The following is a 115,343-nucleotide window of genomic DNA, read 5'->3' as shown; positions in this document are numbered from 1 at the left end:
ACACAGGCTGGAATCGACGCCAATGTTTATCCGTTGTCGGCTACGTTCAATTTTGGTGTAAATGTTACTTTCTGACCCTTTTTGATTTAAACTACTATGAAAAATAAAGTAAAAATTTCACTCCAAAAAGCCGGAATATCTTTCGGGATTCTGGCGACATTGCTCGTGCCAAGCGCCTGCAATGAAAGTTTTCTGGACGTAGACCCGCAGGGAAGAGAGGCCGGAACTGTGTTTTGGCAAAGTGAAGAAGATGCTTCGCGGGCCGTGAATGCGATGTACGCCAATTTAAGAAGCTTCAACAACATTGCCTTTGGTGCCATTGCGATAGAAAGCATCGGTTCAGACGAAACTGAAAAAGGCAGTACAGCGTCTGACGCCACCTTTTTTAATGAATACGACCGATTTACCGTCGGTTCCAGCGATGGGCAACTCGGCGGTTTCTGGACCGGACAATACCAGAATATCAACTATGCCAATCAGGTACTTGACAACGTTCCCGGAATTTCCATGGATGAAGGCTTGAAAGCCCGCTTCCTGGCCGAAGCACGGTTCATCAGGGCCTACTCCTACTTCCGGTTGGTTCGTGCGTTTGGTGATGTGCCGTTGCGATTGAACGTACCGGCCGATGCCAGCGAGTATAACATTCCGCGCACTCCAAAAGCGGAGGTTTATCAGGCTATTGAAAACGATTTGACGCAGGCCGCTGCCGTGCTCCCCCTGAGCTACGGTCCGACGGACGTTGGTCGGGCAACAAAGGGCGCGGCACAGTCGCTTCACGCCAAAGTATCTATGTATCAGGGCAAATGGCAGCAAGTGTATGATTTAACCTCCGCTGTCATTAACTCGGGTCAGTATGGTTTATTTGCAAATTTTGAACAGCTTTTCCGAATTCCCAATGAAAATTCGGTAGAATCTGTTTTTGAAATTCAGAATGAACTTTTTCCGGGAAATCGCGATGCATCCAACTCACAATACTCTCAGGTTCAGGGCGTTCGCGGCATTGCCGGGGGGGGCTGGGGTTTTAATGTTCCCACGCAGGAATTGGTTGATGCCTTTGAAGAAGGCGACCCACGCCTGGATGCAACCATTATTTTCAGAGGTGAAACCACACCCGACGGCGACATCATCCCCGCCACGGGCGACAATCCCCGCTACAATCAAAAATCCTACGTTCCTTTTTCCCGCTTCATTACGGGATTCAATGAAGGAGCACAGCAAAACGTACGCGTGATTCGCTACGCCGAAGTTCTGCTGATGCACGCGGAAGCTGCCAACGAACTTGGCAATACGGCCGAAGCGCTCGCTTCGCTCGAACTGGTAAGGGCCCGTGCGCGTGGTGGAGATGAAGATATTTTACCGGAGGTGACTACAACCAATCAGGGCACACTTCGGGAGGCTATCTGGCAGGAACGCCGGGTTGAACTGGCGATGGAATTTGACCGCTATTTCGATGTCATTCGACAGGGACGTGGGGCCGAGGTATTTGGTCCGATGGGTTGGCAGGAAGGCAAAAATGAAGTGTGGCCTCTTCCACAAAACGAGCTGGACATCAGTGCCGGAATCCTGACCCAAAATCCTGGCTACTAATTTATTAAATCATTCATTGTCTGATTCTGAATAGTATTATGAAAAATAAATTAATCGTCACCGGGTGTTTCACCCTTCTTTCCGTCGGGTTATTTTCGTGCTACGAAAAATTCGATCCTGAAAGTTACGCACCGGCGCTATCCATTGGTGGCTTTACCTCTTCGCAGGAAATAGCCGCTGATAACCTGATTGCGCATTTTCCTTTTGATGGAAATTATACCGAACAAATTTCGGGCACTACGGGTGAGAATACGGGCACTTCCTTTGCTAACGGGATCAAAGGGCAGGCCCTCAAAGGTGCCAATAACGCCTATGTTCTCTTTGAACCTACGCAGGAAATCCTGAATCTCAACAGTTTTACGCTCGCTTATTGGGTGTACAGCCAATCGACTACTGACGCAGGTGGAATTATCGGCATGGTGGGGCTTTCGTCGGAAGATAGTTTTTGGGGAAATATCGAGACATTTTTTGAAGGAGGTGCTACCAATACCAACGGGAAATTCCGGGCGCATATTCAAAATGGCGATAAAGACACCTGGGTGTCAAAGGATGGAATCGTGAACGTATTTGATTCCTGGAACCACCTGACACTCACCTACGACGCCCCAACTTCCACCTTTACGCTGTACGTCAATGGCGCACGGTCGGCCACGAGTACGGTGGAAGACTTCGGAGATTTAGACTGGAAAAATCCGGGAAAAATGGTCTTCGGTACGGTTCAGTTTCAGACTACCCCGAGCCTTACCTCAGCCTCCGGCGCACAGGATTGGGCGCGTTTTTTGACCGGCTCGCTGGATGAAGTCAGAATCTACGACACGGCCCTGAAAGCCAATGAAGTAGATGCTCTTGTAAAACTGGAAGCACGCGGAAACTAATGCAAAAACAACCCCTGATTGTTTTATTACTACTAATAGTTCTTGGATTTTCCTGTTCAAAACAGGAAAATCCAGGTCCTAATGTACCCGTAGTTCCGTCATCGTTTAGTCTTGACCGGTTGCGGGTAAACGGGCAGTTCAGCGGGTTTTCCTATGAAGATATTGGACCAACTCCTGAGTTAAAATTTACCTTCACTGCACCTATTTCCAAAGAATCTCCTCAAAAAGGCATTCAATGGAAAAAACATACGGGTGAGCAGATTCCATACACGCTAACCTTTGAAAATGGCGACAGTACGCTTACGCTGTCGGCAACCAAACCATTGGATTTTCTTTCCGGCTATACGCTTTCATTTCTGCCTGCGCTCGAATCCCGCAGTGGCGGAAAACTGCGGGCTGCCTTTGCAGTAGAGCTCGCCACGAGAATTGACTCAACCGACAAATTTACCCGCATCACCGACGAAGCACTCTTAACGCTGGTACAAAAACAAACCTTTGCCTATTTTTGGGACTTTGCGCATCCGGTCAGCGGACTCGCCCGCGAGCGAAATACCTCCGGCGATCTGGTAACTTCCGGCGGTAGCGGTTTTGGCATTATGGCCATTCCAGTGGCTGTCGAACGGGCCTTCATCACCCGGCAGCAAGGACTGGAACGAACACAGAAAATAGTAACGTTTCTAAAAGATAAAGTGCAAACCTTTCACGGCGCGTTTCCGCATTGGCTGCATGGAGGCACGGGGGAAGCCATTGCATTCAGTGCCAAAGACAACGGTGCCGACCTGGTCGAAACGTCTTTTCTGATGCAGGGATTACTCACCGTACGCCAATATTTTGATTCGGCCGATCCGCAGGAAGCGGCCTTACGTGCCGATATTAATTCTTTATGGAAAGCCGTAGAATGGTCCTGGTTTCAGAAAAATAAGGAACCCGTCCTTTACTGGCATTGGAGTCCAACCTTTGGCTGGGAAATGAATCATGCCGTCCGGGGCTGGAACGAAAGCCTGATTACGTACGTGCTGGCGGCCGCTTCGTCGGAACACTCCATTGAACCCGAGGTATATCATCAGGGATGGGCGCGTAACGGAGCGATGGCCAACGGAAACACATTTTTTGGTCATCAATTACCCCTTGGAGAAAATTTGGGTGGACCGCTTTTCTTTGCTCACTATTCTTTTTTGGGATTAAATCCAAACGGATTAACCGACCGATACGCCAATTATTTTACTCAAAACAGAAATCATTCCCTGATCAATCAAGCCTACTGCATCCAAAATCCGAAAGGGTTTCGTGGGTATAGTGACGAATGCTGGGGCCTGACTGCCAGCGATATTCCAAATGGCTACACGGCAAATTCGCCGACCAACGACCGGGGCGTTATTACGCCCACAGCGGCATTGTCTTCTATGCCCTACACTCCCGAAGAATCCATGAAAGCGCTGCGGTTTTTTTATTACAAACTTGGGGATAAACTGTGGGGACGCTACGGTTTTTATGATGCGTTCAGTTTGCACGAACGGTGGTTTGCCGATTCGTACCTTGCCATCGATCAGGGTCCCATTGTGGTAATGCTCGAAAACCATCGTACGGGTCTTCCCTGGAAATTATTTATGAGTTGTCCGGAAGTAAAAGCAGGATTAACAAAACTTGATTTTGAAAGCATGGCGCGATAAGTAGCTGTTAGCTTTTAGGTTATTAGCCGTTAGGGCTTATGTTATTGTAAATCAATACTTTGTGATAATATTAAACATAATATAATTTTGCTCAAATACTTAATTGCGCCAAAAACAATTAGTTACGATTCTTATATTCTATGAAAAAGATATTTTTCTGTCTCATTGTGGCTACCGTTTTACTACGGCCGGAAGGTATTCTGGCACAAAAAAAGACAATAGCCAACAAGCCTTTTGACCCCAAAGATCGACCTAAAAACCTATCGGATGATGCCTTGATGGAGCTTGTTCAGAAACAAACGTTCCGGTATTTCTGGGATTTTGCGCATCCTGTCAGCGGACTTTCGCGGGAGCGTAGCAACGCCGCCTACGACTATGGCGATGAGGTAGTTACCTCTGGCGGAACGGGTTTCGGAATTATGGCCATGATTGTAGCCTCCGAACGAAAGTGGCACCCGCGCGACAGCGTGGCCAATCGTCTGTTGAAAATGGTTAAATTTTTAAGCAAAGCCGATAATTACCACGGGGTTTTTCCGCATTGGCTCAACGGCGCCACCGGAAAAACAATTCCTTTTAGTCGGCGTGATGACGGCGGCGATTTGGTAGAAACCTCTTTTTTGATGCAGGGGTTACTATGCGCCCGACAATACTTTGATCAGGATACACCCGTGGAACGCGAACTCCGCAGCCGCATTGGCTGGCTCTGGAACGAAACCGACTGGAACTGGTACACGCGCGAAAACCCAAACCAACTCTACTGGCATTGGAGCCCAACTAACGGCTGGGCCATGAATTTTGAGCTTCGCGGATACAACGAAACCCTCATCACCTACGTACTGGCGGCTTCGTCGCCGCAATATCCTGTTTCGGCACAGGTATATCACAAGTGCTGGGCCGTGAGCAATAACTTTCTGAATGGCCGCAGCTACTACGACATCACGCTGCCGCTGGGCTATCCCTTCGGTGGCCCGCTGTTTTTTGCGCATTACTCCTATTTGGGACTGGACCCGCGCAATCTCAAAGACCGCTACGCTAACTATTGGGAGCAAAATGTGAATCATACGATGATCAACTATCGTCACTGCGTAGAAAATCCGGGGAAGTTTAAGGGGTACGGAGAAAGTAGCTGGGGGCTGACCGCAAGTGATACGTATAATGGTTACAATGCACATTCACCTACCAACGATTTCGGAACCATTACGCCCACGGCAGCGCTCTCTTCTTTTCCATACACACCCGAACAATCCATGAAAGCTTTGCGGCATTTCTACGAGACAATGGGTGATAAGCTTTGGAGTGAATATGGCTTTATTGATGCTTTTAACGAAACCCAAAATTGGTACGCCGATTCGCACCTTGCGATTGATCAGGGACCCATTATTGTGATGATCGAAAACCACCGCACCGGTCTGCTCTGGAATTTATTCATGCAGGATCCTGACGTGCAGCGAGGATTAAAAACCCTGGGTTTTGAAAGCCCCGCACTCCGTTAATTACGTACACTTCACCTCGAACAGGAAATGGAGCCGGCAAAAATACCGGTCTCCATTTTTTATGTTATATTCCATCTCAATTTATATAATTAACACTTTATAGATACAACTTGCGTTATATGCGCTATAAAAGCTCCTAAAATTGATTCATCCGCATGCCTTTTCATTTTAGTTCTCTACTTTTGTCCCTTCGTAGCCAACGGGAACGCTGACGTTACGGGGGAAATTAAAACAACACATGAAACAAAATCTGAAATTCACTGCGTATATATTCGCAATAGTGGCAATTCTGCACTTTGGGCAAAACTTCATCCTGCGTTTTTTGGTAGGCATGAATCAGTGGCTCATCGATCACTTTGGGGGCCTGGTCACCTATCTCAAACTCTTCCTTCTTCTGTTTTGGGTATTAGGTGTTACGTATCCACTCTGGAAAAAAACTTTCAAACATTCGGTTGCTTTCCGCTTTTTCATTATCCTGATTATTCCGTTCATTCTGTACGCGTGGAGCCTGCGGATGCAGATGCTACCGATGTACAATCTCGCCAAAGAACGCGGGGAAAAGGTCGGGAAAGTTTACGTAAATGACGACAAACTTGGTTACAAACACCTGCCAAATTCCACAGGTTATCGTCTGCTTGGATTTAGAGATATTACCATTTATCATGACGACAACGGCAACCGTGTTCCGGTTGGATACAAACCTACCGGCAAGCGGCCGTTGGTGCTTTATCTGGGTTGCTCGGTGAGTTATGGCGACGCCTGCTTTGCCGACAGCACCTTTGCGCATTACGTTCAGCAGCAGCTAGGCGGGGACTATGTCAACGCAGCCACGAGTGGTTACGGACTTTCTCAGATGGTATTGAAGGCCGAAGAGTTGATTCCAAAACTAAAACCTGACTACGTCGTGACGCAGTATACGTCATGGTTGGCACATCGGTCAATGGGTCAGTATCAGAACTTTCTCGGCGGCACGTTTCCGATTCCTTATTTTAGTGATAATGGACTTGAAATGCCCGTTTTCTCGCCCCGTGGCCTGCGTATTCCTCTGGCAGATTTCAAAAATACTCCGCGCTCGTTGTGGGATTTTACCAAGTTTTACATTCGTGTGGCTCCTACGCTGATTTACGAAGATGTAATGGAACTGGTTACGAAGGTAAAAATGCTGTTTGGAAGCATCCCTGCCCCAACGACCGACGAGCTGAAAGTGGAACAGATTGGCTACAACCGTATTGCGGATGTTTGCGAAAAGAATGGTGCTAAAATGCTGGTTTGGACTACGGGTACTGGCTTTGGCTACCGCACCAAACTACCGCCAAGCTTGATTTATGAGCGCAAAATCCCAATTATTTATGCAGATACGGCGCTGATTAACAAGCACAACGTAAAAAATGGCGATCAGTATGGCCGCCTGTACGGGCACTGGTACAAGCCTAACGGTACGGATTCGGTCATGGCTGACGGGCACCCAAATCCCTATGCGCACAAAATAATAGCCAACGAAATGTACCGCGTTATTACGGGCGATACGGCCGTAGCTGACACCACGCTAACTAAACTTCAAGTGCTTAAAACGAGCAAGTGATCCATTAACAGTAGCGACGACAACAAACCACCAAGAGGCGGTCTCATCTGAGGCCGCCTCTTGGTGGTTTTGGGGAGTCTCGTCATGTAGTTTCTGATCGGAGAGATAGTGACAACACTTTTACCGTCCTCATCAAAGCTCTTTCAGGAGCAGCTTATTGACCTTAAATTAGGCTCGCTGCAACCGGAGCTAAATCTGCACAATGCAAGGGACAAAAAACTATAAACCCCTTCTCCTCAAAAATCAACTCACTAGTCAGTACCCTGTTAAATTCTTGCCTAAAAATACTGGGTCAGAACCTTCCCGAAAAATATTTTAAAAATTTTCAGAAAAAATAGGATTAAAAACCACTCCCCCTGCCATTGGTACATAGAGACTTGCAGGAAGAAAAATGAAACCGCTGGTACTATTTTTTTAGAAAAGTAACCAAACTAACCGAGCGAAACGGGTGCTATCCAAATCACAGAACAAAGCTTTATGGAATGCATTTCGGGAAGGCAACCGCGAGGCCTTTCAGCGAATCTATGAACTTCATTCCCGTGAATTGGTAGGTTACGGCTATAAAATCACCAGCAATGTACAGCTTGTGGAAGACAGCATTCATGATCTGTTTATTGAATTATGGCAAAGCCGGGCAAACCTGTCAGAAACCGATTCTATAAAATTTTATCTGTTCCGGTCGCTGCGCAACAAAATTCAGCGGGTGCAGCAGAGAGACGTTTTTTACAACGCCACAAGCATGGATATGCTCCCGGAGGTAGAAGAAGAGGATAATTTTATGGAGCAAAAATGGCTCCGGCCCGAAGGACAGGAACAGCTCTATCGACAGCTCCGGGAAGGGTACCAACAACTGAGTCCTCGCCAGCAGCAGGCCATTGACCTGCGGTTTACGCACCATTTCAGCAACGAAGAAATTGCCCGAATCATGGGCATAAACTATCAGTCGGCTTGTAAATTTATTTATTCGGCATTGAAAATTCTGCGCGAAACCGTCCGCATTTTTTGTGTGAGTTTACTTTTGCTTTCCAGTTTCTTAACCCAACGTCTTTTTTAAAATAGTCACAAATTGTAACTCTAATTTCGTACAATAACGCATTTTTTATAAAAATGAATTACGACCAATACCTCGCCGAAGACTTTGCCGCAGACGACTACTTCAAGGAGTGGGTGTGCGAGCCTACGCCCGAAACTCAGGCATTTTGGCAGGCGTTTTTGGCCGGATATCCCGAGCGTTACTATCAGGTGGAGGAAGCCAGACGTTTGGTAATTGGACTAAATGGCATCGATCGTGCTGCGGCAGTGCCCGAGTGGCAGGTCAATCGGCTTTGGAGTCGGATTGAAGAGTCGATTGCTACTCTTGAAGCACCCTATCGACAGCAGCTATGGCGTCGTGACTATGTTCTTCAACTCGCCGCGGCGGTGGTACTACTGCTTGGTACAGGATGGGGTTATTACGTTTGGCAAGAGCAGGAAAAAGCGTCGGACAGTCCTGTGGCGGAACAATCGACTTCGCCAGTTTGGGAAGAAGCTGTAAATGAAGCCAACAAAACAATGACGATTCAGCTGTCGGACGGCAGCACGGTACGGCTTGAAAAAAACAGCCATCTGCGCTACCCCAAAGACTTTGAAGGAACTGAACGACAGGTTTACCTCACGGGAGATGCATTTTTTGAAATTCAGAAAAACCCGAACCGCCCTTTTCTGGTATATGCCAATGGACTGATTACCAAAGTTTTGGGTACAAGTTTTTATATTCATGCCCATCAGGAAGCTCCCGACGTAACGGTATCGGTACGGTCTGGGCGCGTGTCGGTATATGCGGATGTACCTAACCCAAAGGCTGACCCCGAAGCAGGTGGCGTGGTGTTGACTCCCAATCAAAAGGCTATTTTTCAACGCAAAGATGCAAGCATCAGCAAGTCCCTGGTAGAAAAGCCCATTCTGCTGATGGAGCGTGCGCCAGCTCAACTGTTTGCTTTTGAGTCGGCTTCTGCGCGGCAGGTATTTGACGCTCTCGAAAAAGCTTACGGCGTAGAAGTACTATTTGATGAGGAATTGATGAAAGAGTGCCAACTCACGTTGAATCTGACGCACGAGAATTTGTATCAAAAGCTTGAAGTAATATGCAAAGTGCTGGGAGCTGAGTATAAACTCATTGATGGACAGATTATTATATATAGCCGGGGGTGCTAAATCTTTTACTGAATAAAATATTCCTACCTATTTAACCTGACAAATTTTTATATGAAAAAACAGCCTGATCCGCCCTTCGGGCACTAAAAAAGCATCAGCAATGCTCGCAACACTGCTGATGCCCGACTTCCTCCGGTTAGATCTTCCAAATCATCCATCGCCCGTTTCCAGGCGTGTTCGGAGGTGTTTTTGCCAATCAATTCACAAAAACAACCAAACCTAATGAAAAATTCGGTACGTTTCAAACTACTCTTTTACCACCTTATGAGAATTTCACTGATGCAATGCCTTATGGCAGTGATTTTTACGGGTGTTACCGTGGCTCACGATGCATCGGCTCAGGAGTTGCTGCAAAAGCGCCTGAGCCTGACCATTGAAAATCAGGATGTCCGACAGGCATTGTCCGTCATTGAGAAGAAAACCAACGTTCGGTTTGCGTATCGGCCACGGCTGATACCCACCGATCAAAAGGTGACGCTCGTCTGTACCAATGAACCATTGGAAGTAATTTTGAATAAAATTACACAGCCCTTATCACTAACGTATGAGGTAGTGGGTCAGCAGATTATTTTATCACCAAAGCCAACTTCATCAGCTGTACAGGAATTGGCGCCTCGCTCGCTTCCCGCTCCGCTAGACCGCACCCTGACCGGAAAAGTAACCGATGAAACCAACGCCGGTTTGCCCGGTGTAAGTGTCGTAATCAAAGGAACATCCCGCGGCACAACCACAAACGCAAACGGGGAGTTTACGCTTACCATTCCTGAAAATACTGCGACGACAACAACCTTAGTTTTCAGTTTTGTTGGGTACAGCAGCCGGGAGGTAGTCGTCGGCAGCCAATCGAACCTTGCCGTTTCGCTGTCGCCCGAAAGTACTGCCCTCAATGAAGTGGTGGTAGTGGGCTATGGAACCGTAAAAAAAAGCGATTTGACGGGTTCCGTGTCACAAGTTAAGTCCGACGAAATCAATCAGTTCCCAACGGCCAATGCCTTGCAGTCGCTCACGGGCCGGGCAGCCGGGGTTCAGGTTACACAAAATTCGGGTGCCCCGGGTGGCGCAATCAGCGTCCGGATTCGGGGGACAAACTCCATTCAGGGCAGCAACGAACCGCTCTACGTGGTGGATGGTTTCCCGATTTTTGGCAGCAATCCAACGGTTCTGAACAATGCAGATATTGAGAGTATCGAGGTTTTGAAGGATGCTTCGGCAACGGCCATCTATGGATCAAGAGGCGCAAATGGCGTTGTAATTATTACGACCAAGCAAGGCAAAAGCGGCACAACCAAAGTTGATTTTGAAACCAGTTACAGCGTTCAAACCCTACGCAAAAAACTGGATTTGATGAATGGCCGCGAATACGCAACTTTTTACAACCAACAGGCGCAAAACGACCGACTCGCTCCGTATTTTACTCAGGATCAAGTCAACGGATTTGGGGACGGCTACGATTGGCAGGATTTGGTGTTTAGAAAAGCGCCTATGAAAACCACCGCCCTGAACATCAGCGGCGGAAATGACAAAACACAATTTTCGGTGTCGGGAAGCTATTTTGGTCAGGAAGGAATTATTAAAGGAAGTGATTACAACCGGTTTTCGCTCCGAACCAATATAAATCATAAAATCAGCAACAAATTTAGCCTGAATTTTAGCTCTACGCTTTCCAAACTTCGGACCGACCGTCGGGATAGCGAGGGTGGTTCGCGGGGAAATTCTATGATTTCGGCGGCTATTTCGGCACCGCCCACGCTCACTCCCTACAACGAAGACGGCAGCTACCGTGTACTTGCCATTGCGTATCCTTTTGTGGCCACGGACCTGATTAACCCGCTGAATTTTATCAATGAACAAACGACACAGATCAACGCCAACCGGATTTTGTCTAATGCGGCGCTGATTTTTAATCCAATTCCGGATATCACAATCAAAATTGCGGGCGGAATCGAAAATGCTGATGACCGAACCGACAACTATACCACACGTAACTTTTTCAATTCACCCGGCCGGGCAAGTGTAAGCAGCTATCAGTTTACAAGCCTGCTCAATGAGAACACCATTAGTTACAACAAAACAATCGCCGGTGTACATTCCATTGCCTTTGTTGCGGGTGTAACCTATCAGGATTTCCTGACCCGCACTCTGGGTGGAAGCGGCAACGGGTTTTTGAGTGACATCACCGAAACCTCCGATTTGGGCTCAGCAATTACGCCCGGTATACCGTCATCAGGCTATTCCAAATCCGTGTTGATTTCGTACCTCTCCCGACTAAATTATAGCTACAACGACAAATATCTCGTCACGGCAAGTATCCGTCGCGATGGATCTTCGCGGTACAGCGAGGGTAATAAATGGGGGTACTTTCCCTCGGCGGCCGTTGCCTGGAAAATTTCCAATGAAGAATTTCTGAAAAACAGTACGTCTATTTCGGAGTTGAAACTTCGGGCAAGTTGGGGCTTAACGGGCAGTCAGGCCATAAATGCCTATGCCACGCTGAACGAGTTGAACTCTGGTCGTACCGTTTTTGACGATGCCATGTATACTACCTTCACGCCTGGCACTCGTCTGCCCGGTAACCTGCGCTGGGAAACTACTGCCCAAACAGACATTGGTTTGGATGTCGGAATACTCAATAATCGCCTTCTGTTTACGGCAGATTATTACATCAAAAATACCCGTGACCTGCTCAGTACAGTTGTGCTTCCTGCATCTTTGGGTTTTACTTCTACCATTCAGAATATCGGTGCAGTACAAAACAAAGGACTGGAATTGGGCCTGAACGGACGAATTTTTACGGGCGAATTTAAGTGGGACCTGAACGCAAATTTTGCCATCAATCGCAACAAAGTAGTTACACTGTATGATGGAAATGATATTCTGGGTGGTTCTGTGAATGTAGTCGTTGTGAACGATGCATCCAACATTCTGCGCGAAGGACACCCGATTGGAAGTTTTTGGGGCTATGTAGAAGATGGCTATACCGAGCAAGGGCGCATCAAATACAAAGATTTAGACGGAAACGGGACGATTAACCAAAATGATAAAACATTCATCGGGGATCCAAACCCGGATTTTATCTACGGAATCAATTCCACAATGTCCTACAAAAACTTTGATCTTTCGCTCTTTATTCAGGGCGTGCAGGGCAACGACCTTTTCAACGTCAGCTCCATTATCAACACAATCGACCACGGCTTTGGCCTGAACATGACCCGCGACGTGCTTCTAAATAGCTGGACTCCTGAAAATCCGAATGCAAAGTACCCGATCATCAGCCGCAACACCAACTCACGGATTTCGGATCGTTTTATAGAGGATGGCTCTTACCTGAGGTTCAGAAATATTCAGTTGGCCTACAATGCTCCCGTGAGCAAATGGGGCATTGGCTGGATGCGCAACCTGCAACTGTATGTCAGTGGGCAAAATCTGCTGACTTTCACAAGCTATTCGTGGTGGGACCCGGAAGTGAACTCCCGCGGTGGCGGCAACTCAACCTCACAGGGCATTGACCACAACAGCTACCCGACGGCAAAGTCCGTGACGGCCGGTATTCGGGTGGGATTTTGAGGGTAGGTTCAAACAATCAATTTTAATCAGGAAAAGCGATGAGATATTATAAAATAGATTTTGAAAAAATAGGAAAAATCAGCCTGAAAATAGCGGCGGCTTCACTGCTGCTCGGGCTGGCTTCCTGCGAAGAAGCACTGGTTGAGAAACCAAAGTTCATTGTGGTGGAAAATTTCTTTAACACCTCTGACGAGGTCGAAGCAGCTGTGAATGCGATTTATTCGCCCTTGCGCGCCACCAATTACACCGTCTACGAAACCTCCCTTGAATGCCAGGCCGACTATGCCTACGGACGTGGAAGCTGGGCACCACTACATGAGCAACAGGGACTTAACGATGCGAATATCAGCCGGGTGCAGGGTCTTTGGAACAACTTTTACCTGAGCATCCGAAATGCCAATCTCGTGATTAGAAATGCGCCAAACGGTACGTCGATCAGTCAGGAAGATATTGCAAAACATGTTGGTGAAGCTAAATTTATGCGCGCTTTCAATTACTTTCAACTGGTGCGAAACTGGGCGGGCGTTCCGCTTCGGACGGAGGAAAACATGACCGAAAACGATCTCCGTAAAAGCACTCCTGAGGAGGTGTATGCGCTGATTGAAGCTGATCTGAAAGAAGCCGAAATGAACCTGCCTGACCGTGCCGCAAACGTGGGACGACCTACTCGATGGGCGGCCAAAACCATGCTGGCGGAAGTACTTTTGACGCTTGGGCGCTACGAAGAGGCAAAAACCAAAGCCGACGAGGTGATAAAAAGTAACCGTTTTTCGCTGGTTCCGGTGCAGTCCGTTCAGGATTTTCAAACCGATGTTTTTGGGCCGGAGCTCGTTTCAACGACCGAAGAAATCTTTTATCTCAAATATACCCGCCAGGTAAATCAGGGTAATTATATGCTTTGGATTACCAATCATCCGAGCACCAATCTCTTTAATTTTGGCGGGGCCTATGTGGTGTACGGCTTCACGACTGAGCCTTTTTACAAAAACTGGCCCGAAGGAGATTTACGCAAAGATCTTTGGCAAAAGGTTAATATCGGACTAGGTCCTAACACCCTCATAAGCGCCAAATTTGCCGATAATCAGGCAATTAGCCAACAGGGCGCAGGCAACGACGATCCGGTATATGGCTACAACGATGCCCTTTTGCTCTTTGCCGAAGCCGCTACTCGGGCCGCCAATGCCCCAACGGCCGAGGCACTAGAAGCACTCAATCAGGTACATCGCCGGGCGTACGGACAATTGCCCGGTAGTCCCTCGGAGGTAGATTATGAACTGGCCGACTACACCACCGAAACCTTCCTGGATCTAATCATTCAGGAGCGCGCCTATGAGTTTTTGTACCTCGGCAAGCGTTGGCTGGACCTCAAACGGATCAATAAAGTCAAAGAATTTGTTAAAAAGAATAAAGGCGTTGATGTAGCCGATAAGCACTTGCTTTGGCCGATTCCGGTTTCCGAACTTAACTTTAACAGAGCGCTGAATCCCGCCACTGATCAAAATCCAGGCTATTAATTTTATTGAATTCTTATGAAAAAAATACAGAGACGATCGGCGCTTGCTTCTTTGGGAATGTTCTCCTTTGGCATTAGCTCCGCTGATTTTTTGGTAAAAGAAAAAACGATTCGGATTAACGACTCGCATTCCATAAAAAAACAGACGCTCAAAACGGATATTCTGGTGGTTGGCGGCGGCACCGCGGGCGTAGTGGCGGCGATTCAGGCCGGAAGAGCCGGAAAAAAAACTATTTTGCTCGAAAACAATAGTCAGCTGGGCGGCACTACCACTACGGGCGGTGTGGCTTACCCAGGTATCTTTTTTGCCTGGGGGCAGCAGGTTATTTCGGGAATCGGCTGGGAACTTGTGCAGGAAGCCGTGGCCCTCAACGACGACACGCTGCCCAACTTTTCGATTCCTCATGGCAAAAATCACCCACGGCATCAGGTGCGCCTCAACGGCCCGCTGTACTCCCTGATTATCGAAGAAAAGTGCATCGAAGCAGGTGTGCACATTCGATTTTATGAAACACCGACAAAAATTACTTTTAAAAATAATTCCTGGACCGTAGAAACTATTGGAAAAGGGATTTCGACGGAGATAATTTGTAACCAACTAATTGATTGTACCGGAAATGCTTACGTTACTTCCCTCGCAGGTTTTGAACTCAAACGAGGCGAAGAAGTGCAGCCCGGCTCCCTGATGTTTGAGCTCGGCGGCTACGACTTTGACAAGCTGGATCTGAACCTGCTCAGAACCCGCTATCAGGAAGAAATAAAGAAGGGGAATCTGGATAATACCGAGTTTCGGAATAACATTGTCGGACTGCTTAAAAGTCAGGGCGACAACATCAGCCACGTGCTTGGTGCCGACTCTACCACCTCAGAATTGCATACGCTCGCCAATCTGAAAGGGCGGGCATCCCTGCTGCGAACGCTGCGGTTTTTGCGGACATTGCCCGGACTTGAAAAAACAAAACTGCTGGATATGCAGCCTGAAACAGCCGTTCGGGAAACCTACCGCATTGCGGGACACTATGAAGTGACGCACGAAGATTACGTGACAGGAAAACACTTTGACGACGCCGTTTCGTATTCCTACTACCCCATTGATTTACACGATGAAAAGGGAATTATACCCAAACATCTCAACGAGGGCATTGTTCCTACGGTACCGCTACGGGCCTTAGTACCTAAAAATAGCCGCAATCTGATCGTTGCCGGACGCTGCATCAGCAGCGACCGACTGGCCAATTCGGCGCTTCGGGTACAGGCATCGTCGATGGGTATGGGACAGGCAGCGGCGGCGGCGGCGGTGCTGGCGCATACGCACAAAACCACCCCGCTGGAAGTACCGTTTCAGGAGCTTCGGCAGCTGATTGAGGCCCACGGAGGCATTGTGCCGCCACTCGCCTGAGGCAATGAAAGATAAAGTATGAAACTAAAAAATCTGGTTCAGAAAAGTCTGTTTATCTTTTTAGGAATACTGTATTTTTCCGGGAATAATCCTTCCGGGAAAATACAGTATTTTGGTGTGCCTACCCTCGTGGCTCCGGTGGCAGATACCCGTTATTTTATTCTGGATTTTAAAGATGACATTGCCAACGACACGCTATGGCAGCAAATTTCTGCCGAAGGCTATCCCCTGCGCTACACCCGGCCAATCCGTACGGGTGTTTGTTTCGACAACAAGTGCAGACCACTTGATGTAACTATACACTGGAATCCAACAGGAAGGTATTTAGGGTTTGAGTTGCCCGAAAAAGAATTTCTCAGCAAGTACGACCACGAGCCATTCACGGCGGAAGAATACGAACAATTGCATGCTTTATTGACAGACCAATTTTCTCCGCTTGGGAGTTTTCATTACAACGAGATTGTCCCTCAGGCCGACTCTACCTACGACAAAGTGGATGCCGTTTCTGGGGCTACCTCGGCCAACGTACTTGAATATGTAGTGGAAGGTGCGGCTTTTACAACCTATAAACTATGGAACATAACGTACGGCAGTTCGCAACAACACGTACAGCAATTAACAGAAAAAGCGCTCACGCCCGCTTTGGTACAGCTGCTACTCGAAAGTCCCGACATGCAGGATAAACTGTGGGCTCTAAATCATATCAACGGCTTCATAACGCCCGATGCGACTCTTCGCCAAACCCTGCTAACGTACATTTCTGAAAAGGAATTTACGCTAGCCGAGCGTGCAATTAAGTCACTGAATTCCAGGGATTTAACAGACAAAACACTGCAACTGGAATTCACAAAAAAAATCTTTCCGGCATCGTACAGTTTAAAAAAACTACTGCTACAAAAATTACAGGAAGCACCTGCGCTACAACCGGAAGTTGTGCAATTGCTGCGCAAAAACCTTTCTTCGTTTACAGGCGAAAGCCTGACTACTCTGCTTGATCTTTGGGCGCATCATGCCATTTTTGATTCGGAAACACGCACTGCCGTTGAACAACTTAGGCAACATTCCAATCCGTTCATTGCCAAAAAAGCAGAAATTTTTCTCCAAAAAAGTACACGGCCTACAACACAAAAATAGATCATCAGCCATTGTTGGTGTTTTTAACCAACAATTAAGCCGTAGCCGCTGTTTTTTCACCAACGACTTCCCTTCCCAAATCGCATCCAAATAAAATAATTCAACTATTTTTTAAAATTATTTAGGGATAAAGCTCCGTTGTTCTACTATACTGTCAACGAGGTTCTTTATTCGTAGCACAATGATTTTGAAACAACTCGACGACGAACGGCTGGTGGTACTTCTGAGAGAAGGCAAAAGAAATGCCTTCGAAGAAATTTATCGTCGCTACTGGTACAAGTTGTACAGCGTTGCGTACCATCAAACCGGCATTCGCGAAGAAGCCGAAGAGCTGGTTCAGGAAGTATTTCTAAAACTTTGGAGCCGCCGCGCCGACGTACAAATCCGGCATTTGGGCCTGTACCTCACGATCGCCGTCAAAAATCAGGTGTACGACTACATCAAATCGCAAATCAGCTACCGCAAGTACCAGGAATACATCATTTTTCAGGAAATCCATCAACATTACGCAACTGAGGATATCGTGAATTATACGGATTTGACCAACGTCGTAGAGAAAGTCCTGAATCGATTGCCTGAAAAAAGTGCGGAAATTTTTAAACGCAGCCGCTTCGAAAATCAGTCCGTGAAAGAGATTGCTGTGGGTCTTAACCTCAGCGAAAAAGCCGTGGAATACCATATCACAAAATCTTTACGGTTTCTGAAAGAAAACCTCAAAGATTTCCATTCAGACAACTAGTCAGCGCAGAATACTCATGACTCATCAGGAATTCAATCAACTGTTAAAACGCTACCTGGCAGGCGAAACCACCGAGCAGGAAGAAAACTTGCTGCTGGAATGGTACGAAAGTCCGGCCAATCAGCAGGAACTTGATTTGCCCGAACGACAAAAAGAGGCGATCAAAAAACGGATGTGGCAGAAAATCCGGCAAAACCTCCCTGCCCGTACCTTTTTACGCCCGCTGCATTTGGCCTGGCTGTCGGGCGTAGCGGCATGTTTGTTGGTTGGTGCGGGATGGTATTGGGGCTGGGACAAACCGTTATCCACTTTCCCAAAAGCTACTCAGGAAGTTGTGAGTCAATCGGGTATTGAAGTAAAGAACACCTTGCAGACGGAACAGGAAGTGGTACTGCCCGATGGGACAAAAGTTACCCTTTCGCAAAATAGCCAACTGGTTTATAACAAAGCATTTAACCAAACCCGACGGGAAGTGTACCTGACGGGTGAAGCCTTTTTTGATGTCAAAAGAGACGAGAACAAACCCTTCGTGGTACATACCGATGACCTGGTGACCGAAGTTTTGGGTACGAGTTTCCGCATTCGACAAAACCACAATTCCAGGACCACGGAGGTCTCTGTACGCAGCGGAAAAGTATCGGTGTATGCGCTCGAAACGACCACAAATCGGGAGCACAACGGCGTCATCATTACACAGAATCAACGGGCAGTTTATAATGCCACTACGCATACGATTGTGCCGGGCATTGTAGAAGCACCGATTCCGGTCATTGAAGTTCGGGAAATAGCGGGAAATCTGATTTTTCAGGAGGCTTCTCTGCCTCAGGTTTTGGGCGAACTCACCCGGCTGTACGGCATTGAGTTCGTGATTTCAAACCCAAAATCAAACGAATGTCGCCTGACAGCCGACCTCAACGGCCTCACACTTTTTACCCAACTCGACCTGATTTGTAAATCGATTGATGCCACGTACGAAAAACGCGGAACGGTGGTTTTTATCAGTGGCGAAGGGTGCTGAGGCTACCTGATTGTTGAACTTACGCTTATATCCAACACCAAAAAAAGGCCGAAAATGCTGCAAACATTTCCGGCCCATGTAAAACGCCCCCGACAAACGCCAATCTGTGAGAGGGCCTTGTTTCTCAATTATTTCACCAATTAAAAAACAGGTAAATCTATGAAAAAACCAGTACCAATTCCCAAAAATTTGTGGAAGGTTATGAAAATTACGTTTTCACAAGTACTCCTTATTTGCCTGTGTACAGGCCTGGCAATGGCCCACAAAACGAGTGCTCAGGAAGTACTGAACCGGACTATTTCGTTGCAGGGCGACAAGCTCGAACTGCGCGATGTTTTACGCCAAATTGAAAAAGAAGCGAAGGTCAAATTCGTATACAGCACCCGAATCCAATCCAATCAGCGGGTGTCGATTCATGCCAGCAACCGGCGGCTATCGGTGGTTCTTGATGAAGTATTGAAACCTATTGATATAGACTATGAAGTAATTGAAAACCGGATTTTGTTGCGGAAAAGCAAGGAAAGGCAGAGCGTTCCTCAACCTAAGGAAGAGCAGGGCGCGTGGACTAGTCAACCCATTGAACTACCCATTTCGGGGACCATCAAAGACGAAAAAGGTGTAGCAATGGCCGGCGTGAGTATTCTGATCAAAGGTACTACCCGAGGCACCACTACCGATACCAACGGCAACTATTCGCTGGACGTACCGGACGCGCAAACTACCCTGATTATCAGCTACGTGGGCTATATAACTCAGCAACTTGTGGTGGGTACTCGCAGCCAAATCAATCTCACTTTACTTCCTGACGATCGATTCCTGAACGAGGTGCAGGTGGTAGCCTTTGGTGAGCAGCGCAAGCGCGACGTAACGGGCTCAATTTCGTCGCTGAAAGCGGCTGATATTCGTGCCAATACGGCGGCAAGTCCTGATGTAGCGTTGCAGGGACGGGCAGCGGGGGTGCAAATCACGCAGGCCGGTGGTACGCCCGGTGGAGCGGTGCGTATCAATGTGCGCGGAGTGGCTTCCATCAATTCCAATTCTCAGCCGCTGATAGTCATTGATGGCCAACCCGTAAACAGTTCAGCATTTGGTACCGGCGGTGTTGCCATGAATCCTCTTTCAGAAATCAATCCTGACGACATCGAGTCAATGGAAGTCCTGAAAGATGCATCGGCTTCCATTCTGTTTGGGTCAAGAGCTGCGAACGGGGTGATTTTGATTACCACCAAGAAAGGCAAAAAAGGCAAACCAACCTTTGATTTTGGTTACCAGCACGGTATCAACACCGCCACCAATCGGGTGGACCTCATCGACAACGGAGCCGATCATTTCAATATCCTGAAACGGGCGGCCCGAAACAACATTCAGGCCGGTTTGGCGCCTGCTTCCTCAAATTTGGCAAACCTGGTCCCAACGGGTATTTTACGAGGATCATTGCCCGCATCTTTTGATAATCAACTCATTGACTCTACCACGCTTTACAATACAAGTACAAATTGGCTCGATCAGGTGTTGAGGCAGGGCAGTTTTCAGCAGGCAACGCTGAGTGTTGGCGGCGGCACCAAGAATCTGACGATTTACGGAAGCGGATCCTACCGCCGGGAAGAGGGAATTGTTATCGGTCAAGGGCTACGGCGTTTGAGCGGACGAATCAATATGGAATACAACCCTATTAAAATACTTAAACTGGGCGCCAATGTTTCGCTTAATGGCATTACCAATGAAATGGTCCCGTTGGGAAACTCCTATCAGTACGGCCTTTCGTCTGCCCTGCCTGCCTATCCGATACAGCTTCCCGATGGAACGTTTTTTAACGGCATTGCCAACGGAACTAACAATACTACCCGTATTGGCTCTAACCCTGTTTTTTACCGAAACAACTATTCCAACGAGTCCAATACCTTCCGAAACATCAACACGTTTTTTGCGCAGCTTGAACCAGTCAAAGGTTTAACGATTCGTTCTGAATTCGGTACGGATCGTCAGAAAACAAGAAACGATATTTTACTAAATCCGACCCTTTTTCCACAAGGCATTCAGGGTGCCGAGCGGATGGGAGACGGGCGTGCAGAAAATCGCAACGTTCTGAACCGCAATTCCAACTGGAATAATACAATCAACTATACGAGGGAATTAGGCGAGAACCATCGACTCGTTCTTTTGGCCGGAAACAGCCTGCAAAATCGCATTTCTGACAACGAAACCTACATTACTGAACGCGTGCCTTCCAGTGCAATCACCGGCCTGGACACAACCCGCTCGGTAGTATTCAACGATGAAATTTCGTTTCGGTTTGTTTCTTACTTTGGTCGAATCAACTACGCATTTAAAGACAGATACCTGTTTGAAGTGAGCCTTCGCTCCGACGGCTCGTCGCGCTTCGGTCCCGAAAATCGCTGGGCTACTTTTCCCGGCATGTCGGTTGGCTGGGTCATCAGCGATGAGAGTTTTCTGAACACGAGTTCTTTTGTTAACTTCATGAAGCTTCGTGCCAGTTATGGCCGCACAGGAAATGCCGAAATCGGCAATTTTTCCTGGCAAAAGAACTTCACGTTTGTTGGGTACAATGCCGCAATTTACGGCGGCATTCAGGGAGGGCAGTTTACCAACCCCGGCAACTCGGCTCTGACCTGGGAATCTACCACACAATTTGATGCAGGCATTGAATTTACGTTGCTCAACAATCGCATCAGCGGTACGCTCGACTACTACAACAAAGACTCCGATGGCCTGCTGCTGGACTACGCCCTGGGACCGCTGTTTGGCACCATCAACAATTCGATGACCATCAACCTTGGTTCTGTACGCAATCGCGGGGTCGAGTTTAGTCTCACGACCCGAAATATCATCAAGGAAGGCTTCCGCTGGACGACGGATTTTAACATCAGCCACAACAAAAATACCGTTTTAAGCACCTATACCGCACCGTTCCTGAATTATCCCTTTCAGGTAATTGCCGGCCCGAGCATCGCTACGCCCGGCTACTCGCTGGGGAATTATTACATGGCGCAGTTCGCAGGTTTTGACCCAAATACGGGTAATGAACTGTTTTATGAGCGGGATCGGGTTGCTTTCAGTACTACCGGCCAAACCGTAAAAACCGGAGCTTTATGGGACGGGACAATTGCCAATAACGCTGGAAACAACCAATTTATACTCGAAAACCGTACCCCATATCCGGTCCTTTTTGGTGGGTTGACCAATAGTTTTCAATTTGGCAAAATTGACTTCAACTTCCTTTTCTACTACCAATACGGCAATTGGATTTACGATCAGGGCGAACGCATTCAGAGCTACCCTACCACCGGTCAGGTGCTTCGGGCCGAAAGCCCGGGCATTGGCAGTCTGCGCGACGAACTTGCCCGGACCGAGGGTGTTTACCGGATGCAATGGAATTCCAATGCGCGTGGTTTTGAATCCTCCCGTTTTTTGCATGATGGCTCATTCATTCGCCTCAAAAACGTTCAGATCGGCTATAACCTTCCGGCATCGGTAGCAAAAAAACTACGGCTACGGACGGCCCGAATTTCATTGACCGGTCAAAACCTGCTCACTTTCACCAAATTTAACGGGTGGGATCCGGAGGTATTTCGCAACGGCGGTGCCGACGGCTCCACGGCTACGCTCTCGCCGGGCGTTACCAACAACGACCTGCCACAAGTCAGGACGATACTGGCCGGAATTAATTTTGGATTTTAACTACCTGACAATTAAACACTCATGAAAAAGACATATAGCATTTTGGGAATACTTGCCGTGGCAATGGTCGGTTTTTACTGCGATAAATATTTGGATGAAGTTTCTTCCAAAACCCTGATTCAGGCGCAAAATGTACGAACGGTTGAAGAACTGGACATTTTGATGACGGGCGCCTATTCGGGCATTGCCCGGGAAGTAGCCTTTGGGGGAAATGCGCTTGTCATTGGCGAAACATTTGGCGATTTGGTGGCTGTGAATAACGTCAACTACCGTAACAGTCCGGGCCGCTCATCCAGAGTGTACACCTGGTCGCACCGGGAGGAAGACTACGGATATCAGGCAGAATTTTTACAATGGTCAACCTTTGGGTTGAACAACGCCAACAACGTACTGGAAATCCTGCAAAGCAATCAGGTACAAACTCCCGGCGAAACGGATCCCCGCAAAGACATCCGTCTGCAAAGAGGGCGCATCGAAGGCGATGCCCGTTTTGTGCGCGCTTTGTGCATTTTTGAACAAACCCGCCTGATTGGTTTCCCATGGGGCTATACGCCCGATAATTCGCATCCCGGACCCGTCGGAAATTATAAATCGGTGTCAGAATTTGGCGATTTGGCGTACCCGCGCCTGAGCGTCGTGGCGGCCTATGACAGCATTCTGAACGATTTACGCATTGCCGAAAGACTGCTGCCAGAGAATTATGACCCAGCACAACACCTGCCCGCTATGCAGCCACGCGCCAACAAATACGCCGCCCTTGCCCTAATGGCGCGGGTTTACTGGCAGCAGGACAACGTGGATAGCTGTTTGGCGGTTTGCAATCGTCTGCTCGGAACGGGAAGCACCAATCGTTTTCCATTGGTCCCCGGAAACCAAATGCTGGCTCAACTTTTCCAACGTACCGGCATCATGCCCGGCACCAATTCTGCCAACCGCGACGAAGTAATTTTTGAGCTGGTCAACGTCGTAGGACGAAACTCCCGCACCACCAACGGAGCGCCGCTGCGTACGCATTATACCCTTCAAAGTGTGTATACGCCGGCACAATTGGCCAATGTCAACAACCTGACATCCGGCCCTAATTTACGTATGAGCCAACGTTTCAAAGCTCTGGCTGACTTTGACCGTCAGCTTGATTTGCGGTACCAAACACTCCTGGATACAACGCAGGCCACGAACGCAGCTACGGCCTGGGACAGCCCCAACCGGCTCTGGTTTTCCAGGAAATGGGGTTCGTTGGGTACTTCCAATTTAGGGCCAGTTCAGGGAGTCAATTCCAACGTGGTGCTCTTCCGCTCCGCTGAATTTTTACTGATGCGGGCCGAAATGAACCAGCGAAAAGGCAATACTTCCCTGGCGTTGGCAGACCTAAATGCTGTGCGAACACGGGCAGGTTTGCCAGCCTTAGTCAGCGCTCCGACCAACCTATTGGAAGAAATTCAAATGGAATTTATCCGCGAAATGTTCAGCGAAGGCAATCGTATTCATAACATCAAAAGATTGAAACAACCCCTGAATCCCGGCGACCGCCCTGCCTCTCCCGGAGGAGTAGACTGCGCCCTGGGAAATTGTAGCGAAGTGCCCTGGAATAGCCGCTTACTGGTGTTTTTGGTCCCGCAAACCATGATTGACCGCAATCCACTTTTAGTCCAAAACGATTAAAAAAAGAATCAAAACCATGAAAATATCTCAATACCTGGCAGCTATTTGCTCCGCCATACTACTTGTTTCTACGTTTTGGGCGTGTGAAAATCCTCCATTCCCTACGGTATCCAACGACCAGGCTCTTCGTGACCAAATCCGGGGAGTTTGGGTTCCGGTTTCGCTTACAATGAAGTATCAGGTAGGGCCAGCCCCGCGTTCCCGCGACACGTTGGTTACCGTTACGCCGACCACTGCGCCTTTGTTGGTTACAGGCCGTGCCAATCCTATTCGACCCTTTACCGATACCCTGTATTTTGCCGCTCAGACAGCAAGCGCCGATACATTTTGGTTAGCCAATCGCGGCATTCGTCAGCAAGGGAAATTTTCGCTGGCAAAAGTTACCGATGAAAGCGGGGAGGCAACCTTACTTCGTATTGGTCGCCCAACCTACACAAACGGACAAATCAGTCGCTGGAACTACGATTTTGTTTTTCACGGAACCGTAGCGCCCAACGCCTCGGGTGCGCCCGTCTATACCTCATCCACGTACACAAATTATTCCCCGACAATTACCTCAATTACAGACCGGCAAATAACCATCACGTTCAGTGCGCAGGGAAATATTACGGTTCCGGTAGTACCTATTACCCCTGCAAATCAAGGACTTGTTACGTCTTGGGGCGGAAGATTGATTGTATTTACGGCAACTTATGCCAAACAATAAATAGTCATGGCTATGAAGTACTTTTTATGGTGCTTGCTCCTACCCTTTCTTGCCTACTCCCAACACCAAATCGGTGATGCCGGACAAATCTTTGACGAAACCCGCTTTGACCCGCGCTTTCCAGACATGAAAGAGTGGGCCAAAGCGGGCGTGCAGGGAGGAATTCCGTTGAGAAATACCTTAAAAATTCAAAAGACCCTTACGCCTCAGGACAATTTACAGGAGGCGATTGATGAAGTAGCGGACCTGGGCGGCGGGGTTATTTTTCTCAAAAAAGGCGAGTACATTATTTCAAAACCAATTACGCTGAAATCAAACGTAGTCCTGCGCGGTGAAAACAAGGACCAAACGGTGCTGAAAGTGGTGATGAAGAAGATGTTTTTCAAATACTCTCCCGACCAAAAACATCTCGTAGCCTTCGAAATAAACAATGCTGAATGGGTAGGCCTGGAAGACCTTACCTTTCGTTACGCCGCCGTCGATTTTGAACCTTACGACAAATCCGATTTTAATGCTGCCTGGGACCGCCGGGTGTTTCACGAGCACGAAACCCGCGACACGACGCTTTTTGTACACTTGGTCATTTTTAGAAACTGCCGCAATTCGTGGGTGGACAACTGCAACTTTCTGTGGGCCGGCACGCATCCGCTGGGTTTGGGGAATTGTGAACACATGACCTGTCGAAATAACTTCATGGACCGGGCCTACGTAAAAAACGATTCCTTTCACGGGGGATATTATGGGTGTTGGGGGTCAAAATATTGCCTGTTTTACAACGAAAAAGTCCGGCGAATTCGCCATTTTGCCATCATGAGTCCGGGCGCGGCTTATAATGTGGTCTATCAATGTGATTTTGAAGTAGATGTCAACTTTCATGACCAGGACAACGGTCATAATCTGGTGGAACAATGCCGCATCGCTACGCCCGTTTGGCACAGTTGGGACGCTATCGGCATTGGAGCCGTAAATAAACACCGCCCGCCCGGTCCTGAAAATTTGTTGTTTAACAATACCGTTATTTCCAAAGGCGTGTCCGGCTACAACCGAAAAATGGGTGCAGCCCAACCCAACGCGGTGTATCAGGTCACGACGGAATTTGGCAAACCCAACGTTTTTCTCCGCCCCGATGCGCCGCCGAAAGGAGGCACATTTTACGCTGTCAAAGCTCAACCCTAAGTTTTTTTATTCATGAAATTCACCGTACTCCCTTTTCTTATTTTTCTGATTTTCAGACCACTCAGCCCAATCCACGCCCAAAACGACCCATACCTGCATCAGCAGTACGACGCCCTGCACGACTCACCCATGCAGCAAAAATTTCGGAAACTGGCCCCCATGCCGGCGGGAGTCGTGTATGTGCAGCAACCCAATGAAGGCGAGAAAGAAATGCGGGTGCATTTCCAAAACATGAAAAAGCTGGGCTTCAACGCCCTGAAACAAATCATGCCCTTACCGACCTGGACCATTGGGCAAATTTCTTTGATTGCCCTGGAAGAAGGCATTATGCCGTGGTGGTACGGCGAAGGCGGCTACGAAGAAATAACCCCTGCCCTATTAGAGCAATTGGGCATCGCTAAAACGCTGTCAATGAGTGAACTATTGGAGCATCCTAAGATGATCAATTACCAAAAAGAAGTTGCCAAAAAACGAATTCAAAATACCGAAAAATACATCCAAAACAGTCCGGACAAAAAATTTATGCGGGTCACGAGCGTGGCCTACGACCCCGAAATCGGCGGACGGGGGCTGGAACTCAGTACCAAAGGCGAAGCATTGTTTTTGGAATGGCTCAAAAAGCGTTACCACACCGTAGAAAATTTGAACCAAGCCTGGAATCAGTACCACGCCGGGCTTTTCCTGAACGAACAGCGGGTATTCAATGACTGGGAGGATGTAGCCAAGAATTGGCGTAATCTTACGAGCCGCGAGTACAATCACGTCAAAGACATTTATCGATTCAAGGTAGAGCACAATTTGGGCCGCATTCGCGAATCTGCGGCGCAGTTCAATCGTTTTGATGCCAATGCGCCCTATCGTGGCGGCGGTGAATTGGCCGTTTTTCACCCTTTTGCGTGGTACGGAGTGGATATGGAAGTCATCGCCGACGTTCTGTCCAACTATGGCTCTTTTTATCCTTCCATGCACTTTTCGTGGCATTACAATCTGGTCAAAGGTGAAATCACCAAGTCGCTCTATCAGCAGGCGTCGTTGATGAACGACTTCAATAAAGGCGGCTGGACGGGCGGTTGGGAAAGTACGGGCGGGCCGATGCAGATGGATGGCGAAAAAAATCCGGGACATACCAATTCTTACTACGTCGGCCCCGATGAATTGATGCAGCTCTACCTCAGTCAGTTAGCCGCCGGCTTCAAAGGGTTCGGCATTTGGTGCTGGAACGCCCGAAGCGCCGGAAAAGAAGGCGGCGAGTACAGTCTGCTTGACCGAAACGGCCAAATTACCGACCGTGCCGTTGCCATCGGGCAATTGGGAAAAGCCATGCAAAAATACCGTTTTGAACTCTGGAACGCTCACAAAGAGCCGCTCGTGGGTATTCTGTACGACTGGGAAAATGAGGCAACCTGGGGCGCTATGAGTATTCCGGGGCGGGATGATTTTCGATTTCAGCCCGTCAAAGCCCGAATCGGCATCAGCAATGTACTGATGTCCAACAATGTACCTTTTGAATACCTCACGCCCAACGATCTATCCAAAGGTCTAGCCGGGCGCTACAAAGTGCTGTATTTACCGGCTATGCTCACGATGCGAAAAGAACTATTACCCGTTTTGAAAAAATACGTGCAGGAAGGCGGGCGACTGGTCATGGATTTACCTTCGGGCTGGTACGACGAAAATACCGTCAACCTTCCGACCGGTAAAGGCTCGGACTTTGAACAGCTTTTTGGGGCGACCATTGATGATTTTCAGTTTTCGGGTACCAATCGGCAACTCACTATTGCGGGGAAAGAAGTGCAGGGCTTTACCATCAACTCAACGGCTACTGAGGCCCGTGTGGTTGAAAAATATAATAACGGCAAACCCGCCGTGTTGGAACATTCTCTCGGCAAAGGCAAGGCCATTTTGCTGGGTTTTCAGGCATCACTCAATGCGTTTGAAACTTCTGCAAAGACTTCTTCCTCCCTTTTACAATACACGCTCGGGACTTATTCCTCCACCTATTCCTGTCCCAACGCCCTCGTGTATCGTTTGGCCGCTCCCGAAGCAGACCATTATTTTTTGTTGAACGAAGCTACCGCAAAAACCGTCGCGCTTACCTTTAAAAATCTGACATACAAACGTATTACGGATGCCGTCACGGGGGAAGTGGTCAATAGTAACCAACTCAAATTGGCAACCAAAGGCGGATTATGGTTACGGGCGGAAAAGTGAATTTCTCCAATTTCCTTTTTTTGTAATTTCCACAAATCGTATGTTTCTACCATAGCTATCTGGCTATGAGAAAAATAGCTGAAATCATATATCTGTATATATATGCAGTTATATCTTTACTCTTCGCTCCTTTTCTAGTTTAATCCTGAACTTCTTTAAATGAAAAAACTACCTATCCTGCTTTTGCTACTGTTGGCAATTTGCCTCCCATCGCAACGCACAGAAGCCTTACCACCTCAAACTGCTGATGTCGTTATCTACGGCGGTACAGCGGCTGGCGTAATGGCGGCTTATACGGCAAAAAAAATGGGAAAATTGGTTCTGCTGATAGAACCCACCACGCACCTGGGTGGGCTCACGTCCGGGGGGCTGGGCTACACCGATATTGGAAATAAATATGCTATCACCGGCCTCTCCCGGGACTTTTACCGCCGAATCGGACAACACTACGGCAAGTTTGAACAATGGACGTTTGAGCCCAAAGTCGCCAAACAATACTTGCAGCAGTACCTCGACGAAGCGGGCATTAAGGTACTTTATTCGCATCGGGTGATAGCGGCTCAGATTAAAAATAAACGAATAACATCCATTGTGCTGGAAAACAGTATTTCTCCACAAACCTCTACGAATCAAACCGTTGCCGGAAAAATGTTTATTGACGCAACCTACGAAGGCGACCTGATGGCACGTGCCGGAGTGAGCTACGCTGTGGGCCGCGAAGCGAATAGCGACTACAACGAAACCATCAACGGAGTTCAGCTCATGAACGGTCATCAGTTCCCGGACGGAGTAGATCCCTACAAAATTCCGGGCAAACCGGAAAGCGGGTTGCTGTGGGGAATTTCTCCCGAAAAACTTGCCGCCAATGGCTCGGGCGATAAAAAAGTTCAGGCCTATAACTACCGCATTTGCCTGAGTTCAGACCCGGCCAATCAAATCCCGATCACACGGCCCGAAGGTTACGACCCCACACGTTATGATCTGCTGGTGAGGCTTTTTGAAAAGCAACCTGCCAAACAGCGACTCAGCGATTATTTTATATGGAGCCGCATGCCCAATCAGAAAACCGACATCAACAACCGGGGAGGTTTTTCAACCGATATGATTGGCATGAACTACGACTATCCCGAAGCCAACTATGCCGAAAGAGCCCGTATTGTGAAAGAACATGAACTGTATACTAAAGGACTGCTTTACTTTTTTGGTCATGACCCACAGGTGCCTAAACTGATGCAGGAGGAAATGTTGAAATGGGGCTATCCCAAAGATGAATACGTAGAAAATAACCACTGGTCGCCACAGCTGTATGTACGGGAGGTCCGCCGAATGATTGGCAGTTACGTTATGACTCAGGCCAATTGTCAGGGCAAAGAGGTCGTTCAGGATGGAGTTGGGATGGCTGCCTACACTATGGATTCACATAATATTCAGCGGGTAGTAGTTGACGGGCAGGTGAAAAATGAAGGTAATGTAGAAGTAGGCGGCTTTGGCCCTTACCCCACTTCGTACCGCTCGCTGATTCCGAAAGCTTCTGAATGCGAAAATCTGCTGGTGCCTGTGTGTCTGTCGGCCACGCACATTGCCTATGGGTCCATTCGCATGGAACCGGTCTTTATGGTGCTGGCCCAGTCGGCTGCTGTGGCAGCCTGCCTGGCGCTTGATGGAAAAACTTCGGTTCAACAGGTAGATGTTAAGAAATTACAAACCGAACTTACAAACAATCCACTGGCCAATGGCAGTACACCGGAACTGCTCGTCGACAATGAGAATAAAACACAGGTTTCTGTAAAAGGGAACTGGACAACAACTACCAAAGGCAGCTACGGGCCTACGGCGTTGGTTTCGGGTGCGCCAAACGGAGAAGAGCAATCGGTTCGATTTACTCCCGAAATTTCCAAACCGGGTATGTATAAAGCTTATATTTATTTTCCTAAAATTCCGGGATTATCGGCCATCAGCAGCGTTTCTATTCATGACGGCACACAAACGCGAACATTAGCCATAAAGGAATCAGAAATTGTGGTGGAAGGGCAAACCTCCGGCGAGTGGTTTCCACTCGGGGAATATACGCTTTCCAAAGGACAAAAGGCTTTCGTAGAAATATCTACCAAAAATTCCAATGGGGTAGTAATAGCCGATGCTGTTCTGTTTGTGCCCCATCACAAACCATAATATTTATCGTCGCGCCAATTTCCTGGATTGTTGGCAATATAATCAGCAATGCGTTGGTATTCAGCGTCGTCACGAATAATATGATCGTAAAAACGGGTTTGCCAGCCATTTTCATAACTCAATCGGTTAGCGTGTTTGGTAACCGCTGATTTATACGGACGCAGAATGAAAGAAACGGAATCTGCCTTAGGGAAAATTTTGGACATCTGTTCGTTTTTGGGCGGCGACAATCAATTCTGGTTTATCTAAAATAAAAACACCATGAATATGATTAGGCTTTACCAAAAATCACCTAATTCAGCCATAATCCCACCACCCGGTACGGGCATAAGGTATTCGGTATTAGTTGTAAAATTTGTCCATAGATCGACAAATTAATCACTAATTTTTATACAAACTCCTCACACCCTGAATTACAATTCTAAACCAATAAACCTTTTTTAAAAGATGCATTTTTTAAAAAAAATTACGCTCAGTTTGTTCCTGCTGACTTTCCTGGGGGCCTGTTCTTCGGTTCAAAACCAAAATTCTGATACCCGAACCGCCGATGTCATTATTTATGGCGGAACGTCTGCAGCGGTGACTGCAGCGGTGCAGGTCAAAAAAATGGGCAAATCCGTCGTAATTGTTTCCCCCGACAAGCATTTGGGCGGATTATCTTCCGGTGGACTGGGCTTTACGGATACGGGCAACAAGTCGGTAATCGGCGGACTTTCCCGTGAATTTTACCAGCGCCTTTATCAGCATTATCAGGAAGATAAAAACTGGAAATGGCAGAAAAAAGAGGAGTATGGCAACAAAGGGCAAGGCACGCCCGCAATGGACGGCAACAACCGCACGATGTGGATTTTTGAACCCCACGCTGCCGAGCAAGTTTTTGAGGATTTTATTAAAGAAAATAACATTACCGTGTATCGAGACGAATGGCTCGACCGCTCCGCCACGGGCGTTGAGATGAAGGACGGCAAAATTCAGTCTTTCAAAACCCTGAGTGGAAATACCTACGAAGGAAAAATGTTTATTGACGTAACCTACGAAGGTGACCTGATGGCCGCTGCCGGCGTGAGCTACCACGTAGGCCGCGAGGCAAACAGCGTGTACGGCGAAAAATGGAATGGCGTTCAAACGGAGGTATTTCAGCACGGACATTACTTCAAGTCAGACATAAGCCCCTACGTAGTGGCCAACGACCCCAAAAGCGGGCTCCTGCCCGAAGTATCTGCCGACCCGCCGGGTGAGTACGGCTCCGGCGACAACAAGATTCAGGCGTACTGCTTTCGGATGTGCATGAGCAACCACCCCGACAACCGGGTGCCGTTTCCGAAGCCCGAAGGCTACGACCCCGCCCGCTACGAACTGCTGCTGCGGGTGTTTGACTCGGGCTGGCGCGAAACATTCCAGAAGTTTGACCCGATTCCCAACCGCAAAACCGACACCAACAACCACGGCCCGTTTAGCAGCGACTACATCGGCAAAAACTACGACTATCCCGATGCTACGTACGAACGCCGCCGGGAGATAATCAAAGAGCACGAGCTGTACCAGAAAGGATTGCTTTATTTCATGCAAAATGACCCCCGAATGCCCGCCGATGTGAAGCAGGACATGCAGCAGTGGGGACTGGCTAAGGACGAATTTACGGACAACGGCAACTGGCCGCATCAGCTCTACATCCGCGAAGCCCGCCGCATGCTGGGCGAAGACGTCATGACCGAGCAGCACACCCTTGGCGAAAAGCCTGTGACCAATCCAATAGGCATGGGTTCGTATTCGCTCGATGCGCATAATGCTCAGCGTTATGTAAAAGCGAATGGTTTTGTACAAAACGAGGGCGATATTGGCGTACACCCCAAGCAGCCCTACTCCATTTCGTACGGTTCCATTTTACCCAAAGAAGCCGAATGTAAAAACCTGTTGGTGCCCGTAGCGATGTCTAGTTCTCACATTGCCTTTGGGTCCATTCGCATGGAGCCGGTCTTCATGATTTTGGGTCAATCGGCGGCAGCGGCGGCTGTGCTATCAATTGACAAGAATATTTCGCCCCAAAAACTAAGCTATGAACTGCTCGAAGCGGAGCTGCTGAAAGAGGGTCAAAAGTTAAAATTGTAATATTTTTTCAATCAATTAAGAGTTAAAAGCCCAATTTGTAGTCTCTTGTATTTTTAAACAAGCTATTCTACTTCTTATACCTGATTATTTATACCAATGAATGCCAACCTGCAACCTGCACGTTCTACCGCTTCGCATCTGTTCAGTATTCCCGTCATTGTGGCCGCCCTTGGCTATTTTGTTGACATTTACGACCTGCTACTTTTCGGCATCGTCCGCATTCCCAGCCTTGTTTCGTTGGGGCTATCCGAAGAGGCCGTGTCGTCGGTTGGGGCAAGTATTCTCAACTGGCAAATGACAGGCCTACTTCTCGGCGGTATTTTGTGGGGTGTATTGGGTGATAAAAAAGGGCGGCTTTCGGTTCTCTTTGGTTCTATCCTTACCTACTCATTGGCAAACATCGCCTGCGGATTTGTACAGGATGCCGAAACCTACAAAATTCTGCGGTTCATCGCGGGCGTTGGCCTCGCGGGCGAATTGGGTGCGGGCATCACGCTGGTTTCCGAAATATTGCCCAAAGAACTACGCGCCATCGGCACGTCACTCGTGGCCGGTATTGGCCTGTTGGGTGCGGTAGTAGCCTACTTTACCGTTGAGTTTTTCGACTGGCGAAACGCCTATTTTATCGGCGGCGGGCTGGGAATAGCCCTGCTGCTGATGCGCATCGGGGTTTTTGAATCCGGGATTTTTGCGCAGGTAAAAGAGCAAAAACACGTACAGAAAGGTAATTTCTTCGCCCTATTTACCAATAAAGACAGGCTGATCCGCTACCTAAAATGCATCGGCATGGGCCTGCCCACCTGGTTTGTGATCGGGATTTTGGCAACGTTCAGCAACGAATTTGGCAAAGCGCTCGGCCTGGAAGAAGCCATCAAGCCCGGCCTTGCCATCATGTGGTGCTACGTAGGTCTGTCCGCAGGCGATTTGTCGAGCGGGCTCATCAGCCACGCCCTCAAATCCCGCAAAAAAGCAGTGTTCATTTTCATGCTCTTTACGTTCATCGTGAGCGTCATCTATCTGTATGGAGGCATTTCTACCGCCAAACAACTCTACCTCTCAGCAGGCTTTTTGGGGTTAGGCATTGGGTATTGGGCCATGTTTGTAACCATTGGCGCCGAACAATTTGGCACTAACCTGCGCGCCACCGCTGCTACTACAATACCTAATATGGTTCGGGGAGCCGCAAGTGTTATGATCATACTATTCGCTTATTTCAAGGAATCATTCAGTGTAGCCAACTCTGGTGCATTGGTTGGTTTGATCTGCTTCGTCATCGGGTTTTACTCCATCCTGACGATTCAGGAAACCCACGACCGGGACATGGATTTTCTGGAAGAATAGTCTCACGCTCAGTATTTTATTTTTGGACGGCTCCCGTTGGGAGCCGTTTTTTTTGTTTTTTGGCGCTTTGTTTGGTGATGATGAGTTGAAGTTTTAGGATTCAAGTCAGGCAAATTATTGGCAACTAGTAGAGTATTTGTAAACAAAAACTTTCCCATCACAAAATGCTGCACATAAGCTAACCATCTATTTGCAAAAAAAGAAAAAACGAAAATTTGTAAAATATAAAGCAGAATTTATATTTTACAAGTATGAATGGCTGCTTCTGTTTAATTTTTGACAAAATTTAGAAATACTAAATAGAAAAATGTAACTGAGCTTTGATTTTTCTCAGCAAGGCTATTGGCAAAGGAATCAAAGTTAATTTATTTAAGTACATTCATTACTTTACCAACTATAAATATGAAATCAAATTTTTCACTTTTTGCATGGACGTTTTTCACAATTATTGGATGCTATTTATTCTTTAATGAGAATAATGATATTGTTCAAAAGTATTTAACAGTATTCTGGATCATTTTTGGATTGATTAATTTCGTCTTAAAATTCAAATCTGTATTTAAAAGAGTAAGTTGACAAATTTATATATTTGAATTTCTTATTGATATTTTTAGACAGATTTACATTTCAAGTAAAGCTTATAGCTTCACAAAATTCATTACCTCCTCTATACTCATGTTCAAATACAACAAATGGCTAGTAAGTCGAAAAATTTATCTTATTTTAATTTATTTTTTTCTTTTAATGAAATTATTGGTGATATTTTCCCTTTGCTTGCAGATTATCTAGGATACGCCAATGCTTTTGAATCTTTTAAATTAGGAAGCTTTCAAGAGGATCTATTTGTAAGTGTTAGTATTGCTCCTTTGATAGAAACCTTTCTCGCTCAATATCTTCCCTTTGTTATTTTAAGAAGATATACCCAAGATTTAATACTCATATATGTGCTCTCAGCTACTCTATTCGCTGTGGGGCATACCTATTCAAATTGGTATATGATAGCGACATTCGTAATAGGATTTATTTTTATCGGATTATTTGCAGTTTTATCAAAGAAAGGCAAATACATTGCTTTTTGGGGAGTAACAGGAGTGCATGCATTAAGTAATCTTATCGCAGTAATTTATCAATGGTATTGGCAATAGAATTTTATGAAAATGAGAAATAGTTTATTTTGGCCGCTACTCTTTTTTACTTTAACGGTAGTAGATATGATTTCTACTTATTATGTAACCCCGGATTTAAAACACGAAGGCAACCCGATTGTGAATCGGTATAATTTAGGATGGATTAGCTTTTTAGGATTTATGTTATTTACCAATATATTTTGGATAAGTCTTTATCTTTTTCACCAATTTATATTTAACTATAAAAATCGTACAAAAACCAATAATCTACATGAGTATGTATATCTATATTTTCTAAACCAAAATAAAAGCTTTATTTTTAAAGAATTAAAGGCAGATGGCATAACTGTTATTGAGTCACTTATTTATGCATGCACTAATTTTTTAGGATATTTTTGGATTCGTGTCTTATGCTATACAAAGTTATATGCCATAGTTGATAATTTTTTAGTTGGATTCTTTTTAAAAAACTTTGTAAGGACCAGGCAGGATGCACATAGAACGGAATATAGACTTACTGATCCGTCACTTATGGATCTTCCCGGTTTGGATTTCATTATTTGGTATGCCCATGAGCAAGCAGTTATTAAAGAAAATTGGTTTCCTATTTTCAATACAGCCATGATGGTATTGATAGTACTATTTTTTCTTCGGCACGAATACAAAAGAATCAATAATTTTCTGACTATTAATTAGATGCACACGCTTTTTCTCATTCTTGGTATCCTTTGCGGAATTGTTTATCTTTTTAGAAAAAAATGGTATTTTGCTTATTTCTCTTTTCTGTACCTAACATATTTTATTATAGCTGCGTAGAGTATTCAGTAATACCTTTTTTGTCTCGACCGTGACATGGATTTTCTGGAAGAATAGTCTCACGCTCAGTATTTTATCTTTGGACGGCTCCCGGCGGGGGCCGTTTTTTTTAGTTCTTATTTTCAAGTGACAAAAGCAACCGAAACCAACCACAATTGATTTTTATGAAATCAAAATGTATTTAAATCGCATCGCAACAGTAACAGGGCTTCACCCTGCGCTGATGGATTATGCCCTTTCAGGGCTGGATACAAATTAGCCCTGAAAGGGCGCAATCCGCTAGCATGGGGTGCAGCCCCATGGATGGACAGACGATCGGATGGACCCACGGACGGATGGATGATACTGGGGAATCTGGTTTTACCAGGTTAATCCTAAAATCAATAACCCGAAATAGTAAATGAATGTAGTATTTTTACTTACGTTTTAACTTTCCCCCTAAAAAACCCTCATGAGCTTCCTGCGTGCTGAATGGCGAAAATTAGCTTTTGCCAATTACGAAATTAATCCTGAAATATTGGCAAACTACGTCCCTGCGGGTACAGAGCTTGATTTCTGGGAAAATCGGTGCTATGTCAGCCTGGTTGGTTTTATGTTTATGAATACCCGTCTGTTAGGCGTAAAAGTGCCTTTTCATGTAAATTTCGAGGAGGTCAATTTGAGGTTTTATGTCAAACGGCTGGAACATGACGAATGGAAGCGAGGGGTGGTTTTTATTAAAGAAATTGTCCCAAAATATGCGCTGTCGTTTGTCGCAAACACCCTCTATGGTGAAAAGTACGAAACCCGCCCGATGAGTCATAGTTGGCAGGAAAATTCCACTGAACAAAAGGTGGAGTACCGCTGGAAAGTAGCCGAAAAATGGATGTCTTTTGGTGTATCCGCTGCCCTTGATACATCCACAATTGCACCTGGAAGCGAGGCCGAATTTATCACCGAACACTATTGGGGCTACGCCCGAAAAAGCGCCAATACCACCAACGAATATCAGGTTACGCACCCAACCTGGCAAAAGTATGAGGTGCAGGATTATACCATTCAGGTAGATTTCGGACAACTTTACGGACCCGAATTTGCCTTTCTCAACACCCAAAAACCGCTTTCAGTGCTATTGGCCGAAGGATCGGACATCACGGTAGAAGGCAAGAGGAAGATTTCAACAATGAACTTTTGAATATAAAATAAGAAAGGCTGTGGCGATCGTCAGAAAATAAGAGTATCAAAATTAAGCAGGACGCTTTTTTACGTAAAGAACCTAAACCTTTATGTAGTCTATGCGTACCTCATTTTCTTTGTTTTTGATTTCCCTGCTTTGTTTTTCTCTTACCTCCCTTGCTCAGACGGGCCTTTGGATGAAGTACGAAAAACAGTTTGAAAGCAAGAAATCCTACGGAAATCCACTCTACGACGTGAAGGATTTTTCTGTGCGCTTCACCTCTCCTACCGGCAAAATCAAGACTATTCGTGGCTTTTGGGACGGAGGCACAACTTTTCGTGTGCGCTTTGCTCCTGACGAAACCGGCAGCTGGACGTACGTTACAACCTGCTCAGATTCAACCAATTCGGGTCTACACAAACAAACCGGAAGTTTTTCGTGTGTGAAAAAAGACAGTCCGTATGACATCTACACAAAGGGGAGTATCATTCACCCCAAAGGCTCGTACTACCTTACTCACGCCGACGGCACACCTTTCTTTTATACGGCCTGCACCGCCTGGAATGGCCCGATCAAATCAACTGATGCTGAGTGGGATACGTACCTCAAAGACCGCGTGGCTAATCACTACAATGTCATACAATTTGCGACGACGCAGTGGCGGGGCGCATCCAAAAACAGCACAGGACAGGTAGCTTTTACCGGCAGCGGACGAATCGAAATCAACACGGATTTTTTTAAATTACTGGATAAAAAAATCGACGAAATCAACGCACACGGACTTATAGCGGCACCGGTTTTGCTGTGGGCGTTGCCCGTATCGACGGGCCGGGAACTGAGCCCCGGCTATTACTTACCTGAACCTGAGGCGATTGCCTTAGGAAATTATCTCGTAGCTCGCTACGGTGGACATCAGGTCATCTGGTTTTTGGGCGGCGACGGGCAGTATGTACGTGAGTATGAGCAACGCTGGAAAACCATTGGTCGTGGCATTTTTGGCAAGGAACATCCCGGCGTAGTAGCGATGCATCCGCAGGGCGGCTCCTGGATTGGCAATGAATACGCGCATGAAGATTGGGTTGATATTCTGGGTTTTCAGTCCGGCCACAATGCCTCTCCCCGCACGCAGGAATGGATTACGGAAGGTCCCGTGGCCCGCGAATGGACGCAGCTTCCGCCCAAAGTTTTTATAAATCTTGAACCTTGTTACGAAGATATTGTACCGGGTGTAAATGCGCCGGAAGTACGCAACGCAAGTTATTGGAGTGTGTTTTCGACGCCGGTTGCGGGTATTTCCTATGGAGCTAATGCCATTTGGCCGTGGATTCGGGCGGGCGAAGAAATTGAAAATCACAGCAAGCCGCATATCCTGCGCACATGGGAAGAAAGTATCAAACTCCCCGGTAGCGTACAGGTTGGTTACCTGGCGAATTTCATGCGGCAGTATGCATGGTGGCAACTCAAACCCGCGCAGCAGTTACTCGTAAGTCCAACACGTCGCGGGGAATTTGTGTCTGTCGTGCGCTCCGATGACCGGAAGACAATTATGGCTTACGTACCTAAACCTACGTTGGTAAAACTCTATAATCCTGGTAATGATGCTTTTGAAGGCAAGTGGTTTGATGCCGTTGCCAATAAAACTACGGCGGCAAATCTGGTTTTAAAGAATGGCTTTATTGAAGCTACACCTACTGCCTCAAACGATGCCGTGCTGATTTTGACAAAAAAATGAGAAACAATCTAAATCTGTTTTTGGTGTTGTTTGGACTATTTAATTCGGTTGAAATAGTGGCCCAAACGTCAAAACCAAATATTCTATTCATATTCGCCGACGATCTGCGAGCAGATGCGCTGGGCTGCTACGGAAATTCGTACGTAAAGACACCTACGTTGGATAGTTTGGCCCGGGCAGGTACGCTGTTTTCCAACGCTTATATTGTAGGCGGGCATCACGGCGCTGTGTGTGCGCCAAGTCGGGCGATGCTGATGAGCGGACAATCGTTTTTCAGAGTAAAAGATAAACTCAATGGTGTGCATACGTTACCAATTCATTTGCGGCAACTAGGTTACACAACATTTATGACCGGCAAGTGGCATAACGAACCCGAAGCTCTTGCTGCCGGTTTTGATGAGGCTCAGAATGTTCTGCTCGGTGGCATGGCCAATCATTTTGAAGTAGCTGTGCGGGATTTACAACCGGGCGGTTCGTTCACACAGGCTGTGAAGAAGGGATTTTCTACCGATATTTTTACTCAAAGTGCTCTTGATTTTCTCGAAAAACAATCGGAAGCAGAGCATTTTTTTGCCTATGTTCCGTACAGCGTTCCGCACGATCCGCGCTCGCCTTTGCCGGAGTATCTGAAACTATATGATGAAAAATCGGCTCCGCTTCCGCCTAACTTCATGCCGTTACATCCGTTTAGTTTTGGCAATTCGATGGGAATCCGGGACGAACTGCTGGCACCTTTTCCCCGAACACCGGAAATAATCCGGGCACAAACGGCTGAATATTACGCACTCATTACTCATTTGGATCGTTCCGTTGCACGTCTGATTCAGAAACTTCGGGATAAAGGCCTCGACAGACAAACGCTGATTGTCTTCACAGCCGACAACGGCCTGGCATTGGGCAGTCATGGATTATTGGGAAAGCAAAGCGTGTATGAACATTCCATGCGGGTACCGCTGATTGTGGCCGGTGCGGGCATTCCAGAAAACAAAAGGTCTGATGCATTTGCCTACCTTTTGGATCTTTTCCCAACGCTTTGTTCCTATGCCGGACTCGAACTTCCAACCCACATTGATGGAAAAAATTTACTACCCATTATACTGGGAAAACAAAAATCGGTTCGTACGCATGTACTTACCGCATACATGGATTTTCAACGCTCGGTACGTGACTCGCGTTACAAGTTAATTCGCTATCCGGCCATAGATTCGACTTTGCTATTTGATTTGCGGAAAGATCCACATGAGCTCAAAAATCTGGCAGAAAATCCACGCTATCAACAAAAAATAATAGAACTAACCGCTCACATGCAGCAGGAACAACAAAAACTCGGCGATCACCTGCCACTGACAGCCGCTCAACTTATGCCCAAGACCTGGGATTATCGAACGATCGTTCGCAAGCCCGATCAGTGGCAACCAAAAGAAATAGTTGAAAAATACTTTAAGGAGTAATTATGAAGTAGTTCAAACTGGCAGAAAAGCAAACTAATTTTGCTCGAAAATGTTAACTCAGAATCAGTTACACATTTCTACTTTTGGTTTAGAGAAAAATTTCCGGATTAACCTCATCCTGTTTATGCGCCACCTTCCGATTTTCTCCCTTTTATGTAGTTTATTGGCTACAAGCTCCCTGCTTTCTGCACAATCCCTTCGTCCCGGTTTTGATAAAAACGAATACCTGGAAATGCTGAAAATTTCCGCTAATTTCGGCGATTCTTCCTACGTGGCCGCTTTTCCCAAACCGGAACGTTTTGACTTTGTGTATCGCTCACCGGTAGTTGGCCTTGACAATCGTTGGGATTTATGGGTCAGTAAAAACAAGATGCAGCCGCAGGCGGTACTTAGCCTTCGGGGAACTACCGCAAACAGTGTCAGTTGGTTAGGAAATTTTTACGCGGCGATGGTTCCGGCCAAAGGCGAACTAACGCTGAGCAAAACAGATACTTTTCTGTACAAATTAGCCGAGCATCCTGCGGCCGCGGTGCATGTAGGGTGGTTGGTCAGTACGGCTTTTTTGGTCAAGGACATTTGGCCAAAAATTGATTCCTGTTACGCAACAGGCACCAAAGATTTTCTGATTATGGGCCACAGTCAGGGTGGTGCTATTGCTTACCTGCTGACGGCTTACCTACATCATTTGCAACAAAATGGACAGCTCCCCGCTGACCTTCGGCTTAAAACCTATTGCAGTGCAGGGCCCAAACCCGGCAACTTGTATTTTGCCTACGACTACGAAGCAGCCACGCAGGGCGGTTGGGCCTTCAACGTGGTCAATTCGGCCGATTGGGTGCCCGAAGTCCCGATGTCGATACAGACTTTGGAAGATTTTAACGTAACCAATCCGTTTGTCAATGCCAAAGGAATTATAAAAAAGCAGAAATTACCGAAGCGCGTCGCCATGAAATATGTATACAATCGGCTCAGCAAGCCTTCTCGCCGGGCGCAGAAAAACTATCAGAAATACCTCGGAACGATGACGGCAGATTTGGTTAGTAAAAATCTTTCGGGTTATGTGCCTTCCATGTATTACAACAGCAACAATTATGTGCGTACAGGGACAACGGTGGTACTGTTGGCAGATGAAGAATATATGAAAGAATATCCCGACAATCCTGAAAAAATATTTGTTCATCATTTTCACCCACCGTATCTGGCTTTGACCCAAAAACTAAATTATCCCGAAAATTCAGTTGATGCAATGACCGAAAATGCACTATCCGGAACCTGGGAAGCGACGTTCGTTTCCAGTTCGTCCGAAGAATTTGAAGCGCTTTATCCAAACAAAAAACCGACGCTGACTTTTGATTTGTCTACCAATCGGGTATCTGGCAATAGCGGTTGTAACTCGTTGAATGGTCCAGTGGAGATTCAGGGGAATTCCATTCAGTTTTCTTCGCAAATGGCGATGACGCGCATGTTCTGTCCCGGCGCTGGTGAAACAATTTTCTTAAAAGCACTTGCAGCGGCAACTACTTTTTCACTGGAAAATCAAAACACCTTGCACGTAAAGAATAATGGGTTGTTACTCATGAGTTTAAGGCGGAAATAAAGCGGTCGATTTCCTGACCTACCTTGTAAACATCCTCAAAGGAATTATAGAGCGGAACGGGGGCAAGGCGAATGCAGTTAGGCTCACGCCAATCGCCGATAATGCCCTGATTCACCAAATAATCAAACAACATTTTCCCATCTTTTTGTACCAGTAACGATAGCTGACAGCCCCGCGCTGCCGTTTCGGTTGGGGTAAGAATTTTTATTGGATTGTGGTATTTCAGATTGATTTCCTGCAAAATAAATTCCAGAAAACCCGTTAAACGCTCACTTTTAGCCCGGAGATTTTCTATTCCGGCTTCTTCAAAAATCGCCAAAGAAGCGCGATGAACTGCCAAAGCCAGAATCGTGGGCGTGCTCAATTGCCAGCCGTCGGCACCCGACATAGGTACAAAACCGGGAGCCATCTCAAAGCGTCGACTTTCATCGTATCCCCACCACCCTGCCAGCCGGGAAAGGTTTTCGGCGTGGTGTTTTTCATGAATAAAAATTCCGGAAACACCTCCGGGGCCCGAATTGAGGTATTTATACGAGCACCAAACCGCAAAGTCAACGCCCCACGCATGCAACCGAAGCGGTGCATTTCCAATGGCATGTGCCAGGTCAAAACCCACAGAAATATTGTACATATGAGCCTCTTGAACAATGCGTTGCATGTCGTATAGCTGCCCGGTGTAGTAATGCAGGCCACTCATCATTACAAGCGTGAGCGAATCTTTATGACTGCGAATTGCCGACAGAATTTCTTCTGTTTTCAGCGTATTTTTTCCATTAGCCGGTTTTACTTCCAAAATCGTTTGGGCCGGGTCAAGCCCCCGGCTGCGAACGTGCGTTTCGAGTGCGTATTGATCCGAAGGAAAATCTCCGGCAACGGTTAAAATCTTATTTCGAGCACCTTGCGGCTGATAAAAACTCGTCAGCATCAAGTGCAGATTGACCGTCAGATTATTCATCGGGCACACCTCCGAAGCTAGTGCGCCCACCATTCGGGCGAGGGGTTCTTTGCAGGAACTATGGTACGACAACCACGGACGTTCGCCTTCAAACCAACCTTCTACCCCATGATTTTGCCAAACCAAAAGCTCGCGTTCGAGGGCTTGTCGGGCCGAAACCGGCTGTAAACCGAGCGAATTGCCACAAAAATACAGCAACGGCTTTCCCTCTTTTTCAGGAATTAAAAACTGAGTTTTAAAGTGAGCCAGTGCATCGTTTTGATCCTGTTGCAAAGCAAACGAAAGGGTATTCTGAAAATCGGGCATAAGGTATGAAAAGGCGTAAATTTTTTATTTAAATAATGAGGGCGAAGAACTGAAAAGAACGCTCTAAAATACAAAAACCGGGTAGCTTTTGGCTACCCGGTTTTGCATTAGTTTTTCAGTGTTTTCCATCCGAATGCGGCGCGGCAGTTTTTCGGCAGCAGGCCGGCAACTTGTCGTGCGATTTTTGATCAGCAGGCGCTTCGTCTGCATCATAACCGGTGTTGGTAATGATGGATTTGATTGACGCCAAATCGGTTTTTTTAGGATTATATTTAATGGTCATTACTTTATCATCCAGGTTCAAATTGGCTTCTTTGACACCTTTTGACAGACCAAGGTTTCGTTCCAGCCTTTCTTTGCACATTTCACAAATAGCTGAGGTTTTGATTTTTACTTCTTTTTCACTTTGCGCAAAACCGGCGGTTAAAGCAAAGGAAAAGAAAATGGAAAGAATGATCGTTTTCATGATTTTTCGTTTTAATATTATGTTAAAATTTATTTTACTTTTTAAATCCTGATTGGGATGGAGAAATAAAAATTTGATTACGTCTGAATCAGAACTATCAAAAAATTACAAACTATCCGCTTCTGCCATAGCTACTTCTGCCAAATCCATTTTGCAAACGGGGCATGTTCCGGCTGCATCATAGGTCTTCTCACCTTCACATTTCATGGGGCAGGCGTAGTGTTTGGCGGCGGTAGTTTCTACGGCAGCAGGGGTTTCTTCCGTTACGGTTTCGGTATTTTCTTTTTTGTCAGAACAGGCCAACAAAGCACTAAAAGCTACTAAATAAATTAATTTTCTCATGAATTCAGAGTAGTTTACAAGTTAGATATGAATAAGAAAAAAGGTTTAAATTTATTGAAACAATTTTTAGATTCGATCCAGAGTTTTCCGATTGAGCCCTTCCATTTTCTTATATTGACCCGGTGTCATTCCGGTTATTTTCTTAAATTGATTTCCCAAATGTGCTGCACTACTATATCCCAATCGCCAGGCAATTTCTGTCAAAGTTAATTCACCATAGGAAAGCCATTCTTTTACCTTTTCTATTTTTTGGGAAATAATGTACTGTTCAATGGTATTTCCGGTTTCCGAAGAAAATAAATGGCTTAGATAGGAATAATCATAACCGCATTTTTTGGATAGAAAATCAGAAAAATTAACGTGAGTTGGCTTATTTCCTTTGGCGTACTGAACCTCTTCAATAATCAGCGTTTTGATATGTTCGGCTACTATTTTCTTTTGCTCATACAAAATCTCAAATCCTTCTGCTTCCAGCTTTTGGTTGAGAAGTTGCAGTTGTTCAGATTTAGGAGTTCCGCCAATTTGCAATTGGCCAAGTTCCAGCGCCATTACACGCAAACCGAGTGATTCTACTACTTCCCGTACTACTTTATTACAGCGGTCGCAGACCATGTTTTTTATCGTAAGTTTCATGGGCGGGCTATCTTTTGATTTTATAACGCATTCCTGCATACACCATGCGACCCACGATTGGCGCCCACACAATTCCGGCATCAAATTCCCGGCCAAAAGGATCATTCGCTCCTAAAATCGGATTCGACTGTCGGTAATTTCCCAGATTTTCGCCGCCGAGATATACGTCCCACATGCGGAAAGTACGCGTGATCTGCGCATTCAGATTGAAAAAAGCGGGGGCAATATCCGTCGGCATATCCACGTACGACGTATGATCGTAGGTCGGGTCAAGGTTTGGAATTCGGCGTTTGCCGTTCCATTGCACCGTAAAATCAAACTTCCATTTGTCGTAAGGCAGCGCGTATCCTGCATTAAACAAAACCCGATCCCGGTTGATCATCATGCGGGGTAGCAGCACTTGCTCGCCAAAAGGCTCGCCCATCGTTTGTTGAACGTCAAACAATCGGTACGCCAATTTGATTTCGAGTCGTTCAATCGGGTTCAGATTTAGCTCCGCCTGAAAACTATTGGCAAATGCTTTATCCTGCAAATTATAGAAGTACAAAAATTCCGGATGTTCCAGATCGCCAATCAGCTGATTTTGAAAACTTGTTCGGTAGTAGTCCAGAATCCACGTGCCCGACATACCTCCCAGGTCAAACTCCCGTGTAAGGCTTGCGCCGTAATTCCAGGATACCTCCGGGCGAATCTGCTCCCGAAAAACCACCGTGCGAGAGCTTACCAGATTGCCAAAGTACTCAGCCAACGGGTTGCTTACCCGAAAACCCCGGCCTGCAGACAGGCGAAGGGCCGTGGCGCGGTCAAGTTGATATTTCATATGCACTCTTGGTGTAACCTGAACGCCATAAAGATTATGAAAATCGATGCGGTTTCCGGCCACAAGCGTAACCTTATCGAGGTTGTTGTAGGTATATTCAAAAAAGGCCCCCGGCACCGATTCGGTACGCAGCAAGGTTGTGTCGCGGTAGCGTTCGTTGTAGTCATCCAACAAGTAACTGACACCCGTTTTGAACGCATGATTTGTGTTCCCAATAATGGATTGATAAATCAGATTTCCGTACAGCGTTTGCTGCCGTCCGTTGTAAGGCGTAAATCCAAAAAAGGATCGCTGATCGTGTACCGAGGCGTTCATGATCAGCCCAAGTCCTTTGTAGGGTTGTTCGGGAAAGAGTTTGGCGATTTTAGAAAAAACCTCCATCCGGTTGACTTTCGCTCCAAAACCATAGACCGGAGCACCTGCCGACTGCCGCTTATCGGGCGAGAAAGTTGTTTGTCCACCCGTGCGGTCGTCGTGCAGGGCCTTAACGCCAAACTGCGCCATGAGCCGTTCGCTTTGGTATTTCCAGCGCTGCACGGCATTGAATTGCGTATAAAGCGGCAAATCCAGAAATCCATCGCCATTTTGGTCGATCCGGTTGCGAAGCGTGCTTGCGTGAGTCAGCAGGCCGGTGCTCCATTTTTCGTTGAGTTGATGCGAAAGATTGAGGTTAAACTCAGCGCGGCCAAAGTTGTTGACGTAGGCATTGGCATAGAGTTTTTCGCGGCTGTCGGGTTTCTGCAACTCCACATTTATCTGACCCGTCATGGACTCGTAGCCGTTTACGACCGAGCCCGCTCCTTTGCCTACATCAATGGATTGAATCCAGGTACCGGGCACAAAATTGAGCCCAAATGTGGTAGCCAACCCACGGATCGTTGGGATATTTTCTACGTTGGTTTGGATGTACGTTCCGTTCAGGCCCAGCATCTGAATTTGTTTTGAACCCGTAACGGCATCTGCATAGGAAACCGACACGGACGCATTGGTTTCAAAACTTTCGGAAAGATTGCAGCAGGCCGCTTTGGCAAGTGCCCGCGAGGTAATAATTTCCGTTTGAATGGGCGACATCCGGTCGATGGTCGTAGAATTTCCGCGAATAACTACTTCATCCAAAGACTTTTCGCTTCTCAGCACAAATTCAAGTTCAGAGTCAGCACCTACTTTAAGCGAATCTGGAAAATAGCCTACATAACTCACCACCAGCCAGTTAGACTGTGTGGTGCGTGGTAATACAAATTTCCCGCTTGTATCTGTGGCCACACCCAAATTGGTGCCGGCCCACTGCACATGCGCACCAATGAGCGGAGATTTGCGAACGGGGTTTTGCGAAATCTCATAGACCGTACCGGAAACGCTTTGGGCATTGGCAGAATATGCGGTCAGAAAAAAGATTCCTGTCCAAAAGATAAAGGATCGAAAGAACCAAACAGGTTGGCGGAGAAACGATTGATAAAGATATTTTTTATTAAACTGATTCATAAAAATCCTGACTGAATACTAGATAGACCTGCGCTTTTTCACCCTGAAAAAACGACGTACAATCAAAAACCAGCCTGAATCAAATCAGGAAACAATCAATAAAAATGAGCATAGTTCGCCCGTGATAGAGCGAGGAGAATGTTCTAAGAGAAGAAAAACAGGAGGTTGCCGTTGCTATTCCTGATGCGAGATGCGCCTGAAACCCGAACCCGGGAATTACGGCAGAGAATGGAAGTGCTTTGAGGAATTTGGACGAGCCGGAGGTTGTGGAAGAAACAACTTCAACTTTCTCATGTTTTTGGTGTTCGTCGCAGCAGGCTTTTTTCTTAAAAACCGCATGCGAAGTTTCTTTTGCTGGAAGCGGCGTTGTTTTTTTACAGGCACCACAGCCTTTCGCCTCGCCCGAAACAACCAACTGCACCGATTTTCCGCGCATCATACACTGATGTTCCACCAGGCCAAAGCCCGTACTGCTCAACAGCACAAGTGCGGCCATGAGCAGGGTGAACATACGGTGTAATTTACTCTTATTCATGATGGTAGCAGATCGTTATCAGCGGAAATTCTGTGGCAAATCCCGGACGGATTGCCTGTGTTTATAAAACAAAACTGTGGTCCTTTGGTTCAGCGGGTTATAAAAAATGCTTTTTACATAATTCAAATCACCGTAGCTACGTAGCCCGCCTTTTGAAGCTGTTGTTCAACAACCTCGCTGTCCTTTTCGGTCGTAACGGTCAGGATCCGGTCCGGGTTTTTGAGGTCTACCTCCCAGGATTCAATCCCGTTTTCGGGACTAAGAAACGGAGTCACTGCCGCAACGCAGGCTCCACATTTTATATTGGTTTTGAATTGATGGGTTGTCATAGTTGGGTATTTAAATTCTCTACAAATATCCGAAATAGCTTTTAACAAATCGTTACAGAATTTTTGGTGAGGCTTACATGATTTTTGAAATTAGTTATAAAAACATCCTGTCACAGCTTCATTCCCCGCAGCCGCAAACTATTGGTCACCACCGACACCGAGCTCAGGGCCATTGCTGCGCCTGCGATCATCGGATTTAGCAAAAAGCCATTGACAGGATACAACACACCCGCCGCCAGCGGAATGCCGATCAGGTTGTAAATAAAGGCCCAAAAAAGATTTTGCCGGATGGTAGCTACCGTCCGGCCCGAGAGCCGAAGGGCTTTTGGTAAAGCCAGCAGGTCGGACGTAATGAGGGTCATCTTGGCAACATCCATTGCCACATCTGAGCCCCGTCCCATCGCCACGCTGAGGTTGGCCTGCGCCAATGCCTGCGAGTCATTTATGCCATCACCCACCATCGCTACTATTTTCCCTTCGGCTTGAAGTTTTTTTACAAAATCCATTTTATCCTGCGGTTTTACCTCGGCCAGATAGTGTGAAATACCCACCTGTTTCGCTACCTGTTCGGCGGTTTGGGCATTATCGCCCGTGAGCATATACACCTCAATTCCCTGCTTTTGCAGCTTTTGAACTGCCGCAACAGAAGTTGGCTTCAACTGATCGGCCAGGGCAATTATCGCAATTTGTTGACCTTCACAGCCCACAGAAATAACCGTTTGGGCAGCCTTGCGGAGTTCAGCTTCCTTCGTTCTGAGTGCTGAATCAAAGTTAATTTTCTGATTTTCCAGAAAAGCAGGCGTACCGATCACATACGTTTTGCCGTCTACTTTACCACTAACCCCCTGACCTGTAACCGACTGAAAATCTACAACATCGACCGCTTTTCCAGTTTCTCCGTCGCTCGCAATAGCCTGCGCCAGCGGGTGTTCTGAGCGGCCTTCAATGGCCCGAACCGCCGCCTTGTGTACGTCCAGATCCGCTTGGTTGGCCTGCCAGTGCCAACCCGAAACTTCTGGTCGGCCTTCGGTGAGAGTTCCGGTTTTATCCAGCACAACGGCATTTACCTTATGAGCAATTTCCAGACTTTCGGCATCCCGTATGAGCATGTTATTTTCGGCTCCTTTGCCCACGCCGACCATAATTGCCGTAGGCGTGGCGAGTCCAAGTGCGCAGGGACACGCAATAACCAACACCGAAACAGACGTAAGCAACGCATGCGTCAGGGCGTTTTCACCGCCTGCAAGTATCCAAACGGCAAAAGTCAGCAGGGCAATTGACAACACGACAGGCACAAAAATTCCGGCAATTTTATCGACGAGTCGCTGCACGGGAGCTTTACTTCCCTGCGCTTCTTTGACCGTGCGGATAATCTGCGCGAGTACGGTTTGTTTACCTACTTTTTCAGCTAAAAATGTAAAACTTCCCTGTTGGTTCAACGTTCCGGCAAACACCTCCGCTCCCGGTTTCTTTTCCGCAGGCAGAGGCTCGCCCGTCATCAGGCTTTCATCCACAAACGAATGCCCCGACCGCACCCGGCCATCTACCGGAATTTTTTCTCCTGACCGAATCAACACTTCATCGCCAATGCGTACCTCTTTTGCACTGATTTCCATCTCTTCACTCTTGCGGATTACACGAACGGTTAAAGGCTGCAAATCCATCAATTTTCGCAAGGCATCTGATGTATTCGATTTGGCGCGTTCTTCGAGCAATTTTCCCAACAAAATGAAGAAAATAATGATAGCTGCGGCCTCAAAATACACGTGCGGTTCGAGGCCACGCGTGTACCAATAGTCAGGAAACAAGGTATTGAACGTACTGAACAGAAAGGCAATTCCCGTGCTGAGAGCCACGAGCGTATCCATGTTTGACCTGGCGTGACGGGCTTGTTTCCAGGCATTTATAAAAAAATCTTTTCCAAAAATTACCAGTACCGGGAGCGTCAGCGCCATCATGATATAGTTAACGTAGGGCATATGCATGAAAAACATCCCGAGAATCATGACCGGAATTGCCAGGGCACCCGCGCCAATCGTCCGTTTTTTTAGTTGCTCGTAGTGTGCCTCCTGAATCTGCTGTTGTTTTAGCTGCGCGTCGTCTTCCTCCTCTTCCAGAAGGAAGCCATAGCCTACGCCCTGCAAGACTTCATCCATTTCGGTCAGGGAAATAACCGCCGGGTCGTAGGTAACCTGGGCAGATTGATTGGCATAATTTACCCCGATTTCCATCACGCCATCGGTATGTTTGAGCATTGATTCCACACTTGCGGCACAGCCCGCGCAGCTCATGCCCGTAACCGGCAGGGAAATTTTCTGGGTGATTGGTTTTATATCCGTTTCCATTAATTTTTTAGTAAAATTCTGAGCCTGTCGGCAGCTGAAATAGCTCTTTGCCGGCAAGAAAACCCCTAAGCATACAAAGGTAGCAGACCTGTCGGCGGAAACTGTTACAAAACTTTGCCTGAGCTTTACATGATTTTGCCATTTGTAGCCGGATATACGTTAGAAAACTAAATTTCATCCTCAAAAACGCTACGCTCATCCTTTTTCTGTTGGATCGTTTATGAAAAGTAACCAACTATACCTTCTTTTCCAGTTTCTATTCCTGACCCGTTACTCATGCTAAAAAAAATTCTAATCTCCTTTTCTTCCGCCATTCGCACCATTCGTTCTCGTTTTTTTCATACCGTTCTTTCGGTGTTGGGCATTGTGATTGGCGTGGCTTCGCTCGTAGGTATACTCTCACTCATCGATGGCATGGAGCAGTACGCCAACGACCAAATCAACAAAACTACTTCCCTGAAAGCGATTCTGATTGCCCGGCAACCGGACAAAATGGTCAACAATGTGCGGATTCAAAAGGATTCGTTGCCCATTCTTACCTATGCTCAGCTGGCAGCACTGCACGGTAGCCTTTCGCGCCCGTCCGAAAAATACATGCTCACACATCAGGGAATGGAAGTTACTATGCCCGGCGATACACAGCGCATTGGGGCCGTGGCAAGTGGTGCGCTCACGGCACTGGAAGCGAATATCAATTTAAAATCAGGAAAACGTTTTAGTGAAAATGACCTGAAAAATAGTCTTCCGGTAGCCCTGGTGAACGAATCTTTTGCAAGAAAGGTGAGTCGCACGACTGATTTTTCGGACGTAACTGGAAAAAAAGTGTTGGTTTACGGTCAGGAATTAACCATCATCGGAATCACGGAGGCCGATACCGCTTTGCCTGCTCAGGTGTATTATCCCATTACGCTGCTCTCAACCGAACAGCTCCTGACTCGTCGTGTAGATTATGCGCTGGAAGCCAAGAATGTGGAAGATGTTCAGCTCCTGAAAGGAGAAGCAGAAACCTGGCTGCGGGAAAACGTACCAAATGGCGCCGAAGATTTTGCGGTCCGAACCAACGAATTCAGGGTGGAACAGGCCGCGCAGGGTTTTTTAGTTTTTCGGGTCATTATGGGTTTCATCGTCGGGATTTCGGTCGTTGTTGGGGGCATTGGCGTCATGAACGTGCTCCTCATTTCCGTATCCGAACGTACCTCCGAAATCGGCGTTCGCAAAGCGGTAGGCGCCAAAAAGCGGGATATTTTGCTCCAATTTTTATCCGAATCGGTCACCATTTCTACCTTCGGCAGCCTGCTTGGACTGATCGTCGGGGTGTTAGGTACACTCGTGATTGTGCCTATTGTGAAAGCACTTACCAAAGTACCATTTCAGGCGGCTTATACCTGGAATACGTTCATCATCATTGCGTTGGTGGCCGTTGTAATCGGCGTGGTTTTTGGCACCTATCCGGCCCTACGGGCGGCACGACTCGACCCGGTGGAAGCGATTCGGAGAGAGTAGATTGTGGTAGTAAACCGGGTTTTAGAGAAGATACTATTTATCTAAACCATTAAATTTCCCATGAAATACTTCTTGAGCTTTTTTTCATTACTTCTTGCCTGCGTCGCCTTTCAACCGGCCCAAAACGATGGCGTACGTTTTTACGTAGGCACAGGCGCCAAAGGTCCTGAGTCCTCAATTTCTCTTTGTGAATTAAATACAAAAGACGGCACCATAAGTCGAATTGACACCTTCAATAGCAGTTCCGGGCCGGGCTACCTGAGTCTTTCACCCAACAAAAAACAGCTTTATTCCGTCAATCAGGACCATAGTCTTGCAGCATACGAAGTCGGTGCAGGCGGCACGCTGACTTACCTGAACAAGCAGTCGTCCGAAGGCCTGAATCCCTGCCATGTATCGGTACATCCGTCTGGAAAAATGGCTTTTCTGGCCAACTATACCGGCGGTAGCTGGACCGCCTACCCTCTTGCGTCGAACGGTAAGGCAGGTACACCTGCCGCAAAATTTCAGCTAACGGGTTCCGGCCCCAACACAGCGCGGCAGGAAAAAGCGCATGCGCATTGCGTCCTATCGAGTCCGGATGGAAAGTATATCTACGTCTCGGATTTAGGCTCTGACAAACTGATGAACTACTCAGTCGATGCGGCTACGGGAAGCGTGAAACCTAATCCGGCACAAGCGTTTTTTGCTACGTCTCCGGGTGCCGGACCACGGCATTTTGTGATTCATCCGTCGGGTAAATTTCTTTACCTGCTCAATGAATTGAAAGGAACTCTAACGACCTGTTCCATAGATAACAAAGGAGTAGTTACGGAGCTGGAAACCGTACCAACGCTACCCGCTGATTTTTCGGACGCCAACAAAAGTGCGGCCATTCGGCTCCATCCCAATCAGAAGTTTGTGTACGTGTCAAACCGAGGCTACAACGCTGTTACAGGCTACGAAATCCAAAAAAACGGAACGCTGAAAAAAATTACCGAAGCCCGGCAGGCTATTGATACGCCGCGCGATTTTAACTTTGATCCCTCGGGTCGGTGGATGGTCGTGGGCAATCAGGGAACCAACGATCTAAGCGTGTACCGGGTCAATCCCAAAACCGGAGCGCTGACCTTTTCGAGTCAAAGTATTTCCATAAAAGACCCCATTTGTTTTGTCTTTTTATGATCATCATTGCATGCAAAATAAAATTTATGTAAAATTGACCTGTGGCCGCATTACCATGTACTTTTTGACCTAAAATTTAAAAATCTGGTCAAAATCCTAACCCCCATCTACGCGCTATGTCTTCACGACGTTCGTTCATTTCTCAGCTAGGCGGTGCCCTGGCACTTCCCGCCTTTCTCGAACAGGCTCATGCCGAAGGGTTTCAACAACTCACCAATCAGGTAGCGGGGCTTTCACCGCAACAAATGGCAACGAATGAGGATTATTGGGCATGGATAAAAAATGAATACACGGTTTCTCCCAATCTGCTCAACCTCAACAACGGGGGCGTGTGCCCACAACCCAAAGCCGTACAGGATGCTCACATTCGGTTTTATCAGTATTGCAACGAAGCTCCAAGCTATTACATGTGGCGAATTCTGGATCAGGGTCGGGAGGCTTTGCGGGGCAAACTGGCCGAACTGGCAGGCTGTGACGCCGAAGAACTGGCCATAAACCGAAACTCAACCGAAGGACTTAATACCATCATTTTTGGCCTGAACCTGAAAGCCGGAGACGAGGTGATCCTGACCAAACAGGATTATCCCAACATGATAAACGCCTGGAAACAACGCGAAAAACGGGAAGGAATCAAACTCGTCTGGCTGGATTTTGAACTACCCCGGGAAAATGACGAGTACTTTGTCGAACGCTTTGTAGGTGCCTTCACGAGCAAAACCAAGGTGGTGCACATCACGCACCTCATCAACTGGATCGGGCAGATACAACCCGTGCGTAAAATTGCCGACGAAGCCCATAAACGCGGCATTGAGGTAATTGTAGACGGCGCACATACGTTCGCTCACCTGGATTATAAAATTTCGGATCTCGGCTGCGACTACTTCGCTACGAGCCTTCACAAGTGGTTGTGCGCTCCTTTTGGCAGCGGTTTTTCTCTATATCAAAAAGGATAAAATCAAAGATGTGTGGGCCTTGTTGTCGAGCAACGAACCGGATGGAAGCGATATTCGCAAGTTTGAAAGTCTGGGAACCCGTTCGTTCGCTTCCGAAATGGCGATTGGCACTGCCATTGATTTTCACAACGGCATCGGCAGCGCCCGAAAATTTGAACGCCTTCATTACCTGCAACGCTATTGGACCGATCAGGCCCGGCAAATGCCCGGCGTAGAAATTCATACACCAAAAGATCCAAAATATAGCGGAGCGATTGCGTTAGTATCGGTGCAGGGGATGAAACCTGCTGAGGTGGATAGCGCCTTGTTTACCAAAGCAAAAATCCATACCGTTGGCATTGTTTGGGAAAATATAAGTGGCGTGCGCATTACGCCCAACGTCTATACATCAATCAAGGATCTTGACCGGCTGCTCAATACGCTGGACAGTGTTGCACAGGAGGCTCGAAAAAAAGCTAAAAGTTAGTTTAGTAAGGATACAAAAGACTATTTATGGTAAATTATTTATTCCTTTTTTAGTAAATAATTATACTTTTGTGTCAAGGATTAACCTCCTCGCTTTGCGAACCGTCCCTGCTAGTCAGTATTACTCAACTATATACATAATTGTTAATCAGACTACTAACCCGGACTCTCGTAAAAAATTGTTGCTGAATGACTACCTTACGCCGCAGATGGAGCTTTATTTTCTTTGGAATTTTAGCTATACTATCTTTTCTACTCCTTTTCCTGATTGAGGGCTCTTTTTGGCCCGAGAATGAACAAATGCAGGCTTTTCTAACCGGCGGCTTGTTGATTACAACCTTGCTTTCTGTCGGAATCCTGATGATCCTTGGTTGGACAGCAACGAATGGTCACGAAACATTTAAGAGTCAAATGGATTTCATGTACAAAATGACGCATGAACTCCAAACCCCCGTTTCCAGCATTCGACTTTCTGCCGAAATGCTTGACTCTGATGCCGTTAAAACTTCTTCTGAACGCTCTCAGCGCTACGTACGGATTATTCGGGAAGAAAGTGCCCGCATGCAGTGGCATATTGATAAGGTGCTGCATATTGCCCGGGCTGAAAATCAAACGCTTTCTCTGACGCTTGAAAAAATCTGTCTGGATGAACTCATTCTCAGCCTGCTTGACCGCTACCCCGAAACCGTTCGGGCAGAAGTCCAAACCGGATATACGCTCGTGTACGCAGATCGGCAGCATTTAATTAATGTAGTACACAACCTGATTGAAAACGCCATAAAATATACTCCCGAAGCCCCGCAAATCATTATCAGCACTACTCATGAAGATAACAAGATTGCACTTTCTGTTCGCGACAACGGAATCGGTATTGATCCCGATCATCAAAAACTAATTTTTGATACCTTTTATCGGGTTCCGGACAATGTCGCAAACGTCAAGGGATTTGGGCTTGGGCTGAGCTATGTTCAGCAAATTGTACGAGCACATCATTGGCAGCTCGAACTGACAAGTGCTACGGGCGTGGGTAGTACTTTTACGCTCATTTTGCCCGTTGCCTCAACGTAAAATCTGTTCAAAAACCTCATCAAGCCGGCCTGCCGGAACTACCCGAATGCTGTAATCATCGAGCGAAAGCCCTTTGGTGTTATATTTTGAGATATAGATTGTTTTAAAGCCCAGTTTTTGTGCTTCGGCAATTCGGCTTTCAATTCTGCTGACAGCCCTGATTTCTCCGCCCAATCCTACTTCTGCCGCAAAACATATCGAATCCGGAACCGGAATATCTTCATACGAAGAAACAATAGAAGTAACCACCGGCAAATCCAGCGCCGGATCATCTACTTTTAACCCCCCGGCAATATTCAGAAACACATCCTGAATACCAAGCCGAAAGCCCCCGCGTTTTTCGAGCACGGCCAGTAGCATTTGCAGACGCTTGGCATCAAAACCCGTGCTGCTTCGCTGCGGCGTGCCGTAATTGGCCACACTGACCAATGACTGAATTTCAATCATCAGTGGCCGATTCCCCTCAATCATCGAGCCAATCGTAATGCCGCTCAGGCCTTCGTCGCGTTGCGAAATCAGAATTTCGGAGGGGTTGGTCACCTGCCGAAGTCCGGTACTGAGCATTTCATAAATCCCGAGCTCAGAGGTACTTCCAAAACGATTTTTGGTGGTTCGTAAAAGCCGGTACGACGTGTGCCGATCACCCTCAAATTGCAGCACAGTATCGACCATGTGTTCGAGCACTTTGGGCCCCGCGAGTGAGCCATCCTTAGTAATGTGCCCAATCATAAACGTAGGTGTGCCTGTTTCTTTGGCGTATTTCATAAACTCCGACGTACATTGCCGAACCTGCGAGACACTCCCTGCCCCGGTTTCCATCAGCGGCGATTGCATGGTTTGAATCGAATCCACGATAATAACATCGGGATTAAATTCCTCGATTTGTCGAAATATATTTGTGGTCGTGTGATCCGTGAGAATAAAACAGTTATCACTCTTGCTTTCCATGCGCTCGGCCCGCATTTTGATCTGCTGCTCCGACTCTTCTCCCGAAATATACAGTACGCGTTTGTCCGCAAGCGTCAGAGCAATTTGCAGCATTAACGTTGACTTTCCGATGCCCGGCTCCCCGCCAATGAGCACCAACGAACCCGGCACAATGCCGCCGCCAAGTACGCGGTTCAATTCAACATCCGTGGTCAGCGTGCGTGGCGCCTGATCGTAGGTAATCTCGGCAATGGACCGTGGGCGGCTTGCCAGCGAAACGGATTTCCATACAACCGGATTATTCTTATCTTCTTTTTCTACAAGCTCTTCTACAAATGTATTCCACTCGCCGCAGGAGGGGCATTTGCCTAACCATTTGGGAGAATTATGACCACAATTCTGACAAAAATAGGCGGTTTTAGTTTTGGCCATAGGGGTAGATTTCAGGTTAGTTGTCCTAACGGTATGATCTTTGAAGGAAGAAACAAAGACCCAAAAGTAGGCATAAACACCATTCACAAAAAATAAGTGCCTGAATGTATGACCTGCAAAGATCAAGCGTTATTGTTCCGTGATACATCTTATCTAAATTTTACAGCCATGAAAAAAAGTTTTTTTGTTGTAATTCTGGGTTTGTGCAGCTATATGTGCTCCACCGTAGCTTTCGGACAGGCCAAGGGTTTTGCCTTTGGCGTCAAAGGAGGCATGAACCTTTCACAGCTTTCGATGGGCTCCGTACTGACCACTCGGTATGACGGCAATGGTAACCCCTACCTCAAATACAATGGTCAGGAGGTTCGGGACAATATTCAGGAGAGCCTTGACAGTCGCACCGGGTTTGTGGGTGGCGTGTATGCCCGGTTTGGTAAGCATCTGTATATTCAGCCTGAGGTACTCGTTTCTACCAAAGGCGGGACCTTTGATATCATTCAGAATGATGGCGATGTTCCTGTTACGCAGCAGGTTGACGTTCGGTTTAGCAATATTGACGTTCCGATTCTGATTGGACTTAAAGGTGGTCCCTTTCGGATCAACGCCGGGCCGATGGCTTCTTTCCGGATTGGCGATAATCAAAAACTTCGTGATGCTTTTGAGCATTACACTTCCGGTAGTTTCAACGATGCACTGTCACAGGCGGTGTACGGCTATCAGTTAGGAGCAGGTTTGGATATTTTTGGGCTTAGCATCGACGTTCGTCGCGAAGGTACTTTTACAGATCTTGCTACCTTTAAAGTTAATAATCAATCGGCAGGAAGCAGTAGCACCGTTCGGCAAAAACTCACCTCCTGGCAAGTTACGGTAGGCATAAAAATTATCTGATTTTTTCTTAGTCAGCATTGTTTTCCAAACAAAATGGCGCTTCCCTGGAAGCGCCATTTTGTTTGTCATGACCTATAAAAAAACATGCAGCTGTCGTTCATGCGACAGCTGCTGTCCAGCGATTTAACCCACTAAAAATGAAGTCTTTAAATAACGTTCAAAGCCTTTGTTCAGGCACTTATCCGACTCTCGAAGTTATTGAGAATTTCGGCAATTTCTTTAATCTTGCGACGCGACACGAGTACTTCTTTTCCGCATGACATCCGGATCACCCGATCTTCTTCGAGGCGCTCGGCAATGTAGTCTGTATTAATCATGTACGATTTATGGACCCGTAAAAAACCTTCGTCCAAATGCTCCGTAAGACTTTTCAAAGTTTTAGATACCAAATAGCGTTTTCCCCGGCACGTGTAGATGTAGGTATAATTGCCTTCACCTTCGAGGCAGGTAATATCCTGCGGTTTTAACCAAAGCGTTTGTCCGAGTAGATGTACGGCTATTTCCTGTGTAGGTACAGCCTTAGCAAATTCACCTGTTGATGTAGTGATCGAGTAATTGGAAAAGGTTTTCATAAGACTGGTCGTGTGTTTGGTTTTATGGAATTCTTTAAGACAAATTTAGTTCAAAAAGCCACCGTTGAGAAATACGTAAAACTACCTGCACCAAAATAACATATTGATTTTCAAGTATTTAAATTTTATTGAAAAGTAAAAAGGCGTAGCGCCACTTACTAAATCAGGTATTTTTACGTATTGGATATTATGGAAAGTATTACGTTATATGTAGCTACATCAAATTTCCAATCAGGTAATTTCCCTTTCTATAAAAAAAACTCTGCTGGCAGTCCGATCAAAGATTCTGTATCTTTGGGCGTAAAATCAATCCTTTAAATCAGTCATTTTCCCTATGATTACCGAACGGGTACACGAATTACTCTCCGAGATAAATCAAAGTGTAATTGAAAATAAAGAACAGCTGGAAGCTTTCCGAATGCGGTTTATCAGCAAAAAAGGGGTCGTAAGTGAGTTGTTTGATCACCTCAAAAATGTTGCACCCGAAGATCGACGCAGTGTAGGACAAGAACTTAATGTGCTCAAAAACCGGGTTCAGGAACGTTTTCAGGAGTTCAATACGCAGCTGGAAGAATCTGCCGCTTCCTCACAGACTTCGGCCGTAGACATGACCCTGCCCGCAGTACCCAACCAACACGGCAGCCTGCACCCACTGACAATAGTTCGCCGGCGCATCATTGAAATATTTGAGCGCATGGGCTTCAACGTAGCCGACGGGCCCGAAATCGAAACGGACTGGTACAATTTCAGCGCGTTGAATTTTCCGGACAATCATCCCGCCCGCGAAATGCAGGACACATTTTTTGTCCGTAAAAGCAACGGCGAGGTAAAAGACGATGTGCTGCTTCGTACGCACACGTCCAATGTTCAGGTACGATTAATGGAGCATAAAAAACCACCGATTCGGTCTATAATGCCCGGGCGGGTGTTTCGCAACGAAGCCATTTCGGCCCGCGCGCACTGTGTGTTTCATCAGGTTGAAGGCCTTTATGTAGATACCAATGTAAGTTTCAAGGATTTAAAGGATACGCTGTATCATTTTGCCAAAGAAATGTTTGATAAAGATTCGCGCATCCGGCTGCGCCCTTCTTACTTTCCGTTTACTGAACCAAGCGCCGAAATCGACGTCTCCTGTTTTATCTGTAAAGGTTCAGGCTGCAACGTGTGCAAGTATTCGGGTTGGGTAGAAATTGCGGGGTCCGGTATGGTAGATCCAAACGTTCTGGCCAATTGCGGCATTGACCCTGAGGAATATACGGGCTTTGCCTTCGGTATGGGAATTGAGCGTATTACAATGCTGCGCTACGGTATTCGTGATTTGCGCCTGTTTACAGAAAACGACGTTCGGTTTTTGAAGCAGTTTGAAGGTGCCTGATTCTGAGAATCTTATAGATCCTTATTTACAAAAATAGGAATCCGAAACTAGCCTCGGATTCCTATTTTTGTATGGCAAACTCCCAATTGAATATTTATAAGAATCGAAAATTTCAAAAACGCGTAGCGAGATAATGAGGCAGCATTTTGTGCCAAACCCACCATTCATGTGGGATATCCGGGCCCCAAATATCAAGTTCGTGCGGGACATTTTTGGTGTGTAGAATAGCCGAAATCTGCCGCGCGGAGTCAGGATCTTCATACGCACCGGAGCCACTTACAAAATGTATATGCCGACTTTGCCGATATAAGTCAAGATGCCACTCGGCATTCAGATTCCGGAGGTAGTGAGCAGGTGAATTGAAGTACACATTATCGTCGTAGTACCCTTTTGTATAGGCACTCAGATCGTAGCAGCCGCTCATGGCAAGTACACCTTGAATAGAATCGGGATACCTAAAAAAGAGATTGGCCGCATGCAGCGCTCCAAACGAAGCTCCCGTTACAATAATCGGCGTTTCGGGGCTTGTTTGTGCATGAATAAAGGGAATGACTTCTTTTATAATATAGTCATTGAACTGCTGATGACGTACGGCTTTATCATACCCGTGCATGTGGTCGTTTAGCCAACTTTCAGCATTAATGCTTCCTACACAAAATACCTTAACTTTACCCATATCAATAAACGGGCGGATGCTTTCGATGAGGCCGTAACGCTCATATTCCAAAAAATCCGACGCCGCCGTAGGAATCATCAACAGTACTTGTCCGTAATGTCCATAGATGGCAATTTCCATGTCTTTATGTAGGGCGGGGCTGTGCCAGCCCGTTATTTCTCTTTTCATGCTAGTTGATTAGGCTTAGATCGGGAACAAAAAAACGTAGTTGAAACTACTAAAAAAATAGAACCCAGAGTTTTATGTTTCTTATGATCACACGCTTATTGAGTATGGAAACTAACCATTTAGACTAAACCACTTCATGCATCAGCGAAATCTTAGTTGACTATTGAATCCTTCTTTTGTCTGATTGGTTCTTCTCCTGCTTTCTGGAATTTCTGATTGGTTAACCCGGTACATGTCAATTGATTTAAGTTCTATTGACTGCTACTACAAAGTATCGTTACTTTTTTCTAAATCTCCTAATAATACAATTTTATTACCCATTTTTCTTTTAATAATTCAAAACATTTAGTTGAATTTCAGAATTGCCAGAAATTTTCGTCTAAGGAAATTTTTAGATAAGCGAGGGGGAGATTGTTATGCTATTCAAACCGAGCCTGCTGATATAAGCCGCGTTTAAGTGACTTAATGGCATGATTTTGAGCTATAATTGCACACAATGCGCCAAAATTACCGATTTTGAGCGATGGGTACATGGTTTTTACCAAAATTTCTTAGTACATCAAAGAAAGAAAACCACCAATCGCCATGAACTTTAATCAATACACAATCAAAGCGCAGGAAGTGATTGAGCAGGCTGCCCAAATGGCTCAGGCCAATCAGCAGCAGGCTATTGATACGGGCCACGTGTTGAAAGCTATTTTGCAGGAAGACATCAATACATCGACCTTCCTGATGTCAAAAATGAACATCAATCAGGCGGCAGTTACGCAGGCAATCGACGCCATCATCAGCGGCTACCCCAAGGTAGTCAGCACGCAGACGTTTTTGTCAAATGACCTTTCCGCCGCACTCGCTAAGGCCCAAAGCTATACGTCCGAATTTAAGGATGAATTTGTCAGCATTGAGCTCCTGCTTCTGGGGCTTTTGGGAGGTAAAGATCCCATAGCCCAGCTGATGAAGGATGCAGGATTTAAAGAGAAAAATTTAAAGGAAGCTATTAAAGAACTTAGAGGTAAAGAAAATCCAGTGAAAGATCAAAATGCTGAAGCAAAGTATCGCTCTTTGGAACGGTACAGTAAAAATCTGAATGAATTGGCCAAAGCCGGGAAAATTGACCCGGTGATTGGTCGCGACGAGGAGATCCGTCGGGTGCTGCAAATTCTGAGCCGCCGGACCAAAAATAACCCCATATTATTGGGCGAACCGGGCGTAGGCAAAACTGCCATCGTGGAAGGTCTGGCGCAACGAATTGTGCAGGGCGATGTGCCCGAAAACCTGAAATCCAAAACCATCGTTTCGCTCGACATGGGTCTGTTGATTGCGGGTGCCAAATACAAAGGTGAGTTTGAAGAACGGCTGAAAGCGGTTATTAAAGAGGTGACGGACTCGGAGGGTGAAATCGTACTTTTCATTGATGAAATTCACACGCTGATCGGAGCCGGTGGCGGTGGTGAGAGCGCTATGGACGCTGCCAACCTGCTCAAACCGGCGCTGGCGCGGGGCGAGTTACACGCGATTGGTGCTACCACGCTGAAAGAATATCAGAAATACATGGAGAAAGACAAAGCGTTGGAGCGGCGTTTTCAGGCCGTCATGGTGGATGAACCTTCGGTGCCTGATGCCATCAGTATTTTGCGAGGAATTAAGGACAAATACGAACTTCACCATGGCGTACGGGTTAAAGACGATGCGGTAATTGCAGCGGTAGAGCTGTCGAATCGCTACATCAGCGACCGTTTTTTGCCTGATAAAGCCATTGATTTGATGGACGAAGCGGCTTCCAAGCTACGTCTGGAAATGGATAGCGTACCCGAAGAACTCGACGAGCTGAACCGCCGGGTGATGCAGTTGGAAATCGAACGAGAGGCTATTCGGCGCGAAGCCAATAAAGAAAAAGAATCCATTTTGAATAAGGAAATTGCTGACCTGAGTGAAGAGCGAAATACACTTAAAGCCCAATGGGAAAATGAAAAAGGAGCATTGCAGGAAATCCGTTCTCTTAAAGAATTGACCGATCAGCTACGGCTTGAAGCTGAACAGGCTGAGCGCTCCGGCGACTTTGGCAAGGTGGCCGAAATCCGGTACGGGCGCATTCCTGAAACACAGAAAAAACTGGAAGATTTGCAGGTTCAGCAGTCAGAAAGCCGGCTGATGCAGGAAGAAATCGGAGCCGAAGAAATTGCCGAAATCGTGGCGAAATGGACAGGAATTCCGGTTAGTAAAATGCTGCAAAGCGACCGCGAAAAACTACTGCAACTCGAAGAACATCTTCATAGACGAGTAGCCGGACAAAGCGAAGCTATCGGGGCAGTGGCTGATGCCGTTAGACGCAGCCGGGCCGGTTTGCAGGATCCGCGTCGGCCCTTGGGTAGTTTCCTGTTTTTGGGCCCTACCGGTGTAGGCAAAACCGAGCTTGCCAAAACGCTTGCAGAGTACCTTTTTAACGACGACAGCGCCATGGTGCGCATCGACATGAGCGAGTATCAGGAGCGCCACGCCGTCAGCCGACTCGTGGGAGCGCCTCCGGGCTACGTGGGTTACGACGAAGGCGGGCAGCTAACGGAGGCGGTTCGACGCAAGCCATACAGCGTAATCTTGCTTGATGAGATCGAAAAAGCGCACCCGGATGTGTGGAATATCCTGTTGCAGGTACTCGACGACGGACGCCTGACGGACAACAAAGGTCGTGTGGCCAATTTTAAAAACACGATAATCATCATGACCTCCAACATTGGAAGCCACATCATTCAGGAAAAATTTGCGGAGGACGAAGGCTGGAATCATACGCTGATTGTGGAAGAAACCAAGCAGGCGGTATTGGCCCTTTTGAAGGCTTCTGTCAGGCCGGAGTTTTTGAATCGAATTGATGAAATTGTTCTTTTTGAACCGCTCACGCTGAAAAACATTCGTAAGATTGTGGATATTCAGTTTAAGGGAATTCAGAAAATGTTGCTGGAACAGGGCATTACTCTCGACGCTACCGACGAAGCGCTGACCAAATTGGGCGAAGAAGGTTTTGATCCGGCTTTTGGCGCGCGGCCTCTTAAAAGAGTCCTGCAACGCAGAATCCTGAACGAACTTTCGAAAGGTATTCTGAGCGGTCAGGTTGCCAAAGATTCCGTGATTATGATGGAGGTCAATCAGGAAGGTGAAATCAGTTTTGAGAACGTAAGTGGCGGGGTAGAAATCTAACGTGTGATTGAAGTAATAATCCAGCGGGTACTTTGAAAAAAGTACCCGCTTTTTTTGTGGTAAAAAGCCGTCATAAACTTCCCCAACATGAGCTACAAACTGCGGTTCTTCACCTAATGGTAGATCAGATTCCACATTTGACCAGTTTTTCTTATTTGGCACAATTTTTTTATTTTTTTGTACTATTCTGTATTTTAATTTCATTTTGTAAATGAATAATTTTTTGAATAAACTAAAAGTAGCGATTCTGGTAACCGACGGATTTGAACAGATTGAACTCACAAAACCTCGGGAATCGCTGGATTTGAGCGGAGCTACCACGCACCTGATCGCCCCCGACGGCCGGACCGTCAGGGGTTGGAATCATACGGAGTGGGGTGATTCTTTTCCGGTGGATGTTCCGCTGGAAAGTGCCCGGCCCGAGTATTATGACGCACTGTTGTTCCCGGGCGGGGTTTTGAACCCGGATTCGCTCCGGCAGGAAAAAAAAGCGGTGGCGTTCGTGAAATCTTTTTTTGATGCCGGAAAACCCGTCGCGGCAATTTGTCACGGTCCACAGTTACTCATTGAAGCCGAGGTGTTGCAGGGCCGCACGCTTACGTCCTACCCTTCCCTGCGGAAAGATATCGAAAATGCCGGTGCGTGTTGGGTAGATCAACGCGTTGTGATTGATAACGGTCTGATTACAAGCCGAAATCCGCACGACATACCGGAGTTTAACGAAGCCATGAATCAGGAATTTAGTCGTCAGCCAGCCGCAGAATCCGCATTATAGGAGGCTAGCCTTTCGGTATATTTACAAACGCCGTTTTTTTAATTCATAATCAGAAAAAATACCAGCAGGCATAGTCCTGAACTAACCCTTGATCGGGAGTGTTCAGGACTATATTTTTGCTCTAAACATTTACCCAAATAAGTACTCAATGAAACGACTGTTGATTCTTTGCCTAGGAATAACTAGTGTCGGGATGACTTTTTTACCAATCCAACCCCAGGGAGACGAACTGAAAGAGAGCATAGCCCGGGGCAAAGAAATTTACAACAACTATTGCATCAGCTGTCACAACGGCGACGGCACTGGCGTACCCGACGTGTATCCACCCCTTGCCGGGTCGGACTATGTGCTGGAAAAGCCCATGGAAGCAGCAAAAGCCGTTAAGTACGGGTTGATTGGCCCGATTACTGTGAATGGAAAAGAATACGACAACATGATGCCCGAAGCCGGACTGGATGATAAAGAAGTAGCCGACGTGGTGAACTACATCCGCAATACATGGGGCAATAGTTCGGCAGGAAAAATCATTACGCCCGCTCAGGTTCAGGAGCTTAAAAGCGACGAGTGAGGCAGGGAGAGCCGATTGGCTTCCTGCGCCCAAACCGTAAATCTAGCGTACAATTCAGCGTATGCAGCATGCCGTTCAAGGTTTGGTTCGATGATTTTTTCTACCGGAATAAATCCCGGAATCTCCTTATATTCACGCAAATACCCCAGGGCTTTCAGCCCAACCATAGCAGCACCAACAGAGCCCGTTTCGACGGTATCGTTGAGGTAAACGGTTTGCCCAAAAATATCAGCTAGCATTTGCACCCATGTTTCGCTTCGGGCAAATCCGCCGTTGGCGTAGATCGTATGAATCGGGTGATTTTCCGTCAGTATTTTTCCAATACTAAATAAATTCAACAAAATCCCTTCCATAACTGCCCGCACAAAATGCGCGGTGGTGTGGTTGGTGTCAAGCCCCACAAACCCACCCCGAACGGCAGAATTCCAGAGCGGTGCCCGCTCTCCGAGCCAATAGGGCAGGCAAAGCAGTCCGTCGCAACCAACAGCCACTTCATCAGCCGCTTTGAATAGATCTTCGTAAGCAATTTCCTTAAAAAAAGTCTCTTTTAACCATTGAAAAACTACGGCTCCATTATTTGACGCTCCACCAATCACATACGTATGCTGATCCAGCAAATAGCAGAAGGTACGCATAGCGTCATCTGTATACGCTGCCGGAGCGCAAATCCGAACTGCCCCGCTCGTACCGACGGTGACGGCCATCGTACCGGGCACAAAGGCACCGCTCCCCAAATTGGCCAGGCAGCCATCACTTGCTCCCAAAATAAGCGAAGGAGAGGCAGGAAAACCCAGTAAATTATTTGGGCCAAGGCGTTCGGTATGGTACGCAGATACCGGCTTTGATAGCTTCTCAACGGGCAATTGAAGGAATGCAAGCGTGGGCTCATCCCAGGCTAGCGTTCTGATATTGAACAGTCCCGTAGCGGATGCGATGGAATAATCAATCAGAAATTTTCCGGTGAGTTTAAAAATAATGTATTCTTTAATCCCTACAAATCGGTCGGTTTTTCGATACAGCGCAGGTTCGTTTTTGCGCAACCAAAGCAACTTACAGGCCGGACTCATGGCATGAATCGGCGTACCATTGCTATGGTACATGCGCTCACCTTCGGGGCTGTTGCGCAGCATTTCGGCTTCCTGCGCGCTGCGGTTGTCGGCCCAGATTATTGATTTTGAAAGCGGATTTCCCTGCCTGTCAACGGCAATGAGGCTGTGCATGGCAGCCGAAAAAGAAATACCCAAAAGTGCACCATGTGGCTCACAGTCATCGTGTACTTTTTGCAGGCAATGGATCAAAGCGTTCAGAATTTCATCAGGGTCCTGCTCACTCCAATCGGGCTGCGGATGGTACATAGCATACTCTTCACTGTGCACACAGAGAATGCTGCCTTCCAGAGAAAACGCAACTGCTTTTACGTTTGTAGTTCCGACGTCTGCACCAATAATATATGACATTCGAGATTTTAGGCTTGAAAGAATGGAAACAACTTACTGATTTTCAGGAACTTTAAGAATTGACAAAAGGAAAATTTAGCCAAAAATTCTAAATTTAGAACCCTGATAAAAAAAGATTTAAACTAAAAAAACGAGTTCCTGATTGCTGAAAATTTACTAATGTATCTGTCAAATCTTTAATTTTTGTATTTTCGCATCCATAAACTATCGCAAAGCCAAAAAAACATCCAACTATCATGGAAAATACGCATACCGAATCCAGCGAATTGTCGAACGGTTTTTATATCGCCTTTTACCTGCTACTGCTTTTAGTTCTGGGTATTTTTGGTGATCTGCTCGTTTTTATCGTCGGGCTGCTCGCGGTTTCTATCACCTTTGCTGCCTACTTTACCAGTAAATATTCTGCCGACGATCATCATTGAGGTTCTGCTTTTTCGCTAAAAATGGTCAATTCTGAATGGGCATGAGTCACTTTCCATTCGAGTTGACCATTTGCTTTATTTAGCCCCCACTCTTCTTCGAGTACCAGCGTATCTTCCTGATCCCGATACCGGGCTTTTAGCGTTGGTCCATCGAGTTCCAGCAATACCAGCCCGTTGTACCCAACCGAGTGCCGCCCCATTTGGGTTCTGATTCGCCGATCGTAAAATGACATTTTATTTACCTCATCCGGATCCGACGGCATTTTAGTTTCTACCGGCATTCCGCCATGTCCAATGCAGCGTCCGTAGGCTTGAAGTTCGCTTTTGTTTTGCCCCATATGATACCCTACCAGTCTGTGGTCATGTCCCCAAAACCAAATCACGGGGCGGGCTGCCTTGTCGAGTACGTCACAAAGCTGCGAGCCTGGTTTGAAATAATCGTCGCGAAAAGCAGAGATATACGGATGATGGCTAAGAAATACCAAACCACGCCTATCCGAAGGATCGTTGAGGCGCACCACATCCCGCAGCCAGTCAAGTTGTTCTTTACGTAGGTGACAATCGGGTGGAGAAATTACTTCCAGAAACGGACGACCCACCGAAGTATAAGCCGTATCCAGGCCAATAATACGCCAATGCTCATTTTCAAGGCAGAAGAATCCCGCCCGCTGCGATTTTTTCACCTCTCCTTCCTTGATATACATGGCCGGAAGCAGCTGTTGAAAATAGGCCGAGCCGCTGGAATACATCTCGTGATTGCCGGCAAGCGCCAAACTACCCGATGCTCCATAGTACCAGGAAGCATGCGGAGCCGTAAAATTTTCGGCCACTTCTTTCGGACTTCCTACAAAATAAATATCGCCCAAATGCAGGGTGTAATCTGGTGCATGACGCGCCATCAAATGCCCCATTCCATCTGACTCGGTGGTATCTGTTCCCCAATCCGAGAGCAAGCCAATGGTGATGGTTTTTCGGCTTGGAACCGAGGAATTGAGTTGATACACTCCACTGTCGCCCTCAACCGGATAGAACTGATACGGATGCCGGCGGCCAAAACGGCTTCGGAAGTAATGATAGCCAAAGCCAATCAGGTTTGTTTTGAAAAATTCAGAAATGATTCGGGTTACGGAAGAAGTACGGGCTACATGCTCTTCATATAACTTTTGCTGCGTACGGGCGTGGTTTTCAGCTTCCGAGTGGCCCAAATCCAGATACTTCCGGGTTTTATCATCAGAATTCTCAGGCATATTCAGTATATTTTTCAGATATTTAGCAGGCAATATACTCATTTGTTCCAAACGTGCAGGTTAAGTTTTACCTTTCTGAACAAAATGCTGCCAACTGAATTCTCAACGAAAATCTTAACGATTTAAATGATCGCTTCCTACTTGTTATACTTTACCAGCTGCTTTTTAGTGCTCGCAACGCTCCTGCCTTTGGTAAAAAACGATCACTGGATTTTCCGGATATTCGAATATCCCTTTTTGCAAAAATGGGTGTTGTCAATCGCTGTTTTGCTTTGGTCGGTTTTTGATTCCACCTATCAGGGAATATTTGAATGGATCGTCCCCCTTACAATGGGTGTTAACTTACTATATCTGAGTTATAAAATTTACCCATTTCTTCCTCTTGCCAAACATCAGCTGGTATCTGCCAAAAAAGTTGACCCTGACAAAACATTTAGCCTGATGATCGCAAATGTATATCAGCCCAATCAGGAGTTTGACCGGCTACTGACTTTGATACGCAGCAAAAAACCAAACCTTTTGGTGTTGTCCGAGACGGATCAATCCTGGGCTGACGCTCTGCAATCAATTCACGAGGAATATCCATACCGGGTATTGCACCCGTTGGATAACACCTACGGAATTTTGTTATATTCTCAGTTTGAACTTGATGAAGCAGACGTACATTTCCTGGTCGAAGACGATGTTCCCTCAATATTCACCAGAGTGCGCTTACCCTCCGGTCAGTTTTTTCAACTGTATGCCATTCACCCAACCCCACCAGCTCCGCAGGAGAACCCGCGATCAACCGAACGTGATAAGGAGATTTTGATGATTGGGAAATTAGCGAAAAAAAACACACTGCCCGTGGTAGTGGCCGGTGACCTGAACGACGTGGCATGGAGCTACACTACCCAACTTTTTCAGAACATCAGTGGGCTGCTTGATCCTCGTCGCGGAAGGGGTTTTTACAATACGTTTCATGCACGCTATCCTTTTTTTCGATACCCCCTCGACCACGTATTTTGTTCAGAACATTTTCAGCTCGTAGAGATTGAAAAATTGCCTGACATTGGTTCAGATCATTTTCCAATGTGGATCAGATTACTTTGTGAATACACTCCCAAAAATGGCGAAGAAGCGCCCGAAGCCGATCAGGAAGATAAAGAATTAGCCGAAGAAAAATTAGCAAAACCGACAGAAACTACCGAAAAAAACTAGTTTTAATGGCTTTATTCTTAGCGAATTAATAATACTGAACCTGTTTTTTCATGGTAATCTTCCGAAGGTTTTCGTTGCGATTTATACCGAATCTTCCAGGCATACACGCCCTGTGGACAATCAGTTCCTCGGAATTGCCCGTTCCAAACGGTGGGCGCACCTTCTCCATAGTATACGACCGCCCCCCAACGATCAAACACCCAAAAGTGGGCATCAATGGCTTCCGGTGCCACGGGCGCCAAAAGATCATTGTGCCCGTCGCCATTGGGCGAAAAAACCTCGGGAATCCATACCGGTAGCCCACATTCGTCGGAAAAGTCAAAAAACTCCGAAACTTCACAACCCGACGGATGCGTCGTTACTACTTCGTAACGTCCGGGCGCAGTTGCGACAACTGCGGCGGTGGTTTCGCCTGAATGAGGCCACTGTCGGGTAAAAGTTGGATCCGTAAATAGTGACCGTAACTCTTTGGGTTGACCAAAGTAGCAAATGGTTGCCGGGCGATAAGCAGCCGGCAGATCCGGCATCGGTTTTATCTCTACGTACACGCTATCTGTTACAGTACAGTTTCCAGCCCGCAATGTTAACTGATACGTATCCGAAACCGAGATAGGCAACTCCTGAGTTTCGGCCCCGGTGGACCACTCAAACCGTACTGGCAACGAAGGATCGGAAAGAACGGGACGCAATAGAAATGCTTCGTTGGTGCAAATCGACGTATCATTTCCAAGTTCAAGGCCTGGCAAAGTTGGGACTTTTACAAAAATACTGTCGCGGGTAGGATTGTTACAAAAATCCAGATAATCTACCACAAACAGTTGGTCTTTTTCGGGCCGAACCGTCGGATTACGGATTGTCGGGTTGTCGACGAAAGCAGCCGGCGTCCATACATAGTTTTCGTTCGGCGAGTTTCGGGCAACGAGTTGCAGGGCTTCTCCCCGACAAATCTCGAACGTATCACGAGCGACAATGTCCTTTTTAAGACACACAGTCTGCTCGTTGGAAGAGCCTCCGGTTGCCCCTGTAAAGCCCCAGAAAACCTCCGTTTGGTTACCAAATATTGACCTCATATTTACCCGAGTGCTTATTCGTTTCTGGCAATCAAAATACACTTCCAGGGTTTGTTGCGGTGCCAGCCATTTTATCCGAACAAGGTGATCAGCTCCATCTTCTATGTTCTCACTTGTAGCCGAAGCCTGAACAGCAGCCGACAAGGCCGAAAGCGCATGATTGACCGAGCCATTTTGCAAAACAGCGATGTGATCATAGGCAGGATCGTTCTCCACATCATTTTGAAACGTATCAAACTCAATACCCAGGGAAGGAGAAAAACCTCGAAAACCAATGCCCTGACCCGCTTCCCCGATTGCACTATTGCCTTTGGTTTGCATCACGAAGACCATCCCGTCGGCACCCAGGTTGTCGCGATTCCCGAAGTTCATGGTAAATTCAAGGTCAAAAGAAGTTGTTACATTAATCTTTTTGGTGTACCACACCGTTCCGTTGTGCCAGGGAATATCCGGGGTAATTCGGTAGCAGTCGTTGCCAATCGCAACCGTTGAGCCTTGCAAATTATAGGTTTGACCGGGCACATCATCTGCCGTCAGGAGCAGATACCCGATAAATAAACCAGGAAAAATTATCCGTATCTGGAAAAGGTACCTGCACATAGACTAATTCACATATAGGTTTGTAAATTAGTAAATTTCAGGTACATAAAAATTTGAAAAATGATTATTTCTGAAAAGTATTTACGATTTCTGTCCAGGCATGTGTTCAGAAATCGATTGAAAAAGTTTTATACTTGAAAAAATTTGTTTTTAGCCACATTTGCAGCTTCACTTATGAATCTTTACCGCACACCCACTATTTTCGCCACATTCCCTCACCTCCTTTCTGCCGAAAGCACCCGCCACGGCGGCGTAAGTCCATTTCCTTACCATTCGCTAAATCTCGGAACCAATACCAACGATTCACCTGAGTACTGTACAGAAAACCGCCGACGCTTTTGGCAGGCTCTCGGCATTTCTGAAAATCAGGTGGCAAGTTCGTATCAGGTTCACGGGGATTCTATAAAAACAGTTACAAATCCAGGCCAAGACAAAGGCTACGATGCCCTGATTACAAACAAAAAAGAAGTCATACTTGCAGTTACCGTAGCCGACTGCACCCCGATCCTGATCTACGATTCCGGTCAGGCGGCTGTGGCAGCAATTCATGCCGGTTGGCGAGGAACTGCCAAACAGATTGTCGCAAAGACGATTCAACAAATGAAGGCAGAATTTGGAACCCGCCCGGTCGATTGCTATGCGTATATAGGTACATGTATCGATGCGTGTGCCTTTGAGGTAGGACCGGAAGTTGCTGAACAATTTGATAGCCCCTTCAAAAGTTACAGCCCGGAGGCAGGAAAATACCTGATTGATTTAAAAAAAGCCAACGCTGCCCAACTCACCGAGCAGGGGATTCCGATCAGTCAAATTGAAATTTCGCCATACTCCACAGTTCAAAATAACGGTGACTACTTTTCCTACCGCCTCGAAAATGGCACCACAGGCCGTATGCTCGCATGCATTGGGCTTCGACAGTCCTGAGAAAGCTCAAAAATTCAGCCCTACCTTACATTTGTCACCGTTAAATGGGACAATTTTTTTTAAAATTTTAATAATTTGTTCAGTAGAACTATACTAGTAGACTACTTAAATAGGCTATTCGGCCTGTACGGCTAAAATAATACCCTCCGTACCTTTCAAATGTATTATTTATCAAATTCAGAGAAAATAGTTTATCAATAGTCAGCAAATGACTATTTATCTTTTTGATAAAATGATGAGTTTCTCCTGAGAATCCTTCCTAAAAGTCAATATTATACCATCAAGGGCTAAAATAGTACAGGGTAAATTAATTATTTGCGGTTTTTGGTATAATTTTATCAACATAAATTTGAATAATTTTATTTATCCATCTAATTTTGGATTCAAATTTTAATAAAGTAGGAGTTTGCCCAGTTTTCATTTTTTCAATTAACCTTATCAATTAACAATTTTCACTATGAGAAAAAACTACATGGAGTGGTTAAAAACGGCCTGTCTTGTGGCCGTCTTAACTATCTTAAACCTCACAGCATTTGCTCAGGACCGAAGGGTGACCGGCACTGTGAAGGACGGGAGTGGACAAGGGATTCCGGGGGTAAACATTATCCTGAAAGGAACTCTGACCGGAACGACAACTGACTCAGATGGTGCTTTTTCCATCGGCGTAAAATCAGCTAACGATGTGTTGGCAATTTCTGCCATTGGTTTTAAAGCGATTGAGGTACCTGTTGGCTCAAAAAGCACAATTGATATTTCATTGGACGATGACGTAAGCCAATTGAGCGAAGTAATCGTAACGGGTTATACCATTGACAATCGCCGCGAAACTGCGGGTGCGGTTGCAACGGTAAAAGCCAAAGATTTGGCTACGGTACCTTCCGGTAACGTAGAGCAGCAACTCGCCGGACGGGTAGCGGGCGTAACGGTGGTGACCAACGGTCAGCCCGGTACAACTAGCCAAATCCGTGTGCGTGGCTTTGGTGCGTTTGGTGGTAATGAGCCTCTGTACGTTGTGGATGGAGTACCCGTTGGAACTACGGACTTCCTGAATCCTGACGATATCGAAACCACTACCGTACTGAAAGATGCAGCTGCTGCTTCTATTTATGGAGCACGTGCTGCTAACGGCGTTATCGTATATACTACTAAAAAAGGAAGCACAGGCGCCAAGAAATTGAGCATTACGTACGACGGCCTTTTTGGTGCAACCGATCCCGGTACACCTTTTAAAATGCTGAATCCTCAGGAATTGGCCGATTGGACATGGCAGGCAGCTAAAAACGATGCTTTTCAGAATGGAACAGCACCTGTTTTCAGCCACCCGCAATTTGGCGAAGGCTCAACTCCGGTTATCCCTGACTACATCAACGTAGGTGGAACACCCGGCGTAGTAGGTTCTGTGAACCTGGAAGCTGAGCGCGCTAAATACAACGTAGACCCACGGGCAGGATCTATTTATCAGGTAGTTAAGGCGAATAAGCAAGGCACGGATTGGTACGATGCCATTACCCGCACGGCTCCTATGATGCGTCACTCGCTTGGCTTCTCTGGTGGTGGTGAAAACAGCCGCTTCTATCTTGGCTTCGGCGCACAAAATCAGGCAGGTATCCTGCTTTACAATAACTTCAAGCGCTATTCTTTCCGGGCAAACTCTGAGTTTAAGGTAACTAAAAACCTGCGCATTGGCGAAAACTTACAGTTCACGTACCGTCAGGTATTGGCACAAGGTGGTGAAAACGGCGGTTTAGGCGTAGCTGATGACGAAAACGACATCAACCTTGCCTATCGTATGCCAACGATCATTCCAATTTATGATGAATTTGGTGGATACGCAGGAACAGCCGCCAAAGGCTTCAACAACCCACGGAACCCCGTTGCCAACCGCGACGGTGCTGCCAACAACCGGGGCTTTGGTGCGAGTGGTTTTGGTAATATCTATGCTGAGTATGACGTTTTGCCTGGTCTGACTTTGCGTACCACGCTTGGAGGTAATTACAGCAATTTCTATAACTGGAATTACAGCCGCTTACAGTACGAAAACTCTGAAAACAATTCTGCCTTTGGATATGGCGAAGGTGGTGGTTTCTCATTTGCATGGACTGTGACAAACACTGCTGCTTACAAGAAGCGTATTGGTAAGCACAATATGGATTTCATTGTTGGTCAGGAAGCCCTCAATACTGGATCCGGACGCAATATCAACGGTAACGGTTTGAATCCATTCTCAACTGATACGGATTACATTACGCTAAACACAGTAAGCGGTAGCGGACGTGTGGTAGGAAGTAACTACTTTAAAGGAGTTAACTTCTACTCGCTGTTTGGACGTGCAAACTATATCTTCAACGACAAGTATATCCTGACCGGGGTTTTGCGTCGCGATGGTTCTTCTCGTTTTGGGGTGAACAACCGGTACGGGGTATTCCCCGCAGTATCGGCGGCATGGCGCCTCTCGTCTGAGGATTTCATGAAATCTCTTTCATGGATTACAGACTTCAAAATTCGCGGAGGTTATGGTTTGATGGGTAACTCCAATAACGTTGATCCCAACAACCAATTCAGCTTGTTTGGTGCAAGCATCGGATTGTCTTCGTATGACATCAATGGTAGCAACAGCAGTGCGGCTGAAGGTTTTTACCGGACTCGGATCGGAAACCCCAATGCTAAATGGGAAACGTCTATTACAACCAATATTGGTTTTGACGGTACTTTCTTCAACGGCAAATTGGACGTGATTCTGGATTTGTGGAAAAAAGAAACCAAAGATCTTTTGTTCCAGGTTCCTGTAACGTCAACATTGGGCTACCGTGCCTCTGCTCCTTCTGTTAATACAGGTAATATGTTGAATCAGGGTGTAGATATTCAGGTAATTACCCGCGGTAAAGTCAAAGGTGGTGATCTCGGCTACGAGCTGAATCTTACAGCAGGTCTATTGAGAAATGAAATTACTGGACTTGCAGGCGATCTTACCTATCTGACTACTGTAAACCCAGGCTACCGTGGTATCAACCCTATTCGTAACCAATTGGGTCAGTCAATTTCAGCGTTCTTTGGCTATGATGTAATTGGCCTGTTCCAGAATGCCGAGGAAGTACGTTCTGCCGCAACACAGGAAGGCGCGGCTCCCGGCCGTTTGCGCTACCGCGATGTGAATGGTGATGGTAGAATTACACCAGAAGACCGTACGTATCTTGGAAGCCCTGTTCCTAAGTTCTCAGGCGGAATTGGCCTGACCCTGACTTATAAAGCATTTGACATGAACCTTTACGCCAACGGTGTAGCGGGCAATCAGATCTTCAACGTTTCTCGTTGGTTTACAGACTTTTATCCTTCGTTTCTTGGTTCAGGAAAAGCAGATCGTATTAAGGATTCATGGACACCACAAAACACCGGTGCTACTATACCCATCTACGAATCAGCCTCTAATTTCAGTACCAACACGCAGGCTAGTTCTTACTACGTAGAAGATGGTTCATACTTCCGTATTCAGAACCTATCTGTTGGTTATACCTTGCCAACCAACGTTCTAAACAGAATCGGCATGCAGCGTCTGCGTATCTTCGCTTCTACCAACAACTTGTTGACGCTATCTAAATACTCAGGACTTGATCCTTCGGTAGGTGGAAATGCAGATACTCAGTTCGGTATTGACGTTGGAAACTACCCAATTACAAGAAGCTGGAACCTGGGTGTTAATATCGGATTCTAATCGATTTTTTTGATCAACTCTTTTTTGAAAAAATTGAAAAAACTTAAATTTTAGACATTAATTATGAAAAAAATATCTTTTAAAAGTGCAGCGTTGATCGCCTCCGTTACCGCGGGGCTAACGATCGCCGGTGTATCCTGTAATGACGACTTTCTGAACATATCCCCGACGGGTCAAATCAGTGAGGCTCAGCTTACTTCCAAAACAGGTATTGAAGGGTCGCTGATTGCTGCGTATTCTCACCTGAATGGCCGGGAAAACCGGATGGCGAGTGCTACAAACTGGGTATGGGGAAGTATCCGTGGCGGCGATGCCAACAAAGGAACTGACCCTGGTGATTTTACAACAATCAACCCTATTCAACGCTTTGAGGCCCTTGCCACCCTTGACGTTATCCGCGATAGTTACCGTGGAAACTACGAAGGAATTGCACGTACCAATAACGTATTGCGCCTGTTGAAAACACCCGGACCCGACGTTTCAGAAGCAGACAAAAAACGTATTTCTGCCGAAGCTCGCTTTCTGCGTGCGCACTATTACTTCCAATTGGCTCGTAACTTCAACAGAACACCTATTGTGACTGAGGAAGACGATTACGGAACAGGCATTGAGACCATCAAGAATGATAAGGACCTGTATCCAAAAATCGAAGAGGATATGTTGTTTGCGTACAACAACCTTCCCGAAACTCAGGGTGCTCCGGGTCGTGCGAACAAATGGGCTGCTGGTGCATATTTGGCTAAAATTTACATTCAGCAGAAAAAGTACGGTGAAGCCAAGCCTTTATTTGATGCGGTAATTACTAATGGTCAAACAGCAAATGGCAAGAAGTATGGTTTGGTGCCAAACTATGCAGATCTTTTCAAGGCGTCTAACGACAACAACGAAGAGTCAGTTTTCGCCATTCAGAATGCAGCTAATACGGGTTCTGTAAACAATGCATTCCCCGAATTTGACCTGAACTACCCGTACAATACCGGCCCTAACGGTCCCGGAAACTGCTGCGGATTTTTTCAGCCAAGTTTTGAGCTCGTAAACTCATTCCGTACCGATGCCAATGGTCTTCCTTTATTGGATGGTTCTTATAACAATGCATCCAATGCTGTGAAAACCGACATGGGAATTCCTTCGGCCACTGCGTTCACGCCTGATCAGGGACCTCTTGACCCACGTTTGGATCATTCCGTAGGTCGTCGCGGAATTCAGTATCTGGACTGGCAGCCACACCCAGGTGCTGACTGGATTCGTAACCAGCCCAATGGTGGTCCTTACTCTCCCAAGAAGTACACATACTACAAGTCAGATCGTGGTTCTTTGCAGGATAACAGCACATGGACTCCTGGCTATACTGCCTTGAACTATACGATCATCCGCTTTGCGGACGTATTGCTGATGGCAGCTGAAACCGAAATCATGGTTGGTAGCCTCACCAAAGCCGCTGAATATATCAACATGGTACGCCGCCGGGCCGCTAATCCATCATCCTTCGTGATGCAGGATGGCAAAATGGCTGCTAATTATAAGATCTCGGAATATCCTGCAAGTGAGTTTGCTACCAAAGAATCGGCCATGAAAGTGCTCCAATTCGAGCGCAAACTGGAATTATCCGGTGAAGGTCATCGTTTCTATGACCTGATTCGCTGGGGTACTGCCGAGAAGGAATTGAACGCTTACCTATCGTACGATTCACAGTTCCTGAATTCAGCCTTGGGTGGAGCACGCTTTACTCCTAATCAAGATGAATTCCTCCCACTCCCACAGGAAGAAATTGACCTTTTGGGTGAAGGAGTTTTGACGCAGAATCCTGGCGGCTATTAAGTCAGGCTGCTTTTCTGAATAGCTCAAAAAGGCAAGCCATATGGCTTGCCTTTTTGAATATATTTGTAGTTCATAATTTTTCATTAAAGCATTTTTCCATGCGCTCGAGTACACTCGTCTTAGTAGCTGTTCTTGCTTTTTTTCTTGCCTCTTGTCGCGAAAAAACACTTTTTACGCTGCTGCCTGCCTCCGAAACCGGAATCACCTTTGCCAACCGGATTTCTGAAAACGACACCATGAATATCATTGATTTTGAATATATCTATAACGGGGGTGGCGTAGGTATCGCAGACATGAACGGTGATAGTTTGCCGGATATTATTTTTTCCGGAAATCAGGTGGATAGCCGGATTTTTCTGAATAAAGGCGGCATGAAGTTTACGGACATTAGTAAAGAAGCCGGGATCGGCAACCTCGGCAGGTGGTGCTCCGGTGTAAGCCTTGTCGATATTAATGCCGACGGACGAATGGATATTTATTTGTCGGCTACAACCTTCAAAACCGAAGCAGAACGCAGGAATTTACTTTTTATCAATCAGGGAAATACTGCCGAAGGTGTGCCTACCTTCAAAGAAATGGCAGCCGAATATGGCGTAGCCGACACAGGACATTCCATGCAGGCCGCTTTTTTTGATTACGACAACGACGGCGATCTTGACCTGTACATTTTAATTGATACCATTGAAGAATATCCCAATCTCTATCGTGCTAAAAGACACGATGGCTCGTCTATCACCACTGACCGGCTGTACCGTTGCGATTGGGACTCATTGGCCGGGCATCCTGTCTACACCAACGTTTCCAAAGAAGCCGGAATTCAGACCGAAGGATATGGGTTAGGAATTAACATCACCGACTTCAATCAGGATGGATTTAAAGATATTTATGTCACCAACGACTACCTGTCAAACGACCTCCTGTATATCAATAACGGTGATGGCACCTTTACCGACCGTGCCCAAAGTTACTTCAAACATACGAGCAACTCCGCAATGGGTAACGACGTTGCCGACATCAATAACGATGGACTGATGGACGTGGTGGTTCTCGATATGCTTCCCCGCGACAATACCCGCAAAAAGAAATTAATGCCCCCAAATAGCTATCAGGGCTATCTCAACAACGATCTCTATGGCTTTATGTATGAGTATGTACGGAATACCATGCAGATCAATATGGGCAACAAACCCGGCACAAACGAGCCAATATATTCCGAACTCGGCATGCTGGCTGATGTGGCCGAAACAGATTGGAGCTGGACTCCTATGCTTGCAGATTTTAACAACGATGGCTGGCGCGACCTGATCGTTACCAATGGTTTCCCCCGGGATGTAACGGACCGCGATTTTGCTCAATTCCGGCAGCAGAGTGGTTCAATTGCTACCTGGGATTACCTCGTAAATCAAATCCCGACGGTTAAAATCAGGAATTATGCGTTCCAGAATAAAGGGGATTTGACCTTCCAAAATGTGTCGGAAATCTGGGGATTCACCGAAACTTCTTTTTCTAACGGCGCTGCCTATGGAGATTTGGATGGCGATGGTGATCTTGATTTGGTAGTAAATAATATCAATGATTCAGCCTTTGTATACAAAAATAACCTGATGGAAAAGGCAGGAAATAAGAATAATTTTCTTCGGATTGCCTTTCAGGGTACCTCACCAAATCTGCAAGGACTTGGCGCACGGGTTGATGTTTTTTATAAAAATGGAGCTACTCTTGCCTACGAGCATTCACCCTATCGAGGCTATCTTTCAACGGTAGAGCCGATTGCACATTTTGGATTGGGTGAAGCCAATAGAATCGATAGCGTACGAATTATTTGGCCCAATCGAAAGCAACAAGTGCTGCGGAATGTCTCTGTGAATCAAAAACTAATCGTTCGGCAGCAGGATGCTACCCAAAATGTATCAATTCCGCATGTTGCTCCAACACTCTTTCAAAATCTGACCGACGTTTTAAAGATTGATTGGATGCATGAAGAACCGGAGTTTATTGACTTCAACGGACAAAAACTTTTACCACATAAACTTTCGCAATATCCACCGGCACTAGCCACGGCGGACATCAATGGCGATGGTTTGGAAGATATTTTTATAGGCGGCTCCCGACAACACAAAGGTCGATTTTTTATTCAAAAACCCGACGGCACTTTCTCTCTTGCCGATCTTCTTCCCGGGAACGAAGGCTCTGATAAAGAGTCGGAAGATATGGGTGTGCTGCTGTTTGATGCAGATGGCGACGGAGACAATGACCTGTATATTGCAAGCGGAAGTAACGAACATCCGCGTGGGCATGCAAGTTATCAGGATCGGTTGTATCTGAATGATGGAACCGGGAAATTTACTGCTGCGCCAGAAGCTTTGCCTTTGGCAGCTCTCAGCACGTCTTGTGTACGAGCGGCCGATATTGATCAGGATGGCGACCTTGATCTGTTCGTTGGCGGGCGGGTTGATCCTGAGCACTATCCGCGCTCAGTTGGCAGTACTATCTTACTCAATGAATCCACGCCCGGCAAGGTGCGCTTTGTCGATGCTACCGCTCAACTTGCACCCGAACTGGCACAAGCCGGACTGATTTGCGATGCACTTTGGACGGACTACAATCAGGACGGAGCGGTGGATTTAATTGTGGCCGGCGAGTGGATGCCGCTGAAAGTTTTTCAAAATAAACAGGGAAAACTGACGCCTGACGCTGCGCTGAATACATACCTCAGTGCTTACAAAGGGTTTTGGAATAGTATCGTGGGAGGCGATTTTGACAACGATGGCGACATTGATTATGTGGTAGGAAATCTTGGATTGAATACAATCATGCGGACCACAGATACCACGCCCCTGACTATCCTGGCGGATGATTTTAATCAGGATGGCAGTTTTGATGCTATTCCGATGGTGTACTATCCTACTGAGGAAGGCCGCAAAGAACTTGTGCCATTTCATGGCCGGGAAGATATGATCAAGCAGTTGATTCCGATGAGGGCGCGCTACCAAAAATATGATGATTTTGCCAAAGCAACTTTCGAAAATCTTTTTCCTGAGGAACAGCGAGAAAAAGCTATTCGCCTGGAAGCTAACTATTTACAATCGGCCTATTTAGAAAATCTGGGGCAAGGCAAATTCAAACTAAGTCCCTTGCCAACACTTGCGCAGGTAGCGCCCATCAACGGAATGCTCGCCGACGACTTTGATGGAGATGGTTATTTGGATGTACTATTGGTTGCCAACGATTTTGGAAATGAAGTAAGTGTGGGCCGTTTTGACGCTTCCAACGGTCTGCTACTAAAAGGAGACGGAAAGGGTTCATTCAGGGCTGTTCTGCATACACAAAGCGGTTTTTATGTTCCTGGAAATGCCAAAGCTTTGGTTCAACTGCCCGGAGCCAAAGGACAGCGGCTGCTTGTAGCGACTCAAAACCGGGGAAAAGTACAGGCGATCGGACGTATAGAAGAGCCTTTGACATGGCTTTCTCTTAAACTTTCTGATGCATCGGCCTTGCTTCACTTTACGGACGGAACCGTCAGAAAGCACGAGCTTTACTACGGTGCCTCTTTCCTGTCGCAATCGTCCCGGCAATTGGCATTGCCCGCCCGTGTAAAATCAATTGATGTTACCAACTTTTCCGGAAAAACCCGGCGAGTAACTGGCCCTTCAAAGTAATCATAAAGTAATCTTTATAGAATTCATTATCATGCGTATAGGGTTATAAAACAACCTTATACGCATTTTTTTACAATTTTACCCCAAGATCAGGACTTGTTTTGTAGCTGCACACTGTGCCGAAGTTTTTCTAAATGCTGCTGCTTACGAGGCGCTCTATCTGTTAGTGAAGTAACAGTCCAATAGCGATGATTTTCCATAAAACGCACCTGAATCAAATCCCACGTTTCTTTATTAGGGACAATTGCCCGCTCTTTCAATTCCAGAAAAAGTTGATCAGCAATGATAGAGAAATCGTCGCGTCCGAGGTAATCCAAATCGGCATCGCAGATGATTTCTTCCAGATGATTTTTGGGTGTTTGAGGAATCTTTGTCGCCTGAATCATGCCACAAACTGCTTGAATATCATGCGTTGAATACTCATAGGCTGGCAATATTTCATGAACAATTTGACATCCCTGATCTTCGTGACCATCATACGTGACCATAAATCCCGCATCATGAAAAAGAGCAGCCGTTCGGAGAAGCGCCAACGAATGCGGATCTGTAATGCCTTCGGATAGGGCTATACGTATGGCCGAGTCCGATACATCCAACACATGAGCAAGGCTATGATAGTATAACGACGATGAAAGATTTTTTTGAAGTTCTTTCAAAATGTAAATTTCGGCCTGAACTAGCTTCATACCTGAGTATAAAAAATGAATGTGAATACAGGTTACTCAAAATTTCCCACGACGGATAGTATAAGAGCGAGCCAGGAGGGCAGAAGATTAGGACACTAAGATAAGAACTAGCCATTTCTATGCCAAAGGCTATTTATCAAAGTGCCTTAAAATTTGATCTTGTGTTTAGTTTAAATTATATAAAAAGCCTGATTAGTTTAACGTAAATTCCTGGCTATTTCTTGAATTTTCGGGTATTTTCTGAACAGTCTGAGAATATCAGGGGTGCACCACTGCTACTCGCTTTTTAAACTGTCGCTGATTTCCCTGTGCATCAAATGTCTCGATCAAAATCAGATAGTAACCTGTCCGAACGGGACGTCCCTGATCATCAGAACCGTCCCACTGAACGTTACCTTCACTCCCAATCCATTGATTATTAATCAGGTAGCGAATCAACCTTCCCTGTACATCGTAAATCCTTATGCTGCCAATTTGCCCAGAAACCGGAAGCGAGTACCGAATTATGGCTATGTCGTCATTTCCATCTCCATTGGGAGTAAAAGCCTCAGGTTCGACAAAAAAATCTTCAACGGGCTGATCAGAAATGCGTTGAGAATTTCCGTAGCCGGGGGTTGCATAGCCAACAACGGAGGCCGCCGACTGCCAGTTGCTACGCTCCGAGGCAGGTTTTTCTGGAAAAAGGCGTTCGAGGGAAACGCCCTCAGCATCTCGCAGGAATGGCGAATGAAAGGATGCTTCGTAAGCAAAATGGTCAAAAATAGTTTCCTGCGAATCACGAAGTACCACACCACCACTTTTGTCAGGGAAAGCAGGCATGGAGGCTAATTTTAGAAAATTTCGAGAATGTTCCGTCGGATATTCAGCAGCGACCTTTTCAGGATCAATGGTTAAAGCCAGAAATTGATACGGAAGTAAAAGTACGTTTCTTGTCGTGATGACCCGAAAGGAAGACGGTATGCCCTGATTCAAATTTCCAATGGACCAATTTTTTAAGTTAATGAATTTTGAAGTTTGGTTATAGATTTCAACAAAATCAACTCCACCCGGACGGGGATCAAATAAGATTTCGTTGAGTACTACGTCACCGGAATCTGCCAGCTGAGGCAATCCAACGGTTAGGGTCGTTTCACGTGCGTAATTGCCTGCACAATCGGCTGCATTTTGTAGCGTCAGTTGATACGCTTGTCCGGGATTGAGAGGAGAAACAATTTCAAGAAAAATGGTAGAAAATGACGGAGATTCAAGCAGTATATGGCTTATTTCCCGTCCCTCAAACGCAAAATCTCCCAATTGCAAACTATCCAATCTTTCATTAAAAGTCACGGCAAAATTTCGTGCGCTCAACACCTCCACGCGCTCGGCAACAGGCGGACTCCGGTCAGCATTCGTGGCAGCAACCGCATTGGGTCTGCCGGGAGTTCCACCGTCGGGATGTGTTGACACCTTCCAGTTGCTCAACTGCCCACAGGGATTTTCCGAATCAACCATTTCCAGGGCGTAGCCGCCACGCATGGCAGCCGGCCACCACTGCTCGGCATAGGTTAATGAAAATACTAGCGTGTTTTTTTCATTAAAAAGCGAAAGTGTGGCACCGGAATTTGGCAATAAAAAACGACTTACCCCAGCCGTCGGACCAAACGTTTGGAAAATACTGGTATCCGCCGGGGCGCACAGTAGAAGATACGCGCCGGCTGAAATGGAAACCTCCGGTAAAAGGCTACGCCGCTCTCCTACCTGAATCGTCCAGTTTTTTAGTGAAATAGCCCGTGTCGTTCGATTATAAAGCTCGATATACTCTGCATTGGGAAGGTTTCTAACGGGCGTTGGATCAGAAAGTATTTCACTGACAACCAAAGAGTTATATACCTGTCCATACACAAGCGGCGCCTGAATGAGCGTTGTTGCAAGACATAGCCGAAGCCAAAAAATAGCGAGGGAATGTTTCAAGGATAGAGAAGGAAAAAGTTCTGACATGTACTATAAATCGGGCAAATGATTCTGAATTTCAGATAGTCATTTGCCCGAAAATTACAGAATATTATCAGGTGCCTCAGGTGGAGTTTCTTCTGCAAAAGGGTACGGCAACCTTGCTTTGAAATCGACAATTACCCTTTGGCGGGTGTTTCTTCGGTTGCTTTTGGCGCAGATGCAGCAGGCTTGGCTGGCGCTGCTTTTTTGGGAGCAGCCGGACGGGGTTTGGCAGCAGTTGTTGCCGGTTTAGCAGCTGGGGCGGCCGGTTTGGCAGCAGGAGCAGCAGCCTTTGGAGCTGACGCAGCGGCAGGCGTTGGCGTAGTTACAGGTTCAGGCTTCTTGTTCCCGGCTTTTTTAGCTTCTTTTTTGGCAAGTTTTCCGGCTGCACGTTCGCCATTTTTCTTTGCTTTTTCGGCATTTTTCTGAGCCTTCTTTGCCTCTTTTTTAAGCTTGTCGGTTTCCTTTTTCTTGCCTTTTTCAGTCGATTTCTCTGCTTTCTTAGCTTCTTTTTTGACAAGTTTGCTAACTTTCTTTGCTAGTTTTTCAGCTGTTTTTCCAACTGACTTTTTCAACTTTTTTGATTGGGTAGTCAGCTGTTCAAGCTTTGCTTCAAGCGTCTCCGCAATTTCGGTAGTCAGCTTTTTGGTCGTTGATTTCATAAAAAATAGATAATAATTGTCCTATGTTGTGATAGGAGGTTTGAATTAAAAAAATCTACAAATAGATACGTAATTTTTCTAATAAACAAAAGCTTTGTGTTATTTTTATGTTAAGTTTTTCTCAACAAATTTCCAGAGGACAATCCCGGCGGAAACCGAAACATTGAACGAATGCTTGGTGCCAAATTGAGGAATTTCCAGGCAAATGTCCACTAAATCAATCACTTCCTGACTTACACCCTCTACTTCATTGCCAAACACAAAGGCAAACTTTGCGCCAGTCGGTGGGTCAAAGTGCTGCAACAGCATACTTTCCTCGACCTGTTCAACCGCCACAAGCGTATATCCCTCTTGCTTTAATGATTTCAATAGCATGGGTACATCCTCCGCCTTTTGCCAGGGAACTGCCAACTCAGCACCCAACGCACTTTTCGTAATTTCACGATGCGGAGGCGCCTGCGTGTAGCCACCCAAAAAGAGGGTTTCGGCCCGAAAGGCATCGGCAGTTCGAAAAAATGAGCCTACGTTGTTCAGGCTACGAATATTTTCAAGCACCAACACATATGGAAACTTGTCGGCCGCTATAAATTCAGGAATTGAGAGTCGCCCCATCTCTTCCATCATGCGTTTTTTCATATAAACTTTCGTATTTTCTTCGTTCATTAACCAATCATCCAAACCTACGGGCTTGTTCACAAAGATTCACCTCCTGTCTGCATTTTTGTATCTCTGTCAGTAGATTTTTGTGCAGAATGACCTTCTGTATACACATACATTCTTTATTATTTTCACCTTACTTCTATCCATCCAATGAAAATTTTTATCTATATACTTTTCTTTATGAGTGCCTTAGCGCTCAATTTACAGGCACAGGATCGAAAAGAAACCATGCGGGTAAAAGATGGAGGAAAAACAGACAATCAACTTTTTACTCAGTTTAAATACACATACGATCAATTTAGCGACGGAATCGTGCGCTACCGAAATGGCCGGGCACCGGTGGCTAAGCTAAATTATAATATGCTCTTGCAGGAAATGCAGTTTTTGAGCCCCTCAGGCGACACCCTGAGCCTGGATCAGGAATATAGTATTCATGCAATTTCTATTCAAAATGACACCTATGTGTACAATGGCAAAAAAGGATTTCTAAAAATTTTGTCCAACGAGCATACCGTTCAGCTTGCGGTCGACAATTCTCTTCAAGTGGCAAATGTTGATAAAATTGGGGCGTATGGACAGTCGTCGGGGGTTTCTTCCATCAAAACTTTTACGTCTTTTTCAAATGGAAATAGCTCCATTTCGAAACTGAACATTGGGGGTGATGTGGTGTATTCGGTAAAAAGAGCCTTTTTTCTCGTCGATCAGAATGACCTTATTTTTCCTGCGACGAAGAAGAACTTCCTCCGACTTTTCCCCAATCATAAAGAGGCAATTGCCGACTACCTGAAACAAAATCAGGTGCAGTTTACCGAAGAGGAGGATTTGCAGCGACTCATGAAATTTTGTGTTGGATTACTCTGAGCATCAGAAGTTATCTAACCAAAAGCACCGAACCACTTTTAGTGGCGTAGTTGCCAGTTCGATCCAGAAAACGAATGGAATAAGCGTACACTCCGGCGGGAGCAGGTGTTTGTCCAACGGTACCATCCCAGCCTTCGGCTGGATCTCGTGAATAAAAAACCGGAGTGCCCCAGGCATTAAAAATCTGGATTTCAAATTCAGGACTTATTACCCCTTTTATTTCCAGGGCATCGTTGATTCCATCATGATTTGGCGAAAAAGCTTCGGGCATAAAAAACGGCGGGCGACTAACACATTGGTCTTCTGGCACTTGTACACATACCGCAGGCGAATAGTAGCTAAATTCATTTTGGGAGACAATGAGCTGATAACAAACGTTTTGCCCGCACACAAACGTTTGATCGGAAGCCTCTGATTCGGAAAGTGGCGCCGCAAGCATACGCCATGAGGCATTGTCCCGTTCAATTCGTGCCGTTGCCTGCGTAGAATGATCAGGTATTTTCCATGTTAAAGTATTGGAATCGGGCGAACCGATTGCTGCAAATTCAGCTGCGCAAACCACCTTTGACCGCAAACTTGACAGGCAGGAATCAGCGGGCTGCAACTGAAAACAGACCTCTTCGGGTCGAATCATAGTGGTGGCAACGGATGTTTCGCTGGATGAAAGTAAATTGCCTGCCGGTTCAAACGTACCCCCTGCGCTTCCACGGAGCAGAATCAGGTCGGTAGGTAATGTGTGTTCGTAAGAGAGCAAAATGTTTTGCTCATCAGCCGCTCTCCCTTCGGTTATGACTGGCGGCGAAAGCGATTCGGGCGCCACGTAGGTGAGCTGAGTAATGCTCCCACGGCATTGACCGGGTGTATGCACCCCCCGCACCCGAATGGTGTACGTAGCAGGACTCGCATATTTGTACTGAATTCTGCGAAAACTGGGATAGCCTTTAATTTCGGTATCGCCCCAATCGACCTGATAGGTTGGATATTTTGTAGGTTGATTGGCATCAAAAATCAGTTGAACGCCGCCATCCGCACAGGGAACCGCACGCACGACCGGAGCAATGGTATCCGTAACTTCTACCGTATGGCAGGAAACGTACGTTTTATTTTCCTTATCGACCAGCTGAATGAGCGTATAACTTCCGGTTTTTGGGTATCTATACACCTGTTCATTGGATAGATTTTGCGGTGAAATATTTCCGCCCTGATAGTCAAACACCGTACGGATGTTGGTTGCCTCCGGTACCTGATTCCGTACTTCTACTGTCAGAGGCAAACATCCACTCAACGTCAGAGAAGACTCTCCACGTTCATATTGGTCCAGAAAAGGAAGGGCAGTCGGGCATTGGGCTTGTACGCTTTTCACCCATCCCAACAAAAGAAGTGTGACGAGTACATAAGAAAAATGAGCCCTTTTGCTTTTCATAACAAGCTATCGTTTTCGCAGATAATCCTGAACTCTACGATAACTACCTTAAACCGGATGTGTTTTCAAATCTACCGCAAAGGCAACTAAAAACGATTTTGAAATAGATCCTTCCTTTTGCTTCCTGACAAAAAGAAGCGAGGTCTTATTAAAAAAATTTCAAAAATAAATAGCATATTTGGATAGCAAATGAATTGATAGTATCTGATTCATTTATTGAATGCATTAAATCACATTTTCAATTCCTAAATTTCTTAGTACCTATGAATACCTCACGCAGAGACGTTCTCAAACTGGCCGGGGTTGCCCTGGCAGGTTCTGCTTTTCCAGCCATCATCACGTCTAACAGAGCTTTTGCCGGAGTCAATAGCGAAACACTCAAAGTGGGCCTGGTGGGTTGCGGAGGGCGCGGCTCAGGTGCAGCCAAGCAGGCCCTGAGCGCAGACCCCAACGTGGTGCTGCATGCCGTCGGCGATATTTTTCGGGATAAACTCGACCTCTCGCTTGAAGGGTTAACCAAAGTTCACGGCGACAAAGTAAAGGTTGACGAAGGCCACAAATTCATCGGATTTGATGCCTACCAAAAAGTGATTGACTCTGGTGTGGACGTAGTTATCCTGACTACTCCACCGCATTTCCGGCCTGAGCACCTTACGGCTGCCATCAATGCAGGCAAACACGTTTTCTGTGAAAAACCCGTAGCTGTTGATACACCCGGCATTAAAAAAGTACTGGAAGCCGCAAAACTGGCCAAAGAGAAAAACCTGTCGCTGGTATCAGGCTTTTGCTGGCGCTTTCACGAACCTAAACGAGCTAGTTTTGGAAAAATCCTGGATGGCTCCGTAGGTGACGTAATGGCCGTGTATAATACCTACAATACAGGTACACTATGGTCATATCCCCGTAAACCCGAGTGGACTGACATGGAGTTTCAACTGCGCAACTGGATGTATTACACCTGGCTTGCCGGTGACCATATTGTGGAGCAGGCCGTGCATAGCATCGATATGATGTCGTGGGCGCTGGGCGATGTGCTTCCCATTAGCGCTGTCGGAACGGGCGGACGGCAGGTACGCACGGATGCACTTTTCGGCCATATCTATGACCATTTTGCCATCACCTATGACTACCCGAACGGTGCCAAAGGCTTCCATATATCGCGTCAACAGACCAACTGCGAAAACAGCTATGCCGTTGAAACTTTCGGTACAAAAGGCAAAGCGCTGGTCAATTGTGCACGAAATACGCACGAAATTGAAGGTGCAAATCCCTGGAAATATAGCGGCCCAAACAACGATATGTATCAAACCGAACATAACGAGCTTTTTGCGGCTATCCGAAACAGCACGCCAATCAATAACGGCGAGTGGATGGCGCAAAGCACACTTTTGGCTATTATGGGTCGAATGGCGGCGTATACAGGCAAGAAAATCACCTGGGAAGATGCCATGAATTCAACGGAGAAATGGGGCCCCGAAGGTGTCATTAGCTTTGCCACTCCACCTCCCGCAATGGAAGTCGCTCGTCCTGGTATTACCCCTTTTAGCTAATCGTCTCATGCATCGTAGAATTTTTGTAAAAAATACTGCCATTCTTGCTTCCGCCGCAGTGCTCGGCACCTCCGGTCTATCAGCAGAAGCAGCGGTCACGCCTGCACGGCCCATGACTAAGAAAAGTCTGAAATGGGGCATGGTCAAGGGAGATATGTCCATTATGGATAAATTCAAAATGCTGAAAGATCTGGGGTTTGACGGTGTAGAACTTGATTCTCCCCATACGTTCAACTCTAAGGAGATTCTGGCCGCACGCGACAAAACCGGTCTCGAATTGCCGGGTGTTGTCAATTCCGTGCACTGGAAATCGCCACTTTCGGATCCTAACCCTGCCACTCGGGCGCTGTGTGTAGAATCCATGAAAACGGCTCTGAACGACTGCAAAATGTATGGCGGCACCACGGTACTGCTCGTGCCGGCAGTGGTTAATCAAGGCATTAGCTATCAGGAAGCATACGAGCGCTCGCAGGCCGAAATTCGGAAGTTGCTGCCAACTGCCGAGAAAACGGGGATCAAAATTGCACTGGAAAACGTCTGGAATAATTTTCTGCTAAGCCCCATGGAAGCCGCGCGTTACGTAGACGAAATCAATCATCCGCTTGTCGGTTGGTATTTTGACGTTGGAAATATCGTGCGCTACGGCTGGCCCGAGCACTGGATTGAAGTGCTCGGCAAGCGAATCATGAAGCTTGATATTAAGGAATACAGCCGCAAAAAACAGGCAGACGAAGGCATCTGGAAAGGTTTTGAAGTTGACATCATGGACGGCGACTGCAATTGGCCAGCCGTAAACAAAGCCCTAGCCAAAATTGGCTACTCCGGCTGGGCTTCGGCAGAGGTCAAAGGCGGCGACCGCGCCTGGCTCGCCGATGTAAGTGCACGCATGGATCGGGTGTTTGCGGCTGAGTAAATTTTTTGTTTTTTTTCTTTGATTCAGGCAATGCAGAACGCATTGCCTGATTTTTTGTAAGGTAAGGAGTTCAGAATCATCGTCTTTTGTAACATCCTTTACTTTAATTATCTACTTCCTAAATCCTAAATATTCATGAAATTGCTGAATCGTAAAGAGTTTTTGCAGGATTTATCGCTGCTCACGGCCGCCGCTCTTCTGCCCGGTTTGTCTATGGCCGAAACCGACCTGCTGAAAAAGTCAAAAATGAAGCTGGGTTTGGTAACTTACCTTTGGGGAAAAGATTGGGATGTCCCAATGCTGATCAAAAACTGTACGGCCTCTGGCATAGGTGGCGTGGAACTTCGCGTGGATCATGCTCATAAGGTCATGCCAAACTTGTCAGCGGCAGAGCGGCTGGAAGTAAAGAAAAAGTTTGCGGATAGCCCTGTCAAAATTGTAGGTATGGGAACCAACGAACAGTACGACTCGCCAGATCCGGCCAAGTTGAAAGCAAATATTGATCGCACCAAAGAGTTTATCAAACTGAGTGCCGACATCGGCGGATCAGGGGTGAAAGTCAAACCGAATCAGTTTCACAAAGGTGTGCCACATCAGCAAACGCTGGAACAAATTGGCCGGGCGCTGGGCGAACTCGGGAAATATGCCGCTGATTACGGGCAGCAGATTCGGCTGGAAGTGCACGGAAACGAAACGCAGGAGTTGCCCAATATCAAAACCATCATGGATTTTACCGACAGCCGCAATTCTACCGTTTGCTGGAACTGCAACCAGGAAGATCTGATCGGGCAAGGTCTTGAATACAATTTTAACCTTGTAAAAGACCGTTTTGGCGATACCGTACACGTCCGCGAACTTGACGACACGACGTATCCCTACCAGGAATTGATGAATTTATTCAAAAAAATGAATTACAAAGGATGGATTTTGCTCGAATGCCGCACCGATCCCAAAGACAAGGTTCAGGCATTGATCGACCAAAGGAAGATTTTTGAAAAAATGCTTAAAGCGTAAATTTTAAAAAGAGGAGTTGCGTCGGATTTTCTGAACAACTCCTCTTTTTTTTAGTACCAAAAAATAAATCCGGGTTACGATTTTTGAGTGACAATTTTCACTGGTACTCCAAACGATTCCACATCGTTCAGGAAATCATTTTCTTCAATTCGTTTAGCTTCAAAAGGGCTTCAATGGGCGAAAGCGTATTGACATCAAGTATTGAAAGCTTTTCTTTGAGTTCTTCCAGCCGGGGATCCGCCGGTTCAAAAATGCTTAGTTGAAAATTATTTTTGGGCAAATCCTTTACCTTTTGCGCTTTATTTTCGGTTACATGATCTTTCTCCAAATGCTGCATAATCTCGCTTGCGCGCAGCACGATCAGCTGTGGCATACCGGCGATTTGCGCTACATGAATACCGAAACTATGCTCACTTCCACCGGGTTTTAGCTTACGCAGAAAAATAATTTTGTTGTCCGATTCCTTGACGGCGACATTGAAATTTTTGATTCTCGGAAAATCTTCCGCCAACTGATTCAGCTCGTGGTAGTGCGTCGCAAAAAGCGTTTTGGCCCGAAAACTCGGATGCGTGTGCAGGTACTCAGCAATGGCCCACGCAATCGACACCCCGTCGTAAGTACTCGTGCCCCGGCCAATTTCATCCATCAGCACGAGGCTTCGGTCGCTCAGATTATTAAGAATACTGGCAGTTTCGGTCATTTCTACCATGAACGTACTCTCGCCCCGGCTGAGGTTATCGCTGGCGCCCACACGCGTAAAAACCTTATCGACCAGACCAATCGTGGCTTCACGGGCAGGCACGTAGCAACCCATTTGGGCCATCAGTACAATGAGGGCCGTTTGCCGCAAAAGCGCTGATTTTCCGGCCATGTTTGGTCCGGTAATGATAATAATCTGCTGGCTTTCATTATCCAGAAACAAATCATTGGGTACATAGCTTTCGCCCAAAGGCAACTGCTGCTCAATGACCGGATGGCGACCGTCCTTTATGTCCAGTTCTTTGCCCTCAGTAATGATGGGTTTTACATAATTATTTTTTCGGGCAATGGTCGCAAACGAGCTCAACGTATCAAGCACGGACACAATTCGGGCGTTTTGCTGAATAGCGCCGACGTATTCGGTAGCAGCGGTGACCAGATCGTTAAAAATGCGTAATTCAATCGCAAAAATTTTATCCTCAGCATTCAGAATTTTTTCCTCGTATTCTTTGAGTTCGGGAGTTATGTAGCGTTCAGCATTAACGAGCGTCTGCTTCCGTATCCAGTCTACCGGCACCTTGTTTTTGTGTGCATTGGTAACTTCCAGATAGTACCCAAAGACTTTGTTAAAGGCAATTTTGAGCGATGGAATTCCGGTTTTTTCAGTTTCCCGATTTTGGAGTTTCAGCAAATAATCTTTGCCGGCAAACGCAATGCCGTGCAGCTCGTCGAGTTCAGCATCTACGCCGCTCTTAATCATGCCGCCCTGATGAATGGCAACGGGAGCATCATCCCTAAGTTCGGTGTCAATTTTTTCAAGTAAATAACTGCACGTATTCAGCTGATCGGCATATTTGCGCAGCACCCCCGACGAAGTTTTACCAGCCGCCGACTCGCCTGTTGGAGGAGCACTCAGCATAGCCTTGACGGGCGTTAATTGCTGCAACGATTTTTTCAGTTGCCCCAACTCTCGCGGACTAATGCGCCGCACGGCTACTTTCGAAATCAGCCGTTCAAGGTCTCCAATTTGTTTGAGATGATGCGTCAGTGACTCGTGTAGTTCTTCATTTTCCAGAAATAACTCCACGGTATTGAGCCTTTCTTCCACGGGCATTTTTTCTTTGAGCGGCAGCACCACCCACTTCCTCAACAGCCGTGCGCCCATCGGCGTAACGGTCTGATCCAGAATCTGAATCAACGGCACGCCTCCCTCCTGCTGTGGATACACCAATTCGAGATTTCGAATCGTAAAACGGTCCAGCCACACGTACTTTTCTTCTTCCAGACGTGTGATACGGCTCACGTGCCCAATTTGGCGATGTTCAGTTTCGAGCAGGTAATGAATAATGACCCCGGCTGCCACAATTCCGAGCGGCAGCGTATCAATACCAAATCCTTTAAGCGTCGTAGTCTGAAAGTGCGAAGTAAGTTTTTCGTGGGCAAAATCGTCTCCAAAACACCAGTCTTCGAGTTGAAACGTATGGAATTTATCCCCAAAAAGCTGTAAAAATTCCTGCTTGTTTTTTTTACAAAACAGCACTTCTGAGGGCGAAAAACTTTGCAGCATTTTATCAACGTAGGCCGCGTTGCCCTGAGCAGCCATAAACTCGCCCGTAGAAATATCCAGCAGAGAAAGCCCAAGCTGATCTTCTTTTCCAAAATGAACGGCAGCCAGATAGTTGTTCTTCCGAATATCCAGCACGTTATCATTATAAGAAACACCGGGCGTCACGAGCTCGGTGACTCCACGCTTAACGATTCCTTTGGCCGCTGCCGGATCTTCCAGCTGATCGCAAATAGCCACCCGCTCGCCCGCTCGCACCAGTTTTGGCAAATAGTTGTCCAGCGAATGATGCGGAAAACCAGCCAGTTCTTCGTGCGCCCCACCATTGTTTCGGCGTGTGAGCACAATGCCCAGGATTTTGGAGGCCCGGATGGCATCTTCACCGAAAGTTTCATAAAAATCTCCAACCCGAAAAAGCAGCAACGCCCCCGGATATTTGGCCTTAATTTGATTGTATTGCTTGTTGAGGGGTGTTTCTTTCTGTGCTGACTTTGCCAAAGGAATACGGATTTACCAGGTATAAAATTAAAATGTAGCGATAGAAGCTGCGCCTTGTACCTACAAATTTAACGCTTATGCTTGGTTTGGCAAGGTGAGGAACGAATAGAGTGTATGGCAAAAACTATCTTGTCAAAATGATGCAATACCCAATTGGTTTAACCGAAAATTAATTTTCAAATCGTACATTTAGGCATTTCAAATCCACAAAACTAACCGCAGATCAATCCTATCAGATGAATCAAACGCAATTGGATCTACGAAATGTGCAGGTGACGCGCTATGTGGTGCCGCTGCGCGAGGGTGGCTCACTGCCCGCGTTGGCCGAAGCCGACGACGGATTTTTGTATGTGTTGAAATTTCGGGGCGCCGGACAAGGCACCAAGGCCCTTGTGGCTGAGCTCATTGGCGGTGAGTTGGCCCGTGCCGGCAGGCTGCGGATTCCAGAACTCGTATTTGCCACGCTTGATCCGGCCTTTGGTCGCAGTGAACCTGATGAAGAAATTCAGGATTTATTAAAAGCCAGTACGGGTCTTAACCTGGGTTTGCATTATCTGTCAGGAGCCATTACGTACGATGCCGCCGTGCACCAGCCCGAGCCGCTGATTGCCTCCAAAATTGTGTGGCTCGACGCGCTCATTACCAACGTAGACCGCACGGCCCGAAACACAAATATGCTGCTGTGGCATAAAGAGCTATGGCTCATAGATCACGGCGCTGCGCTGTACTTTCATCACGATTGGCAAAGTTGGCAGGAACAATCCCAAAAGCCTTTTATACAAATTAAAGATCATGTGTTGCTACCATTTGCCTCCATGCTCGATGAGGCTAATGCTGCGATGAAACAACTCCTGACTCCCGAAAAAGTTCGGCAGATTGTGGACACAGTACCCGACGAATGGCTCGCGCAGGAGCCTGACGCCGAGCCGGCAACCGTCATGAAAGATGTATATTTTCAATTTCTGATGCACCGAATTTCTCATTCCGAAAATTTCCTAAACCAGGCCCGGCATGCAAGAGAAGGACTTATTTGAATATGCCGTGCTGCGCCTGATGCCGCGCGTCGAGCGGGGCGAATTTCTGAATATAGGCGTGGTGATGTACTGCAAAAGGCAATCTTTTTTACGTGTTCAGTACCTGCTAGACATCGCCCGATTGCAGGCCGCCTTCCCTTCGGTTGATCTTGACGAAATCAGCCTTCATCTGCGTTCATTTGAGCAGATTTGCGAAGGCAAATCTGCTGCCGGAACTATTGCCCGGCTTGACCCCGCTTCCCGGTTTCGGTGGCTCACAGCCCGTCGTAGTACCATTATCCAGACTTCGGAGGTACATCCGGGCTTGTGTGTAGATGCCTCCGAAACGTTTGAGCAGCTGTTTACACAGCTCGTGCTTTGATCCTGATATTGCCGGAAAGCATTAGCCCAAAATTTCAACGGCGGCATAAAATATCAGCCCGCCGCCTACGAGGGTCATGCCGTACATAATACTGTTAAAGGAAAGACCATTTACGTATAAAATATATTGCAACGTAAAGCCAAGGCCCAGAACAAACGCTCCAAGTCCTGCCGCCCGAAGGCCACGATTGCGGCGTTTGGCGTAGTATTCCTGTTTTTCTGTGGGAGAGTTAAATGTTTTCATAAAGGGGTTCAGGTTTAGAAAAGTACAAGTAAAACCAAAAATCAGTCTATTCCAATGACTTTTATCAACAAGATTGGTGAAAATTTTGTAAGCCATTAAGTCATTAAGAAAATTAAGCACTCGCACTTAATTTTCTTAATGACTTAATGGTCAAAAATCTACGGATTCAACACCAGCTTTCCCTGCATCACTTTTTCAACATCCGCCCGATTCATCCGTTCCGGGCGGGAGCCGCCTTCTACGAAAAGCTCCGCCTGATCGGCATAGTGCTTACTGAAAAAATACCCCGACTGCCCCGTGGGCAACACGCTGCGGGCCTGTTCCCAATTGCCAAAATCAACAATTCGCCGGAGTGCCGGGCCGTACACCACCGGATAATTGCCCGTAGAATCTACATAAAAATCCAGGTTATTGATGGTCTCCCGCCCACCCGGCGCCGGGAAAGGACCCACGTTAAAAAAGCGCCCTACGAGCGGCAAAATACCCAGCGGATGCTTATGTTCCAGTGTGTGTACGCGCTCCCACCGCCAGGTTGCGGGGTCAGCGCCAAGCTGTGTTTCCAGGTCTGTGAGCGCTTCGTTGAGCGAAAGCGTGAGTATTTCTTTTCGGGTTTCTTTGGTTTTGGGAGTCAGCACGTTGTCCCACCAGGGCGAGGCATCGTTTGCCAGTAAAGCAGCCAGATTTCGTTTAAAATTTGTGTTATGTTCAAAAGCCAAAAACAGCTCCTTACCCAGTTCGTCACGCACGAGATTTTTCATTACGTGATACATCAACCTATAATAGATTGTAGGCTCAACGGAACTTAGTAAATGCTCCCCTTTCCAGGCGCTCAGCTTTTGCAGGGCATTTTTGGCCGAAGGCGAAAGTTTTTCTACCTGCATAACCGGCAAAATTTCCTGCAAAGTTTTCACATACGAAGGTGACGTCACATCATTGATTACCTTCCGCACGTCGGCTTCTGTCCAGTCCGCTTTATCGGTCAGCAACAACTGTCCGATTCGGTTGGCGCGATTGCCCGGCACATAATAGCCCGCTACCAGCCCGCTGCCCATATCATCGGGCTGATTGTTGGCCGTAAACAACACGCCACTTTCAGGATTCAGGATTTGCGGATTTTGTGAAAAATCCAGCCACCCCAGCGGATCATCCGCACCGGAAGCACCGTCGAGAATCAGCATTGGATTGACATGTGCCGGACGCACCGGAATTTTGCCGGCTGCCCACCATGCAATATTTCCAGCCGTATCAGCCCACATGACATTCAGGCCGGGAGCCGTCAATTTTGATACAGCGGCACCGGCTTCGCTCGCATCGCGGGCATGGGCCAGGCCATAAAAACTTTCGAGATGATGGCTCGGAAACTGATGATACACCCACCACAAAGCAACAGGCTGCGTTTCTTTGGCAAGATTCTCCATTGATTCATTCATCAGGAAGCCGTGAGGAGAGCGCTTTACGAGCAACGTTTGGTCGGGCTGATCTTTCACTTTGATTGTTTCCTCGCGCACCTGCAAAGGCACCCAACCGCCCTTGCTCCACACCTGATTAGAATCTTTGGGGTTAATTTTTTCTCTAAAAAAATCTGCATCGTCGTTTTCAAACATCGTCAATCCCCAGCCGCCATGCTGCGAGTGCCCCATAGCAGCGGTGGGCGTTCCGGCCAGAAAACTACCATAAAACTGAAAGCCGGGGCATTCCAGATGCGCTTCGTACCACACCGACGGCTGCGCAAAGGCAATGTGCGTATCGTTGGATAAAATAGGTTTTCCTGATTTGGTTTTAGAACCCGAAATTGCCCAGCCGTTGGAACCATGATAGGGCGGCGCGGGCAATGAACTTTCCATAGTAGTCAGTTGATTGGCCATGTGTCCCAGGGCTTGGGCGGCGGTAACCTGCGCAGTGGATGTCTCCTGTGCCTGTGTGGAAATTCGGGGCTCACCTGCGGGCCAGTTGGCCATAATATCCTGTAAATAAGCCGTTCCGTACTTTTCCTGAATTAAGGTCGCAATGGCTTCTGACCGAAAAGCATCCACGAAAGTATAACCCATGTAGCCTACAATAATCTCCATATCTTCGAGCGTAAATTCCGTTTTGGGAATTCCCGCCAAGGTGAATTCTATCGGTGTTTTTCCCTGCTTAATATACTGATTTACACCTTTCATGTACGCCTTGGCTGCTCGCACAAACGGGGCGTCGGGCTGAGTGTTGTACAGGGAATCAATGGTAAGTTTGGCCTGTTGCCGAAAACTCAGGGTTCTAAAAAAACGGTCGCTTGATAGCGCCTTTTCGCCAAATACTTCGGCCAGGCGACCATCCGCCAGGCGCCGCAATACTTCCATTTGAAACAGTCGATCCTGCGCATGCACAAAGCCGAACGCCTGATACATATCTTCTTCATTCTGCGCATAAATATGAGGAACACCGTAGTCGTCGTACAGGACTTCCACGGGCGCTTTCAACTCCGATAAGGTAAGCGTAGTTGAATAATCAGGGCGTAAACTTCGCAGCCAATACCAGGTCCCAAGGCCCAGGGCAAGACTCAAAAAGAGCAATACTTTTCCAGTAGTTTTTAGAAATCGCATGAGGGGTTTTTAGTTGATCAGTGGGTTAGTGTTTTTGTAAAATTAAGAAGATAGCATTGAACTATTTTACGCACCTATCAAATTTCCTTCATTAAAAAAGAATTTAAGTAATGCTACCGTACTACTCCTACCACATGAACCAAATGATCCCACACAACTATTTATGGGATTCTCCAATATAGAAAAATCCTGAATAACCCTTCGTAATTATTATAATCTCATATTTGCAGCTTTGGTTGAGATAGTAAGCTACTCAGCCTTCCACCCATTCCTTAAAGCGAGTGGCTTTGTCGCGGCTGATGATAATTTCCTGAGCCGGTACCGGAGAAAGGTCAAGTTTGAGCTTGCCGTTGAAGTACTTATGTATTTTGCGCACCGAAGGCAGGGCCGCAATGACCTGACGATTCAGGCGAAAAAAATGAACCGGATTGAGCATTTTTTCGAGCTCTTCCATGGTGTAGTCTACCAGAAACTGCTGATTATCATGACAAACCATGCACACGAGTTCATTGGCAGTAAAAAAATAGGCAATTTCATTTTCATGAATTGGCATAAGTTGTTCCTGCTGTTTTACCAAAAAACGCACCTTGTACTTTCGTCCGGCAGACGGCAGCGCGTCCAGTAACGACTGAATTTTGAGCGAATAGTCCCGACTTTCAGCAGCGCCGGTCAGCGAGCGAAATTTATGAATAGCCGCCGCCAATTCAGTCTGTTTGATCGGTTTGAGCAGATAATCAATACTTTTTACTTTAAATGCTTTAATGGCATATTCGTCGTAGGAAGTGGTGAAAATAATGGGGCTTTGAATATCGATTTCATCAAAAATTACAAAGCTCAGCCCGTCTGAAAGCTGAATATCAGAGAAAATTAAATCGGGCGCTTCGTTCGTAGCGAACCAGCGTTTGGCAGCTTCAATACTTTCCAAAACACCCACAATCTGCATCCGTTCGTCGGTTTTCTGAATCATCCGCGACAGGCGTTCAGCTGCCGGATATTCGTCTTCAATTACAAGAACTTTCATGAGATTAGGGGAAGTCGGACGGTAAAATGCCACTCGTTGGTCAAAATTTCGACCTGCTGATCGGTCAATAATTTATACCGATTGATGATGTTTTGAAGGCCTATTTTGGTAGATTTTTCAAAGGTTTTTTTCTCCTGCAAATTATTCACAATATGCAGGTAATTATTTTGTTTAAAAATCCTGATTTTGAGTGGATTATCTTTCGAAACAATGTTATGTTTGATGGCATTTTCTACCAGCATTTGCACGCTCAGCGGCGCTACGTGCTGCCGATAATCCGCGGAAGTAAGGGTAGTTTCTACGTTCAGATTTTCTCTAAAACGCATTTTATTCAAATAAATGTAAGCATCCAGAAAAGCCATTTCTTCTTCGAGCGTAACCGTATTTCGCTCGCGGCTCAGCAACACATAGCGATAGACGTCCGAGAGTTGTTCCAGGTATTTTTGGGCCGGAAGATTTTCTTCTTCAATCAAAGCGGCCAGGGTATTGAGGCTATTAAACAAAAAATGCGGGTCCAGTTGATTTTTCAGCGCGTCGAGCTGCGACTGTACATTTTCACGAGCGAGCGACTCAGTTTTTTGAATGTTATGTTTCCAGGCCTGAAAGAAAAACACACTTTCGTACACCAGCGTCACGATCATCGTGGGAATCAGGCTGATGCGAAAACCCAGCAATAGACCATCTTCCTGCGGATAATTGAGCAACCACTGACAGTACACAGTGTCGATCAGGAGTGTCGCCAGCAAGGTATACGTTACGCTCACGAGCGTTTGATACACCAACCTCCGGGCGGTTTGGTTATAGTTTGGAAAATATTTTCGGGATTGGATAAATATGAACCGATTGCCTTCCCAAAGAAAAAGGGTGGTTAGGAAAGAGGTACTCAGATTATGGAAAATTTCGGAGCCGTTCAGCGCCAAAAACGCATCAAAATGCTTGAAAAAGGCAATCATAAAGCTAAGCAGCGGAATTCCGATGAGTCGGGCTTTTTGATCACGAAGTGTATGCTGTTCCATTTTCCGAATAATTTAAGTACTAAATATACAGCTATTTAGCCCTTTGACGCACAAATATTTTGTAAAATTCCGACGGTTTGGCGAAGCTTTCACTCCGCCAAACCATCAACAAAATCAAAATGTGAGCCGATAAAAAGGTATTGGTAAAAAGCCTTGTTGGTAGGCCGTTCCGATACGATTGGTGCGTGGATTATAGGCTTGCTGAAAAACATTCTGATTGTTGGTAAAATTCTGTAAATCAATCGCAATCTCGTGGGTAGCGTGTGGGCGATTCAGTTTATACCCAACCTTGAAATCCGTCCGAAAATAGCCCGATTGCTGCTGCAAAAAAGCATTTGCGTCGTTGTATACCGCCCGGCCAGCAACTTCGGAAGCGGCCAGGTCAATGGGCCGGATGTACCGACCTCCCGTGGAAGTCAATTTCCAGTTCAGGCTCAGCAATCCATTGCGCCCCAAAGCAATTTCTTTACCTGCCAGCACATTGACCACATAGTGGCTGTTGAACGGCGTATTGCGTTCCACGCCATCGCTGCCTTTGTATTTTGAGTCAAAAAGCGAGGTTGTCAACAGGAAATAATATCCTTTTGAAAAACTCTTTTCGAGCGTCATTTCTACGCCATAATTTCGGCCAGTGCCTTCATTGACAAGATTTCCCTGATTGGTTGGCGCAAAATTCGCGCCCTCTACGAGTACCGAATAGTAGTTGGGTGTACTGGAAATCGGCACGTTAAATAACGATTGATAGTAGGCTTCCACTTTGAGTCGAATGGACGCAGAAAGGTTTCGTTCATAACCCGTTACAAAATGGTGGCTGCGCGTAAAACCCATATCTTTATTTGTCAGGCTGTACGTTCCATCGGGATTTTGGGTCTGATAATTATAGAGCAAAAGGGGTTGCAAATTGCTGTGCAGGCCGTACGCAACGTTGAGCGCGCTGCGGCTGTTGAGTGCGTAACTAAAGCCAATGCGGGGTTCCAAAACAGCCGAATTGTTGAGTTCATAATGCATTCCCGTCATTCCTGTATTGAGCGTCAGCGCCTGACTGAGTCGGTATTTCCACTGCACATACGCTTGCGAAATCAGGGTTTGGCCGTCGCTATTTCGAGTAGTAAGTTGCGTAGGATAGAGTTGTTTATCCTGCAAATTATAACGATTGAAATCCAGAATGACACCGCCCGATAATTTGCTGCGAGCGCTTATTTTGTGGGCAAAAGAAGCATTTACCGACATTTTTTCATTGGTAAAATCTGCATTCTGACTTTCGATTTCATGCAAAACTACCTTAGAATCAGGAGCATAAATCACCGTATCGCCTTCAAATCCTTCGAAAGTTCTGGATGCGGAGAAGACAATTTTTCCAACGGTTTTATTTGAAAAGCGATGCTCATACGACACAGCCGCCATACCGGTTTCGTAGTTGACACGCGTGTTGGTATTTTCCTCTCCGTAGGCGTCGCCTGTTTCGGTATCTACATCTTCTCCCAGAAACGTAATCCGGCTTTTACCACCAATTACCCACGCACTCAGATTTCCTTTCTTGCCAATGGGTACATCCGTTTTAAAGGTAAAATCCTGGTAGTAAGGAGTTCCTGCAATTTCAAATCCAATATTCGACATCAGTCCAAATAATGAATAGCGGTAATTGGCCAGAAACGACGCCTTCGATTTTTTGCTGTACGGCCCTTCTGCCCCAACCTCAACACCATTGAAGGCGATTTGAGCCAAATATTCATATTTTTCGTCGTTTCCTTTGCGTAACCGAAGGTCAAAAACAGAGCCAAGGGCGTTGGCATATTCGGCAGGAAAGGCGCCGGACATAAAGTCGGACTTGGCCAGTAAATTCGTGTTGAGCATCGAAACCGGACCTCCGGAGGTACCCAACGCTCCAAAGTGATTGGGATTAGGAATATTGACTCCATCCAGCCGCCATAGAACCGAAGCGGGAGAATTTCCCCGCACCACAATATCGTTTCGGGCATCGTTGGCGCCACTCACCCCCGCAAAATTGGCCGCCATCCGCGACGGATCACCCAAACTTCCGGCGTAGCGCAGGGTTTCGGACGGACTAAACGACCGCGTGCTGACGGTCGCCATTTCGTTGTTGGCGACCGTTGGGTCATCGTTTCGGTTGTAGGTAACAGTTACTTCATTGAGAGAGGTAAAAGCTTCGGTCATTGACAAATCGAGAATCACTTCCTTGCCCGCATTGATCACCACATCCGGAACAAGCACTTCTTCATAGCCCGTATAGGTAATTTTTAACGTAGCCCGACCCAAGGCTAACGACAAGCGAAAATTTCCATTCGAATCGGTTGTAGTACCTACCAAAGGACTGGAACCTACCACCACCACCGTAGCACCAACCACCGGCGACTGAGAGACTGCGTCCCGTAGTTGGCCACGCACAACCTGCTGTTTGGACACTTGTCCGTACACCAGCGAACTTCCACCAAAGCCACTTAAAAGTGTAGCAAATAAAAGAGAAGTGAAAAGAGTTTTCATAGCTAATTAGCGTTTGTTTATGGCTCAAAATTGATGAACTCCTATCTTTTCTAAAATTGGTTTGGGGGCGAAACGTATTTAAAAAACGGGTGAAGCGACAGTTTGAAAGGCCGAAAAGGAGTTGACGCAATGCTAAAAACAGCTTGCTTTTTAGCTTCAATTTTTGGTTATTTACCAGTAGATACACCTCTTTAAGGCCTGGATTACGTCCAAACCAAACCTGAGAAACTATGACAGAAAAAGAAAAAATGCTTGCCGGAAAACCGTATCAGGCTTTTGGTGAAGAGCTTTTTCGGGAACGACAATATGCTAAGGAAGTGCTGTTTGATTTTAATGCACTACGTCCCACCGAAGTAGACGCCCGAAACGAGTTGCTACGGAAATTGCTGGGGAAAACGGAGGAGAATTTTTTCTTTGAACCCCCGTTTCGCTGCGATTACGGGTACAATATCAGCATCGGTGATTATTTCTATGCCAATTACAACCTCATTATTCTGGATTGCGCGCCGGTCACTATTGGTCATCATGTATTTATAGCCCCCAACGTAGGGCTCTACACCGCCGGGCACCCCATTCATCACGAACTACGCAATGAGGAATATGAATATGCTTTTCCGATTTCGATTGGGGATAATGTGTGGATTGGCGCTAATGTGGTGGTTAATCCGGGAGTTTCGATTGGGAGCAACAGCGTCATCGGCACAGGCAGCGTCGTAACCAAAGATATTCCCGACAACGTAATCGCCTTCGGAAATCCGTGCCGGGTAGTGCGGAATATTACGGAAGAAGATAAAAAGTACTATTTCAGGAACATGGAATTTTAGCCTGGCAACACGGGTATTTAGAAAAAAGTCACCATGAAAACAACCTACCTCGAAAGCGCAATAGGTCATTTTGAAGCCTATAAAAAACTGGGCGAACGGACTCTGGAACAGCTTTCTGACGAAGAACTTTTTTGGCAATACAACGTCGAAAGCAATAGTATTGCCAGTATTGTCAAGCATTTATGGGGTAATATGCTTTCACGATGGACAGACTTTTTGACAACCGACGGAGAAAAACCCTGGCGACAGCGGGAAGCAGAATTTGACAACGACACTCACAACCGCGAACAACTCATGACCCAGTGGAACGACGGCTGGAATTGTCTGCTCAGCAGTCTACAATCACTGACCGAAGAAGATTTGTCCAAATCTGTACTCATTCGCAATGAACAGCATAGCGTGGTCGATGCCATCAACCGGCAGTTGGCGCACTATGCCTCTCACGTGGGGCAATTGCTTTTCATTGGTAAAATGCTTCGGGGCGCGGCATGGATCTCGCCGTCTATCCCGCGGGGAGATTCAGAGAAATTTAATGCAGAGAAATTTGCCAATCCTGGTTGATTTCAGCATTGCACCAAAAGGTAAAGGATGCCTACATTGTTATCCAAGAATGGATCAAGTAAAAAATATACGGCACAAAATAGAAGTAAATAGTTAACACTTGAAGCTATTTCTATGTAGTACTCGACTGAGCTAGTCTTTACAAGGAATCTTTTTCCGCTTACATTCATTTGAATTTTTTGATCCAATATTTTCTTCAACTATGTCTCTAACTCAACGTTTGACTACTTTATTATTCAGCATATGCCTGCTGCTAACAATCCCAGCCTTTGCCCAGCAAAAAATGCAGAAAAAGTACAGAAAAACCATTCTCTCAACCCCCGGACTTGTAGCGCTATGGGATTTTAAGGAGAAAGAAGGCGAAGCTCGTTTGGCAGCGGGTGAAGGAGAATTTCCCCTCCGGGAAGAACGAGGGAAAATTCCACGAAGCGAAGAAGGGCCGATTTCCGGCTATTCAGCAACATTTGACGGGAAGAGTTTCTTGTCGTTGCCTCACGAAAAAACGGGAAAGCTCAATATACACGGCCCCAATCAGGGCGTGACGGTTATGGCATGGGTGAAGTGGACGGGCGAGCAAACGGGTTTTGTAGGAGGCATGTGGAATGAATATCTGGGTGGCGGCAAGCGTCAATACGGGCTTTTTGTGTCGTTGCCTTACTACAATGGAAAGAATCAGGTATGCGGGCATATTTCAAAAACAGGCAAGCCAACCCCGCCATTTCCCTATTCCATCGACTACTCCGCAAGTCCGCAAATCGTCCCGGCGGAGGTATGGAGCTGCGTGGCCTTTACCTACGACGGTACCTACATTCGGTCGTATCTTGATGGAAAATTTGAGGCGCGCGAGCCTGAGTTGATTCAGCACACGCTCGGTTTTGAAGGATATCCCGAAGGCCTTACCCAATCCAAAAATCCCCTTTATTTTCCGGATGGCATGGGCAATAATGGCTCCGATTTTACGGTCGGGTCCGTTTTGATAAAATCAGGAATGGGTAATTTTTTTAAGGGAAAAATCGGTGGTCTTGCTGTTTTTGATCGCGCACTAAACGATCAGGAATTGCAGAAATTATCAAAATTTCCAGCAATCAAATAAACGATATTATTGGTAGAGACGTAAAATTTTACGTCTCTACACATTCAAATTTTATGGCATTTGCGCAGCTGTTCCCAGCGGGGTTTCGTCACAGGCAACATCACCAACAACATACTGCATGCCATCCAGAAAAAACCTGAGCAGTTTTGGGTTCTCAAAACTTTGGGCGTTGTGCGACGGTGAAGCGTACATCACTCGCCCTTTTCCGTAGCGCTTGATCCAGGCAATGTATTTTTTATCCTCCGGATTCTCGCCTTTCAACCCTTTTATCTCACTGGTTTTCAGGTACATCAAGGGATGAAAATTCAGGTTTTTGTATGCCATATTAAACATATACGCCTCATCAATATGGCTAAATCCTTCTCCATCAAATGCCTTTACAAGCGGGTGAGTTGGGTCAGCCAATTTTACGTTCAGCGGCTGCTGTGTCGGGTGGTAATCAAAGCTCCCGCCAACCATTTCGCTAAAATCTTCTGATTTATTGAGCATCGTAACGCCTCCGTGCAAAGTCAGCAAACCTCCCCCTTTGCGTACATAATTCAGCAAATTCTGTTGCAGTTCGTTCGATTTAGCGGTGGCTTCCGCCTCGGTCATAGTTTTATTTTCGATCAGTTTATCATAAAATAAATCACGTCGCGGGTTGATCGAACAGTTGTTGTTAAGTACGACGGCATCAAATTTTTTGAGGGTATTTTTCTCAAACATCCGTATGTCATCGCTTTGAACCACTTCAAAGGCGCCACTTTTGGTGCCCAAAATATCAATCATGGCACTCGTATGCGGCACTACCCAATGGTTGAAACCTGTAAAGAGCGAGAACACCAGTATTTTATGCTTTTTCTTGCTGGGAAAAGTTGTTTTTTCGGGAGCAAGTTTTTCAATTTTTTCTTTCCAGGCTTCCGACAACTCAACCTTTTCCAACGCCTGAGCCTGTGTTCTATTTCCGCTCAGCCACAGAGCGCCGACGGCAAGTAGTATTTGTAATTTTTTCATTTGACGTAAAATTTTTGGATTCAAGTAACCGGTTTTAAATGTACTTCAATCAAGTGAAAAGAATGGCCTGCTTTCTGACTTTTCCATCTGCTTCGTGCAGTATTGACCGGTAAAAAGTACTTTTATGTAAAGAGTTTTTATATGTTCATTTCTACGGTTTTTTTCATGAAATATTATACACAATTTTTACTGAACAGCCTTTTACTGACTGGTTTCTGGCTTCTTTTTTTACCGCTTCATGCGCAATCTGAATTTGATAAACTTACTTTCAGCCCACTGTTTAACGGGAAAAATCTGGATGGTTGGGTCAATGTAAATACGGCAGAAGACACCTGGAAGGTAAAAAAAGGAGTTTTGATAAGCACCGGAAAACCTATTGGCGTGATGCGTACGGACCGACAGTACGAAAACTTCATTCTGGAAATTGAATGGAAACACATGGAAGCGGGCGGAAATTCGGGGGTATTTGTGTGGAGTGAAGGCACGCCCTTTGAAAACGACCCACTGACCAAAGCCATTGAGGTTCAGATGCTTGAACTGGAATGGGCTTCGCAGCACAACCAAACCGATGCCTACGTACACGGAGAGCTATTTCCGACAATGGGCATGAAGGCGATTCCGGATAATCCACGCGGCACTCGCAGTAAATCGCTGGAAAAAAGATGCCGCGGCAAAGGCCAATGGAACAAGTACGTGGTCGTGTGTGTAGACGGCACCGTGAAGCTGTCGGTGAACGGAAAATTTGTCAATGGTCTGCGGGAATCGGAGCGCAAGAAAGGTTACATTTGTTTGGAAGCTGAGGGTTCGGAAATTCATTTTCGCAACATCCGTATTCTGGAACTTCCCGGCGGTATTACCACGCCTGAGCAGGTAGCACCGGTGGTAAACTAAGTCAATAAGCAGTAGTTTAAAGAAAAGGTTTGCAACGGATAGTCCGGTAGTCTGTTAAAATCATCGTCTATGTATGTATCTGATATATATTCCAGAAAATATACCGAACATCCGCTACTCCATTATCAAAAATGAGATCCTGATTCTATGAAAACAGCTCCCGCTCACCCCGAAGTTTTGCCCGTTGGCACCACGCTCGACCGGTACATCATGCACCGGCAGCACGCGTTTGCATTTGCAACCGGCGAGCTTTCTCAACTTCTGCGCGACATTGCCCTTGCCGGCAAAATCGTGCATCGGGAGGTCAACCGGGCCGGTTTGATAGACCTTACCGGAGAAGTTGGCCTGCAAAATGTACAGGGCGAAGCGCAGCAAAAACTCGATGTCATTGCAGATGTGCGTTTTCGGCGGGCGCTCACCAATGGCAAAGAAGTTTGCGCGCTTATTTCGGAAGAGGAAGAAGGGATTTTGTTTACGGGCCACAACAACGGCAAATACGTGGTAGCCATTGACCCACTTGACGGCTCGTCGAATATTGACGTGGATGTATCGATCGGGACTATTTTTTCCATTTATCGCCGCATTACACCCGTCGGTTCCGAGCCTTCCGTAGAAGATTTCATGCAGGGCGGCCACGAGCAGGTGGCTGCGGGTTATATTCTGTATGGTTCTTCTACGATGCTGGTTTACACCACCGGGTATAGTGTCAACGGATTTACCTATGATGCTTCTTTGGGTGAATTTATTTTATCGCATCCTGATATTAAAAGTCCAAAAAACGGGACCATTTATTCATGCAACGACGGCAATCTCGACTCCTACGATGAGGCCGTTAAAAAATATCTGACCGTTTGCAGACAACGACAGTATTCGGCCCGCTACATTGGCTCGCTTGTGGCTGATTTTCACCGCAATCTGCTCAAAGGAGGAATTTATTTATATCCACCTACATCAAAAAATCCGGACGGGAAACTCCGCCTGCTGTATGAATGCTATCCATTGGCTTTCCTTGCGGGCGTAACCGGGTGTTTGGCAGTCAACGAGCAGGAGGCTATTTTGAATATTAAACCCGTCAGTCTGCATCAGCGCACGCCATTTTATATCGGAGCGCCCAAGATGGTAGATGAATTACTGGAATGTTATAAAAATGAAAAGCGTGCCCATTAAACTGAACTCGATATACTAATCTACTAAAAATGAACCCGGTATGAGCAGAAGAATTTTTCTAAAAACCCTCGGGCTTGCGGGTGTGAGTTCGCTTGGCAACTTTACTCCACCTCCTCCCTCCGACCGCGCTTTTTGGCTTACGCACCTGGATCAACTTGCCGGGCCGGTGCTCAAAAACCTGGCAAAAGATACGCTAAAAGCGACTATGCCCGTCGAAGGAAAAACCAAAGACCGGCCGCAATATACACATCTCGAAGCCTTTGGACGGCTGTTAGCGGGCATCGGGCCGTGGCTGGAACTGTCGGATATTTCTGATTCCGCTGAAAAAAAACTAAACGATACCTATTTTTCATTAACCCAAAATGCCCTGGCCAATGCAAGCAATCCGCAGGCAAAAGACTTTCTAAATTTTAATAAAGGTGCTCAACCCGTCGTAGATGCTGCCTTTCTGGCGCACGGACTGATCCGGGCACCACGGCTGTGGGAGTCGCTGCCGGAAGGAACAAAAACCAATGTGGTAAATGCCTTGCGTTCGAGTCGGGAAATACGGCCTTTTTATAATAACTGGCTGCTTTTCAGTGCAATGATTGAAGCATTTTTTGTCAAATACGGCTACGAATATGACAAAATGCGGCTCGATTATGCCCTGCGTCAACACGAAAACTGGTATAAAGGTGACGGGGTGTATGGCGACGGCCCTGCTTTTCATTGGGATTACTACAACAGCTACGTCATTCAACCCTTTCTGTATGATATTTTGACCGTCGTGGCCCCGAAAGAAACGGTTTATAAACCCATGCTGGAAGACGTTACCAAACGAGCCGTTCGCTACGCGGCTATTCAGGAAAGGCTCATTGCACCGGATGGCACTTTCCCGGTGATTGGGCGTTCGATCTGCTACCGGGCCGGTGCGTTTCAGCATTTGGCAACTATGGCATTGGCTAACAAACTGCCCAAAGATGTAAAACCATCGCAAGTGCGTCCGGCATTGACAGCCGTGATCCGCAAAACTACCGAAAATAAGGATACGTTTGATGCCAATGGATGGCTCCGAATCGGGCTTTACGGTGCGCAACCGGCTCTGGGCGAGGGCTACATTTCTACCGGAAGCCTGTACCTATGCGCTACGGCGCTGCTCCCCCTCGGCCTCCCGGCTACGGATCCCTTTTGGGCTGAGCCGGCTGCCGAATGGACCGCACAAAAAGTATGGAAAGGAGTAGATTTACCGGCTGATCATGCGCTTTGAGGTGTGTTTTTTAGGGCAATTAAAAAATAAACTAATCCTTTGACTTTGAGACAATTATCTTTCTAATCAAATCCAAAGGCAGCGGTTCATTATGTAAAAAATGAAGGCTGTCTTTGGTTTTTTTGGCTTTGTAGGGGGCAATTTCTTCTTCGAGTTTGGGGAGTCCATAGATGGGATAAAAGCCAATATGGTTTTTATAAGCAGCAAAATACAAATGAAATTTCCCAACTGTATAGGCGGGCATGTTGTAGCGAATACTTTCCTCGGTATGCGGAAGTATCTCAAAAAAAAGCTGTCGCAACGTGGCAAGTCTGCTCTGAATATCAGGCGCAAAAGAGGAAATGTATTCGTCTACTGAATTCATAGTTTCTGATTTATCGCACCAACAGAAAATTTCATACGCTCAGTGAACCTCTGAAACCACGTGCAGCGTAGTACGACTGCGCGCCGTTGTGGTAAATAAAGACAGTTCCGTAGCGAAAATCACCAAAAAGCGCTCCGCCTAACTTTCGGATTGACGCGGGGGTTTGTATCCAGCTTGATGTTTTAGTGTCAAAATTTCCAAGCGTTTGCAGCCGACGATAGTCTTCTTCCGACAAAAGCTCAATCCCCATGTCAGCAGCCCAGTCCACTGCATTGTTTTCAGGAGCAAAATCCTTTCTGGATTCCAGCCCTTCCCGGTCGTAGCATACGCTTCGGCGGCCTTTGGGACTTTCAGCAGCGCAGTCAAAAAAGATATATTCACCCGATTCCTGATCCAGCGCTACCACATCCGGCTCACCACCCGTTGATTCCATTTCATGCAGCGACCACAGCTTTTCCGGATTAGCTTCCAGTTTTGCCTGCACAGCCGACCAGTCAAGGCCTTCATGCCTTTTTTTATTTTTGTCAAATCGAGCCTTTAACGTACCGAGCAACTCTTCACGCTCTTCACTCGACAACTCCCTATTTTGTGCCATTTTCTGATTTTTATTGATAAAGTCAGGTAGTAAATTTAGCAAGCGAAAAAAAATATTTGTAACTATATTTTTATAAAAATTTCATGAAATGCGAAAAGAACTATCCCTACTTGTATCGACGCCAAGCCTGAACGCGCATAACATAAGCAAGTGAAGAATAGCTTTTTAAATTAAAAGCCTTTACACACAAAAACCTCACCCGAAGATGAGGTTTTTGTGCTTAACCAGCTGGATTACAAATCAATCTTCCCCACCATATCTTCCGGTTTTACCCATTCGTCAAACTCCTCGGGCGTGAGATAGCCAAGAGCTACGGCGGTTTCTTTCAGCGTTGAGCCATTTTTATGCGCCGTTTGGGCAATTTCCGCAGCTTTGTAGTAGCCAATTTTAGTATTAAGAGCGGTTACCAACATCAGCGAGTTGTTGACGTGCTTTTTGATGTTCTCGTGCAGAGGCTCAATGCCCACGGCACAGTTATCGTTGAACGATACGCATACATCGCCAATCAGACGGGCAGAGTGCAGGAAGTTATAGGCCATCAAAGGTTTGAATACGTTCAGCTCAAAGTGTCCGTTAGAGCCACCAATGCTGATCGCCACGTCATTGCCCATCACCTGCGCCGCAACCATCGTCATCGCTTCGCACTGCGTTGGGTTTACTTTACCGGGCATAATCGAGCTACCGGGCTCATTATCAGGAATATGAATTTCGCCAATACCCGAACGCGGCCCCGACGACAACATCCGGATATCATTTCCGATTTTCATCAGACTGACCGCTACGGTTTTCAGCGCGCCGTGAGCTTCTACAATCGCATCGTGGGCGGCAAGAGCCTCAAATTTGTTTTCGGCTGTTACAAAAGGTAAACCCGTAAGTGCCGCAATATGCGCTGCTACATTTTCGGAATAGCCTTCGGGCGTATTGATGCCCGTGCCAACGGCGGTTCCGCCCAAGGCCAGTTCAGACAAATGTGCCAGGGTGTGGTTGATCGCCCGCAGGCCGTGGTCGAGCTGCGAGGCATAGCCCGAAAACTCCTGCCCGAGGGTCAGCGGAGTGGCATCCATGAAGTGCGTACGGCCAATTTTTACTACATGTTTAAACGCCTCAGCCTTGGCTCTGAGCGTATCACGAAGTTTGGTAATGCCGGGAATCGTTACTTCAACCAAAATCTTGTAAGCCGCAATGTGCATCGCCGTCGGAAAAGTGTCATTCGACGACTGCGATTTATTTACATCGTCGTTGGGATGCAAAGCCTTTTGTTTGTCGGCAAGCTCACCACCCTGCATCACGTGTCCACGGTAGGCAATCACCTCGTTACAATTCATGTTTGACTGCGTACCTGAGCCCGTTTGCCACACCACCAACGGAAACTGATCGTCGAGGGCACCCGTCAGGATTTCGTCACACACCTGACCAATGAGGTCACTTTTTTCTTTGGGCAAAGCTCCTGCTTCGTAGTTCGTCAGCGCGGCTGCTTTTTTGAGATAGGCAAAGGCTTTGATAATTTCCTTTGGCATCTTGTTAATATCCTGAGCAATGGGAAAATTCATGATTGAGCGCTGCGTTTGCGCGCCCCAATACACATGCGCAGGCACTTGCACCTCGCCCATCGTATCTTTTTCTATGCGGTAGTCCATCGTATATAAGTAGTAAAAAAGTAAATAATGAATCGGGAATCGGGCGCAAAATTAGGGCAGTCGCAGGAGTTTTGGTATTTTTTATAGATAAATGTTTCGTTCGTAAGGTCAAAGTCTGGTAGCTTTGGCAACCCTTAGCCCGGATCTTACGTACATAAGGTAAATCTGATTTGTATGCGTTTGTACACCTTGCTTCTTTTGGGAGCTTTTTTGAAATCCTCTTTCTTTTCTTATGCACAGCCACAAACTCCGCCTGATACGGTTGTTCCCACAGGTCTCCGGGATTTAAAATTCATTGCGTTACCGGTTCTCTTCCGCCTGCCCGAAACCCGTTGGGGCGGTGGCATTGCGGGCACTGCTACCTTTGGTTTTGCGGGTGATGTTCCCTCAGCCAAACCCTCGCAGGTTACCTTTGGAGCCACTTTTACCCAAAATAAACAGATTCTGCTGTTCGTGCCGTTTAGTATTTTTTATGATTCCAATCGATACTATTTCAACGGAGAAAACGGCTGGTATAAGTTCAACTATTTTTACTACGGCATCGGCGAAAACCGCGTGGAGCAGGAGCGATTTGACGTAACTTTTCCTCGCATACGCCTGCTGGCCTCTCGCCTTGTGGCACCTAATACATATGCGGGTATTCGCTATCAATTTGAAAACTACAACGTTACGGGCCGGGCAGCAGGCGGTGAGCTCGCTACGGGTCGTATCACGGGCAGCGAATTCAGTCGTACGTCGAGCCTGGGAATTTCGCTCCTGCGCGACACACGTGACTCAGTTTTTTATCCACGAAAAGGCCTTTTTGGCGAACTGTATATTTTGCCAACTTCCCCCATTTTTGGCGCTGATCATACCTTCACCCGTCTGAATCTGGACGTTGCCAACTACTTCTCGGTCAACAGAAAATTGGTACTTGCCACCAATTACGTAGCAAGTTCGGTGCTGGGAAAACAGGTGCCGTTCAGCCAACTGTCTTTTTTGGGTGGTCAAAAGAAAATGCGAGGCGTATATGAAGGTTTTTTCCGGGACAAAAACGCCTTGCTCGGACAAGCCGAACTCCGCTGGGAAGTGTGGCGATTCATTGGCCTTACGGGCTTTGGCGCTGTTGGATTTCTGGGCGACGAGCGTGATCTCATCCGGCTCGGAAAACCAAAGTATACCTACGGCATGGGCCTCAGAATTACCGGACAAAAGAAAACCCATCTCAACGTCCGGCTCGACTATGGCCTGTCGCCCTACGGGCCCGGAAACTTTTATGCAACCATTGGCGAGGCTTTCTAAAACCACCCCCACTAAATTTCACGGAATAATGAATTCCAGAATCCCTTTCTGAACTTCAATGGAGATTTTTGAAAATTTCTTCATTTTTCGTAGCAACTCATCGTCCATGTGAGCGTGTGTTCCCTGCCACTCAATCTCAATTTTTTGTCCCCGAAAGGTATGATAAGAAAAAGGAAGCGGATGACCGTTCAACAAATCCTGAACGTAGGAAGCAAACTCAGCCCGCTGTTCTTCCCCAATAACCACCACATCAAATAGTCCATCGCCGGGATCAGCCGTGGGTGCCAGCGAAAGATTTGGACCAAAGGAAGTCGTATTCATTACTTCTACCAGCAAATAATGTCCCGAATGATCGACTCCATCAATCAACAACGTACATTCCCGCGGTTGGTAGTCGAGCACAAGGGTGTGGAGTACGCGCAAGGCCCGTTTGATTTTTTCGGTCGGAGTTTCGTCCTCCTTCTCGCCCAGCAGTTTCATTTCGCTCATGAGCCTTGGAAACAGCCCCGTGCCGTAACTTTCCAGAAAAAAAGCGGGTTGCTCATCCAGTCCCTGAATCAGCCCCACATCAAAAGGAGTGGTGCGGCACGCTTCCCAACATTGACTCAGATCTTCTAATTTTCCATGAAGTTTGAGCGTGCGGGCAATGTTGTTGGCTGTTCCGAGCGGAAGCAGGCCGATGGGATAACGTTTGTCAAGCAGCTTTCTGCTGAGCAATTCGGCGGTTACTTTACGTATCGTTCCATCACCACCGGCCAGTACGAGCATATCGGTGTCGGGCTTGAATTTTTCCCAACCCGGTTTTTTTGTAGAAGAATATCTACATTCCAGTCCCTGCGACTCGATCAATTGAATCAGATTTTTCTTGGTATGCTCCTCATCTCCGGCAGTCGGATTGTGGATAATTTGTACGATGGGCATAGATCAGGACAGTTAATTTGAAAACGGTTAGGTTCAAAAAAGCATACCTGACCATTTTTTCGCTGGTATGTGTTTTGCACATTTTTAGATTTTACCAAAGAATTCAGATCGCTATGAGAATATTAATTGCAAACGACGACGGAATTTACAGCCCAGGCATTGCAGCTTTGGCAAAAGTAGCTTCCAAATTTGGAGAGGTTCGTGTAGTTGCACCTGATGTCGAACAATCGTCTATGGGTCATGCCATTACGGCTTCACGCCCCCTATCTTTCAAACGTTCGCCCATTGCTTTTGAGGGTATTGAAGCTTACCGGGTAAACGGCACGCCGGCCGATTGTGTAGCGCTCGGCACCCACCTTTGGAGCAAAACGGATGTTGTACTTTCCGGAATTAATATGGGACCCAATTTGGGTAACGCCATGTGGCATTCAGGGACGCTGGCAGCGGCCAAGCAGGCCGTTTTGCTGGGGATCAAAGGCATTGCTTTCAGTACATTTGCTGATAAAAAAGATCCCGACTTTGAACGGTTGGCACCCTACGTTGAAGAATCGCTTGGCTTGCTGCTGGAAAATCCGGATCTGGGATTATTCAATGTAAACCTGCCGCGCGAACCACAGGGGATTCTCTGGACGCGTCAATCGGTGCGGCTTTACGATGGAAAAATCATCCCCGGCATGGATCCGATGGGTCGTAAGCATTACTGGTTTACCGTTACGCCCCTCGAACCTGCCGAAGTTGGCACCGACCGCTGGGCGGTTGAAAACAACTACGTTTCGATTACGCCTCTGCGCCTGGATCTTACGCATGAAAATGAACTTGCCCGCCACCTGGAAGAATATCCAACGCCGGAGCAACTTTGATTTTTTGAAATTTGCCAAAAAGCGCCGGATTCAGGGCGCTTTTTTTATTCTACAACTTGTCTGGTCCTGAAATAGCGATACACAAACTGTACAGCTATGCAAGAGCAACCTGAAACTAAGTATGTTAAGCGAACCCAAAAAGATTACTCAATGTCCTTTAAATTAGGGGTAGTCAAAGAGGTGGAGCGTGGAGAGCTTTCGATAGTAGCCGCTGCGCGTAAGTATGGGATACAAAATCACTCGACAGTTACGATGTGGTTACGTAAATACGGTACCTTTGACTGGCAAAATCAAACGCCATCGAATATGCCTAAAACTCCTGAACAAAAGATTTTAGAGTTAGAGCAAAAAGTCAAGCTCCTGGAAAAGCAAAAAGCTTTTTTAGAAAAGCAGGTTGAGACATCCGATAAGAAGGCTATCATTTTTGATATGATGATAGACCTGGCTGAAAAAGAATACCAAATTCCAATACGAAAAAACTACTCACCCGGGCAATCGACCAATTTAGAACAGAACACAAAGAAACATTAGTTTCTACCTGTGGATTACTCGGGGTTAGCAGACAGGTCTATTATCGCAAAAAGCGTTCTATAACACAGCGTCAGCAAACAGCCTTAAAGGTAATTGACCTGGTCCAGTCTATGCGTTTAAAAATGCCACGAATTGGTACCAGAAAGCTTTATTATCTTTTACAGGAGCCTTTAAAAGAACTTGGTGTAGGACGAGATAGGTTATTTAATATACTGAAAGCCAATTATTTATGCATTTATCCTAAGAAAAGTTATCGTGTAACTACTAATTCACATCATCGGTTTCGCAAACATAAAAATCTGATTGAAGACTTGCCAATTGTACGGCCAGAGCAGCTATGGGTATCTGACAT

Annotated in this window: 89 protein-coding genes and 2 pseudogenes (1 of these 91 running past the window's edge); 59 read left to right on the top strand and 32 right to left on the bottom strand. The window is 46.6% G+C overall.

Annotated features, from left to right (window positions below):
• The 8 genes from EZE20_RS18330 to EZE20_RS18295 form a co-directional block, all read left to right on the top strand.
• A protein-coding gene (locus tag EZE20_RS18330) for a SusC/RagA family TonB-linked outer membrane protein (protein ID WP_132120378.1) crosses the window boundary here: on the top strand, window positions 1–75 show its 3' end. Its footprint begins 2,955 nt before the window's first position; only the last 75 of its 3,030 coding nucleotides appear in the window; the start codon falls outside the window, past its left edge; it ends in the stop codon at window positions 73–75.
• A 21-nt stretch (window positions 76–96) separates the two neighbouring features.
• Window positions 97–1,587, top strand: a complete 1,491-nt coding sequence (locus tag EZE20_RS18325) for a RagB/SusD family nutrient uptake outer membrane protein (RefSeq protein ID WP_132120376.1) — start codon at window positions 97–99, stop codon at window positions 1,585–1,587.
• Between the two features lie 38 nt (window positions 1,588–1,625).
• A complete protein-coding gene (locus tag EZE20_RS18320) occupies window positions 1,626–2,462 on the top strand; it encodes a LamG domain-containing protein (protein WP_132120374.1) in 837 nt (278 codons plus the stop codon).
• Window positions 2,462–4,132, top strand: a complete 1,671-nt coding sequence (locus EZE20_RS18315; protein WP_132120372.1) for a glucoamylase family protein — start codon at window positions 2,462–2,464, stop codon at window positions 4,130–4,132. The genes EZE20_RS18320 and EZE20_RS18315 overlap by 1 nt, the downstream gene beginning before the upstream one ends.
• A 140-nt stretch (window positions 4,133–4,272) precedes the next feature.
• The gene (locus EZE20_RS18310; RefSeq protein WP_132120370.1) at window positions 4,273–5,625 is read left to right on the top strand and encodes a glucoamylase family protein; all 1,353 of its coding nucleotides are present in this window, start codon (window positions 4,273–4,275) and stop codon (window positions 5,623–5,625) included.
• 238 nt (window positions 5,626–5,863) lie between these two features.
• Window positions 5,864–7,207, top strand: coding sequence for a hypothetical protein (locus EZE20_RS18305; protein ID WP_132120368.1), 1,344 nt, complete (start codon window positions 5,864–5,866; stop codon window positions 7,205–7,207).
• Between the two features lie 448 nt (window positions 7,208–7,655).
• Window positions 7,656–8,261: an RNA polymerase sigma factor gene (locus EZE20_RS18300; protein WP_132120366.1), complete on the top strand. Its 606-nt coding sequence runs from the start codon at window positions 7,656–7,658 to the stop codon at window positions 8,259–8,261.
• 53 nt (window positions 8,262–8,314) lie between these two features.
• Window positions 8,315–9,400 (top strand): FecR family protein, encoded by a 1,086-nt coding sequence (locus EZE20_RS18295; RefSeq protein ID WP_132120364.1) that lies wholly within the window; start codon window positions 8,315–8,317, stop codon window positions 9,398–9,400.
• Between the two features lie 83 nt (window positions 9,401–9,483).
• Here EZE20_RS18295 and EZE20_RS24115 read toward each other — a convergent pair whose 3' ends face one another.
• Complete coding sequence (locus EZE20_RS24115; RefSeq protein WP_165933518.1) at window positions 9,484–9,645, bottom strand: hypothetical protein; 162 nt, start codon at window positions 9,643–9,645, stop codon at window positions 9,484–9,486.
• A gap of 19 nt (window positions 9,646–9,664) precedes the next feature.
• Between EZE20_RS24115 and EZE20_RS18290 the strand changes: the two genes are divergently transcribed.
• The 12 genes from EZE20_RS18290 to EZE20_RS18235 all read left to right on the top strand — a co-directional run bounded on the left by EZE20_RS18290 (window position 9,665) and on the right by EZE20_RS18235 (window position 30,393).
• Window positions 9,665–12,964 carry a TonB-dependent receptor gene (locus tag EZE20_RS18290; protein ID WP_132120362.1) on the top strand — a complete coding sequence of 1,100 codons (3,300 nt, stop codon included), beginning with the start codon at window positions 9,665–9,667 and terminating at the stop codon, window positions 12,962–12,964.
• A gap of 38 nt (window positions 12,965–13,002) precedes the next feature.
• Complete coding sequence (locus EZE20_RS18285; RefSeq protein WP_132120360.1) at window positions 13,003–14,478, top strand: RagB/SusD family nutrient uptake outer membrane protein; 1,476 nt, start codon at window positions 13,003–13,005, stop codon at window positions 14,476–14,478.
• 15 nt (window positions 14,479–14,493) lie between these two features.
• Entirely contained in the window at window positions 14,494–15,876 is a 1,383-nt protein-coding gene (locus EZE20_RS18280; RefSeq protein ID WP_132120358.1) for an FAD-dependent oxidoreductase, read from the top strand.
• Between the two features lie 18 nt (window positions 15,877–15,894).
• The gene (locus EZE20_RS18275; protein ID WP_132120356.1) at window positions 15,895–17,010 is read left to right on the top strand and encodes a hypothetical protein; all 1,116 of its coding nucleotides are present in this window, start codon (window positions 15,895–15,897) and stop codon (window positions 17,008–17,010) included.
• 181 nt (window positions 17,011–17,191) lie between these two features.
• On the top strand, window positions 17,192–17,749 hold the full coding sequence (locus EZE20_RS18270) for an RNA polymerase sigma factor (RefSeq protein WP_132120354.1): 558 nt from the start codon (window positions 17,192–17,194) through the stop codon (window positions 17,747–17,749).
• Window positions 17,750–17,765: 16 nt separating this feature from the next.
• Entirely contained in the window at window positions 17,766–18,767 is a 1,002-nt protein-coding gene (locus EZE20_RS18265; RefSeq protein WP_132120351.1) for a FecR family protein, read from the top strand.
• Window positions 18,768–18,926: 159 nt separating this feature from the next.
• Window positions 18,927–22,466 carry a SusC/RagA family TonB-linked outer membrane protein gene (locus EZE20_RS18260; RefSeq protein ID WP_132120349.1) on the top strand — a complete coding sequence of 1,180 codons (3,540 nt, stop codon included), beginning with the start codon at window positions 18,927–18,929 and terminating at the stop codon, window positions 22,464–22,466.
• Between the two features lie 21 nt (window positions 22,467–22,487).
• A complete protein-coding gene (locus EZE20_RS18255) occupies window positions 22,488–24,128 on the top strand; it encodes a RagB/SusD family nutrient uptake outer membrane protein (RefSeq protein ID WP_132120347.1) in 1,641 nt (546 codons plus the stop codon).
• A gap of 16 nt (window positions 24,129–24,144) precedes the next feature.
• Window positions 24,145–24,834, top strand: coding sequence for a hypothetical protein (locus EZE20_RS18250; RefSeq protein ID WP_132120345.1), 690 nt, complete (start codon window positions 24,145–24,147; stop codon window positions 24,832–24,834).
• Window positions 24,835–24,846: 12 nt separating this feature from the next.
• Complete coding sequence (locus EZE20_RS18245; RefSeq protein ID WP_132120343.1) at window positions 24,847–26,010, top strand: right-handed parallel beta-helix repeat-containing protein; 1,164 nt, start codon at window positions 24,847–24,849, stop codon at window positions 26,008–26,010.
• A 12-nt stretch (window positions 26,011–26,022) separates the two neighbouring features.
• Window positions 26,023–28,221, top strand: coding sequence for a beta-galactosidase trimerization domain-containing protein (locus tag EZE20_RS18240; RefSeq protein ID WP_132120341.1), 2,199 nt, complete (start codon window positions 26,023–26,025; stop codon window positions 28,219–28,221).
• Between the two features lie 159 nt (window positions 28,222–28,380).
• Window positions 28,381–30,393 (top strand): FAD-dependent oxidoreductase, encoded by a 2,013-nt coding sequence (locus EZE20_RS18235; protein ID WP_132120339.1) that lies wholly within the window; start codon window positions 28,381–28,383, stop codon window positions 30,391–30,393.
• On the opposite strand, the gene EZE20_RS18230 is transcribed toward EZE20_RS18235, so the two are convergent.
• Complete coding sequence (locus tag EZE20_RS18230; RefSeq protein WP_132120337.1) at window positions 30,381–30,599, bottom strand: hypothetical protein; 219 nt, start codon at window positions 30,597–30,599, stop codon at window positions 30,381–30,383. The two genes, EZE20_RS18235 and EZE20_RS18230, sit on opposite strands and share 13 nt — an antisense overlap.
• 241 nt (window positions 30,600–30,840) lie before the next feature.
• Here EZE20_RS18230 and EZE20_RS18225 point away from each other — a divergent pair, with 241 nt between their 5' ends.
• The 8 genes from EZE20_RS18225 to EZE20_RS18190 all read left to right on the top strand — a co-directional run bounded on the left by EZE20_RS18225 (window position 30,841) and on the right by EZE20_RS18190 (window position 41,722).
• Entirely contained in the window at window positions 30,841–32,502 is a 1,662-nt protein-coding gene (locus EZE20_RS18225; protein ID WP_132120335.1) for an FAD-dependent oxidoreductase, read from the top strand.
• Between the two features lie 96 nt (window positions 32,503–32,598).
• The gene (locus EZE20_RS18220; RefSeq protein ID WP_132120333.1) at window positions 32,599–33,843 is read left to right on the top strand and encodes an MFS transporter; all 1,245 of its coding nucleotides are present in this window, start codon (window positions 32,599–32,601) and stop codon (window positions 33,841–33,843) included.
• Between the two features lie 692 nt (window positions 33,844–34,535).
• Window positions 34,536–34,988: a CPBP family glutamic-type intramembrane protease gene (locus tag EZE20_RS18215; protein ID WP_132120331.1), complete on the top strand. Its 453-nt coding sequence runs from the start codon at window positions 34,536–34,538 to the stop codon at window positions 34,986–34,988.
• A 12-nt stretch (window positions 34,989–35,000) separates the two neighbouring features.
• The gene (locus EZE20_RS18210; RefSeq protein WP_132120329.1) at window positions 35,001–35,666 is read left to right on the top strand and encodes a hypothetical protein; all 666 of its coding nucleotides are present in this window, start codon (window positions 35,001–35,003) and stop codon (window positions 35,664–35,666) included.
• Window positions 35,667–36,237: 571 nt separating this feature from the next.
• Window positions 36,238–36,960: a YqjF family protein gene (locus EZE20_RS18205; protein ID WP_132120327.1), complete on the top strand. Its 723-nt coding sequence runs from the start codon at window positions 36,238–36,240 to the stop codon at window positions 36,958–36,960.
• A 100-nt stretch (window positions 36,961–37,060) separates the two neighbouring features.
• Window positions 37,061–38,674: an apiosidase-like domain-containing protein gene (locus EZE20_RS18200; protein WP_132120325.1), complete on the top strand. Its 1,614-nt coding sequence runs from the start codon at window positions 37,061–37,063 to the stop codon at window positions 38,672–38,674.
• Window positions 38,671–40,125: a sulfatase-like hydrolase/transferase gene (locus tag EZE20_RS18195; protein ID WP_132120323.1), complete on the top strand. Its 1,455-nt coding sequence runs from the start codon at window positions 38,671–38,673 to the stop codon at window positions 40,123–40,125. Before EZE20_RS18200 ends, EZE20_RS18195 begins: the two co-directional genes overlap by 4 nt.
• A 49-nt stretch (window positions 40,126–40,174) precedes the next feature.
• Entirely contained in the window at window positions 40,175–41,722 is a 1,548-nt protein-coding gene (locus EZE20_RS18190; RefSeq protein ID WP_228713870.1) for an META domain-containing protein, read from the top strand.
• Here EZE20_RS18190 and kynU read toward each other — a convergent pair.
• The 8 genes from kynU to EZE20_RS18150 all read right to left on the bottom strand — a co-directional run bounded on the left by kynU (window position 41,700) and on the right by EZE20_RS18150 (window position 49,935).
• Window positions 41,700–42,983 (bottom strand): kynureninase, encoded by a 1,284-nt coding sequence (gene kynU, locus EZE20_RS18185; RefSeq protein ID WP_132120321.1) that lies wholly within the window; start codon window positions 42,981–42,983, stop codon window positions 41,700–41,702. The genes EZE20_RS18190 and kynU overlap by 23 nt on opposite strands.
• A 115-nt stretch (window positions 42,984–43,098) precedes the next feature.
• Window positions 43,099–43,449 (bottom strand): heavy-metal-associated domain-containing protein, encoded by a 351-nt coding sequence (locus EZE20_RS18180; RefSeq protein WP_132120319.1) that lies wholly within the window; start codon window positions 43,447–43,449, stop codon window positions 43,099–43,101.
• A gap of 105 nt (window positions 43,450–43,554) precedes the next feature.
• Window positions 43,555–43,791: a heavy metal-binding domain-containing protein gene (locus EZE20_RS18175; protein WP_132120317.1), complete on the bottom strand. Its 237-nt coding sequence runs from the start codon at window positions 43,789–43,791 to the stop codon at window positions 43,555–43,557.
• 66 nt (window positions 43,792–43,857) lie between these two features.
• Window positions 43,858–44,424, bottom strand: a complete 567-nt coding sequence (locus EZE20_RS18170; protein ID WP_132120315.1) for a helix-turn-helix domain-containing protein — start codon at window positions 44,422–44,424, stop codon at window positions 43,858–43,860.
• A 7-nt stretch (window positions 44,425–44,431) separates the two neighbouring features.
• Window positions 44,432–46,726 (bottom strand): TonB-dependent receptor, encoded by a 2,295-nt coding sequence (locus EZE20_RS18165; RefSeq protein ID WP_132120313.1) that lies wholly within the window; start codon window positions 46,724–46,726, stop codon window positions 44,432–44,434.
• 79 nt (window positions 46,727–46,805) lie between these two features.
• Entirely contained in the window at window positions 46,806–47,261 is a 456-nt protein-coding gene (locus tag EZE20_RS18160) for an HYC_CC_PP family protein (RefSeq protein WP_132120311.1), read from the bottom strand.
• 122 nt (window positions 47,262–47,383) lie between these two features.
• Window positions 47,384–47,590, bottom strand: coding sequence for a heavy-metal-associated domain-containing protein (locus EZE20_RS18155; RefSeq protein WP_132120309.1), 207 nt, complete (start codon window positions 47,588–47,590; stop codon window positions 47,384–47,386).
• A gap of 110 nt (window positions 47,591–47,700) precedes the next feature.
• The gene (locus tag EZE20_RS18150) at window positions 47,701–49,935 is read right to left on the bottom strand and encodes a heavy metal translocating P-type ATPase (protein WP_132120307.1); all 2,235 of its coding nucleotides are present in this window, start codon (window positions 49,933–49,935) and stop codon (window positions 47,701–47,703) included.
• 276 nt (window positions 49,936–50,211) lie between these two features.
• On the opposite strand from EZE20_RS18150, the gene EZE20_RS18145 reads away from it, so the two are divergent.
• From EZE20_RS18145 to EZE20_RS18130, 4 genes and pseudogenes are all read left to right on the top strand, one after another.
• Window positions 50,212–51,438 (top strand): ABC transporter permease, encoded by a 1,227-nt coding sequence (locus tag EZE20_RS18145; protein ID WP_132120305.1) that lies wholly within the window; start codon window positions 50,212–50,214, stop codon window positions 51,436–51,438.
• Between the two features lie 60 nt (window positions 51,439–51,498).
• Entirely contained in the window at window positions 51,499–52,602 is a 1,104-nt protein-coding gene (locus EZE20_RS18140; RefSeq protein ID WP_132120303.1) for a lactonase family protein, read from the top strand.
• 116 nt (window positions 52,603–52,718) lie between these two features.
• Window positions 52,719–54,021: pseudogene (locus tag EZE20_RS18135) on the top strand (aminotransferase class V-fold PLP-dependent enzyme).
• Window positions 54,022–54,209: 188 nt separating this feature from the next.
• A complete protein-coding gene (locus EZE20_RS18130; RefSeq protein WP_132120301.1) occupies window positions 54,210–55,088 on the top strand; it encodes a sensor histidine kinase in 879 nt (292 codons plus the stop codon).
• Here the strand turns inward: EZE20_RS18130 and radA are convergent.
• Window positions 55,080–56,447, bottom strand: a complete 1,368-nt coding sequence (radA, locus tag EZE20_RS18125) for a DNA repair protein RadA (RefSeq protein ID WP_132120299.1) — start codon at window positions 56,445–56,447, stop codon at window positions 55,080–55,082. The genes EZE20_RS18130 and radA overlap by 9 nt on opposite strands.
• A gap of 168 nt (window positions 56,448–56,615) precedes the next feature.
• On the opposite strand from radA, the gene EZE20_RS18120 reads away from it, so the two are divergent.
• The gene (locus EZE20_RS18120; RefSeq protein ID WP_199879922.1) at window positions 56,616–57,335 is read left to right on the top strand and encodes a porin family protein; all 720 of its coding nucleotides are present in this window, start codon (window positions 56,616–56,618) and stop codon (window positions 57,333–57,335) included.
• Window positions 57,336–57,505: 170 nt separating this feature from the next.
• On the opposite strand, the gene EZE20_RS18115 is transcribed toward EZE20_RS18120, so the two are convergent.
• Window positions 57,506–57,907 (bottom strand): LytR/AlgR family response regulator transcription factor, encoded by a 402-nt coding sequence (locus EZE20_RS18115; RefSeq protein WP_132120297.1) that lies wholly within the window; start codon window positions 57,905–57,907, stop codon window positions 57,506–57,508.
• Window positions 57,908–58,241: 334 nt separating this feature from the next.
• Here EZE20_RS18115 and pheS point away from each other — a divergent pair, with 334 nt between their 5' ends.
• Entirely contained in the window at window positions 58,242–59,282 is a 1,041-nt protein-coding gene (gene pheS, locus EZE20_RS18110; protein WP_132120295.1) for a phenylalanine--tRNA ligase subunit alpha, read from the top strand.
• A 112-nt stretch (window positions 59,283–59,394) separates the two neighbouring features.
• On the opposite strand, the gene EZE20_RS18105 is transcribed toward pheS, so the two are convergent.
• Window positions 59,395–60,126 carry an esterase family protein gene (locus EZE20_RS18105; protein ID WP_132120293.1) on the bottom strand — a complete coding sequence of 244 codons (732 nt, stop codon included), beginning with the start codon at window positions 60,124–60,126 and terminating at the stop codon, window positions 59,395–59,397.
• A 585-nt stretch (window positions 60,127–60,711) separates the two neighbouring features.
• Between EZE20_RS18105 and clpB the strand changes: the two genes are divergently transcribed.
• From clpB to EZE20_RS18090, 3 genes are all read left to right on the top strand, one after another.
• Window positions 60,712–63,318: an ATP-dependent chaperone ClpB gene (clpB, locus tag EZE20_RS18100; RefSeq protein WP_132120291.1), complete on the top strand. Its 2,607-nt coding sequence runs from the start codon at window positions 60,712–60,714 to the stop codon at window positions 63,316–63,318.
• 211 nt (window positions 63,319–63,529) lie between these two features.
• Window positions 63,530–64,093, top strand: coding sequence for a type 1 glutamine amidotransferase domain-containing protein (locus tag EZE20_RS18095; protein WP_132120289.1), 564 nt, complete (start codon window positions 63,530–63,532; stop codon window positions 64,091–64,093).
• Between the two features lie 148 nt (window positions 64,094–64,241).
• Window positions 64,242–64,661: a c-type cytochrome gene (locus EZE20_RS18090; protein WP_228713868.1), complete on the top strand. Its 420-nt coding sequence runs from the start codon at window positions 64,242–64,244 to the stop codon at window positions 64,659–64,661.
• Here the strand turns inward: EZE20_RS18090 and EZE20_RS18085 are convergent.
• Entirely contained in the window at window positions 64,637–66,118 is a 1,482-nt protein-coding gene (locus EZE20_RS18085) for a gluconokinase (RefSeq protein ID WP_132120287.1), read from the bottom strand. The two genes, EZE20_RS18090 and EZE20_RS18085, sit on opposite strands and share 25 nt — an antisense overlap.
• Before the next feature lie 236 nt (window positions 66,119–66,354).
• Between EZE20_RS18085 and EZE20_RS18080 the strand changes: the two genes are divergently transcribed.
• Window positions 66,355–66,540 (top strand): hypothetical protein, encoded by a 186-nt coding sequence (locus EZE20_RS18080; protein ID WP_132120285.1) that lies wholly within the window; start codon window positions 66,355–66,357, stop codon window positions 66,538–66,540.
• On the opposite strand, the gene EZE20_RS18075 is transcribed toward EZE20_RS18080, so the two are convergent.
• The gene (locus EZE20_RS18075; protein WP_132120283.1) at window positions 66,534–67,787 is read right to left on the bottom strand and encodes a metallophosphoesterase family protein; all 1,254 of its coding nucleotides are present in this window, start codon (window positions 67,785–67,787) and stop codon (window positions 66,534–66,536) included. The genes EZE20_RS18080 and EZE20_RS18075 overlap by 7 nt on opposite strands.
• A 126-nt stretch (window positions 67,788–67,913) precedes the next feature.
• Here EZE20_RS18075 and EZE20_RS18070 point away from each other — a divergent pair, with 126 nt between their 5' ends.
• Window positions 67,914–68,987 carry an endonuclease/exonuclease/phosphatase family protein gene (locus EZE20_RS18070; protein ID WP_132120281.1) on the top strand — a complete coding sequence of 358 codons (1,074 nt, stop codon included), beginning with the start codon at window positions 67,914–67,916 and terminating at the stop codon, window positions 68,985–68,987.
• A 17-nt stretch (window positions 68,988–69,004) separates the two neighbouring features.
• Here EZE20_RS18070 and EZE20_RS18065 read toward each other — a convergent pair whose 3' ends face one another.
• Complete coding sequence (locus EZE20_RS18065; protein ID WP_132120279.1) at window positions 69,005–70,657, bottom strand: lectin-like domain-containing protein; 1,653 nt, start codon at window positions 70,655–70,657, stop codon at window positions 69,005–69,007.
• A gap of 174 nt (window positions 70,658–70,831) precedes the next feature.
• On the opposite strand from EZE20_RS18065, the gene pgeF reads away from it, so the two are divergent.
• The 4 genes from pgeF (at window position 70,832) to EZE20_RS18045 (ending at window position 80,767) form a co-directional block, all read left to right on the top strand.
• Entirely contained in the window at window positions 70,832–71,581 is a 750-nt protein-coding gene (pgeF, locus tag EZE20_RS18060; protein ID WP_132120277.1) for a peptidoglycan editing factor PgeF, read from the top strand.
• Between the two features lie 457 nt (window positions 71,582–72,038).
• Window positions 72,039–75,290: a SusC/RagA family TonB-linked outer membrane protein gene (locus EZE20_RS18055; RefSeq protein WP_132120275.1), complete on the top strand. Its 3,252-nt coding sequence runs from the start codon at window positions 72,039–72,041 to the stop codon at window positions 75,288–75,290.
• 63 nt (window positions 75,291–75,353) lie between these two features.
• The gene (locus tag EZE20_RS18050) at window positions 75,354–77,108 is read left to right on the top strand and encodes a RagB/SusD family nutrient uptake outer membrane protein (RefSeq protein WP_132120273.1); all 1,755 of its coding nucleotides are present in this window, start codon (window positions 75,354–75,356) and stop codon (window positions 77,106–77,108) included.
• Between the two features lie 98 nt (window positions 77,109–77,206).
• Window positions 77,207–80,767 (top strand): VCBS repeat-containing protein, encoded by a 3,561-nt coding sequence (locus tag EZE20_RS18045; protein ID WP_132120271.1) that lies wholly within the window; start codon window positions 77,207–77,209, stop codon window positions 80,765–80,767.
• A gap of 89 nt (window positions 80,768–80,856) precedes the next feature.
• Here the strand turns inward: EZE20_RS18045 and EZE20_RS18040 are convergent, their stop codons facing one another.
• The 4 genes from EZE20_RS18040 to EZE20_RS18025 form a co-directional block, all read right to left on the bottom strand.
• Window positions 80,857–81,453, bottom strand: coding sequence for an HD domain-containing protein (locus EZE20_RS18040; protein WP_132120269.1), 597 nt, complete (start codon window positions 81,451–81,453; stop codon window positions 80,857–80,859).
• 258 nt (window positions 81,454–81,711) lie between these two features.
• Window positions 81,712–83,403 (bottom strand): lamin tail domain-containing protein, encoded by a 1,692-nt coding sequence (locus EZE20_RS18035; RefSeq protein ID WP_165933517.1) that lies wholly within the window; start codon window positions 83,401–83,403, stop codon window positions 81,712–81,714.
• A 158-nt stretch (window positions 83,404–83,561) separates the two neighbouring features.
• On the bottom strand, window positions 83,562–84,086 hold the full coding sequence (locus EZE20_RS24110; RefSeq protein ID WP_165933516.1) for a hypothetical protein: 525 nt from the start codon (window positions 84,084–84,086) through the stop codon (window positions 83,562–83,564).
• Window positions 84,087–84,191: 105 nt separating this feature from the next.
• On the bottom strand, window positions 84,192–84,722 hold the full coding sequence (locus tag EZE20_RS18025) for a TrmH family RNA methyltransferase (protein ID WP_132120263.1): 531 nt from the start codon (window positions 84,720–84,722) through the stop codon (window positions 84,192–84,194).
• 174 nt (window positions 84,723–84,896) lie between these two features.
• On the opposite strand from EZE20_RS18025, the gene EZE20_RS18020 reads away from it, so the two are divergent.
• Entirely contained in the window at window positions 84,897–85,607 is a 711-nt protein-coding gene (locus EZE20_RS18020) for a hypothetical protein (RefSeq protein ID WP_132120261.1), read from the top strand.
• A gap of 10 nt (window positions 85,608–85,617) precedes the next feature.
• On the opposite strand, the gene EZE20_RS18015 is transcribed toward EZE20_RS18020, so the two are convergent.
• A complete protein-coding gene (locus EZE20_RS18015; protein WP_132120259.1) occupies window positions 85,618–87,030 on the bottom strand; it encodes a gliding motility-associated C-terminal domain-containing protein in 1,413 nt (470 codons plus the stop codon).
• A 263-nt stretch (window positions 87,031–87,293) separates the two neighbouring features.
• Between EZE20_RS18015 and EZE20_RS18010 the strand changes: the two genes are divergently transcribed.
• The 3 genes from EZE20_RS18010 (at window position 87,294) to EZE20_RS18000 (ending at window position 90,507) form a co-directional block, all read left to right on the top strand.
• Window positions 87,294–88,580, top strand: a complete 1,287-nt coding sequence (locus tag EZE20_RS18010; protein ID WP_228713867.1) for a Gfo/Idh/MocA family protein — start codon at window positions 87,294–87,296, stop codon at window positions 88,578–88,580.
• A gap of 7 nt (window positions 88,581–88,587) precedes the next feature.
• Window positions 88,588–89,493 (top strand): sugar phosphate isomerase/epimerase family protein, encoded by a 906-nt coding sequence (locus tag EZE20_RS18005; protein WP_132120257.1) that lies wholly within the window; start codon window positions 88,588–88,590, stop codon window positions 89,491–89,493.
• 135 nt (window positions 89,494–89,628) lie between these two features.
• Window positions 89,629–90,507: a sugar phosphate isomerase/epimerase family protein gene (locus EZE20_RS18000; RefSeq protein ID WP_132120255.1), complete on the top strand. Its 879-nt coding sequence runs from the start codon at window positions 89,629–89,631 to the stop codon at window positions 90,505–90,507.
• Window positions 90,508–90,634: 127 nt separating this feature from the next.
• On the opposite strand, the gene mutS is transcribed toward EZE20_RS18000, so the two are convergent.
• Complete coding sequence (gene mutS / locus EZE20_RS17995; RefSeq protein ID WP_394345659.1) at window positions 90,635–93,274, bottom strand: DNA mismatch repair protein MutS; 2,640 nt, start codon at window positions 93,272–93,274, stop codon at window positions 90,635–90,637.
• Between the two features lie 230 nt (window positions 93,275–93,504).
• Between mutS and EZE20_RS17990 the strand changes: the two genes are divergently transcribed.
• Window positions 93,505–94,302, top strand: a complete 798-nt coding sequence (locus tag EZE20_RS17990; protein ID WP_132120251.1) for a HipA family kinase — start codon at window positions 93,505–93,507, stop codon at window positions 94,300–94,302.
• Window positions 94,280–94,663 carry a DUF3037 domain-containing protein gene (locus EZE20_RS17985; RefSeq protein ID WP_132120249.1) on the top strand — a complete coding sequence of 128 codons (384 nt, stop codon included), beginning with the start codon at window positions 94,280–94,282 and terminating at the stop codon, window positions 94,661–94,663. Before EZE20_RS17990 ends, EZE20_RS17985 begins: the two co-directional genes overlap by 23 nt.
• A gap of 21 nt (window positions 94,664–94,684) precedes the next feature.
• Here EZE20_RS17985 and EZE20_RS17980 read toward each other — a convergent pair whose 3' ends face one another.
• From EZE20_RS17980 to EZE20_RS17960, 5 genes are all read right to left on the bottom strand, one after another.
• Window positions 94,685–94,906, bottom strand: a complete 222-nt coding sequence (locus EZE20_RS17980) for a hypothetical protein (protein WP_132120247.1) — start codon at window positions 94,904–94,906, stop codon at window positions 94,685–94,687.
• Window positions 94,907–95,064: 158 nt separating this feature from the next.
• A complete protein-coding gene (locus tag EZE20_RS17975) occupies window positions 95,065–97,488 on the bottom strand; it encodes a penicillin acylase family protein (RefSeq protein WP_132120245.1) in 2,424 nt (807 codons plus the stop codon).
• Between the two features lie 253 nt (window positions 97,489–97,741).
• On the bottom strand, window positions 97,742–98,509 hold the full coding sequence (locus EZE20_RS17970; protein WP_132120243.1) for a LytR/AlgR family response regulator transcription factor: 768 nt from the start codon (window positions 98,507–98,509) through the stop codon (window positions 97,742–97,744).
• A complete protein-coding gene (locus tag EZE20_RS17965; protein ID WP_132120241.1) occupies window positions 98,506–99,525 on the bottom strand; it encodes a sensor histidine kinase in 1,020 nt (339 codons plus the stop codon). Before EZE20_RS17965 ends, EZE20_RS17970 begins: the two co-directional genes overlap by 4 nt.
• A gap of 114 nt (window positions 99,526–99,639) precedes the next feature.
• Entirely contained in the window at window positions 99,640–102,027 is a 2,388-nt protein-coding gene (locus EZE20_RS17960) for a TonB-dependent receptor (protein ID WP_132120239.1), read from the bottom strand.
• Window positions 102,028–102,257: 230 nt separating this feature from the next.
• Between EZE20_RS17960 and EZE20_RS17955 the strand changes: the two genes are divergently transcribed.
• The 3 genes from EZE20_RS17955 to EZE20_RS17945 all read left to right on the top strand — a co-directional run bounded on the left by EZE20_RS17955 (window position 102,258) and on the right by EZE20_RS17945 (window position 104,505).
• Window positions 102,258–102,851, top strand: a complete 594-nt coding sequence (locus EZE20_RS17955) for a sugar O-acetyltransferase (RefSeq protein ID WP_132120237.1) — start codon at window positions 102,258–102,260, stop codon at window positions 102,849–102,851.
• Between the two features lie 33 nt (window positions 102,852–102,884).
• Window positions 102,885–103,412, top strand: coding sequence for a DUF1572 family protein (locus EZE20_RS17950; protein ID WP_132120235.1), 528 nt, complete (start codon window positions 102,885–102,887; stop codon window positions 103,410–103,412).
• A gap of 202 nt (window positions 103,413–103,614) precedes the next feature.
• Window positions 103,615–104,505: a LamG domain-containing protein gene (locus tag EZE20_RS17945; protein WP_132120233.1), complete on the top strand. Its 891-nt coding sequence runs from the start codon at window positions 103,615–103,617 to the stop codon at window positions 104,503–104,505.
• 51 nt (window positions 104,506–104,556) lie between these two features.
• Here EZE20_RS17945 and EZE20_RS17940 read toward each other — a convergent pair whose 3' ends face one another.
• Entirely contained in the window at window positions 104,557–105,498 is a 942-nt protein-coding gene (locus EZE20_RS17940) for a ThuA domain-containing protein (RefSeq protein ID WP_132120231.1), read from the bottom strand.
• A gap of 165 nt (window positions 105,499–105,663) precedes the next feature.
• Here EZE20_RS17940 and EZE20_RS17935 point away from each other — a divergent pair, with 165 nt between their 5' ends.
• The 3 genes from EZE20_RS17935 (at window position 105,664) to EZE20_RS17925 (ending at window position 108,802) form a co-directional block, all read left to right on the top strand.
• Window positions 105,664–106,389, top strand: coding sequence for a 3-keto-disaccharide hydrolase (locus EZE20_RS17935; protein ID WP_132120229.1), 726 nt, complete (start codon window positions 105,664–105,666; stop codon window positions 106,387–106,389).
• A 147-nt stretch (window positions 106,390–106,536) separates the two neighbouring features.
• Window positions 106,537–107,556, top strand: a complete 1,020-nt coding sequence (fbp, locus tag EZE20_RS17930) for a class 1 fructose-bisphosphatase (RefSeq protein ID WP_132120227.1) — start codon at window positions 106,537–106,539, stop codon at window positions 107,554–107,556.
• 40 nt (window positions 107,557–107,596) lie between these two features.
• Window positions 107,597–108,802, top strand: coding sequence for a DUF2264 domain-containing protein (locus EZE20_RS17925; RefSeq protein ID WP_132120225.1), 1,206 nt, complete (start codon window positions 107,597–107,599; stop codon window positions 108,800–108,802).
• A gap of 31 nt (window positions 108,803–108,833) precedes the next feature.
• On the opposite strand, the gene EZE20_RS17920 is transcribed toward EZE20_RS17925, so the two are convergent.
• The 3 genes from EZE20_RS17920 to fumC form a co-directional block, all read right to left on the bottom strand.
• Entirely contained in the window at window positions 108,834–109,166 is a 333-nt protein-coding gene (locus tag EZE20_RS17920; RefSeq protein ID WP_132120223.1) for an iron chaperone, read from the bottom strand.
• Window positions 109,167–109,197: 31 nt separating this feature from the next.
• Window positions 109,198–109,761, bottom strand: coding sequence for a DUF4256 domain-containing protein (locus tag EZE20_RS17915; RefSeq protein ID WP_132120221.1), 564 nt, complete (start codon window positions 109,759–109,761; stop codon window positions 109,198–109,200).
• A 233-nt stretch (window positions 109,762–109,994) separates the two neighbouring features.
• Window positions 109,995–111,398 carry a class II fumarate hydratase gene (gene fumC, locus EZE20_RS17910; protein WP_132120219.1) on the bottom strand — a complete coding sequence of 468 codons (1,404 nt, stop codon included), beginning with the start codon at window positions 111,396–111,398 and terminating at the stop codon, window positions 109,995–109,997.
• A 174-nt stretch (window positions 111,399–111,572) separates the two neighbouring features.
• On the opposite strand from fumC, the gene EZE20_RS17905 reads away from it, so the two are divergent.
• On the top strand, window positions 111,573–112,679 hold the full coding sequence (locus tag EZE20_RS17905) for a BamA/TamA family outer membrane protein (RefSeq protein WP_132120217.1): 1,107 nt from the start codon (window positions 111,573–111,575) through the stop codon (window positions 112,677–112,679).
• Between the two features lie 18 nt (window positions 112,680–112,697).
• On the opposite strand, the gene EZE20_RS17900 is transcribed toward EZE20_RS17905, so the two are convergent.
• Window positions 112,698–113,600 (bottom strand): diacylglycerol/lipid kinase family protein, encoded by a 903-nt coding sequence (locus EZE20_RS17900; protein ID WP_132120215.1) that lies wholly within the window; start codon window positions 113,598–113,600, stop codon window positions 112,698–112,700.
• A 113-nt stretch (window positions 113,601–113,713) separates the two neighbouring features.
• Here EZE20_RS17900 and surE point away from each other — a divergent pair, with 113 nt between their 5' ends.
• The 3 genes and pseudogenes from surE to EZE20_RS24330 all read left to right on the top strand — a co-directional run.
• Window positions 113,714–114,460 (top strand): 5'/3'-nucleotidase SurE, encoded by a 747-nt coding sequence (surE, locus tag EZE20_RS17895; RefSeq protein WP_132120213.1) that lies wholly within the window; start codon window positions 113,714–113,716, stop codon window positions 114,458–114,460.
• A 96-nt stretch (window positions 114,461–114,556) separates the two neighbouring features.
• Window positions 114,557–114,991, top strand: a complete 435-nt coding sequence (locus EZE20_RS17890) for a transposase (RefSeq protein ID WP_132120211.1) — start codon at window positions 114,557–114,559, stop codon at window positions 114,989–114,991.
• A gap of 110 nt (window positions 114,992–115,101) precedes the next feature.
• Window positions 115,102–115,343: pseudogene (locus tag EZE20_RS24330) on the top strand (IS3 family transposase); the annotation flags it as partial.

Source organism: Arundinibacter roseus (genome assembly GCF_004348825.1).
Classification (GTDB): domain Bacteria; phylum Bacteroidota; class Bacteroidia; order Cytophagales; family Spirosomataceae; genus Arundinibacter; species Arundinibacter roseus.
The sequence above is the reverse complement of the archived record's forward strand: the minus strand, read 5'-3'. Positions and strand labels throughout refer to the sequence as shown.

Bases quoted from the DNA above. Each gene is read 5' to 3' on its own strand.
- EZE20_RS17945 (WP_132120233.1), top strand. From the start codon at position 103,615: ATGTCTCTAACTCAACGTTTGACTACTTTATTATTCAGCATATGCCTG.
- EZE20_RS18165 (WP_132120313.1), bottom strand. From the start codon at position 46,726: ATGAATCAGTTTAATAAAAAATATCTTTATCAATCGTTTCTCCGCCAA.
- EZE20_RS18250 (WP_132120345.1), top strand. From the start codon at position 24,145: ATGAAAATATCTCAATACCTGGCAGCTATTTGCTCCGCCATACTACTT.
- EZE20_RS17940 (WP_132120231.1), bottom strand. From the start codon at position 105,498: ATGAAAAAATTACAAATACTACTTGCCGTCGGCGCTCTGTGGCTGAGC.
- EZE20_RS18025 (WP_132120263.1), bottom strand. From the start codon at position 84,722: ATGAAAAAACGCATGATGGAAGAGATGGGGCGACTCTCAATTCCTGAA.
- EZE20_RS18220 (WP_132120333.1), top strand. From the start codon at position 32,599: ATGAATGCCAACCTGCAACCTGCACGTTCTACCGCTTCGCATCTGTTC.
- EZE20_RS18085 (WP_132120287.1), bottom strand. From the start codon at position 66,118: ATGTCATATATTATTGGTGCAGACGTCGGAACTACAAACGTAAAAGCA.
- EZE20_RS18190 (WP_228713870.1), top strand. From the start codon at position 40,175: ATGTTAACTCAGAATCAGTTACACATTTCTACTTTTGGTTTAGAGAAA.
- EZE20_RS18205 (WP_132120327.1), top strand. From the start codon at position 36,238: ATGAGCTTCCTGCGTGCTGAATGGCGAAAATTAGCTTTTGCCAATTAC.
- EZE20_RS17915 (WP_132120221.1), bottom strand. From the start codon at position 109,761: ATGGCACAAAATAGGGAGTTGTCGAGTGAAGAGCGTGAAGAGTTGCTC.
- EZE20_RS17970 (WP_132120243.1), bottom strand. From the start codon at position 98,509: ATGAAAGTTCTTGTAATTGAAGACGAATATCCGGCAGCTGAACGCCTG.
- EZE20_RS18020 (WP_132120261.1), top strand. From the start codon at position 84,897: ATGAAAATTTTTATCTATATACTTTTCTTTATGAGTGCCTTAGCGCTC.
- EZE20_RS17935 (WP_132120229.1), top strand. From the start codon at position 105,664: ATGAAATATTATACACAATTTTTACTGAACAGCCTTTTACTGACTGGT.
- EZE20_RS18145 (WP_132120305.1), top strand. From the start codon at position 50,212: ATGCTAAAAAAAATTCTAATCTCCTTTTCTTCCGCCATTCGCACCATT.
- EZE20_RS18315 (WP_132120372.1), top strand. From the start codon at position 2,462: ATGCAAAAACAACCCCTGATTGTTTTATTACTACTAATAGTTCTTGGA.
- EZE20_RS18055 (WP_132120275.1), top strand. From the start codon at position 72,039: ATGAGAAAAAACTACATGGAGTGGTTAAAAACGGCCTGTCTTGTGGCC.
- EZE20_RS18275 (WP_132120356.1), top strand. From the start codon at position 15,895: ATGAAACTAAAAAATCTGGTTCAGAAAAGTCTGTTTATCTTTTTAGGA.
- EZE20_RS18090 (WP_228713868.1), top strand. From the start codon at position 64,242: ATGAAACGACTGTTGATTCTTTGCCTAGGAATAACTAGTGTCGGGATG.
- EZE20_RS18195 (WP_132120323.1), top strand. From the start codon at position 38,671: ATGAGAAACAATCTAAATCTGTTTTTGGTGTTGTTTGGACTATTTAAT.
- EZE20_RS17925 (WP_132120225.1), top strand. From the start codon at position 107,597: ATGAGCAGAAGAATTTTTCTAAAAACCCTCGGGCTTGCGGGTGTGAGT.
- pheS (WP_132120295.1), top strand. From the start codon at position 58,242: ATGATTACCGAACGGGTACACGAATTACTCTCCGAGATAAATCAAAGT.
- EZE20_RS18000 (WP_132120255.1), top strand. From the start codon at position 89,629: ATGAAATTGCTGAATCGTAAAGAGTTTTTGCAGGATTTATCGCTGCTC.
- EZE20_RS18115 (WP_132120297.1), bottom strand. From the start codon at position 57,907: ATGAAAACCTTTTCCAATTACTCGATCACTACATCAACAGGTGAATTT.
- EZE20_RS18175 (WP_132120317.1), bottom strand. From the start codon at position 43,791: ATGAGAAAATTAATTTATTTAGTAGCTTTTAGTGCTTTGTTGGCCTGT.
- EZE20_RS18155 (WP_132120309.1), bottom strand. From the start codon at position 47,590: ATGACAACCCATCAATTCAAAACCAATATAAAATGTGGAGCCTGCGTT.
- EZE20_RS18170 (WP_132120315.1), bottom strand. From the start codon at position 44,424: ATGAAACTTACGATAAAAAACATGGTCTGCGACCGCTGTAATAAAGTA.
- EZE20_RS18325 (WP_132120376.1), top strand. From the start codon at position 97: ATGAAAAATAAAGTAAAAATTTCACTCCAAAAAGCCGGAATATCTTTC.
- EZE20_RS17980 (WP_132120247.1), bottom strand. From the start codon at position 94,906: ATGAAAACATTTAACTCTCCCACAGAAAAACAGGAATACTACGCCAAA.
- fumC (WP_132120219.1), bottom strand. From the start codon at position 111,398: ATGGACTACCGCATAGAAAAAGATACGATGGGCGAGGTGCAAGTGCCT.
- EZE20_RS17990 (WP_132120251.1), top strand. From the start codon at position 93,505: ATGAATCAAACGCAATTGGATCTACGAAATGTGCAGGTGACGCGCTAT.
- EZE20_RS18245 (WP_132120343.1), top strand. From the start codon at position 24,847: ATGAAGTACTTTTTATGGTGCTTGCTCCTACCCTTTCTTGCCTACTCC.
- EZE20_RS18150 (WP_132120307.1), bottom strand. From the start codon at position 49,935: ATGGAAACGGATATAAAACCAATCACCCAGAAAATTTCCCTGCCGGTT.
- EZE20_RS17890 (WP_132120211.1), top strand. From the start codon at position 114,557: ATGCAAGAGCAACCTGAAACTAAGTATGTTAAGCGAACCCAAAAAGAT.
- EZE20_RS17905 (WP_132120217.1), top strand. From the start codon at position 111,573: ATGCGTTTGTACACCTTGCTTCTTTTGGGAGCTTTTTTGAAATCCTCT.
- EZE20_RS18015 (WP_132120259.1), bottom strand. From the start codon at position 87,030: ATGAAAAGCAAAAGGGCTCATTTTTCTTATGTACTCGTCACACTTCTT.
- kynU (WP_132120321.1), bottom strand. From the start codon at position 42,983: ATGCCCGATTTTCAGAATACCCTTTCGTTTGCTTTGCAACAGGATCAA.
- surE (WP_132120213.1), top strand. From the start codon at position 113,714: ATGAGAATATTAATTGCAAACGACGACGGAATTTACAGCCCAGGCATT.
- EZE20_RS18010 (WP_228713867.1), top strand. From the start codon at position 87,294: ATGAATACCTCACGCAGAGACGTTCTCAAACTGGCCGGGGTTGCCCTG.
- EZE20_RS17900 (WP_132120215.1), bottom strand. From the start codon at position 113,600: ATGCCCATCGTACAAATTATCCACAATCCGACTGCCGGAGATGAGGAG.
- EZE20_RS17950 (WP_132120235.1), top strand. From the start codon at position 102,885: ATGAAAACAACCTACCTCGAAAGCGCAATAGGTCATTTTGAAGCCTAT.
- fbp (WP_132120227.1), top strand. From the start codon at position 106,537: ATGAAAACAGCTCCCGCTCACCCCGAAGTTTTGCCCGTTGGCACCACG.
- EZE20_RS18305 (WP_132120368.1), top strand. From the start codon at position 5,864: ATGAAACAAAATCTGAAATTCACTGCGTATATATTCGCAATAGTGGCA.
- EZE20_RS18040 (WP_132120269.1), bottom strand. From the start codon at position 81,453: ATGAAGCTAGTTCAGGCCGAAATTTACATTTTGAAAGAACTTCAAAAA.
- EZE20_RS17985 (WP_132120249.1), top strand. From the start codon at position 94,280: ATGCAAGAGAAGGACTTATTTGAATATGCCGTGCTGCGCCTGATGCCG.
- radA (WP_132120299.1), bottom strand. From the start codon at position 56,447: ATGGCCAAAACTAAAACCGCCTATTTTTGTCAGAATTGTGGTCATAAT.
- EZE20_RS18230 (WP_132120337.1), bottom strand. From the start codon at position 30,599: ATGTCCAAAATTTTCCCTAAGGCAGATTCCGTTTCTTTCATTCTGCGT.
- EZE20_RS18255 (WP_132120347.1), top strand. From the start codon at position 22,488: ATGAAAAAGACATATAGCATTTTGGGAATACTTGCCGTGGCAATGGTC.
- pgeF (WP_132120277.1), top strand. From the start codon at position 70,832: ATGAATCTTTACCGCACACCCACTATTTTCGCCACATTCCCTCACCTC.
- EZE20_RS18065 (WP_132120279.1), bottom strand. From the start codon at position 70,657: ATGTGCAGGTACCTTTTCCAGATACGGATAATTTTTCCTGGTTTATTT.
- EZE20_RS18260 (WP_132120349.1), top strand. From the start codon at position 18,927: ATGAAAAAACCAGTACCAATTCCCAAAAATTTGTGGAAGGTTATGAAA.
- EZE20_RS18160 (WP_132120311.1), bottom strand. From the start codon at position 47,261: ATGAATAAGAGTAAATTACACCGTATGTTCACCCTGCTCATGGCCGCA.
- EZE20_RS18180 (WP_132120319.1), bottom strand. From the start codon at position 43,449: ATGAAAACGATCATTCTTTCCATTTTCTTTTCCTTTGCTTTAACCGCC.
- EZE20_RS18270 (WP_132120354.1), top strand. From the start codon at position 17,192: ATGATTTTGAAACAACTCGACGACGAACGGCTGGTGGTACTTCTGAGA.
- EZE20_RS18240 (WP_132120341.1), top strand. From the start codon at position 26,023: ATGAAATTCACCGTACTCCCTTTTCTTATTTTTCTGATTTTCAGACCA.
- EZE20_RS18265 (WP_132120351.1), top strand. From the start codon at position 17,766: ATGACTCATCAGGAATTCAATCAACTGTTAAAACGCTACCTGGCAGGC.
- EZE20_RS18210 (WP_132120329.1), top strand. From the start codon at position 35,001: ATGAGAAATAGTTTATTTTGGCCGCTACTCTTTTTTACTTTAACGGTA.
- EZE20_RS18140 (WP_132120303.1), top strand. From the start codon at position 51,499: ATGAAATACTTCTTGAGCTTTTTTTCATTACTTCTTGCCTGCGTCGCC.
- EZE20_RS17955 (WP_132120237.1), top strand. From the start codon at position 102,258: ATGACAGAAAAAGAAAAAATGCTTGCCGGAAAACCGTATCAGGCTTTT.
- EZE20_RS18070 (WP_132120281.1), top strand. From the start codon at position 67,914: ATGATCGCTTCCTACTTGTTATACTTTACCAGCTGCTTTTTAGTGCTC.
- EZE20_RS18130 (WP_132120301.1), top strand. From the start codon at position 54,210: ATGACTACCTTACGCCGCAGATGGAGCTTTATTTTCTTTGGAATTTTA.
- EZE20_RS18280 (WP_132120358.1), top strand. From the start codon at position 14,494: ATGAAAAAAATACAGAGACGATCGGCGCTTGCTTCTTTGGGAATGTTC.
- EZE20_RS17965 (WP_132120241.1), bottom strand. From the start codon at position 99,525: ATGGAACAGCATACACTTCGTGATCAAAAAGCCCGACTCATCGGAATT.
- EZE20_RS18285 (WP_132120360.1), top strand. From the start codon at position 13,003: ATGAGATATTATAAAATAGATTTTGAAAAAATAGGAAAAATCAGCCTG.
- EZE20_RS17920 (WP_132120223.1), bottom strand. From the start codon at position 109,166: ATGAATTCAGTAGACGAATACATTTCCTCTTTTGCGCCTGATATTCAG.
- EZE20_RS18225 (WP_132120335.1), top strand. From the start codon at position 30,841: ATGCATTTTTTAAAAAAAATTACGCTCAGTTTGTTCCTGCTGACTTTC.
- EZE20_RS18095 (WP_132120289.1), top strand. From the start codon at position 63,530: ATGAATAATTTTTTGAATAAACTAAAAGTAGCGATTCTGGTAACCGAC.
- EZE20_RS18120 (WP_199879922.1), top strand. From the start codon at position 56,616: ATGAAAAAAAGTTTTTTTGTTGTAATTCTGGGTTTGTGCAGCTATATG.
- EZE20_RS18235 (WP_132120339.1), top strand. From the start codon at position 28,381: ATGAAAAAACTACCTATCCTGCTTTTGCTACTGTTGGCAATTTGCCTC.
- EZE20_RS18290 (WP_132120362.1), top strand. From the start codon at position 9,665: ATGAGAATTTCACTGATGCAATGCCTTATGGCAGTGATTTTTACGGGT.
- clpB (WP_132120291.1), top strand. From the start codon at position 60,712: ATGAACTTTAATCAATACACAATCAAAGCGCAGGAAGTGATTGAGCAG.
- EZE20_RS18215 (WP_132120331.1), top strand. From the start codon at position 34,536: ATGGCTAGTAAGTCGAAAAATTTATCTTATTTTAATTTATTTTTTTCT.
- EZE20_RS18295 (WP_132120364.1), top strand. From the start codon at position 8,315: ATGAATTACGACCAATACCTCGCCGAAGACTTTGCCGCAGACGACTAC.
- EZE20_RS17960 (WP_132120239.1), bottom strand. From the start codon at position 102,027: ATGAAAACTCTTTTCACTTCTCTTTTATTTGCTACACTTTTAAGTGGC.
- EZE20_RS18005 (WP_132120257.1), top strand. From the start codon at position 88,588: ATGCATCGTAGAATTTTTGTAAAAAATACTGCCATTCTTGCTTCCGCC.
- EZE20_RS17975 (WP_132120245.1), bottom strand. From the start codon at position 97,488: ATGCGATTTCTAAAAACTACTGGAAAAGTATTGCTCTTTTTGAGTCTT.
- EZE20_RS18320 (WP_132120374.1), top strand. From the start codon at position 1,626: ATGAAAAATAAATTAATCGTCACCGGGTGTTTCACCCTTCTTTCCGTC.
- EZE20_RS18310 (WP_132120370.1), top strand. From the start codon at position 4,273: ATGAAAAAGATATTTTTCTGTCTCATTGTGGCTACCGTTTTACTACGG.
- EZE20_RS18200 (WP_132120325.1), top strand. From the start codon at position 37,061: ATGCGTACCTCATTTTCTTTGTTTTTGATTTCCCTGCTTTGTTTTTCT.
- EZE20_RS24110 (WP_165933516.1), bottom strand. From the start codon at position 84,086: ATGAAATCAACGACCAAAAAGCTGACTACCGAAATTGCGGAGACGCTT.
- EZE20_RS18045 (WP_132120271.1), top strand. From the start codon at position 77,207: ATGCGCTCGAGTACACTCGTCTTAGTAGCTGTTCTTGCTTTTTTTCTT.
- EZE20_RS18050 (WP_132120273.1), top strand. From the start codon at position 75,354: ATGAAAAAAATATCTTTTAAAAGTGCAGCGTTGATCGCCTCCGTTACC.
- EZE20_RS18080 (WP_132120285.1), top strand. From the start codon at position 66,355: ATGGAAAATACGCATACCGAATCCAGCGAATTGTCGAACGGTTTTTAT.
- EZE20_RS18075 (WP_132120283.1), bottom strand. From the start codon at position 67,787: ATGCCTGAGAATTCTGATGATAAAACCCGGAAGTATCTGGATTTGGGC.
- EZE20_RS18105 (WP_132120293.1), bottom strand. From the start codon at position 60,126: ATGAAAAGAGAAATAACGGGCTGGCACAGCCCCGCCCTACATAAAGAC.